Origin of the sequence: Anaerostipes hadrus ATCC 29173 = JCM 17467 (genome assembly GCF_030296915.1) — a bacterium.
Taxonomy (GTDB): domain Bacteria; phylum Bacillota; class Clostridia; order Lachnospirales; family Lachnospiraceae; genus Anaerostipes; species Anaerostipes hadrus.
In genome coordinates this window covers 2,025,583-2,112,500 of the sequence record NZ_AP028031.1, presented here as the reverse complement: position 1 = coordinate 2,112,500, position 86,918 = coordinate 2,025,583, and the positions used below count along the sequence as shown (strand labels likewise).

Below are 86,918 nucleotides of genomic sequence, written 5' to 3'. Positions count from 1 at the left end.
AAACATCTAAGTACCCGGAGGAAGAGAAAGAAAATTTATCGATTTCCAAAGTAGCGGCGAGCGAAATGGAAAGAGCCCAAACCGTGATGCGTGCATCGCGGGGTTCGGACTGCGTTGTGGCAGACGTAAGATAGGAGAACGGACTGGGAAGTCCGGCCGGAGAGAGTGAAAGCCTCGTATCCGAAATCCCAAGTCGCCTAGCAGGATCCAGAGTAGGACGAGACACGAGAAACCTTGTCTGAACGAGCGGGGACCACCCCGTAAGGCTAAATACTTCTTAGTGACCGATAGCGCATAGTACTGTGAAGGAAAGGTGAAAAGTACCCCGGGAGGGGAGTGAAAGAGAACCTGAAACCCTGTGTCTACAAGCTGTGGGACCTCTTTATATGAGGGACTGCGTACTTTTTGTAGAACGGTCCGGCGAGTTGTGCGTACTGGCGAGGTTAAGGACTTAAGGTCTGGAGCCGAAGTGAAAGCAAGCGTTAATAGCGCGTCAAGTCAGTGAGTGCAGACCCGAAACCGGGTGACCTATCCATGTCCAGGTTGAAGCTTCCGTAAGAGGAAGTGGAGGACCGAACCCACATCCGTTGAAAAGGGTGGGGATGAGGTGTGGATAGCGGAGAAATTCCAATCGAACCCGGAGATAGCTGGTTCTCCTCGAAATAGCTTTAGGGCTAGCCTCATGAGAGTCTTATGGAGGTAGAGCACTGAATTGCCTAGGGGGCGTCAAAGCTTACCAAAGCATATCAAACTCCGAATGCCATCAAGATGATTCATGGGAGTCAGACCATACGAGATAAGTTGGATGGTCAAAAGGGAAAGAGCCCAGACCTACAGCTAAGGTCCCAAAGTGCGTGTTAAGTGGAAAAGGATGTGGGGATTCTAAGACAACTAGGACGTTGGCTTAGAAGCAGCCATTCATTGAAAGAGTGCGTAATAGCTCACTAGTCGAGAGTCCCTGCGCCGAAAATGTCCGGGGCTGAAACACGACACCGAAGCTTAGGAATGTGTAAACATTGGTAGAGGAGCATTGCTGGCGGGATGAAGCCATACCGTAAGGAGTGGTGGACTGCTAGGAAGAGAGAATGCCGGAATGAGTAGCGAGATGAAGGTGAGAATCCTTCAGGCCGAATATCTAAGGTTTCCAGAGTAAAGCTGATCTGCTCTGGGTAAGTCGGGACCTAAGGCGAGGTCGAAAGACGTAGTCGATGGATAACAGGTTGAAATTCCTGTACCGCATATAAACAGAACTGTGGGGACACAGACAGGGAATGGAATCCGGGAATGGATATCCCGGTGCAAGCGAGGTAGGAGTGCTGTTGGCAAATCCGCAGCACGATCTGAAGACGTGACGCGTACCGAACATAAGTAGGGAAGTCCAGGCCCCTGGCTGTCAAGAAAAGCCGCTATCGTTTTATATGTGCCCGTACCGCAAACCGACACAGGTGGATGAGGAGAGAATCCTAAGGCCGACGGGAGAAGTATTGTTAAGGAACTCGGCAAAATGACTCCGTAACTTCGGGAGAAGGAGTGCCATGAGAGTGGCCGCAGAGAAATGGCCCAAGCAACTGTTTAGCAAAAACACAGGTCTATGCAAAACCGCAAGGTGAAGTATATGGGCTGACGCCTGCCCGGTGCTGGAAGGTTAAGGGGAGAGGTTAGCGCAAGCGAAGCTTTGAACTTAAGCCCCAGTAAACGGCGGCCGTAACTATAACGGTCCTAAGGTAGCGAAATTCCTTGTCGGGTAAGTTCCGACCCGCACGAAAGGCGTAATGATTTGGGCACTGTCTCAACGATACACCCGGTGAAATTGAAATACCAGTGAAGATGCTGGTTACCTGCGCCAGGACGGAAAGACCCCATGGAGCTTTACTCCAGTTTGATACTGGGATTCGGCATGGTATGTACAGGATAGGTGGGAGACTGAGAAGGTATGACGTCAGTTGTACCGGAGTCGCTGTTGGGATACCACCCTTACCATGTTGGATTTCTAACCTGTGGCCGTAAGCCGGTCAGGGGACAATGTCAGGCGGGGAGTTTGACTGGGGCGGTCGCCTCCGAAAGGGTATCGGAGGCGCTCAAAGGTTCCCTCAGAATGGTTGGAAACCATTCGAAGAGTGCAAAGGCAGAAGGGAGCTTGACTGTGACACCGACGGGTGGAGCAGGTACGAAAGTAGGACTTAGTGATCCGGTGGTATAAAGTGGGATTGCCATCGCTCAACGGATAAAAGCTACCCTGGGGATAACAGGCTTATCACTCCCAAGAGTTCACATCGACGGAGTGGTTTGGCACCTCGATGTCGGCTCATCGCATCCTGGAGCTGTAGCAGGTTCCAAGGGTTGGGCTGTTCGCCCATTAAAGCGGTACGCGAGCTGGGTTCAGAACGTCGTGAGACAGTTCGGTCCCTATCCGGCGCAGGCGGAGGAAATTTGATAGGAGCTGTCCTTAGTACGAGAGGACCGGGATGGACGGACCGCTGGTGTATCTGTTGTACTGCCAAGTGCATAGCAGAGTAGCCAAGTCTGGAAGGGATAAACGCTGAAGGCATCTAAGCGTGAAGCCCCCCTAAAGATAAGATTTCCCATACCAAAAGGTAGTAAGACCCCTTGAAGACGACGAGGTAGATAGGGCAGAGGTGGAAGTACGGTAACGTATGGAGCTGACTGTTACTAATCGGTCGAGGCTTTAACCAAAGAAGGCTGAAGTGTAAGAGATGTAGAAAGATTCTTGTATGTTGTTTTGAAGGTATATCCTTTATATATAGATTTAATATGAAGATTCAAGCATTCTTAGAGATAAGGATGTTTTTTTTATTGCATAGAAGATTTCGATGAAATCCCCTATGCAATAAAAAGCCCTCCGGCAGGATCACACTGTGGCGGCGGAAAAGATTGTTAAATCATAGTAAAATAGGTTGACGATATCAGAAAAATCTGATAATATAACTCAGAATGAAAACAAAGAATGTTGAGAGATATTAGTAAAGATGTGAAAGGAGGTGTATGTTCATGGATAGTTGCGATCGTATAGGACGAAGTTGTATGCGGGGTCAAAAAAGAAAATATAAGATGCGAATGCTGCTCTCTGTGAAGATACATGAATAGCAACATTTGTATTATGATATTCTTTTTGATACACCGCGAAACAGAAAGTTCTTTACATCACAACAGAGTATGTGATCTGCTTTAGGAATTTCAATCTGAAGCGGTGTATTTTTGTGCCTAAATATTGGTGTTTTGCAACCAGATTTAGGAAAAGAAGGAGGATATCATGAAAAATGCAAGAAATCAGCATAGAACAGATTATGCAAAAGAATTGGTCAAGATCGTACAGACAACGAAAGATAGAGAAGAATTAAAGAAAAAGATCGCAGCTTATCACGAAAGAGATATTGCAAATGCGATCGTAGAATCAGATAAAACAGTTAGAAAATGTATCTATGACATTTTAGACATTGCAGATATTGCAGAGATTTTTTCTTATATCGAAGAGGAACCAGGAAAATATCTGGAAGAAATGCCAATTGAACAGGCAGCGAAAGTTGTATCAAACATGGATTCAGATGATGCGATGGATCTGTTTGAAGAATTAAATGAAGAAGATAAATACAAATTATTAAAGAGACTGGATAAAGAAGCAAAAGAAGATGTTCAGAAACTGCTGTCTTACGAGGAAGATCAGATCGGTAGTTGTATGACGAATAATTATATCGTAGTAAGAAATGATGTAACGATTCGTGAGGCAATGAGTACACTTGTAAAGCAGGCAGGAGAACATGATAATATCCAGACACTTTATGTGATAGATGAGAATGGGATTTTTGCAGGAGCGATCGATCTGAAAGATTTGATCATCGCAAGAGAACATGATAATCTACAGGACATCATAAGCAGTTCTTATCCTTATGTATATGAACATGAAAAAATCAGTGAATGTATGGAAATCTTAACAGATTACGAAGAAGATTCCATCCCAGTACTGACACAAGATAAGAAAATCGCAGGAATCTTAACATCTTCCGATATTGTAGAATTGGTCGATGACGAGATGGGAGATGACTATGCAAAACTTGCTGGTTTAACAGAAGAGGAAGATTTAAATGAACCCACGATAGTTAGTATGAAGAAGAGACTTCCATGGTTGATCGCATTGTTATTCTTAGGAATGGCAGTATCCTCAGTTGTTGGAATGTTTGAATCTATTGTTGCGGTATTACCAATCGTTATCTGTTTCCAATCCCTGGTACTTGATATGGCGGGAAATGTTGGAACACAGTCTTTAGCTGTAACAATCCGCGTATTAATGGATGAAAATCTGTCAGGTAAGAAAAAGATTGCTTTGTTATTTAAAGAAATGAAGATCGGTTTCTTAAATGGAGCGAGCCTAGCGATCATGGCACTCGTATTTTTAGGGGTGTACATCCATTTATTTAAACATTATGCATGGATTTCTTCATTCCTGATTTCAGGGTGCGTAGGAATTTCACTGATCGTTGCGATGGTGATCTCAAGCCTTGTAGGAACGATCATTCCAATGTTCTTTCATAAGATCAACATTGACCCAGCAGTGGCTTCTGGTCCATTGATCACAACTATCAATGATTTAGTTGCAGTTATCACATATTATGGACTTTCTGGTCTTGTGTTGATTCAGTTATTTCATATATAAAGAAGAGAGTGGCAAAAGTAAATTCTTGCCACTCTCTTCTTTATATGTTTGGTGCTTTATTTTTCATGAAAGGAGAAGTCGCTTTTTCCATTTTGTTTTACGAAATATAGTGTTTTATCAGCTTTTGTATAACATTCGTCAAAAGAATCTCCAATATTGCACATATATAGTCCGGCAGAAATGGATGCAGCATGAAGCTCAGGATCTTGTTCCTTTCGAGTATTAAATTTCTTAAAAATAGCAGTTATAACTTCTGTAATACTATTTTGATCAGCATTTGGCATAAATAATAGGAATTCATCTCCGCCAAGACGACAGACAAGACATTCACTGGAATATTCTAATAATAGATTACCAAGAAGCTTCAATACACGGTCACCAGCTTTGTGGCCATAGATGTCATTGATGGTTTTTAAATTGTCCATATCCATAAAGACAAGACATCCGCTGTGGTGTTTCATCAACTGCGCAATGGCTTGCTCACCTTTATTTCTGGTTGGAAGCCCAGTTAAAAAGTCGAGATTTTCTTTGGCTTTTTGTGTACGGATCGTGCTCATGATGATTGCGTACAATTTCTTGTACGTGATCGATCAGAGAAATATTCTTTAAGATATTTGCACCAATGATCGTATGTTCCTTAATAATAGAAAATTCTTCCTCAGAAAGTTTGCTTGGTTTATTTAAAATGGTATCAGGAATAGCAATTTTGCCGATATCATGAAGATGAGCAGCATTTTTTAGATTACTAAGTTCTTTTTCATTCCATCCAAGTTCACGAGCGATCAAAACGGAATACTCTGCAACACGATGAGAATGTCCTTTCGTATATTCATCTTTTGCCTCGATCGTGGTGGATAACATCTGCATCAACTGCAGAGACATCTCTTCTATATTTTTTTTACGTTTATCGAGTTCTTCCTGCTGCTGACGTTTGATGATATCACGGATGATATGGATCGTATAGATCACATTTATAAACAGTAAGATCAAAATAGCGATACCGACAAATAAACCAGAAACAGATACTTTGTAATATACAGAAATTGCTTCAAAAATCACAGAAAGCATTGTAATAAGCAATCCAAAGAACAACAGGCAATCACTTCGACTCCGATGATTCCAATATCTGATCAGGAAAGTAAGAATGACAGCAAGGAAAGTAATAATAAGGATTGCGTGTGCTGCTGGCATTGTCTCAATATAATCTGCAACGCCTGTAAGATGCAGGATCGTACAGATGATAAAATTCAATAAAGCAATAAAACAAATCGATTGAAAGATCTTTTTATATTTACCTTTCTGAAGATTATTGACATATAAGGAAATCGGCAACGGACATAACATGAGCATAATAAAACATGAAGTTGCAAGTCCAGATGCATTTGGAACAAGGATCTGCCGCATTTTTGATTCTCCGATCATCCAGACAGAACCCATAAGCATACACCATCCAAGATATTCCATATTAAACTTGGTTTTGTAAACAATTCCAAGGGCGATACTGAATAAGATTGTGACAATCGATGCAAAAAAGATAAATAATCCGATCACGGTTCCAGAGAAGTTATGATTAAAAATATAACTCCAGATCTGCATTTGATCTCCACAGTAAATCGTATTGACAACACCAGAGTAGTTACTCGTATATGTTGTAAGTTCCAGACGAAGTTCCTTTCCGGCATCTGCAGACGAAGTATTGCAGAATATATAACGGCTGGCAGAGTTTTTGCCAAATCGGTGCAGACTTTTTGCATTGTACTCTTTTCGAAGTTTTCCATCAATGTAAAAACGTACATCTTGAAGGGAAGAACGGATCGCGATCACATTCTCGTTATAATCATCTGGAAGTGTAGTAGTAATGATCATCGTCTGTTTTGCTGGAACTTTATAACGTCCAGGAACAGAAATGTTTTGTTTTGTGCCATCGGATTTCTTCCATGTAAAAGTACCATTGTAGATGATGGAATGTCCAGATTGGTCAAAAAACTGTTCATCAGGTCCTAAAATCTGAATCCCAATGAACCAGACAAAGATGATCATCATCAAAATATAAAATAGTCTGGAAATATTTTTATTAGTTTTGTATGGTTTTCTGATCAAAAATAGTTTCCCCCCTCCATTTGTTGATCGCATTGTATATCAAAATAAACTATACTTGACAGATCAATATTTTTTTGTTAAAGTAATCAAACAATCAATATTCCATGAGGGAGTAGTTCGCGTCATACAAAGACGTGATTTGTCAACAGACTCGGTAATGACTCGCAGATATCAAGCAAGTCAGCCTGGCAAATATTAAAGAATGAGACTCATGTATGTTCTTATAGTACATCTGGAACATACATGAGTTTTTCTTATGTACAAATAAAAAGACAATTTTGAAAGGAGAAAAACAAATGGAGAAATTTATCAACCAATCCCCATTATTTTTAGTGATCATCTGTCTGATCATAGGATTTGCATTTTTAATGAAAGGAGCAGACTATTTTGTAGAAGGAAGTTCAAGTGTCGCCAAACGTTTAAAAGTTCCTTCTATTATCATTGGATTGACGATCGTAGCCATGGGAACATCACTTCCAGAAACTGCAGTCAGTGTAACAGCATCTATTGCCAATAATAATGCCCTGGCGATCAGTAATGTAGTTGGTTCTAATATCTTTAATATGATGTTTGTGATCGGAGTTTGTTCAATTTTAGCAACGATCGGTGTAAAAAGAGAAACAATTATAAGAGATATTCCATTATCTCTTGTATGTGCGACATTACTTCTCATATTTGGTTATCTTGCATTCGGAGATAGATCACATATGATCCTTGGACGTTTTGATGGAATCATTTTCCTTATTATATTTGCCGTATATGTTCTTATGATGGTTTTTCAGGCAATGCGTGCCAGAAATAATCAGGAAGTCGTACAACTTGAAACAATGGAAAATGAAGAATTGATGATCATGTCTTATCCAAAGAGTCTGTTATGTATCGTTGGAGGTGCAGCAGCCATTGCATTTGGTGGAGATCTTACAGTTGATGCCGCAAGCAGGATTGCCATAGATTTTGGAATGAGCCAGAATCTTGTAGGATTAACGATTGTTTCGATCGGAACGTCTCTTCCAGAATTGGTCACATCCATCGTAGCCGCAAGAAAAAATGAAGTTGATATGGCGGTCGGGAATGCGATCGGTTCCAATATCTTTAACATCCTTATGGTACTTGGAATCGCATCTGCGATCAGTCCATTACAGCTAATTGGTGAAAATGTGATCGACATCATAGTTTTAGTCGTATTTTCAGTTGTAGTATGGATCTTTGGAGCAACGAAAAAAAAGATTTCAAGAACCGAAGGAATTGCAATGATCTGCATGTATCTTTGCTATAGTGCGTACATTATTATGCGGTAGGCGTGATCATTGACATTACACCGTCACAACTATAAAATATAAGATATATGATGGAGGAGAATCAATGATCAGATTAGCAACGATAGGAACCAATTTTATTACAGACTGGCTGATGGAAGGAATTTTAGAATTAGATGAAATCCAATTAACAGCTGTATATTCAAGAAATTTAGAAAAAGGGAAGCAGTTTGCAGCAAAATATAATGTAGAAAAAGTATATGATAACTACGAAGAGATGGCAAAAGATCCAGAGATTGATGCGGTTTATGTAGCGAGTCCAACTTATATGCATTATGCACATTCGATCACAATGATCAATTACGGAAAGCATGTGCTTTGTGAGAAACCTGTTTGCTCCAACCGTGAGGAATTAGATATCCTGATCAAAGCAGCCAAAGAACAAGGAGTTGTATTTATGGAAGCCATGAAGAATGTACATTCTCCAGGATTCCATGCGATGATGGACAATCTTCATAAGATTGGAACAGTGAGAAGAGCAACGATTCAGTATTGTCAGTATTCTTCAAGATATGACAAATTTAAAAAAGGGATCATTGAAAACGCATTTAATCCCAAATTATCGAATGGAGCACTGATGGATATTGGATCTTACTGTATCCATTTCCTTGCAAGTTTATTTGGGAAACCAGAAAAGATTCTCGCAGACAGTTTGTTCCTTGAAAATGGAGTGGATGGTGCAGGAAGTGTGATCGCATCGTATGGTGATAAACAGGCAGAGATCATATATTCCAAGATTACAGATTCCAAACTGCCAACACAGATTCAGGGTGAAAATGGATGTATGATCATTGAACAATGTCCGATCATCAAGAAGATCACGATCTACTATAGAAATGGAGAAACAGAAGAATTACAATTTGACAAAAGAGATAATCCGATGATCTATGAAACAAAAGATTTTATCAGACTGATCAAAGAACATAAAGTGGATCATCAATTTTTAAGATCATCAGAGATTGAGATGGATATCACGGATGGAGTGCGAAGACAGACAGGAATCGTATTTCCGGCGGATAAGATCCGAGAACAGTGATCGCAAGTGAGCAATCTCTTAAAATAGAAAGGAAATCAAAAATGAGAAAGATCATAGCAGCAGCATGTCTGATGGCAGCCATGACACTTTGTGTTGGGTGTTCATCTGCAAAAGACGGCAGCAAAGATACAACAAAAGCAACAACAGAAACAAAGATGAAAGTGCAATCAAAATATAAAGTACCAAAGATCACAGCAGCAAAGAAAACAGACCAACTTGCGGATGCACAAAAGGGAGAAACGATCGTCACTATGAAAGTCAAAGGTTATGGAGAAATGCAGTTTAAGTTCTTCATGAAGAAAGCGCCTTTGGCTGTGAAGAATTTTGTAACTCTTGCATCGAATGGATACTTTGATGGACAGATCTTTCACAGAGTCATCAATGATTTTATGATCCAGAGTGGAGATCCAACAGGAACAGGAACAGGCGGAGAAAGTATTTGGGGAGAAGACTTTGATAATGAAGTATGTGAGGAACTTCTGCCTCTTCGCGGTTCTTTATGTATGGCAAATTCCGGAGCAGATACGAATGGAAGTCAGTTTTTTATCGTGCAGGCGAAAGCAGATACAGCGAAGAAAGGTCTGGAAGAAGGGAATGTAGAGCTCACAAAGAAACAACAAGCGTTATTCTTGAATCAGGGTGGATATCCATCCTTAACAGGAAGCTATACTGTGTTTGGACAAATGATCAATGGATATGATGTGTTAGATAAGATTTCAGGATGCAAGACACAAGATAATGGAAGTGGAGAAGTAAGCCAGCCAGTGAAGAAAGTTGTAATAGAAAAAATGACTGTTTCAAATGCAGAATAAATTAGAGGAAAACAGGTGGTTATATGCTGATCGTTGCACTTGATACTTCAAAAAAAGAGCCGTTATATGAGCAGATTTATAATTCTATCAAAGAAGAAATTATAACAGGAGTTTTGCCCTTTGGGGCCAGACTCCCTTCTGCAAGGAGACTTTCCAAACATTTAGATGTCAGCAGGAATACTGTGGACACTGCATATGCACAGCTTTGTGCAGAAGGATATATTGAATCAAAACCAAAACGTGGTTTCTTTGTCTGTCAGGTAGAAGAACTGGCAGAGCTTCACATTCCAGTTAAGATCGAAGAAGAGGAAGAAGAAATACGACCAGAGAAGATACCATACGACTTTTCATCAGCAGGAGTTGATATGGAACAGTTTCCTTATCATATCTGGAGAAAACTACTAAAAGAGATCATGATCAATGATAACAGTGAGTTATTTCAAAAGGGGAATTTTCAAGGAGATTTGGAATTGCGCAAAGCGATCATGTATTATCTGAGACAATCCAGAGGTGTTCATGTTCATGCCAGCCAGATCGTAGTGGCAGCAGGAATGGAGAATCTGCTATTTTTACTGCGTCAGATTTTAGGAGAAAAAGTTTCCATTGGAATTGAAAATCCAGTTTACAAAAATGCGTATGAAATCTTAAAGGAATTAGATTTTAAGATTCATCCGATCTCCATGGACGAAAGTGGAATGTGTGTAGAACAATTGCAGAAAACAGATGCGAACTTAGCATATGTAACCCCGGCACACCAATATCCCACAGGCGTGATCATGCCAATAGGGCGAAGAAGTCAATTATTAGGATGGGCTAAAAAAGATCCAGATCATTATATTATCGAAGATGATTATGACAGCGAGTTCAGATATCATGGAAAACCAATTCCAGCGATGCAGGGATTAGATGATGGAGAAAATGTGATCTACATGGGAACATTTTCAAAAGCGATCGCACCAGCGATCCGAGCAAGTTATATGGTGCTCCCAAAGAAACTTGCAAAGAGATATCAGCAGATTGGCCAGACATTTTCCTGTGCAGTATCAAGGATCGATCAGAAAGTTTTGACGCTGTTTCTGACAGAAGGGCATTTTGAACGACATTTAAACCGTATGAGGAATATTTATAAAGAGAAACATGATCTATTGATCAAAGAAATTAAGAAGTTAAACTCCGATATTCAAATATATGGTCATGGAGCAGGAGCACATATCATCGTAAGATTCCCTGTCAGTGATCAAAAAGAGTTTCAAAAAAAATTAAGACAAAAAGGCGTGATGATCTATCCGCTCTCATGGTATTATATAGAAGGAAAACCATTGAAAGAAGAATATATTTTGGGGTTTACGAGAATGAAAAAAGAAGATATGATAAGAGGGATTGAAATTATAGGAGAAGTACTCTATTCAAAATAAAAAGTGGGGGACAATCATATGTCAGAAGAGAAAAATCAAAATGAGATTGAGGAAGTAACAAATGAGGATGAACACAAAGATGTGGAACATTACTGCTATCTTTGCAGACGTCCGGAATCTGCAGCTGGTAAGATGTTAGAACTTCCGAATAATATTTTTATATGTACAGATTGTATGCAGAGGACATTAAATTCTATGGGCAATGGTCAGTTTGGATTTATTGACGCAAGAAATATGGATCTTGACAGCATGGATATCACAAAGATGATGAACGATATGCAGAGCATGCAGCCAAAAGCGGAAGTAAAGAAGAAAAAGAAAGACAAAAAAGAAGAGCCAGAGTTTACATTAAAAGATATTCCAGCACCACATCAGATCAAGGCAATGCTGGATGAATATGTTATTGGACAGGATTATGCGAAGAAAGTTATGTCTGTTGCTGTATACAATCATTATAAACGAGTGGTTACAAACACAATGGATGAGATTGAAATCGATAAATCGAATATGCTGATGATCGGGCCAACAGGAAGCGGTAAAACATATCTGGTCAAGACACTTGCAAGACTGTTAAAAGTACCACTAGCGATCACAGATGCTACATCCTTAACAGAAGCAGGATATATTGGTGATGACGTAGAAAGTGTTTTATCAAAGCTCTTACAGGCGGCAGATAACGATGTAGACCGTGCAGAACATGGAATCGTATTCATTGACGAGATTGATAAGATTGCCAAGAAACAAAATACAAACAGCAGAGATGTCAGTGGAGAATCCGTTCAGCAAGGATTGCTAAAACTCTTAGAAGGAGCAGAAGTCGAAGTGCCAGTCGGAGCTACAAGCAAGAATGCAATGGTACCACTCACAACGATCAATACAAGGAATATTCTTTTTATCTGTGGTGGAGCCTTCCCGAACTTAGAAGGAATCATCAAAAAACGTCTGATGAAGAAAACATCGATCGGATTTGGAGCAGATTTAAAAGACCGTTTTGATGAAGAAGAAAACATTATTGCTCAGGTTACGAATGAAGACTTGAGAGAATATGGATTCATTCCAGAATTCATCGGAAGACTTCCAATGATATTTACATTAGAAGGACTGACAAAAGAGATGTTAGTCAAGATTCTAAAGGAACCAAAGAATGCGATCTTAAAACAGTATCAGAAGTTATTAGAATTAGATGAAGTAAAATTAGAATTCGACGAAGGGGCTCTGGAGGCTATCGCAGAACAAGCTCTGAAAAAGAAAACAGGAGCCAGAGCATTACGTGCGATCATCGAGAAATTCATGCTCGACATTATGTACGAGATACCAAAAGACGACACGATCGGAAGCGTAACGATCACAAGAGATTATATTGAGAATCATGGAAATCCAGAGATTCATCTAAGAGATCAGTAAATAAGAATGATACGCCAATATGTATAAATGAAATGCAGCCAGAAAGTTAAATCAATAACTGTCTGGCTGCATTTTATGTTATTTAATATTCTATTAACGAAAGTCTTATTTAATAACCTTGATCCATCCTTCAGGGGCTTCAATATGACCCATCTGGATTCCTGTTAAAGTATCGTATAATTTCTGGATGACAGGTCCCATCTTTTCCATTCCGCTTGGGAAGCAGATTTCATTACCGTGATCATAAATCTTTCCTACTGGAGAGATAACTGCGGCTGTTCCACATAATCCACATTCAGCGAAATCTTTGACTTCATCAAATAATACTTCACGTTCTTCGACTTCAAGTCCAAGGTATTCTTTGGCTACATAAACTAAAGAACGACGAGTGATAGATGGAAGGATACTGTCAGATTTAGGTGTTACAACTTTACCATCTTTTGTAATAAAGATGAAGTTAGCTCCACCTGTTTCTTCTACTTTTGTTCTTGTTGCTGGGTCAAGATACATATTCTCATCAAATCCCTGACGATGAGCTTCCATGATTGGGTAAAGGCTCATAGCATAGTTTAATCCGGCTTTGATATTACCTGTTCCACGAGGAGCAGCACGATCATAATCACTGACACGGATAGTAATAGGTTTAGCTCCTTCTTTGAAGTATGGTCCTACTGGTGTAGTAAAGATACGGAACTGATATTCATTTGCTGGTTTTACACCGATCACAGGATCACTTCCGAACATATAAGGACGGATATATAATGTAGCACCAGAACCGAAAGGTGGTACGAATGCTTCATTCGCTGCAACGACTTTCTCAATCGCTTCTACAAATTTATCTTCAGGGAATACAGGCATCTCAAGTCTTCTGCATGAATCTGCCATACGGCTTGCATTTAAGTCAGGACGGAATACAACGATATGTCCATCTTCTGTTGTGTAAGCTTTCATTCCTTCAAAACATGTCTGAGCGTACTGTAATACACCGGCACATTCAGAGATTGTGATGTTGGCATCTGTTGTTAATTCACCTTCATCCCATGCTCCATCTTTGTAATTAGCTACAAAACGGTAATCTGTTGGCATATAACCGAAACCGATGTTAGCCCAGTCGATATTTTTCTTTTCCATAATATTAATGCACTTCCTTTTATTCGTATTGTAGAGTCGTTAGCCAGTCTATGGATGGTCGGCTAAAAATTCTTATTGCTAACAGTTTACACCTGAATATTTATAACGTCAAGAGATTTTATGCATCGTAACCATGAATGTTTTTCACCGATGGACCATATGTGAGTCCAACACCCTGAGAGCTGTTTGGCCCTTTTGGATATCCAATACCACTGTAATAAATATAATAAATTCCATTTTCCACAAAAAAGCTGCTACGGTAAATACCACGGTTGTCCCATGCTTTTTCCTTTTCAGATGGTTTTAAGATCGTAATACATTTCTTAAAATCATGCTCATTTTTGGATGAAGTATAATAAAGATTCATTTCCCGGTGCCTATGCCCTTTGTAGAAGGCAACGACGAGCATTTCATAGCCTTTCTCTGTATGAATGACATCCAGATGCCAGCTTCGAAGTCTGTCAGATGGATATTTTAACTGAATCGTGCTTGGAGTTGTCCAATGAAAACCATCTTTACTTTCACGGTATAAAACAGGGAATTTTCTTTTACAGTTGACAGTCCACATCTTATATCGTCCGTTTTCATAAATGATCGCCGGACTTAGAATACGATCAGTGCGTGCATCGGAAACCAATACATTCTGAGCTTTACTCCAGTGGATACCATCGGTTGTTGTACGTTTCATGATCTTATCGATCCTGGTACGATTATCGACTTGGCGCCAGTAACATTCTAAGGTGTCGATATCTTTTCTATATACAAGATGGGTGTCTGAATTATACTGTTTGTCAGGGTCTTCAAATGGGGTCAATGGATCAAGTGAAACAGCTTTTCCCTCTCCTTCAAATGGCTTCCAATGAATCCTGTCATTGGAGACACAGACGTGTGGATTTTCTTTTCGCTGATCTGCACCTGGATATGGAGTGTATGCCATCCAATAGCGATAGCCGTTCCATGGTTTTTCAAAGTTTAAGACTTTTGGGTGAAATGCCTGATCATCACCGTAAGAACTGATGATATCAAGTTTTGATCTGCAAAGTTTCCTCTCCCAAGAGGCACTTGTTTTGGCAGGTTTATCAATTTCTGCCTGTGTGTTTTTTGGTGCACAAGAAGATGTGATGATCAATAAAGCTAAGATCATCACCAGTGCAATGCTTTTGTTCTTTTTTAACATAATCTCCTCCTTATTGTAAGTAGCCTGTGAAGATCAAGGACAGTAAATATGGAAATTTACATAAATTTTACCTAGGCTGTTTACAGTATAACATAAGAAACAGCCTTGTTTTCATAAAAGTATAATAATTAAGGAAAATGAAAGAAAGTTATTGGGAAAGTATGAAAAATAATGCTATAATATTACAGAACAATCAAAAAAGCGTAAACGAAAGGGGAGCCTTCTCATGGACCAGATGAAGTATCTAAAGGAACTGGCAGTGCGTTATCCAAATGTCGCAGCTGCTTCAACAGAGATCATCAATCTTCAGGCAATCTTGCATCTTCCCAAAGGAACAGAGCATTATGTTTCTGATGTTCACGGCGAATATGAGAAATTCAGCCATATCATAAGGAATGGATCAGGAGCGATCCGAAGCAGGATTGAAGATGAATTTGGGAATACACTGACAACAAAGCAAAAGAAAAATCTGGCATCAGTTATTTATTATCCGGAGCAGAAGATGGATTTAATGGAGGAAGAATTACCAAAGAATTTCCTTCTTGAATGGCAGCATGATACGATGGTACGTCTGGTTCATGTTGCAAGATCAGTCGGGAATAAATATACAAGATCAAAAGTAAGGAAAGCAATGTCACCAGAATTTGCCTATGTGATGGAAGAATTGATGGTAGAACACCGGAGAGCTGATAAGAAACGCTATGTAGAGCAGATTCTTGAGACGATCATCACGACAGGAAGGGTCAGACAGTTTATTGCAGCGATGGCCCATCTGATCCAGGATCTGACGATCGATCATCTGCATGTGATCGGAGATATTTACGATAGAGGATCTGGTCCACACAGGATCATGGACTGCATCATGAAGACAGTGAATGTTGATATTCAGTGGGGAAATCACGATATTTTATGGATGGGAGCTGCATCTGGGCACCGCGCATGTATTTGTAATGTTGTAAGAATCTGTGCAAGATACAATAATCTGGATGTTTTGGAAAATGGTTATGGCATCAATCTGATCCCGCTGGCAAGATTTGCATTGGAGTGTTACAAAGATGATGAATGTGAATTATTCCATGCATCTGGAGAAGTGGATGAGAGTAATATCCGAGAAGAAGAATTGAATAAGAAGATGCACAAAGCCATTGCGATCATGCAGTTTAAAGTAGAAGGTCAATTGATCAAACGCCGTCCAGACTTTTTGATGGATCAAAGATTACTATTAGACAAGATCGACTATGAAAAAGGAACGATCACATTAGATGGAAAAGAATATGAATTAAAAGATAAGAATTTTCCAACGATCGATCCAAATGATCCATATAAATTGACCAAAGAAGAAGAATATGTGATGGAACATCTGGTAACTGTATTTAAATACTGTGCTTATCTTCAGGAACATATAAGATTCTTATTTGCAAAAGGACACTTATACAAGGTATTCAATGGAATGCTTCTATATCATGGCTGTGTACCGCTAAACGAAGATGGAACATTTCGTGAAGTAGAGATTGAAGGAAGAAAGTACGCAGGGAAAGAACTTTATGACGTCTTAGAACATCTGGCAAGACAGGGCTATTATGAGGAAAAAGACATGAAAGCCAGAAAATATGGACAAGACATCATGTGGTTCATCTGGTCAAATGAAAACTCACCAGTCTACGGAAAAGCAAAGATGGCAACGTTTGAGCGCTATTTCTTGGACGATGCAGATCTTAAGAAAGAAAAGAAAGACTATTACTATCAGTGGTATGAAAATGAAGCAGTGATCAACCAGATCTTAGAAGAATTCGGATTAGATACATCGACAGGCAAGATTGTAAACGGGCATATGCCAGTAGCAGTAAAGAAAGGCGAAAGCCCGATCAAATGTGGAGGAAAGCTATTTGTCATTGATGGTGGATTCTCGAAAGCATATCAGAAGACAACAGGGATCGCAGGTTATACCTTAGTGTCTAATTCTTACGGATTAAAACTCGTAGCACACGAACCATTTGTATCAAGAACTATAGCGATCAGAGAGGAAACAGATATCCATTCAGATACGATCGTTATTAATAAGGTAACGAAACGTAAATGTGTTATGGATACTGATAATGGCAAGGCACTACAGGAGAAAGTGGCAGATCTTGAACAGTTATTATGGGCTTATCAGAAGGGACTTATTACGGAGCGTATTTAAATTAATTTTCATAAATTGTATCATACACATAGATTAACAGATGGAAATTGGGTGCATAAACTATAAAAAACCTGAGGTATTCCTATGCTATGTGAAAATGCAGCCCAGAGTAATGATTATTTTGAATTTATCGGAGAATATAGTGGAGTTCTCGACTATGTAAAAGAAGAATTCAACACAGAATGTATTACAGTGATCGATCAGAGATTCGCGATCGCATATGTAAAAAAGAACGGACGGACATCCATATATGGACAAAATTATCCATATAATACGATTCCACGTTGTTTCGGTCTGATGGACACACAGATGTTAGAAGATGTCGGAGTAGCGCAAGTCAGAAGGAGTACCTTGGATCTTTATGGAAATGGTGTTTTAGTTGGAATGATCGATACAGGGATCGACTATGAACATCCAGCATTTCGCTATGAAGATGGCAGCAGTAAGATATATTCTCTCTGGGATCAGACAATAGAAGGTGACCCAGAAGATACATTTCTGGGATATGGGACAGAATATACAAAAGAACAAATAGAAGAGGCACTGAAAAGCGACGTGCCACAGCAGAAAGTACCATCGAAGGATGAATCCGGACATGGTACTTTTTTAGCAGGTTTAATTGCTGGAAATGAGGATAACGAAACAGGATTTTCAGGAATTGCTCCGAATGCAGGATTGATCGTAGTGAAATTAAGAAAAGCAAAAGACTATTTGAAAGAATATTACTGTATTGATCCAAAATACGAAGCATATGCAGAAACAGACATCATGCTGGCAGTTCACTATATCGATCATATTGCAGAACAGTTGCAAAGACCGATCGTCATATTCTTAGGCATTGGCACCAACCTGGCATCTCATCTTGGAACAGGACCATTAGACCAGTATCTGTCAGGCAGAGCGATGCTTCGGGGAGTCGCAGTTGTTACAAGCGCTGGAAATGAGGGGCAGGCAAGACATCATTACAGTGGTCAGGTTTCACAAAATGATGAAAAAGTAGAAGTCAAAGTTGGAGAATCAGAGTATGGATTTGCAATGGAACTATGGGGATTAGCTCCGAACCGCTATTATGTAGATATTGAGTCACCATCAGGACAGAAAACAGGTAGGATACAAGGTGGGTTAAGCGGGCAAAGATATGTAACATTTTTATTAGAAAAAACAAGGCTGATCGTAGAATACTTTACGGTAGATACATCTGCAGGAGCTCCAGTTATCGTTATGAGATTTCAAAATCCGGCACCAGGAATCTGGAACATCTACGTCAGTGACGATGGAGTAGGAAATCGTGAATTTGATCTGTGGCTTCCAATCACAAACTTTATCAGCGAAGATACATTTTTCTTGGAATCCACACCATATAATACACTGGTAGCACCATCAAATACAGGATTGCTGATATCTTGTGGAAGTTATAATTCCAACACAGGAAGCCTCGCGATCGACAGTAGCAGGGGATTTCCAAGAAATGCGGTTAAACCAGATTTTACAGCACCAGGAGTAGAAATTCTAGGACCATTACCAAGGAAACGCTATGGCAGAAAATCGGGAACGAGCGTTTCAGGAGCAATTACCGCGGGTATAGCAGCATTGATGTTAGAATGGGGGATCGTGCAGAAAAATGATATGCAGATCAATACGACAAGAATTAAAAATTATCTGATCCGGGGAGCAAGGAGAGATCCGGAAAGGATCTATCCAAACAGAGAATGGGGGTACGGTCAAGTGGATCTGTATGAGACATTTTTGGGAATTCGGTAACAGCTATTTTCCGACTCATACATGCAGCATTACTTTTCGATAATTAGCGAAGCATAGAAACAAACAGCTAAGAAACAGTCCCCACAAATACCCGTTCACTCCATACAAAGGAATCGCGAATAAAATAAAACAAATCTGGATCACAAGAGATACACTGTTATGGAGCAATGTATCTTTTGTTTTTCCAAGTCCATTTAATATGGTAGATAAGATGGAAGAACAATACAAAAACGGACATAAAAAAGACAATGATCTTAAATACTTTCCGCAAAGAGGATTATGAAAAAAGAAATTTCCAATCCAGGGTCCAAAAACAAAGAATCCGCCAAAAGCTCCAATTCCAAGAAATGTACAAAAGATAAGAGGTAAGATCGCACAACGTCGAAGATAAGAGGGATCGTTGTGAGTTTTGGCAGCAGAAATCTTAGGCAGAAGCATCAAAGATAATGCATTGGTGATCGTAGAAGGAAACATGATAAAAGGCAGTGCCATGCCGCTTAAGATGCCATAGATCTCGACGCTGCGGTAACGATTTCCATAAAAACGATATAACATCATTGGGATCATAATACTTTGCACACTCTGTAATAAGGTGACAGAAAAACTATTCAAAGTCAGTGGGATCCCAAGGGATAACAGTTCATGAAATACAGAAAGTTTTGATGCAGAAAGAGTAGACTTTGACAAGCTGTCAGCAGACTTTTTGTGTAAGAAATAGAAGATCAGAGTAAAGAAAAATGAAACAATTTCTCCAACAGCCATTCCACAGACAGCGAGAAAAGCAGGAACTGGCATTTTCTCTATCATGAATACAGAAAGTAAAAAGATAGAGGATACCCTTGAAATCTGTTCCAGACACAAAGAAAAAGCAGGAACACCCGAATTCTCAATTCCAAGGCAGTACCCATGAATACAGTTTTTGATCCCGACAAATGGAAGAACAAGAACAGCAAGTCTCAGGCATGGTACACAGCTTGGTTCATGAAGAAAAACTGAACAGATCAGTTCTGCATACCAAAATACAAAGAAGGAGAAAATGATACAAAGGCACAGTGTAAGAATGATCGTAATGCGAAGTACATAACGAGCAGCATTAATATTTCCCGTAGCTTTTTTCTCAGCAGTGATCTTAGAAAGTGCGATTTGAAATCCCTGAAAACAGACAGCAAACCCAAGGAGATAAACAGGAAAGATCAATTGATAAATTCCAATCTGATGTGCACCGATCACGCCTGCCAGAAATATTCTATTATAGAAGCCGATGAGTCTTGAAAAAAAATTAGAGAGTGTTAAGATCACAGTTCCGCAAATAAACGGGCTTGCCTTTTTCATAGGAAATACCAGCCATTTTTAATTATTGTATGAAATAAAAAAAAAAGATATGACAAATAATGTTGACATAAGATACATGCTTTGTTAAGATAACAAATGAAATCCGAGTTATATAGTCGGGATTGAGGTGAGAGAATGAAATTATCGACAAAAGGACGCTATGGATTAAGAGCGATGGTAGACATTGCGGTATACAGTCAGGACAGCCCGGTACCAATCAGTGCGATCGCAGAGAGACAGAATATTTCCGTCAGATACTTAGAGCAGTTATTACCTAAACTGAAGAAAGCAGGGATCATCAAAAGTATTCGTGGAGCACAGGGTGGATATATGTTAGATAAAGATCCAAAAGATATTTCGGCAGGAGATATCTTAAGGACTTTGGAAGGAGATTTAACACCGATCGACTGTGCAGCATTTACCGGAGATACATCGACTTGCAGCGGCACAAAATTCTGCGTGACCAAGACAGTTTGGAAACGAATCAATGACAGCGTTCAGCAGGCGGTTGATTCGATCACTTTACAAGAATTGATGGAAGAATCAATCGAAATACATACCAAATATGATCAAGAAGAAAGGTAGGAATCATAATCATGGAAAAGAAAATCATTTACTTAGATCATGCTGCTACTACAGCAACAAGACCGGAAGTTGTAGATGCAATGCTTCCTTATTTTACAGAAAACTTCTGGAATCCATCCAGTGTATATACACCAGCATTAAATAACCGTAAAGTTGTAGACGAATCAAGAGAAACGATCGCAAGATCACTTGGAACAACAGCAGAGAATATCTACTTCACAGCAGGTGGTTCTGAATCTGATAACTGGGCATTGAAATGTACAGCAGAAGCTTATGCAAACAAAGGAAAACATATCATCACAAGTAAGATCGAACATCATGCGATCCTTCATACATGTGAATATCTTGAGAAAAAAGGATTTGAGATCACATATATTGACGTTGATGAGAACGGAATCTTAAAATTAGATGACTTAAAAGCAGCGATCAGACCAGATACGATCTTAATCTCTGTGATGTTTGCAAACAACGAGATCGGAACGATCCAGCCAATTAAAGAAATCGGAGCTATCGCAAAAGAACATGGAATCTTATTCCATACAGATGCAGTTCAGGCATATGCTCAGATTCCGATCAATGTAGATGAATATAATATCGATATGTTAAGTGTCAGCGGACACAAATTCGGTGGACCAAAGGGAATCGGATTCTTATATATCAGAAAAGGATTAAAACTTCGTTCTTTCATTCATGGTGGAGCACAGGAAAGAAAAAGACGTGCCGGAACAGAGAACATCACAGGTATCGTAGGAATTGCAAAAGCAGTTGAGATCGCATTTGCAACAATGGATGAAAGAATCAAGCATGAGACAGAAGTCCGTGACTATGCGATCAAGAGAATCCTGGCAGAAGTTCCATACTGCCGTTTAAATGGAGATGCACAAAAGAGAGTACCAAACAACATCAATATCAGCTTCCAGTTTATCGAAGGAGAATCTTTACTGATCATGCTTGATATGGCAGGAATCTGTGCATCCAGTGGATCAGCATGTACATCAGGATCCTTAGATCCATCTCATGTACTGTTAGCTATTGGACTGCCTCATGAGATCGCTCATGGATCACTTCGTATGACGATCGGAGAAGAAACAACAAAAGAAGATATGGATTATGTTGTAGACAATATCAAAGAGATCGTGACAAAATTAAGAACAATGTCACCATTATATGAAGATTTTGTAAAGAAAAATAATTAAGAGGTTTTCCATAGAGGAAAATAATGAAAATAAAATTTCAGTAGAATTTATAGATAAGATCAGGAGGAATCATAATGTACAGTGAGAAAGTAATGGATCATTTTCAGCATCCAAGAAACGTAGGAGAAATTGAAAATGCCAGTGGTGTGGGAACAGTTGGTAACGCAAAATGTGGAGATATCATGAGAATCTATTTAGATATCGATGATAATGGAATCATCCAGGATGTTAAATTCAAGACATTTGGATGTGGAGCAGCCGTTGCAACAAGCAGTATGGCAACAGAGCTTGTCAAAGGAAAGAACATTCAGCAGGCATTAGAAGTAACAAATAAAGCGGTTATGGAAGCATTAGATGGACTTCCACCAGTGAAAGTTCACTGTTCTTTACTTGCAGAAGAAGCAATTCACGCAGCATTATGGGATTATGCTGAGAAAAATGGTATCAAGATCGAAGGATTAGAAAAACCTAAAACAGATATCAGTGAAGGTGAAGAAGAAGAGGAATACTAGGAGGCAGTTGTGAAAGAAAAAGTCGTGGTTGGAATGTCAGGAGGCGTTGATTCATCCGTTGCGGCATATCTCTTAAAGAAACAGGGATACGATGTGATCGGTGTGACAATGCAGATCTGGCAGGAAGAAGATGAGTTTGTTCAGGAAGAGAATGGAGGATGCTGTGGACTATCAGCTGTTGATGATGCAAGGCGTGTAGCACAGATGATCGGAATTCCTCATTATGTCATGAATTTTAGAAAAGACTTCAAAGATAAAGTCATTGACTATTTCTGTGAAGAATATTTAAATGCAAGAACTCCAAATCCATGTATCGCATGCAACCGTTATGTGAAATGGGAGTCCTTATTAAAGCGTTGCTTAGACATTGGAGCAGACTATATTGCAACCGGACATTATTCACAGATCACAAAGCTTGATAACGGACGTTATGCATTAAAATGTTCTAAGACACAGAAGAAAGATCAGACCTATGCATTATATAATCTGACTCAGAATCAGCTTTCTAAAACACTCATGCCGATCGGGGCATACACAAAAGATGAAGTCAGACAGATCGCAGAAGAGATCGGACTGTTAGTTGCCAACAAGCCTGACAGTCAGGATATCTGCTTTGTAGATGATAACTATGGCGAATTTATCGAAGAGACGACTGGAACAAAGATTCCAAAAGGGAAATTTGTAGATCCAGAAGGCAATGTCTTAGGAGAGCATAAAGGGATCATTTACTATACAGTAGGACAGAGAAGAGGTCTTGGATTATCCTTGAAGAAACCAGGATATGTCATCAAAGTAGACAAAGATACGAATGAAGTTGTAGTCGGAGACAAACAGGATCTGTTTGCCAATGTTTTATATGGAAATAAAGTAAACTGTATGTCTGTACCAGAGTTTGAAGATGGTATGAAACTGATGGCGAAGATTCGATATAATAGTCCGGAAGTCCCTTGCAGAGTCTATATGACAGGGGAAGATGAAGTAAGAGTTGTCTTTGATGAACCACAGAGAGCGATCACGCCAGGACAGGCAGTCGTATTCTATGATGGAGACATTGTTGCTGGAGGGGCTACGATCCTTCGTGCAGCAAATGAAAATATGTGAATTTTATTTCATACTTTCTTCTAAAAAAAAGTTATGTTACAATACAATGTGTTGTATATTAAACACATAACAGGAGAAAGAGGTAGTATGCTAAATTTTATCAGAGGATTTTGTATGGCATTAGCTGATAGTGTTCCGGGTGTATCTGGTGGAACGGTTGCGTTCTTACTTGGTTTTTATGACAAGTTTATCATGTCACTCGATTATTTGATGTCAGGAACAAAAGAAGAAAGAATTGAAGCAATTAAGTTTTTAATAAGGATTGGCATTGGATGGGTCGTTGGAATGGGAGCAGCAGTTTCTGTTCTGGCAAGTATTTTTGATGACAGGATTTATGAGATCAGTTCTTTATTCTTAGGACTTATCATTTTTGCAATTCCGATGATCTGCAAAGAAGAGAAAGATTCATTAAAAGGAAAATACCAGAATATCATCTGGGCAGTGATTGGAGTTGTACTTGTTGCAGCAATCACATACTTTAATCCAGTATCTGGAAAAGGAATCAGTGTTAGCGTGGAACATTTAAATATCGCATTGGTTGTTTATATCTTCGCAGTAGCGATGGTAGCAATCTCAGCAATGGTACTTCCAGGAATTTCAGGATCAACAATGCTTCTGATCTTTGGGTTATATGTTCCAGTGATCACAGCACTCAAAGAAGTGATGCATCTTCATTTGTCTTACTTCCCAGTCATAGTGATCTTTGGACTTGGAGTTTTGACAGGAATCGCACTCGTGATCAAACTGATCCGCCGTGCATTGGAGAACCATAGAAGTGCGATGATCTATTTTGTTATCGGAATGATGATCGGTTCTTTATATGCGATCGTTATGGGACCAACAACACTGGAGAATACAAAAGCAGCGATGACACTTCATACGTTCCATCCAGTATTCTTTATTATCGGTATTGTGATTGTCTTCGGTCTTGAGAAGATCAAAGCGATCGCAGAATAATACGAACAATTAAATGATACAAAAGTATCATGATCATAAAAGAAGTTTTGCAGGAATTTATCTGTGAGACTTCTTTTTTTGATATATTTTGTGAAGAGATGATGATCGTAAATTCATGATAAACATTCACAGTTTTGACATAATCCTATGATAGAATAAAGTCAACAAAATAAGAAGGATGTTTCTTTTTTATAGGAAAGAAATATAAATAAATGGTATGAGAAAATAAGATTAGGAGGAAGATACAAGGTGAATGAATTAAAGATATTAGTTGTGGATGATGAAAGCAGAATGCGAAAGCTAGTCAAAGACTTTCTGACAAGAGCCGGCTATCAGGTGTTAGAAGCACAGGATGGTGAAGAAGCGGTTGATACCTTTTATTCTACAAAGGGAATCAATCTGTTAGTATTAGATGTTATGATGCCGAAGATGGACGGATGGGAAGTTGTCAAAGAAATCCGTAAAGTATCTAAAGTTCCGATCATCATGCTGACGGCAAAAGATCAGGAACAAGATGAACTTCTTGGATTTGAACTTGGAGTGGATGAATATATTTCCAAACCATTCAGCCCAAAGATCTTGGTTGCCAGAGTGGAAGCCATTTTAAGAAGAACGGTTCAGACAGAAGGTGAACAGATAGAAGCTGGCGGAATTGTCATGGATGTTGGGGGACATCATGTCTCTATTGACGGAAAAAGCATCAATCTGAGTTACAAAGAATTTGAATTATTACAGTATTTTATGTCCAATCAAGGAAGAGCCCTTACAAGGGAAAGTATCTTAAATCAGGTATGGAACTATGATTACTTTGGAGATGCAAGAACGATCGACACCCACGTAAAGAAATTAAGAAATAAACTTGGTGAAAAAGGTTCTTATATTCATACGATCTGGGGAATGGGATACAAATTTGAGGTTGAAGAGAATTGAGAAAGAAATTATTAAAGAACCGTTCAGTCAGAGTCAAGATGACATTGATGCTGATCATTATCATGACGTCGGTGATCTTATTATCAGTACTGATCAATCTTACTATGTTGAAGACATATTATACTGTGAAGGAAAAGAAGACGATCAAAGAATCCTATTACCAGATACAGAAAGTTTTTCAAAAAGATACGGTACGGAAGAATGATGTGGATGAGATCGCGAAGACTTATAATTACAGGGTTTTGATCAGTGATGGATCAGGAACGATCGTTTATAGTTCTGAAGGAGAGAAGAGCTTGATGTATAAAAGCCTTTGGAACATTTTAAATGAAAATCTTGACAAGATCAGTAACCAGATCAAGAAGCAAGGTTATGCAGTTATGACCAATACCAATAAGAGTATGGGAACAAGCATCAATCTAATGGGCTATCTGGATGGCGATTATACAGTGATCATAAGTACACCGATGGAAAGTATCCAGACAAGTGCCAGATTATCCGGACAGTTTACGATGTATGTTGGACTGATCTTGATCATTTGCGGCGCAGTTGCGATGTATTTATACAGCCGCCAGTTTACAAGACCAATTGAAGATATGGCCAAGGCCGCGAATCAGATGTCACATTTAGATTTTGATGTGAAAGTGCCAACAGGATCTGATGATGAATTAGGACGACTTGGAGCCAGTATCAATGAGTTATCATCTAAATTGGAATTCACCATTTCAGAACTGAAAACAGCGAACAATGAACTGCAAAAAGATATCGAGCAGAAAGTTCAGATTGATGAGATGCGAAAGGAATTCTTATCCCATGTATCCCATGAATTAAAGACACCGATCGCACTGATCCAGGGATATTCGGAAGGATTGAAAGACAATATCTTAGATGATGAAGAAAGCAAAGAGTTCTATTGTGACGTTATTGCAGATGAAGCAAAGAAGATGAACCGTATGGTACAGAAACTTCTGACACTGAATCAGATTGAATTCGGAAATAATCAGGTCAATATGGAACGATTTGATATCACAGAAATGATCCGCAATATGGTAGAATCAAGCAAGATCCTTGTGGAAAAGCAAGAAGTCAAGATTATATTTGATGAGCCAGAGACTCATGTGTGGGCAGATGAATTTATGATCGAAGAAGTTGTGAACAACTATCTGAGCAATGCCAGAAATCACGTAACAGACGGTGGAATCATCAAAGTCAGCTATTGTCGTCATGGAAATGACGTAAGGATCAAAGTATTTAATACGGGAGACCATATTCCACAGGAAGATATTGATAAATTGTGGGTAAAATTCTATAAAGTCGATAAAGCAAGAACAAGAGAATACGGTGGAAGCGGAATCGGATTGTCTATCGTAGAAGCAACGATGAAAGCACATGGCAAAGATTATGGAGTTGCCAATGTAGAAGGTGGTGTAGAATTTTACTTTGATGTGGAATCTGCGGATTCTGAATCTGTACAATGTTAAAAAAGCATTTTCATTGTGTTGTGTATGGAAGTAAAAATGCTACAGACAAAGAAATGAGTTTTGTGGTATGATAGATAAATAGTGTAAGCAAAAAGAAATCAGTGTAAACTGGTTTCTTTTGGATAATAGGATAAAAAGGATGAAAAGAAATATGTTAAAAGATTACAAAGAACAGATTCAGGATGCAGACCTTGTATTAGTGGGGATCGGACGAGAATTGCGTGCAGACCGTGTGATCGATTTCAAGAAAGTGATCACAAATGAACATTACCAGAATCTCATCGATAAAGAAGATGAAGATTCCAAATGGATGAGAACTGTTTACGAGAGAGAGTATTTATTATCCATGAAAGAGACAGATCTGTTTAAAGAATTAGAAGAAGTTTTGGAAGGAAAAGAATATTTCGTAGTGACGAGTAACGATGATGGATTATTGTATCATACCCATTTAAAGAAAGATCACGTGACAGCACCATGTGGAAACGGAGATTTCTTCCAGTGCAGTGCACCATGTAATGAGCAGCTCTATCCTGCGAACTTAGGACTTAGAGATTTGATCGACTATTATGAAAAAACAGGAAAGATCGAACATCTGGAATGTCCAAAATGTGGAAAACAATTGATCTTTAATGTCCGCACAGAAGAGACAAAATCTATCTATATCGAAGGAGCTTACTTAAATTCATGGGCAAGTTACACAAAATGGTTGCAAAACACTTTAAATAAAAAGCTTTTTATATTAGAATTAGGAGAAGGTTTTGAAGTTCCAAGTTTGTTCCGCTGGCCTTTTGAGAAGATGGCATTCTACAATGAGAAAGCAACGTTCGTAAGAGTTCATCATTCACTATACCAGATCGGAAAAGAGATCAAAGAAAAAGGAATCGGGATCAAGATGGACAGCCGTGACTTTTTAAACATAGCACACGAATAGGAGGCACCTATGATAGCGATTATTGATTATGATGCAGGAAATATCAAAAGTGTTGAAAAATCACTCAATTATCTTGGAGAAGAAGCAATCATCACAAGAGATCACGATGAGATCGTAAACAGCGATAAAGTGATTCTTCCGGGAGTTGGAGCATTTGCAGATGCGATGGAGAAGATCCGTCATTATGGATTAGAAGAAACGATCCATGAAGTTGTAGAGAAGAATATTCCATTTTTAGGAATCTGTCTTGGGTTACAGCTGATGTTTGAATCCAGCGATGAAGGACCGGGAGTCAAAGGACTTGGATTATTACCTGGAAAGATCTTAAGAATTCCAAAGAGTGGAGATTTAAAGATTCCACATATGGGATGGAATAATATCAAAGTCAAAGAAGATTCAAGATTATTCAAAGGACTGCCAGAGAATCCTTATGTATATTTTGTACATTCTTACTATCTTCAGGCAGACGATGAAGATATTGTAGCAGCAACAACCGAATATGGTGTGGAGATTCACGCAGCAGTAGAGAAAGACAACATCTTTGCCTGCCAGTTCCATCCAGAAAAGAGCAGCACCGTAGGATTACAGATTTTAAAGAACTTCGTTTCACTATAGGAGGAATTGGCTATGCATACAAAGAGAATTATCCCATGCTTAGATGTGAAAGCAGGACGCGTCGTAAAAGGTGTCAATTTTGTCAATCTGATCGATGCCGGAGACCCGGTAGAGATCGCAGCAGCATATGACAAAGCAGGTGCAGATGAACTTGTATTCTTAGATATCACAGCATCATCCGATGCAAGAAATATCATGATCGATATGGTAAGAAAAGTCGCAGAAAAGGTATTTATCCCATTTACAGTCGGTGGAGGAATCCGTACCGTTGATGATTTTAAGGCAATCTTACGAGAAGGAGCAGATAAGATTTCCATTAACTCCTCAGCGATCAATACCCCAGATTTGATCAATGATGCTGCAGACAAATTCGGAAGCCAGTGCGTTGTTGTAGCGATTGATGCCAAACGCAGAGCCGATGGAAGCGGATGGAATGTATACAAGAACGGTGGAAGAATCGATGTAGGCTTAGATGCTGTAGAATGGGCCATGGAAGCAAACCGCCGCGGAGCAGGAGAGATCCTGTTAACAAGCATGGACTGTGACGGAACGAAAGCAGGATATGACAATGAACTGACAAGAATCATTGCAGAGAATGTTGATATTCCAGTGATCGCATCTGGTGGTGCGGGGAATAAAGAACATTTTTATGATACATTGACAGAAGGAAAAGCAGATGCAGCATTGGCGGCTTCACTGTTCCATTTTAATGAATTGAAGATATCTGATCTGAAGGAATATCTGGATCAGAGAGGGATCAGTGTCAGAAGATAGAATTACATCATTTGGTGATAAGGAAAGAAGACTCTTTTTTGTGAGGAGTCTTCTTTTTTAATACAATGTTATTGTAAAATATTGACAGGAATAAGCGAATGTGTTTTAATTACATAAAATGCAAATATTTACATAAATAAAATATTGACACCAAATACGACACCAAATATAATAAAAGAAAGGAAGATACAAATGTCAAAATGGGATAAACTAATCGCACGTATTTGCAATTTGTCGAAGGATCTTCGATTTACACAATTACAAAAGGTATTAGAAACTTATGGGTATAGGATGGATGCCCCAAGAAGTGGAAGTAGTCATTATACATTTAGAAAACAAGGGAAAAGTCCAATTACAATACCAAAGCATGAACCAATTAAAAAAGTATATGTAGAAATGGTAAGAAAGGTTGTAGAAAGCGAGGAAAGAGAAAATGAAAACGCTGAATGAGTATATGAGTATGTCATATAAGATGGAAATCATAGAAGATCAAGATGAAGGTGGGTTTGTAATATCTTATCCTGATTTACCAGGTTGTATTACATGTGGAGAAACAATAGAGAGTGCAATGCAGAATGCAAAAGATGCAAAAAGAGAGTGGATCAGAGCAGCATTGGAAGAGGGAATAGAAATTTATGAACCAGATAGCTTGGAAAATTATTCTGGACAATTCAAATTAAGAATACCACGAAGTCTACACAGATCATTAGCAGAACATTCACAGAGAGAAGGAATTAGTATGAATCAATACTGTGTTTATTTACTTTCGAAAAATGATGTGATGTATTCAAAATAGTATGAATGATTAAGGAAAGAAGTAGAATTATAGAAAACCAAGACAGCCAAAGGCAAAGCAAGAAAGCATCCTCTATACCGTTGGGCAAGACTGATCGCCGCAACGACATGGGAAGAGGTTGCGCAGGAATCAGCAGGTAATAGATATATGGAAAGGATACAAGAAGAAATGGTAAAGATGAGCCAGGACGAACGGGACAGATATCTATATTTGAGAGAAGCGATGGCAGCGAGTGACAGAGTGAGTCAGATGCAGAGTGCGGAAAACCGTGGAAGAAAAGAGGGAATTTATCAAGGAAAAATTTTAACTCAGATTTCGATGATTCAGAAGAAAGTGAAAAAAAATAAGAATCTTGAGCAGATAGTCGATGAATTAGAAGAACCAATGGAAGAAATAAAACCAATCTATGATCAAGTAAAACAACATCCAGACAAAACAGCAGAAGAAATTTACAATCTAATTAATAATGAATAAAAATCGGAGGACATTACAAATGAGTATCAAAACAGACAAAGCAGCACAAAACCACCAGAAAGGCTACAACTGTGCCCAGGCAGTTGCCTGTGCATTTGCTGAAGAAATGGGAATCGACGAATCCATCATTTTCAAGATGATGGAAGGTCACGGATTAGGAATGGGCTGCATGGAAGGAACATGTGGAGCGATCACAGGAGCCGTTGCAGTCATCGGTGCCATAAAAAGCTGTGGAGACATCGAGAAACCAGTTTCCAAGGCAGCAACCTATAAACTATCAGGAGAGCTTGTAAAACGCTTTCAGGAGAAGAATCAAGCAACAAAATGTAAGGACCTAAAAGGGATTGAAACAGGAAAAGTCTTAAGATCCTGTCCAGGCTGCATTGAAGATGCAACAGCCATTCTGGAAGAAATTTTAGCAGAATGATCTAACTGAAATAGAAAGAAACAAACAAGAAGCCATGTTACAAGCATAGACAAGATTTATCTATGCCGGAACATGGCTTCTTTTTATTAGCATTTGATTCTAAACAATAGAAAAATAACTATTTATTCATATTCTTCTCAGCCGCAGAAAGCATCAGCTTAATACGGTTGATCTGGTTAACCTCACTAGCTCCTGGATCATAGTCGATCGCCACGATGTTCGCATCAGGGAAGGCCTGACGGATTTCTTTGATAACACCCTTACCAACGACATGGTTCGGTAAGCATGCAAATGGCTGTGTACATACGATATTTGGAGCACCGCTGTGAATCAGTTCAACCATCTCACCTGTTAAGAACCAACCCTCACCAGTCTGGTTACCGATTGATACGAATGGTTTTGCATATTCTGCAAGGTCTTTGATATATGCAGGCGGCTCAAAACGGTTACTCTTGGCTAGCTCTTTGCGAAGAGTCTGACGATAACGCTCTACAACCCAGATTGCGGAGTTGCTGACGATCGCAGATTTCTTGGATTTACCAAGATAACGGTATTTGAAGTTACTGTTGTAGAAGCTGTACATGAAGAAGTCTAACAGATCAGGTACAACAGCTTCCGCACCTTCACGTTCCAGAAGTTCTACTAAGTGATTGTTTGCATCTGGAAGGAATTTTACAAGGATCTCTCCAACGATTCCGACACGAGGTTTCTTGATATCCTTTAATGGAATGCGGTCGAAGTCACGAATGATTCCACGGATATTCTTCTGGAATGTATAGAAGTTACCTTTGGCAATATCACGTTTACATTTAGCAGCCCATTGTCTGTGTAATTTGTTGACAGAACCAGGTTTTACTTCATAAGGACGTGTATGATAAACCGTTCTCATAAAGACATCACCATAAACGATCGCCTGAACTGCTTTGTTTAATAAACCAGGTGTAAAGCTAAATCCACTGTTTTTCTCGATTCCCTGGGCACTTAAACCAACAACAGGAACATAACCGTAACCAGCTTTTTCAAGTGCACGGCGGATAAAACTGATATAGTTTGTTGCACGGCATCCACCACCTGTCTGGGAGATGACAAGTGCGATCTTATGAGGATCATATTTACCAGAAAGCAATGCGTTCATTAACTGTCCGATAACGATCAGAGATGGATAGCAGGCATCATTATTTACATACTTAAGACCTGTGTTAACATCTTCCATACCACCCTGATTTAAAACTTCAACGTTATATCCACAAGACTGCAGAGCAGGCTCTAAGAATTCAAAATGGATCGGAGACATCTGAGGAACTAACAGTGTATAGTTCTTACGCATCTCTTTTGTAAATTCTACACGTTTGATCGCTGGAGATACAGGTTTTGGTTCGATCTTATGTTTTTTACGGACACGGACAGCACTGATCAGTGAGCGGATACGGATTCTTGCCGCTCCAAGGTTATTAACCTCATCAATCTTTAATACTGTGTAGATACGTCCGGATTTTGTTAAGATATCTTTCACTGTATCAGTTGTAACAGCATCCAGTCCGCAACCGAAAGAGTTTAACTGAATGACTTCTAACTGTTTATTTGCTTTTGCATAGTTTGCTGCAGCATAGAGTCTGGAATGATACATCCACTGATCCTGTACGTTTAATGGACGTTCAACCTTTGATAAATGAGAAATAGAATCCTCAGTTAAAACAGCAATTCCATAAGAGTTGATCAATTCTGGAATACCATGGTTGATCTCAGGATCGATATGATATGGACGACCACATAGAACGATACCAGTTCTTCCAGTTTCAGCAAGGTAAGCAAGGACTTCCTCACCCTTATTCTGGATATCTGTACGAACCTGTGAAAGTTCTGCATAAGCTTTATCAACAGCGTGATTTATTTCGTCAGCAGCCAAATGATACTGAGCTTCTAATTCCTCAAATAAACGGGATTTTAAAGCTTCTTCATTATCCAGTGCTAAGAATGGATTCATAAAGTTGATATGCTCTGTTGCAAGTTCTTCCATGTTATTTTTGATATTTTCTGCATAGGAAGTAACGATCGGGCAGTTATAATGGTTGTTTGTACCTTCCATCTCGTCACGTTCATAAGGAATACAAGGGTAGAAGATATCCTTGATTCCCTGTTTGATCAGCCACATCACATGACCATGGGCTAATTTTGCAGGGTAACATTCAGATTCACTTGGAATAGATTCGATACCTAACTCATAAATCTTACGAGAAGATTCAGGAGATACCACAACTTTAAATCCAAGATCCGTAAAGAATGTATACCAGAATGGATAGTTCTCATAAATATTTAAAACTCTAGGGATACCAATGACTCCACGAGTGGCTTTCTCATCAGATAAAGGTTCGTAGTCAAAGGTACGATGAAGTTTGTAATCGTAAAGGTTTGGAATATTTTCAGCATTCGGTTCTTTCCCAATACCACGTTCACAACGGTTACCAGTGATATAACGGCGTCCGTTAGAGAACTTATTGATCGTTAACAGGCAGTGATTTGTGCAGCCTTTGCATCGTGTCATGGAAGTATCAACACTCATCGCAAAGATTTCTTCTAATGGAAGCATAGAAGTTTCCATACCATCTTCGTAACGTTCTCTCGCAATCAGTGCGGAACCAAAGGCACCCATGATACCTGCGATATCAGGTCTTACAGCATGACATCCGGAGATACGTTCAAAGCTTCGAAGAACCGCATCATTATAAAATGTACCACCCTGTACAACGATATGTTTTCCAAGGTCAGATGGGTCTGTTAACTTAATAACTTTATATAAAGCATTCTTGATCACAGAATAAGCAAGACCAGCAGAGATATCTCCGACAGTTGCACCTTCCTTCTGTGCCTGTTTTACTTTAGAATTCATAAATACCGTACAACGTGAACCAAGATCGATCGGATTCTGTGCTGTTAAAGCAACTTTGGCAAATTCCTGTACAGAATGATTTAAGGATTTCGCGAAAGTTTCAATAAATGAACCGCATCCAGAAGAACATGCTTCGTTTAACTGTACATCATCAACAACTCCATTTTTGATACGGATACATTTCATATCCTGACCACCGATATCAAGGATACAGTCCACATCAGGATCAAAGAATGCAGCTGCATAGTAATGTGCGATCGTCTCAACTTCTCCAAAGTCAAGATTTAAGGCAGCTTTTACAAGATGTTCTCCGTATCCTGTGGAACAGGAAGATACGATATTAGCTGTCTTTGGCATCTGTGCGTCAATCTCATGAAGCGCTTCAACAACGGCGTGAAGAGGACTTCCGTTATTGTTATTGTAGTAGCTGTAAAGAAGTTCTCCATCCTCACCAGCTAAAGCAACTTTTGTTGTAGTGGAACCGGCATCGATCCCTAAGTAACAATTTCCTTTATATGTAGCAAGATCTCCACGTTTCACAACATGACGGTTATGATCTTTTACGAAATTTTTATATTCTTGTTCACTCTTAAATAAAGGCTCTAAACGGTCAACTTCCTGCTGAAGTTCAATCTTCTTCTCAAACTGTTTTAAAAGATGTTCAAAATCAGTTGTAACTTCCTCTTTAGCATTCAGAGCAGCACCGACAGCTGCAAATAAATGAGAGTGTGTAGGAGCGATGATCTCATCATCTTTTAGGTTTAATGTACGGATAAATGCTTCTTTTAATTCTGTAAGGAAATGAAGAGGTCCTCCGAGGAAAGCAACATTTCCACGGATCGGTTTACCACATGCAAGACCACTGATCGTCTGGTTTACGACTGCCTGGAAAATAGAGGCAGCAAGGTTTGGTTTTGTAGCACCTTCGTTGATCAGGGGCTGGATATCTGTTTTGGCGAATACACCGCAGCGGGCTGCGATCGGATAGATCGTATCATAATCTTTCGCATATTCATTTAATCCGCCAGCATCTGTTTGTAATAAAGAGGCCATCTGATCGATAAATGATCCGGTACCACCGGCACAGACACCATTCATACGTTGATCGATCCCATTTGTGAAATAAATGATCTTAGCATCTTCACCACCAAGCTCAATGGCAACATCTGTCTGAGGTGCATAATCCTGAAGTGCACTTGATACACAGACAACTTCCTGACAGAATGGAATATCTAAGTAAGAAGAAATGGAAAGTCCTCCGGAACCGGTAACGGTTGGAGCAAATGTCATTTCCCCAATCTGGTCTTTTGCCTTTTTTAATAAGGAAGATAAAGTTTCCTGAATCTTGGCAAAATGTCTCTGATAATCAGAGAAAAGTATATTATGTTGTTCGTCGATGACAGCGACCTTGACTGTCGTTGAGCCAATATCAATTCCTAATCGTTTCATCTTCTCGTATACCTGCTTTCTATAAAAGTACTATAATTTCAAGCGTTAAAATAATGTTAAAAAAACATATCTGTCCAATATACATGGACATTATATCTATTATAATCATTTTCAAAATAATTGCAAATAGGAATATTATCTAAAAAAATCGGAGAAAATAATGGAAACAAGGGAATGCTGCTGCATATTCTATAAAAAAAGCGAAGGAATGCCAAGAATGATGCAGACAAATTCGTGTAAAGGGACAGTGTATGTTGTAAAGGAAAAGGATAGTTTATATAAGATCGCGAAAGCACATGGTGTCAGGGTAAAAGATATCATGAGACAAAATCCTTTTGTAAATGTATATAATTTACAGATTGGAGATGAATTATGTGTGCCTGGATTTACGAACGTGATCGAAGGAGCTTTCATTCCATATGTTGTAAAAAAAGGAGAAACAATCCTTGATATAGCCAAGATGCACAAAACAACAGTGGAAAATTTAGCAAAAAGTAACAAAAAAATTAGGGAGTTAACACTTCCAGTTGGTACAGTACTGTTAATTGACAAAGCAAAATGAGTTATTTATAATGGAATAGGTAAAAGTTTGGAATTTTAGATATTTCAGATGATAAAACAGGATTCATAGAGTCCTGTTTGTGGGGAACTTATGGACAAGGTACTTCCATAGAAAGGAGCGGACAATGATCAAGTATTATCGCACGATGGATCACCAGATTCATGAAATCAGTGAACCTATGGAAGGAACCTGGATATCGTTAATTCATCCCACAGCTGCAGAACTTGCGAAGATCGCAACAGACTATAAGATTGATATAGATGACTTAAGAGCACCACTGGATGAAGAAGAACGTTCTCATATCGAAGTGGAAGAAGGTTATACTTTATTTATCGTAGACGTTCCGACAACAGAAGAGAGAAAGGAAAAAGAATACTTCCTGACGATTCCATGTGGTATCATCCTGACAGAGAAAGTGATCATTACGGTCTGTCTGGAAGATACAGCAGTGTTAGCAGACTTTAAGAATGGAAGGGTTCGAAATTTCTGGACATTTAAAAGGACAAGATTTATCTTGCAGATCCTTTATCGGAATGCATCCTTGTATCTGCAGTATCTGCGAATCATTGATAAGAAGAGTGATTCTGTTGAGAAGCAGCTTCATATTTCAACAAAGAACCAGGAACTGATCGAGCTTCTGGAATTAGAGAAGAGTTTGGTTTACTTCTCTACATCCCTGAGATCAAACGAACTGGTGCTTGAGAAGATGTTAAAGATTGATAAGATCAAACAGTATCCAGAAGATGAGGAATTACTGGACGATGTTATTATAGAGAATAAACAGGCGATTGAGATGGCAGACATCTACAGCAATATCTTAAGTGGTACGATGGATGCATACGCATCTGTTATCTCAAACAACCTGAATATTGTAATGAAGGTTCTTGCGATCATAACGATCGTTATGTCGATTCCGACGATGATCGCGAGTTTCTGGGGAATGAATGTTCCAGTACCACTGGCACATTCAGCACATGGATTTTTGATCCTTGTGATCGTATCCTTGATCCTTACGATCTTTGGAGGATATATCCTTGGAAAGAAAAATATGTTTTAATTTTTGATGATAAGAAAGGTTTTTTATGTGGCTTAATAAACTGGAAGAGAAGTTTGGCAGATATGCGATACCGAATCTCCCTAAGATCATTGTTTTATTGTATGCAGTCGGTTTTGTGATCGCCAATATATCACCACGATTATATAGTTTACTGGAATTGAATCCGTATCTGATCTTGCATGGACAAGTCTGGAGAATTGTGACATTCCTGTTGATCGGACCAGAGACGAATTTGATCTTTGTAATATTTGTATTGTTATTTTATTACTCGATCGGAAGCTCATTAGAGCAGGTATGGGGAACATTCCGATTCAATATGTATTATCTGATCGGAGTTTTAGGAACGATCGTTGGGGCATTTTTAACTTATGCGATTCTTACATTCGCATATGGAGAAGGCTATGGAGCGTTTGTTAACATGGATACTTTTTATCTAAACATGACGTTATTTTTAGCATATGCGTCTATGTTCCCAGAGATGGAAGTATATTTGTATATGATCCTTCCAATCAAGGTAAAATGGCTTGGATACTTAGATGGATTATATTTAATCTACATTTTTTTAAGTTCAGGCTTTACAGTTGCCGGAATTTCGGTTAAAGTATCTATAGTTGCAGCTTTGTTAAATTTTCTACTATTTTTCTTCTCTATGAAGAAGATTCGAAGAATGGGAGCAAACTTCAAGGCTAAAACAATACATAAGAAGAAGGCGAGAGCGTACAAAGCTAAGACGATCACGCCAAAGAAGAAGAATGGTGCGATGCACGAATGTGCAGTGTGCCACAGAACAGAACTTGACGATCCAGAATTGGAATTTCGTTATTGTTCAAAATGCGATGGGAATTATGAATATTGTCAAGATCATTTATTTACCCATAAGCATGTGAAAAGGTGAGTTGTTTATTATTTAAATATATTTTTGAAACCAAAGGAGAAAAATTATGCTAACCAAGAAGACAAAAATCATTTGTACAATGGGACCTGCAACAGACGACGATGAGGTATTAAAAGACCTGATGCGTTCAGGAATGGACATTGCCCGTTTAAACTTCTCTCATGGAGATCATGAAGAGCAGTTAGGACGTATCAAGAGAATTAAGAAGTTCAGAGAAGAACTGAATTTACCAATCGCTATTTTACTTGATACAAAAGGACCAGAGATCCGTACAGGATTATTAGAAACAGATGATGATGTTGAATTAGTAACAGGTCAGGAATATACACTGACAACAAGAGACATCAAAGGAAATAATGAAATTACCAGCATTACATATGCGGAACTTCCACAGGATGTAGAAGCTGGAAACACAATCCTGATCGATGACGGATTAATTGGGTTAAAAGTTAAAGAGATCAAAGATGGAACAGATATCGTATGTGACGTTATCAACGGAGGACTTTTAGGAAGCCGTAAGGGTGTTAACGTACCTAACGTAAGAGTTAACTTACCATCTATCACAGAAAAAGATAAAGCAGATATCGAATTCGGTCTTGAGAATGGAATCGACTTCATCGCAGCATCATTCATCCGTAATGCAGAAGCTGTAGAAGAGATCAAAGATATCATCGGTGCACATAACATGCATGTTGGTGTAATCTCTAAGATCGAGAACATGGAAGGTGTTGAAAACATTGATGCGATCATCGATGCATCTGCTGGTATCATGGTTGCTCGTGGTGACCTTGGTGTTGAAGTACCTGCTGAAGAAGTACCTTTCTTACAGAAAGAGATCATCAGAAAATGTAACGATGCATTCAAACCAGTTGTTACAGCTACACAGATGTTAGATTCTATGATTCGTAACCCACGTCCAACAAGAGCTGAGGCTACAGACGTGGCAAATGCGATCTATGATGGAACAGATGCGATCATGTTATCTGGAGAAACAGCAAAAGGTAAATATCCAGTAGAAGCTGTTAAGATGATGAATCAGATCGCAATCTCAACAGAAGTTCACTTAAGCACAAAGATCAAAGATTACAGATCTAAATATATCAATCGTGGAATTTCAGCAGCAGTTGCTTATTCTGCAGTACAGACAGCACACAATGTAAATGCAAAATGTATCTTAGCATCAAGTATGTCAGGATTCACAACAAGAATCGTATCTAAATTCAAACCAGATGCACAGATCATCGGTCTGTCACCAGATGATGCGATCGTACGTCAGATGCAGATCTATTGGGGAGTACGTCCTTTCAAATCTCACAAAGCTGAGACAACAAAAGATCTGTTAGATGAAGCAACAGATATCGTATTAGATGCAGGACTTGCTGAGAAAGATGATATCTTAGTCTTAACAGGTGGTGGACCAGCTAACCATCGTGGAAAAGGTGTTACAAACATGCTGAAAGTTGTAAAAATCGGCGAATTTGGCGAGTAATCGACAACAATATATGTTAAAATGGGGATGTAGTAATACATCCCTTTTTGTTTTATCAGGAATTTTATCAGGAATGAATGGGGAGAATTTTCAGGAGGAAAAATGAGTGAAAGTTTCAGAACGTGTATACATATCAGAGATATTAAAATTACAAAAGAAACGTCTATTTTGTAAAATACAAGAAAAGAAATCAATTTCAAGATTGTACTGTATTACACTGCCGCTCTGGAACAGTGCATTTCTGGAAATATATCCATATAATGAACTATTATCCGATATCCACGAAGGAAAAGATATCACGATCGTAGGAATGGCAGCAGGACGAGATGATGCAGTTGTTATGTTAAGACGCATGATCAATGATCTGTATCATAAAGGAGAACTTGAGGATGTAACAACATATTTTTGTGGGGAAGATAAATGAGTATACTATTTTTAATATTAAAGATCATAGGAATCCTGATCCTGATACCGATCGTGTTATTGTTGATCCTTTTGATCTTCCCGATCTGTTATCAGATCGAAGGAGATTTTGATGGGAAGAGTCCCAAAGCACAGGTAAAAGTATCATGGGCAGTTATATTTTTACGTGCAAAAGCATTCTATGAAGAAGAGCTGAATTTTGGAATCAGGATTTTTGGAATACCGATTTATGATTCAAGGAAAGAACACTGGTCTGTATTTGGAGAGCATAAAAAGAAAGATAAGAAAAAACATAAGAAAAGATCAGACTCTAAAAAGAAACAAAAAAATAAAAAAAACAATAAGAAACGAGTAGAAAAGAAAAAAAGTACATATCCTTCTGAAGATGAAGATGTATATAATCTCACATGGGATGAAAAAGAAGAAAGAACAAAGACATCAACAACAAGAAAAATGTACGAAAGATCAGAAGATAAGATATCAGAATCTAAGATAGACAAAACAACAGATAAAGAGAAAGAGTTTTTTGGCAAAAGAATCGTGAATTTTCTCAAAAAATGTTATAATAGATGCAAGAATTTCATAACAAAGATCCGTAAGATCACAAATAAGATGGAAATGATCGGAGATCTATTGGAAGATGAGGATATCATTGATGCAGTGAAGCGGATCAAGAGATATGGAGTGAATGGGGTAAAGCTGTTACTTCCACAGAAACTAAATGCAAAGATTATATTTGGATTCGAAGACCCATATTACACGGGAAAAGTCTTAGGCTGGACCGCTGCATTGATTCCAATCTACGGTGATCATATCAATATCACACCAGATTTTGAGAAGAGAATCTTGAAAGGAGAGCTAAAGATCAAAGGAAGGATCCGAAGATACAAGATCTTATATTTGTTATGGAAAGTATATAAAGATAAAGATGAATTGATCAAACAAAAAGACCGAGCAATAAGAATGATAGGAGGCAGTTAAAATGAGCAAAGAAAATTTAAAAGATACCATGGGTTCACTATTTGACGGTATGGAAGGATTCTTAACATCAAAAACGGTCGTAGGAGAACCAATCTACATCAAAGATACGATCATCTTACCATTAGTTGACGTCTCCTTCGGAATGGGAGCAGGAGCTTTCTCTGGTGATAAGAAGGACAAGAGCGGTGGTGGAATTGGAGGAAAGATGACTCCAAGTGCAGTTCTTGTCATTAAAGATGGACAGACAAAACTTGTGAATATTAAGAATCAGGAAACAATCGTGAAATTACTGGATATGGTACCAGATGTGATCGATAAGTTTACGGGGAAGAATGAGACATTAGAAGATATTGTGGATGATCTTGAAAAGTAAAATTTGATTGTCTAACAGAAATGTATTGAGTATTCATAAAAACATAAAGAAAGATAGAGCTACGAAAAACGAATTCTATGGAATTCTATCATTTCGTACCTCTATCTTTCTTTATGTTTTTATGAATACCTGAAGACATTCTTTTATAAAATTAAGAATTTTCAAACGGAAAGGTGTGTATGTTAAACATTATTAGTTTTCAATTTTTGTAGTGGTAGACAGATGTTTATAATATTCCACCATTAATTTCCGTCATTCAAACCAGAATTTTGGAATACATATGTACAAAAAGGATCTTCAAATATGAAACGAGTCTGGGCCATCGCTTTTTTCTTTTTCTCATTGGGCTTATTTACAGGATTCTGGATCACTCACGATCCGATGAAAATAGTTATCTGTATCGGATGTGATATCACAGCTTACTGTCTATTCTTTAAATAACGCTTGAAGAAAAAAAAAGAGTTGGAATAAATTCCAACTCTTAGTGGTTTCTTATATGATCAATCAAGACTAAGCACGTTCAACCTTACCAGATCTTAAGCAAGAAGTACAAACGTACATTTTCTTAGCTGCTCCGTTAACTTTAACTTTAACAGATTTGATGTTAGATTTCCACATTTTATTTGATCTTCTATGTGAATGGCTCACTGCGTTTCCAAAATGAGCACCTTTGCCACAAATAGCACATTTTGCCATGTTAGCACCTCCTTATTCCAATCTCTATTCCTGTTTCATTCCAGGCTCGACAACTATTTCATTCTAACAGATTGATTTATAAAAATCAAGAATAAATTTGCTTTTATTTTAAATCATTTTTTGAAACACTAGACTTAGGTGGTTTCATAATGTATAATCGAAATATATGAATTCTCGTTTGGAGGTATAATTTATGAAAGGACATGTGAATACAAAGAATGGAGAGATCTCCATTGAAAATCAGGTAATTGCGAAATATGCCGGAATCTGTGCTCTTGGATGTTTTGGTATCGTAGGGATGGCAATGGTGAATATGAAAGATGGGATCGCCAAGCTGTTAACAAGAGATAATATCAGAAAAGGTGTATTTGTTTCTGTAAAGAATAATAAGATCACGATAGACTTCCATATTATTGTATCTTATGGAGTTTCTATTTCTACAGTGGCAAGTAACCTTATGGAATCTGTAAAGTATCGTGTAGAAGAATTTACAAGCCTTGAAGTAGAACGGATCAATATTTACGTAGAGGGCGTAAAGGATATAGGATAATAGATAATGGAGGCAAAGATTAAGATGAAACAGATAGATGCAGCTTTGCTGCAGAAGATGTTGATTGGCGGAGCCAAGAGATTAGAGGCGAATAAAGAATATATTAATGAACTGAATGTATTCCCTGTGCCAGACGGTGATACAGGAACGAATATGACAATGACAGCTCTTGCAGCTGCTAAAGAAGTTGGGAACGCAGCAGAAGTGACAGTGAAAGAAGTAACAAGAGGATTATCAAGCGGTTCTTTAAGAGGAGCCAGAGGTAACTCAGGTGTTATTCTATCCCAGTTATTCAGGGGATTTTATAAAGGTGTCAAAGATCAGGACGTATTAACAACAGAAACTGTTGCAGTAGGATTTAAGAAGGCAGTAGAGACAGCTTATAAAGCAGTTATGAAACCAAAGGAAGGAACAATCCTTACGGTAGCGAAAGTAACAGCAGAGAAGGCAGTATATTGTGCAAGGAATACAGAAGATTTTGAAGAATTTGCTCAGGTAGTGATCAAGGAAGCGAACGAGATTCTTCAGAAGACACCAGAGATGTTACCAGTTCTGAAAGAAGCAGGAGTGGTTGATTCAGGTGGACAGGGACTTGTGGAATTCCTACAGGGTGCTGTTGATGCTTTAATGGGTAAAGAAGTTGATTTAAGCAGTGTTGAGAAGACAGCAGTTAAACCAGCAGCAACAGCAAGTGAAGCACCATTAGAAGAGAAAGATATCAAATTTGGTTATTGTACAGAATTTATCGTTATGACGAAAGAAGAGATTTCCATGGAAGAAGAACAGAAGTTTAAAGATTTCTTAATGGGAATCGGAGATTCTATCGTGGTTGTTGCAGATGAAGATATCATTAAAGTACATGTTCATACAAACCATCCTGGAAAAGCGATCGAGAAAGGTCTCACATATGGAGAACTTACGAATATGAAGATTGATAATATGAGAGAAGAACACAGAGAACGTTTAAATCTCACACAGGCAGAAGAAAGCAAACCAGAAGAACCTAGAAAAGACTTTGGATTTGTGGCAGTATCGATCGGCCAGGGAATGAATGATATTTTCCGTGAGTTAGGTGTAGATTACCTGATCGAAGGTGGGCAGACCATGAACCCTAGTACTGAAGATATGTTGAATGCGATCGAGCAGGTGAATGCAGAGACTGTATTTATTTTGCCAAATAACAAGAATATCATTCTTGCAGCGACACAGGCACAGTCTTTAGTGGAAGATAAGAATGTAGTGATCATTCCGACAACAACAGTTCCACAGGGAATCTCAGCGATCATTGGATTTGATCCAGAAGCAGATGCCGAAGAGAATGAAGACAACATGAAAGACATCATTGAATGCGTGAAGACTGGAGAAGTTACTTATGCAGTCAGAGATACATCCATCAATGGTATTACGATCAAGGTCGATGATATCATGGGAATCGATGATGATGGGATCAAGAAAGTCGGACAGGATGTCGAGAAAGTCACGTTAGAATTACTAGAAGAGATGGTAGATGAAGACAGCGAACTGATCAGTATTTACTATGGAGAAGACACAACCAAAGAACAGGCAGAAGCATTACTTGAGAAAGTAGAAGAAACATATGGTGACTGTGATGTACAGTTAGAATATGGCGGACAGCCAATTTATTATTTCTTATTATCAGTAGAATAAGAGAAGATGGGAAATCCCGCTTGATGGCGGGATTTCTTTGCTTTTCGTGAGAATATGATAAAGAATTTTGAAGGAGACAGAAGATGGATGGCACAACAAATATCATAGAATTAAAAGGAATTGGGGAAAAGAGTGCGACAGCTTTTGGACGACTTGGAATCCGTGATGTAGACAGTCTGATCACGATGTATCCAAAGTATTATCTTACCTATGAAGATCCCAAAGATGTCAATGAGATCGAGATTGGCCAGAGAGTATCTATTTTCGTTCGTATCAATTCGGAAGTTCATATTCAGTATGCAAAAAGAATGAAGATTGTTACATGCACAGCGAAAGATCATACAGGAACGATCATGCTTGTCTGGTACAATATGCCATATTTAAAGAAACAATTACATCAGGGAAGAGATTATATATTTACGGGAACTCCGATCTATAAAAATGGACGGATCACGATGGAACATCCAGAGATCTTTACACAGGAAGATTATGAAGCTAAACAGGAGACATTGCAGCCAGTATATCCATTAACAAGTGGACTTACCAATAAACTTGTTTCTAAGGCTGTGGCACAGACAAAAGACTATATCTTTCATATTCCAGAATATCTTCCGCAAAATATTTTAGATCAATATCAGCCAATGGAATATCATCAGGCAATCTGGAATATTCATTTTCCGGAATCAAAAGAGCAGTTGATCAAAGCAAAGAAAAGGTTGATCTTTGATGAATTTTTTATTTTTATCGCAGCGATGCATATGATCACATCAGGAGAAGATCTCAAGGAAGAAGGATACAAGATCGGGGTCTGCAAGGAAGCGAAAGAACTGGTAAAGAATCTTCCATATGAATTGACTACAGCGCAGAAAAGAGCGTTAAATGAGATGGCAAAAGACATGGCGTCTGGTAAGGTTATGAATCGTCTGGTACAGGGTGATGTAGGATCTGGAAAGACGATCCTTGCGGTTATTTTATTATTAATGTGTGCCAAAGCAGGATACCAAGGGGTTTTGATGGCGCCAACGGAAGTGCTTGCAGCTCAGCATTATGAATCATTTACAGAACTTTTAGAATCTTATGATATAAAGATCGCATTGCTGACAGGTTCCACAAAGGCAAAAGAAAAAAGAGAAACCTATCAAAAGATCAAAGATGGAGAAGTAGATATTGTGATCGGAACTCATGCGGTCATTCAGGATAAGGTGGAATATAACAAGTTAGCATTAGTTATCACGGATGAACAACATCGATTTGGAGTAAGACAAAGAGAAAGTTTATCGCTAAAAGGTGAGAAACCACATGTACTTGTTATGAGTGCGACACCAATTCCAAGAACATTGGCGATCATTTTATATGGTGATCTTGATGTATCGATCATCGATGAACTGCCGGCAGAGCGGTTGCCGATCAAAAACTGCGTAGTCAACACAAGTTACCGCCCGACGGCATATCGTTTCATTGAGAAACAGGTCAGTCAGGGAAGACAGGTATATATTATCTGTCCGATGGTCGAAGAAAGAGAGACGATGGAAGGAGAAAATGTCATTCAGTATGCGCAGATGTTAAGAAGCCAATTTGCACCATCGGTAAGGATCAGTTACCTTCATGGAAAGATGAAGGCAGCGGACAAGCAGAAAGTCATGGATGATTTTTCAGAAGGCAAGATTGATGTTTTAGTATCAACAACGGTTGTTGAAGTCGGGGTGAATGTGCCAAATGCAACGGTTATGATGGTGGAGAATGCAGAACGTTTTGGACTTGCACAGCTTCATCAGTTAAGAGGACGTGTCGGACGTGGCGGCTATCAGTCCTATTGCATTTTTATGACGAGTTCCAAGAAGAAAGAAACGATGCAGCGTCTTGAAGTGTTGAATAAATCAAATGATGGATTTTATATAGCAAATGAAGACTTAAAACTTCGAGGACCGGGTGATTTCTTCGGAGTCAGACAAAGCGGGATGATGGATTTTGTTCTGGCAGATATCTATACCAATGCAGATATTATGAAACAGGCAGCTGATGCGGTAAAACAACTGGAGGAAAGCGGATTTGATTTTTCGAATTTGAAGAACAGCAGATTAGAAAAACAGATCGGGCTTGCAAGGAATATATAATAGGAGGTATATCGTATGGTACGTTTTTATTTAAGATTTACAGGAAGAGTCCAAGGAGTAGGATTTCGTTTTTTTGTAGCGATGAATGCAGAAAGATGTCATTTGACAGGATGGGTGAAAAATATGTCTGATGGATCAGTGACAGCAGAAGTTCAGGGAACCAGAGTTGAAATTGAGAAATTTTTAAATTTGATCCAGACAGGAAATCGTTTCATTCGAGTGGATGAAATCGAGAAAGAAGAACGTCCATATGAAGAAAATGAGAAAAGATTTCATGTTCGTTATTAAAATGATGTAAGTGTCAAAAAATAACAATCCATAAAATGCAACATCATGTAAAAACTCCCAGTGTATCTTTTGTACGCTTGCATATACTATGAGCGTAACAGATAACAAAACAAAAGAAATGGAGGACTTTCAACATGGAAGAACGAACTTCAGCAAGAAGCAAAGGAACAAACAGAGTCGAGGTACCAGAAGCGAGAGGAGCCTTAGACAGATTTAAGTTCGAAGTTGCAAATGAGATCGGTGTGGATTTAAAAGAAGGATATAACGGACACTTAACAACTGCTCAGGCAGGATCTGTCGGAGGAGAGATGGTTCGTAAAATGATCCGCAGACAGGAAGAAGAAATGTCTCGCTAATTAGATAAGATGATGTATCCGGATTGCGAAATTGCGTAGCAATGAAGCAATCCTCAAACATCATAAGATTTCAGAAAGAGGCAGTGAAAGTATAAACTTTGACTGTCTCTTTCTGAAATATTGGTTTGTCGGTTGACAAAATCTGTAGATATAATAAAATAAAAGAAATAGTGAGCAAAAGTGGAATAACTTTGCAAAGCAAATAAAAGACAAGGAATATACATAGATATGAGAGTCGTAGCAGGAAGTGCGAAGAGTTTAAAATTAAAGACGATCGAAGGAATGGAGACAAGACCAACCCAGGATCGCATCAAAGAGACGTTATTTAATATGATTCAGTATGATATCCCGGGAAGTACATTTCTGGATCTTTTCTCTGGAAGTGGAGGAATCGGGATCGAGGCATTGAGCAGAGGAGCAAAGGAAGCTTATTTTGTTGAGAAAGCAAAACCTGCATTGAGATGCATTCGAGAGAATTTAAGATATACAAAGCTTGATAAGAAAGCACAGGTTCTGGCAACAGATGTGAATTCAGCGATCAGGCAGTTAGAGACGAAGAATGTAACATTTGATCATATTTTTATGGATCCTCCATATAAGAAAGGATTTGAAGAAGAAGTATTATCAATCATAGATCGATCCTCTATCTGTACAGAAGATACGGTAGTTATCGTGGAATCGTCTCTTGACACAGAGATACCAGATTTTGAGAAATTAAAGGTTATAAGAGTAAAAGAATACAAGACAAATAAACATACATTTTTGATGAAAATAGTGGAGGATTAGAAGATGAGTATTGCAGTTTATCCGGGAAGTTTTGACCCGGTGACTTATGGACATATTGATATTATAGAGCGTTCAGCCAAGGTTTTTGACAAGCTGATCATCGCAGTATTGGTAAACAGTGCAAAGAAACCAATGTTTACAACACAAGAGAAGGTTGATATGATACGAAAAGTGACAAGTCATCTTGATAATGTAGAGGTTATGTCATTTTCTGGATTGTTGGTAGACTTTGCAAAACAACAGGGAGCCAGTGTATCAGTCCGAGGACTACGCGCAGTAACTGATTTTGAGTATGAGATTCAAATTGCACAGACAAATGCGAGATTGGATAAAGACTTAGATACCATGTTTTTTACAACCAGCATTGAGTATTCTTATGTAAGTTCCACGATCGTAAAGGAAATTGCATCTTATCATGGAGATGTTTCTGAGATGGTACCGCCTTACGTACAAGAATGTCTTGAGAAGAAATTTAAATCATAGGAGGCGAATGAATATGAGTGAGAAGTATTTACATGAGATGATTGATGATATTGAAGTACTGATCGACGAAGCAAAACCAGCAAGATTTAGTCCAGGTAAGATTATGATCGAGAAAGATGTATTGATGACAGTGATCGAGGAATTAAGGAAGCAGATTCCAGGTGAGATTGAACGAAGCCATAAGATCATTCTGAACAAAGATGCGATCTTGGAAGATGCCAGAGTGAAGTCACAGCAGATGATCGATCAGGCAGCAAGAGATGCAGGAGAATTGATCGATCAGAATGAGGTCGTTGAGATGGCAAAGATGAGAGCGAATGAGATTGAAACTCACGCCAAAGATACAGCAAGAAGTGTTGTACATAATGCGAATGAAGAAGCAGATCAGATCCGTGCAGGTGCATTGCGCTATGTCAATGAGATCATGGAAGATGTACAAGGTTATGTGGCAAGTGTCAAAGAAGCACAGGAGAGTGTGTTTAACCAGTTGTTATCCGCATTAGATTCAGATCTTGCATCGATTAAAACGAATGCGAAAGAGATAGAAGAACAGCTTTCCGGAGTCAGTATTCCACAGGCAAGAACAAGAACGGTAGAAGATTTCATTTCAGATGAAGACTAGATAAGCAAGTAGTCCGCTTGAAACACTAAAAAGAGATCTTATGAGCAGATATTTCCAGAGGGAGAGTCTGCTCTTTTTGTATACACTTAAAGTCTGCACGGCAGCAGACAACCCGCCAAAAGAAGTGATCATACACAATAATATGACTTTGCGGCTGATAGACATATGGGAAGAACCAAAATAGGAGATGGCATTTGTGATTTCAAGAACAGCGGTCAATCCTCTTTTTAAATAGAAAGGAAGTGGAAGAATTTCTAAAATAGAAACGGCAATTGAAAAGATCATAATACAGATTCCGATCATGAAAATGGAATGAAGACTATCAAAGATTACCTGATCTGCTGATTTTTTGTGTGCAATGGTGGGAGAAGAGTGGTGTGTATGTAGAAAATCGCTTGTAAAAAATAAAAAGACCAGATAGATCAGATAACACATGACAGGAAAATACAGGCAAAAGAAAAAGCGCAGAGCAGAAATTTTGCCATGAAGGATCAATGTAAGAGTATATCCAGCAGAGAACATGGGACTGATCTGATTGCAGGTATATAATAGCTTTTCTCCTTCAGATTTCGTAAAAGATCCACAAGAAATAAAATCATCAATGATCTTCGCACCGAGGGGACATCCACAAAAAAAACCTAGAATACAGGTGTAAAAAAAGTCCTCATTGATACCAGGAAAAAGTTTTTTGAGGGGGTAAAAGAGCCGGGAGATCAGATGGAACGTTTGGTAATATTGCATAAAACCAGTGAGCAGTAAAAAAGGTAAAAGAGTCGGTGTGATCGTTGCAGACCATAAAATCAGCCCATTTTTTGCGCCTTGGACCGATGTTTGTGGAAAAAATAACAAGGAAAGAACACTAAAAATAAGTAAAAACTGGATAAAACTGGTTTTCATGAAAAATCTCCCGCTTTCTTTTTATAGTGTATGAAGCGGGAGGTGAAACTAGAAGATGATCTGCTCATCTTTTATGATCGTATGAAATTTCTGTCCGATCACGGTACGATATAACTGGTTGGCACGTTGTTCTGTAGATAATAATTCTTCTTGATCTTTGGATAAAGGATCATTCATAACACGCAGATGGCGGACCATAGGGATGGAAGATTTTCTTTTGATATTCCCAATCAGGAAGGAAGCAGAACGTTTGAAACCTAGAATCTGAAAATAAGGAGACATATCGTAAGTTCGTACTTTTTCAACCTTTTCTTTTGTTATATCAAGCATGATATGCAAAAGATTTCTGCTTATTTTACTCCAGGTGAGATTTTTGGTCTTACAGGCACTGATCAGTTCTTCAAAAGAAAGATCAGATTTTAACATCTTAAAAATACGGTCCTTAAAATCGCTTGAAATACCGCTGATCTGTGTAAGATCTTCGCAAGAATAAATAGCTGCATGTAAAAGCAGAGAAAAATCATCCAGGCAGACAGGAAAATCTTTTTGATAATGCATCTGATAGATATCATGCAAAGCTTCAGGGACTCTTGAGAATAAAGGGCTTATCTGGTTTTGTTCTAAGATTTCACGGATGGATGTTGCAGAAGAAATCGAAGGTGTCAACTCCTTGCTGTGATGATCGTTTGAAACACGGGTAACACAGACGGGAATGATAGGGCTGTCTAACTGTAGCAAAGCTTTTAAATATTCAATCCCAAGAATATTATTCGGCTGTTTTAATACTTCAATCAAAGAAGTATCATCAAGATGCTCTCTAAGATAAAGTTCTTTTGCTTTCGGATAAGAATGTCCGAGACTCATAAGCTCTTTTGTACCACGCTCGATTTCTTCTTCATATTGGATAAGAAAGGATGCAATCTGCTTAAGTTTGTTAATATCTTGACACTCACTTCCAAAAGAAAGGTAGTCGATCACCCCTAGTTTGTGAAGCAGACTGACAGCTCCAATTGCAAAATCAGGGGCAGATGAACATGCTGCAAATAAGGGGAGTTCGATCACGAGATCGGCACCTCCAAGAAGGGCAGACTTGGTACGTATTTTTTTGTCCATAACCGCCGGAGTTCCGCGCTGTACATAGTTTCCACTCATGATGGCAATGACGCAGTCTGCACCCGTGATATTCCTTGTCTGCATGATGTGGTATTTATGACCATTGTGAAATGGATTGTATTCGCAAATGATAGCTGCTGTTTTCATAAAATATCCTTTCGAGATTCCTTATTTGAATCGTTTATTTTGTAAATGTATTATAAATCACAAATGAATAAAAGTAAAATTGCACAAAAAATGAAAAATGAGCAACAAGTATCTTGTCAGAGAAAACAAAAAAATGTAGAATAGAATATAGATTTTTCTGGAAATGTACAACGAAAAATACAAATACTATTATTGTATACAAAGAAATGATGTTGTATAATTTAACAAGATTAAATTCATCTTTTTGGAAAGTTGAAAGGAGCAACGCGAAAAATGAGTGTTATTGATGAGATTAAAAACAAGGCAAAAGCAAATAAGAAAACTGTTGTACTGCCTGAAACTACAGACATGAGAACATTAACAGCAGCAGCAGAGGTTATCAGTGAAGGGATCGCTGATATTATTTTAGTTGGAAAAGAAGACGAGATTAAGGCAAAAGCAGAAGCAGAAGGATTAGATTTAGCCAAAGCTTCTTTTGTTGATCCAGAGAACTGTGATCATTTAAATACATATATCGAATCTTTATGTGAAGCAAGAAAGAGCAAAGGACTGCTTCCAGAAGATGCAAAAGAGATCCTGTTATCCAACCCACTGTTCTTCGGAGCAACAATGGTAAGAGTTGGAGATGCAGACGGAATGGTAGCAGGAGCGATCAACTCTTCTGCAAACGTACTTCGTGCAGCACTTCAGGTTGTTAAGACTGCACCTGGTACAGAAATCGTATCAGCCTTCATGTTAATGGATACACAGGCTAAAGATATGGGTGAAAACGGATGTTTCGTATTCGCTGACTGTGGACTGAACCAGAATCCAAATCCAGAACAGTTAGCAGCAATCGCTTCAAGCTCAGCTAAGACATTTGAGCAGTTGATCGGAGCAACACCTAGAGTTGCAATGTTATCCCATTCTACATGTGGAAGTGCAAAACATGACGATGTAACAAAAGTTGTAGAAGCAACAAACATCGCTAAAGAAAAATACCCTCAGTACCTGATCTGTGGAGAATTACAGCTTGACGCAGCGATCGTACCAGAAGTTGCAGCAAGTAAGGCTCCAAGAAGTGAAGTTGCTGGTAAAGCGAACGTATTAGTATTCCCAGACTTAGATGCTGGTAACATTGGATATAAATTAGTACAGAGATTAGGTGGAGCACAGGCATTCGGACCTATCACACAGGGAATCGCAAAACCGGTCAATGACTTATCACGTGGATGTGTAGCATCAGATATCGTTGGTGCAGTAGCGATCACATGTGTACAGGCAGCAGCACTGGAAGCAGATAAATAAGAAAAATATAAGGAGAATCATAGTTCATGAAAGTTTTAGTTATCAACTGCGGAAGCTCATCATTAAAATATCAGTTAATCGATTCAGAGACAGAAAGTGTTTTAGCAAAAGGATTATGTGAAAGAATCGGAATTGATGGAGCATTAACACATCAGCCAGCGGGAAAAGACAAGATCAAATCTACACCAGCTATGCCAGATCATAAGACAGCGATCGGAATCGTTATCGACCAGCTGACAGATAAAGAAAACGGAGTTGTAGAAAGTCTTGATGAGATCGGAGCTGTAGGACATCGTATTGTTCACGGTGGAGAGAAATTCACAAAATCATGCCTGATCACAGATGAAGTTATCAAAGAAGTTGAAGAATGCAGCGTATTCGCACCACTTCATAACCCAGCGGGACTGATCGGAGTTCGTGCATGTCAGGAATTAATGCCAGGACTTCCAATGGTAGCAGTATTTGATACAGCATTCCATCAGACAATGCCAGAGAAAGCATTCTTATATGGTATTCCTAGAAAATACTACGATGAAGATGGTATCCGCCGTTATGGATTCCACGGAACATCTCATCAGTTCGTATCTTTAGAGACAGCAAAAGTCTTAGGAAAAGATATCAAAGACTTAAAGATCATCGTATGCCATTTAGGAAACGGTGCAAGTGTTACAGCAGTCAAAGGTGGAGAATCAGTAGATACATCTATGGGATTAACACCACTTGAAGGACTGATCATGGGAACACGTTCTGGAGATCTTGATCCAGCAATCATCGAATTTATTGCGAATAAAGAAAACAAAACAGCATCTGAAGTATTAAATATCTTAAACAAAGAATCAGGAGTTTACGGGTTATCAGGAGTATCTTCTGACTTTAGAGATGTAAAAGCAGCAAGAGCTGAAGGTAACAAAGTTGCAGCTGCAGCATTAGATGCATATGCATACCGTGTAGCAAAATACATTGGAGCTTACACAGCAGCTATGAATGGTGTTGATGCGATCGCATTTACAGCAGGACTTGGTGAGAATGATGATATCACACGTAAAGCAATCTGTGAATATCTTGGATATTTAGGAACAGAACTTGACGAAGTGAAGAACGATGTTCACGGAGAAACAGCGATCATCTCTACAGATGATTCTAAAGTTACACTGCTTTGTGTACCAACAAATGAAGAATTAATGATCGCAAGAGACACAGTAGCCCTTGTCAAATAATCATTTCATAAAAAATAAAGCTTGTTAAAATGTGCTTCTGGATTGTTTTTTTAAAAGTAAGGAAAATTACTTGACAAACCAGAAGCACATTCGTATAATAGTACAGTATGAAAATTTAGGAGATCGTATGAAGATTCAATTATCAAAAATTATTTCAGTACCTAAATATGAAGAAACCGTCGAAGCGTCAATCGATCTGAATGAGATTAAGCTTAAAGGTGTGTCTTATCCTATTCGAGAGAAGAATGATTTTTCGATTGTTTTTAGAAATATTGGAAAGGATAAGATATCATTTGCATTTGAGACAGAAGTCACGCTTGGAATTCCATGTAGCCGATGTCTTGAAGAAGTGAGTTATCCGGTTTCCGTGCAGGTGACGAAAGAATTAGATTTTTCGGATCTTGATGAAGAAGATTCTTCATATATCGAGGACAAGTATCTTGATCTTGATATACTGATCTTCGATGAAGTTGTTCCAAAACTTCCGTCCAGAGTGTTATGCAAAGAAGACTGCAAAGGACTTTGTCCGGTGTGCGGAACGAATCTGAATGAAAAAGAGTGTGGCTGCGATCGTACGGTGGCAGACCCTCGTATGGCAGCGATTCAGGATATTTTTAAGAATTTTAAGGAGGTGTAAAACCAATGTCAATTTGTCCAAAGAATAAATCATCCAAAGGAAGAAGAAACAGACGTAGAGCAAACTGGAAGATGACTGCTCCAACACTTGTAAAATGCAGCAAATGTGGTGCTCTTATGATGCCTCACAGAGTATGTAAAGCCTGCGGATCTTACAATAAAAAGGAAATTGTTTCAGCACACGCTGAATAATGGTAAATGAAGAGAAATGCCATACGTTTAGGCTTTTTAAGAAGGTTTAGGCGTGTGGCATTTCCTATTTTTAAGAAAAGGAGTAACAGGTCATATGGAGAAATTAGTGAAAGTGGCAGTTGATGCCATGGGTGGAGATCATGCACCAGGAGAAGTTGTAAAAGGTGCCGTTGATGCTGTGAATGAAAAAAACAATCTGAAAGTATTTCTTGTAGGAAAAGCACCAAGGATTCATGAAGAATTAAGCAAATATCAGTATAAAAATGAACAAATTGAAGTTGTGAATGCAGAAGAAGAAATTTCTTGTGACGAATCACCAGTAGAAGCGATTCGTAAGAAGAAAGATTCTTCCATGGTGGTCGCCCTGAAAATGGTAAAGGATAAGACTGCAGATGCATTTGTATCAGCTGGAAGTTCAGGAGCGATCCTTGTTGGAGGACAGTTTGTTGTTGGAAGGATCAAAGGGATCAAGAGAGCACCACTGGGAGCAGTGATGCCAACAGCCAAAGGTCCGATGTTATTAGTCGATGCTGGAGCGAATATGGATGCGAAAGCGGAATATCTGCTTCAGTTTGCACAGATGGGATCTATCTATATGGAAGATGTTCTTGGAATCAAAAACCCAAGAGTTGGACTTGTCAATGTCGGTGTGGAAGAAGCCAAAGGAAATCAGCTGGTAAAAGAAACAGGTCCATTATTAAAGGAATGTGAAAATATCAATTATATCGGAAGTATCGAAGCAAGAGAAATCCCATACGGTGCAGCGGATGTTGTTGTATGTGATGCATTTGCAGGAAATATCGTTCTGAAACTGGAAGAAGGATTAGCAGCAGTGTTAGTCAGTCAGATCAAAGAAGGAATGATGTCAACATTAAAGAGTAAGATCGGTGCACTATTAGCAAAACCAGCATTAAAGAAGACGTTAAAGAAATTTGATGCTTCTGAATATGGTGGAGCGCCATTACTTGGATTAAATGGATTGGTTGTAAAAGCACATGGATCTTCAAGTGCAAAAGAAATGAAAAATGCGATCATTCAGTGTATCGCATTTGCCGAAGAAGATATTACGCAGAAGATCAAAGACCAGATTGTGAAAGGATAAGAAGAAAATGGATGCAAAAAGTGTGGAAGAATTTCAAGAGCAGATAGGAATTAAATTTCATGAGCCATCCCGACTTTGGAATGCCTTCATTCATAGTTCCTATGCAAATGAACGAAGAATGAGCAAAGATAAGAATAATGAACGTCTCGAATTTTTGGGAGATGCAGTTCTTGAGCTGGTAACAAGTAATTATCTGTATCGCACATACCAGAAAGAATCAGAGGGAAAGTTAAGCAAGATCAGGGCGAGTCTTGTATGTGAGCCGACACTTGCAGGATGTGCAAGGGATATCAACCTTGGGAAATATGTTCTCTTAAGCAAAGGAGAAGATATGACAGGTGGAAGATCAAGAGATTCCATTCTTTCTGATGCATTTGAAGCTGTGATCGGTGCGATTTATTTAGATCAGGGAATCGAAACAGCAACAAAATTCATTGAGACATATTTATTTAAAGATGTAGAAAATAAAGTTCTGTTTTTCGATGCAAAGACGAATCTTCAGGAGATTGTTCAGGGAGAAGGAAAAGGACGATTAAAATATGTGCTTGTTGGAGAAGAAGGTCCAGATCACGCCAAAATCTTTACGGTAGAAGCACGTCTTGGAGAGAATGTGATCGGAACAGGATCAGGACATAGTAAAAAGTCAGCAGAACAGCATGCTGCATTTGAGGCGATCAAACGCCACAAAAAATAACACGAAACAGAGGTGGACATGTATTTAAAAAGTATTGAGGTCAATGGCTTTAAATCTTTTGCCCATAAAATGATCTTTAAATTTGAACATGGGATCACAGGAATCGTAGGTCCAAATGGAAGTGGAAAGAGTAACGTTGCAGATGCTGTTCGATGGGTGCTTGGAGAACAAAGAGCAAAACAGCTTCGTGGTTCTAGAATGGAAGATGTTATTTTTTCGGGGACAGAGCTTCGAAAGCCGATGGGATCTGCTTATGTTGCGATCACATTAGATAACAGTGACCATAGTCTGCCAATCCAGTTTGAAGAAGTAACAGTTGCCAGAAGAGTCTATCGTTCTGGGGAAAGTGAATATTTGATCAACGGAAGTGCCTGCCGAAGAAAGGATATTGTAGAACTTTTTTTTGATACAGGAATCGGAAAAGAGGGATATTCGATCATCGGACAGGGACAGATCGAACAGATCTTAAGTGGAAAACCGGAAGAGAGAAGAGAATTATTTGATGAAGCAGCAGGAATTGTTAAATACAAGAAAAACAAGCTGGAAACACAAAAATCTTTGGAAATCGAACGTGAGAATCTGGTACGAGTTACAGATATCTTAACGGAATTGGAACGTCAGGTTGGACCGCTTAAGAAACAGTCAGAACGTGCGAGAGAATATCTGTTGTTAAGAGATCAGTTGAAAGATGAAGATGTGAAGTTGTTCCTGCTTGAGAATCAGAATCTTGAGAAGGAATTAAAAGAGCTGGATGAAAAGATAGAAATCGCTCAGCGGGAGATCAATGAGGCAAATCAGACACTTGCCAAAGCAAAAGAGAAATACGGAAAACAAGAAGAGTTTTTGGATCATTTAAAACAGGAAATCGAAACGATCACTGCTCATATTTCTGAAATGAAGCTTACAAAGCAGAAAAAAGAAGGAAAGATTCAGGTTTTAAATGAACAGATCAATACAGAACATATGCGTGAGAGTATGTATCTGGAGTCTAAGGATAAGCTGTATAAAGATCTGAATGAAAAGAAAGCACAGTTAAAGAGATTTGAGGCAGAGACAGAAGAAATTCGTAAGGAATATGAATCTGTCATGGAACAAAAGATACAAAAAGAAAGCGAAGTTGCATTGTATCAGAAGCAGATTCAGGATCTGGAGAGAGAACAAGAAGAGATTGAAATCCGAGTGAATGCTGTCAGAGAAGGCCGTATGCGGGTGGCTGGAGCGATTGAGCGTTCCCAGACTGTGAAAGAACAGCTAAATGTCCGGATCATAGGACTGGATCATCAGATAGAAGAAATAAAACGGCAGATCAATGATCAGGAAAAAGAAAAAGATTCTTCTAGTCAGAAGATCGAAGAGATCAATGAGAAGAAAAAACGATCTGAGATCGAATGTCATAATGCCAAGAGAATCGAAGAAACATTGATAGCGGAACGCCGTCAGATTCAGGAACAGATGGATCAGAAAAGAGAGAAATATCATAGAGTGCGTTCCAACTATGAAACAATGCGGAATATGGCAGAACGTTATGATGGATATGGATTCGGGATCAAGAAAGTGATGGAACAACAGGCCGTGACATCTGGGATCATTGGAGCTGTTGCGGATATCATTAAAGTGGAAGAAAAATACGAAACAGCGATCGAGACAGCTCTGGGTGGAAGTATTCAGAACATTGTAACGGATACGCAGAAAACAGCGAAGAAGATGATCGAATATCTGAAGAAGAATCGTTATGGAAGAGTTACGTTTTTGCCGCTGGATGCAGTGAAGGGAAAAGAATTTGCAAGGAAAGAAATTCTTTTAGAACCAGGGGTGATCGGGGCAGCCAATCAACTTGTGATCTATGATGAAGTATATAAGGATTTATTTGCATCACTGCTTGGACAGATTCTTGTTGTAAAAGATATGGATGCAGGAATTAAAATTGCAAATAAATATCATCACAGTGTAAGGATCGTAACGCTTGATGGGGATTCTTTAAACCGAGGCGGTGCAATGTCTGGAGGTGCTTTTAAGAATAAGAGCAATCTGCTTGGAAGATCCAGAGAAGTTGAAGAATTAAAGAAGAAGCTGGATCGATGGACGAAAGCAATCACAGAAGATGAAGAAAAATATCATGAAAATGAAAAAAAACTCAAAGAATATCAGCAAAATATGATAGACTTAGAGAAAGAGATGCAAGAAATCTCTTTGGAATTAAATACACAGCAGATGTCACAATCTGCGATCAAGCGAAGAAAAGAAGAGCTTGATAATAGGCACGAACAGTTAAGTATACAGAGACAACAACTGGAAGAAGAATTAAGGAATGCGGAAGATGATGCTGACAGACTGCAAGATGAACAGGTAGATCTTGAAAGTGCAAATGAGCAGGATGAAGAAAGGATCAAGGAGATCAGTGAGATTCTTGAACATCTTAGAAAACATGCCGAACAGCATGCAATGGAAGTTTCCAAGGTTCATATGCAGTTAAGCAAAGAATCACAGAAGTTAGAATTTCAGGAGAATAATCAGGAGCGAGTAAGATCTGAGATCGAACATCTATCAGAAGAGGTTCAAGAAAATCAGAAAGATACTGGAAGTATCAATGAGAATGTAAAAGCATTAAAACAGCAGATTGGACATTTAAAAGAATCATGCGAAGCAATGGAACGAAAGATCATAGAAGATCAGAACAGGCATCAGAAGATGCAGGAAGAAGTGAAGGAGAAAGAAGTCCTTTATAAGGATATCCTTAAAGAACGCGAAGAGATGCTTGAACGTATCAGTGGATATGACAAAGAAATGTATCGTCTGGAGAGTCAGAGAGAGAATCGCAAAGGAAAGAAAAAAGAGCTTTTGGATTATATGTGGGAGAATTACGAGATCACATATCATCAGGCAAAACAGAGGATCGATCTGGATGAGACGCAGAGCCTTACAAAAGTTAAGGAAACGATCTCTGAGTTAAAAAATAAGATCAAGAACCTTGGACCAGTTAATATCAATGCAGTCGAAGATTATAAAGAAGTTTCCGAACGTTACGAATTTATGCAGAAACAGCATGAAGATATCGTGACAGCAGAAGCACATCTGACAGGTTTGATGGAAGAACTGGAAGATGCGATGCGCCGTCAGTTTAATGCAAAGTTTAAAGACATCAAACGAGTATTTCAGGAAGTATTCGTGGAATTATTTGGTGGTGGAGAAGCAAGATTGGAACTTACAGATGATGATGTATTAGAATCTGGAATCAGGATCATTGCACAGCCTCCAGGAAAGAAACTTCAGAATATGATGCAGTTATCAGGTGGAGAGAAAGCTTTAACAGCGATTTCATTATTATTTGCGATCCAGAATTTAAAACCATCTCCGTTTTGTCTCCTGGATGAGATTGAAGCGGCATTGGATGATTCAAATGTCACAAGATTTGCAAAGTATCTGCATAAACTTACAAAGGATACACAGTTTATCGTGATCACACATCGAAGAGGAACGATGATGGCAGCAGATGTTTTATATGGGATCACGATGCAGGAAAAAGGTATTTCAACTCAGGTTTCTGTAAATTTGATCGAGAATGATTTAGATGAATAAAAGGAGAATGGCTATGTCAGAGAAAAAAGGATTTTTTAAAAGACTTGCACAGGGATTAAGTAAAACAAGAGATAATATTGCCTCAAGTTTTGACTCTATTTTCAGCGGATTTTCTGGAATAGATGAGGATTTTTATGAAGAGCTGGAAGAGATTTTGATCATGAGTGATATGGGAATTGATACAACAATGAATATCATTGAAGATCTGAAGAAAAAAGTAAAAGAAAATAAGATCAAAGAGCCGGAAGAATGCCGACAGCTTTTGATTGATTCTATTAAGGATCAGATGAGACTGGAAGATAGTGCTTATGATTTTATTGATAAAAAGAGTGTCGTTCTTGTCATTGGAGTAAATGGTGTAGGAAAAACAACATCTGTTGGAAAACTTGCAGCATCATTAAAAGGACAAGGAAAAAAAGTATTACTGGCAGCTGCGGATACATTCCGTGCTGGAGCGATCGAACAGCTCAAAGAATGGTCAAATCGTGCTGGGGTTGATATCATCAGTCAAGCAGAGGGTGCAGATCCTGCGGCTGTTGTATATGATGCGGTAGCAGCAGCAAAAGCAAGAGATGTCGATGTGTTGTTATGTGATACAGCAGGACGACTTCATAATAAGAAGAATCTGATGAATGAGTTAAGCAAGATCAATCGTATCATCCAAAAAGAATACAGTGAAGCTTATTTAGAGACACTGATCGTCTTAGATGGAACAACTGGACAAAATGCCATGGCACAGGCAAAACAGTTTAAAGAAGCAACAGACATTTCAGGAATTATTTTGACGAAATTAGATGGAACAGCAAAAGGCGGAATCGCGATCGCAATCCAGTCAGAACTTGGAATTCCAGTAAAATACATTGGTATTGGGGAACAGGTTGATGATCTTCAGAGATTTGATCCAGATATGTTTGTCAATGCATTATTCGAAAAAGGAGAAGAAAATTAAAATGTTAGAACTAAAAGATTTTGAAGCTGCATATAATAAAGTGCAGGAGGTTGTCCTTCCTACCAAGCTGATCAAAAGTGATTATTTTTCAGATCAGACAGGAAACGATGTTTATCTAAAACCTGAGAACATGCAGTTGACTGGAGCTTACAAGATCCGTGGTGCATATTACAAGATCAGTACATTATCTGAAGAAGAAAAAGCAAAAGGATTGATCACAGCATCTGCTGGAAACCATGCACAGGGTGTTGCATTGGCAGCAGCAAGACAGGGAGTCAAAGCAACGATCGTTATGCCAACAACCACTCCACTGTTAAAGGTTAACAGAACAAAAGATCTTGGAGCAGAAGTGATCCTTCATGGAGATGTTTATGATGAAGCATGTGCACACGCATTAGACCTTGCAGCAGAACATGGATATACATTTGTTCATCCATTTGATGACCCAACGGTTGCAACAGGGCAGGGAACGATCGCAATGGATATCTTTAAAGAACTTCCAACCGTAGATTACATCCTTGTACCAATCGGTGGAGGCGGACTTGCAACAGGTGTTTCAACACTTGCCAAACTGTTAAATCCAAAGATTAAAGTGATCGGTGTAGAACCAGCAGGAGCAGCATGTATGAAAGCTTCATTAGAAGCAGGAAAAGTAGTGTCATGTGATCATGTCAGCACGATCGCAGATGGTACAGCAGTACAGACACCAGGAAAGATCATTTTTCCATATATTCAGGAAAACCTTGATGATATCATCACAGTAGAAGATGAAGAACTGATCCCATGTTTCTTAGACTTGTTAGAAAATCACAAGATGTTAGCAGAAAACTCTGGATTACTAACAATTGCAGCATTAAAACATCTGGATGTTAAGAATAAGAAAGTAGTTTCTATCATCAGTGGTGGAAATATGGATGTCATTACGATCGCATCTTTAGTACAGCATGGATTGATCATGAGAGATCGAATCTTTACGGTATCTGTATTCCTTCCAGACAAACCAGGAGAGTTAAATAAAGTTTCTGATGTGATCGCAGATGCACAGGGAAATATTATCAAACTAGAGCATAACCAGTTCGTAAGTATCAACAGAAATAGTGCGGTAGAACTTACGATCACAATGGAAGCATTCGGTACAGAACATAAAAATAAGATCATTAAATCCTTGAAAAAAGCAGGATATGATCCTAAAATGAGAAATTCTACATCTGTATATTAAATTGCTTGGATGAATTTCACAATATGGATATAAATAGTGCATTAAATGTTGTACAATTTGTTGAAATATATGAAAAGATTTGGTATAATAAAGTTAGTGAAACAAACACTTTTTGAACAGCAGATAAACAACCAGAAAGTGGACTAGAAACGAAAGATATTTACAGTACATTGTTCTTTGAATATGAAAATATCTTGTAAGATGACAACGTGTCACATTTTTATTATACCTATAGAAATTAAAGATATGACTATAAAAGCGTAAATAAGCCATTTGCAAGAAGATTGTTCGTGGTTGTTTACGCTTTTTTATTTTATTAGACTTTTTAGTTTCACAAAGAAGTCTTATAAGATAAGATTTTCTGTAAGTGTGGGATTCAATCACAAGAATTCTTTGTTTTGAAGTTTTAAGGAGGAGTTATACTATGAATGAAACTATCAATCGTGAGGATTTGTATTTGTTTCAGACGGGAAAGGCAAGGCAGGCATACCTGACATTTGGATGCCATTATCAGAAGAAGACAAAGACTCACAGATTTACTGTTTGGGCTCCAAATGCAAAGTCAGTCAGTGTCGTAGGTGATTTCAATTTCTGGAATCCTCTTGCGCATCCGATGAAAGGTGACAAAGACGGGATCTATACGATCGAGATTGAAGGACTGAAGAAAGGTGATCTGTATAAATATCATGTAGAAGGCTATGATGGAATCTGCAGATATAAGAGTGATCCTTTTGCATTTTATGCAGAATGCAGACCAGATACAGCTTCGAAAGTCTGGGATTTCGATGATTTTAAATGGTCTGATAAACGTTTTATCAATCAGAGGAAGAAACGCCAGGCATTAGATCAGCCAATGTCTATCTATGAGCTGCATCTTGGAACATGGAGAATGCCGCAGGAAGAAGAGAGAGAATTTTATAATTATCGTGAGATTGCGGACATGCTGATTCCTTATCTTGGAGAGATGGGATATACACATGTTGAACTGATGCCGATCACAGAATATCCATATGATCTTTCTTGGGGATATCAGGTAACAGGATATTACGGTGTAACATCAAGATATGGAACACCAGAAGATTTCAATTATATGATCAATGAGTTACATAAAGCAGGGATCAGTGTCATCCTTGACTGGGTCCCAGCACATTTTCCAAGAGATGAACATGGACTGGCAATGTTTGATGGAACGCATATTTATGATCATGAGGATCCAAGGAAGGGAAGCCAGCCTGACTGGGGAACTTTATTATTTAACTATGGGAAACCAGAAGTACAGAGCTTCTTGATCTCAAGTGCGATGTTCTTTGCAGATATTTATCATATCGATGGAATTCGTATTGATGCTGTATCTGCAATGCTATATCTTGACTTTGGGAAACAGGAAGGAGAATATGTGCCGAATGAAGATGGAACCAATATCAACTATGAAGCAGTTGATTTCCTTCGCAATCTAAACGAAGCACTTCGTACAACACATGAGGGATTCTTGACGATCGCAGAAGAATCAACAGCATATCCAAAGGTAACAAGTGATGTTGATGATCCGGAAGGACTAGGATTTGTTTACAAGTGGAATATGGGATATATGCATGATACTCTTTACTATATGGAACTTGATCCATTGTATCGTAAGGATAATCATGGAGCGATCATTTTCTCTATGGATTATGCTTACAGTGAGAATTACATTCTTCCATATTCACATGATGAGGTTGTTCATGGCAAAGGTTCTATGATCAATAAGATGTATGGTGCATATGATGAGAAGTTTGCTTCACTGCGAACATTATATGGATTTACCATGGCACATCCAGGAAAGAAATTATTATTTATGGGTGGAGAATTCGCCCAATTTGTAGAATGGAGAGACAAAGAACAGCTTGACTGGTTCTTGATCGATCAGTATGAGATGCATGATTCTTTCCACAAATATGTAGCTAAACTAAATGAGATTTACAAATCTGAACCGGCATTATATGAATTAGATCAGGATCCAGCAGGATTTGAATGGTGCTTGCAACGTGATGCAGACCACAGTGTTGTAGCATTTATACGAAAGAATAAGAAGGGCAGAGGAAGAAAACAACAACAGATTCTTTGTGTCTGCAATTTTACACCGATGGAATGGGATAAATACAAGGTTCCATTACCAAAGAAATCAAAACTTACGAAGATCTTAGACAGCAGTGAGCTTGATTTTGGTGGAGATGGAGATGTTTCCGAATCTAAAGTTTCAACGAAGAAGGTGAAAGTACCATCTGAAGGAAAGAAAGCTGTTTACCAACAGGCAGCAGAAATTTCCTTAAAACCACTAAGTGTTGTTTACTATAAGATCGAGGAAGTGGAGACAAAACCACGAAAGAGTGCAGCAAAGAAGGCAGAGCCGGCAAAGAAAGCCACTGCAAAGAAAGCAGAGCCAGCAAAGAAGGCAGCACAGGAGAAGAAAACAGAAGCTGTGAAGAAAACAGTAGAGAAAAAGCTGGAAGTTACAAAGAAAGTAACAAAAGAAGAGGCGCCGGAGACTAAGAAAGACACTCCAAAAAAAGAAGATATAAAGGTAACAAAGCAAACAACAGAGAAAGAAGAGGAACAGCCAAAAAAAAGAACAAGCAAGACAAGAAGAACAAAAAAGAATAATGATCAAGGTGTAAAATAAAGGAGGACAAAGAGCTATGATTAACAAAAAAGAAATCGTTGCGATGCTGCTTGCAGGGGGACAAGGAAGCAGATTGTTCGCATTAACTCAGAAGAAAGCAAAACCAGCCGTATCCTATGGTGGAAAATATAAGATCATTGACTTCCCACTGTCAAACTGTACAAACTCAGGAATTGACACAGTCGGAGTTTTAACACAGTATGAACCACTGGAGTTAAATGCATATATTGGTACTGGAGGATTCTGGGATCTTGACAGCTTAAACGGAGGTGCTTATGTTTTACCTCCATATATGAAGGGAGAAACAGGTAACTGGTACCGTGGAACGGCAGATGCGATTTATCAGAACATCAATTTCATTGATAATTTTGATCCAGATCATATCATTGTATTATCTGGTGACCAGATCTGTACCATGGATTATGACAAGATGCTTCAGTATCATAAAGAGAAAGGTGCAGATTGTACGATCTCAGTTCTGAATGTAACTTATGAAGAAGCAAAACGTTTTGGAATCATGAATACAGATGAAGATGAACGTATTTATGAATTCGAAGAAAAACCAGCAGAACCAAAGAGTACAAAAGCTTCTATGGGTATCTATATCTTTAAATGGAAACTGATCCGTCAGTATCTGATCGATGATGGAAATGATCCAGAGTCAGAACACGATTTTGGTAAGAACATTATTCCAAGAATGTTAGAAGATGGAAGAAAGATGTATGCTTACTCATTTGATGGATACTGGAGAGATGTAGGAACGATCGACAGTTTATGGGAAGCTAATATGGAACTTCTGGATGAAAATCCTCAGATTGACTTAAATGATGATAAGATGAGAATCTACACAAGAAACTTCTCATTACCTCCTCATTATATAGCACCAGGTGCATCTGTTAAGAATTCTATTCTTGCCGATGGATGTGTTATTGAAGGTGAAGTAGAGAACTGTGTCATCCATTCTGGTGTTAAGATCGGAAAAGGCAGTGTAGTTAAGAACAGTGTGATCATGAAAGATACTGTTGTAAGAACAGACTGTCAGATCGACAAAGCACTGATCGATGAAGAAGTAGTCATCGAGCAGGGATGCAAGGTTGGAGAAGGAAATAATGTAACTGTAATCGGATATCATTGTGTTGCATTAGAGAATGCGACTGTTGAAGACGGAGCAATGATCTACCCAGATACCATCTTACACTAGGAGGATTGAAGATATGGATAAACAGATGTTAGGTATTATCAATGCAGGAGAAGAAAATAGAAAATTAAAAGACCTTGTACGCTCCAGAAGTTTATCAGCACTTCCGGTTGGTGGACGTTATCGTACAGTTGACTTTATGTTAAGTAACATGGTAAATGCAGGGATTAAGAATGTAGGATTATTAACAAGAAGAAATTACGATTCACTGTTGAGCCATGTGAATTCAGGAAAAGACTGGGGATTAAACAAAAAACGTGGAGGATTATATATCTTCCCACCATATATTAATGATGCATCTCCATCCGGAGAATACGCAAGTGTTATGGATGGACTTCGTGGAACACTTGGATTTTTAAAGAAAGCAAAAGAAAAATATGTATTATTAGGACGTTCTTATGTGATCTGTAATGCAGATTTTCAGGATATGTTAGATAAACATATCAAATCAGGAGCAGATATCACACTGATGTATTTTGATAACAGTGATGATTCAACAAACTGCGATTATGATGGTGTTTATTTAAAAACAGATGAAGACGATAAAGTTCTTGATATGTGCTATTCTGAAGGAAAACATCGTTCAAATAAGAAGAGCATGGATGCTTATATCATGAAGACAACATTATTGATCGATTTTATTGAGACAGCGATCGCACATAATAAGAAACACTTTTTCTTTGATGTTATCGTTCCAAACTTCGATCGTCTTGTAATTCAGGGATATGAATATAAAGGATATGTAGGATGTATTACATCTTTAGAAGCATATTACAATGTAAATATGGATATGTTAAAACCAGATGTTTACAAAGAATTATTCTTGGGTAATAGAAGAATTTACACAAAATCTGCCGATGGAGCACCAGCAAAATACGGACCAAATGCGAAAGTCAGCAACAGCCTGATCAGTAGTGGATGTGAGATTGATGGTGAAGTTGAAAACTCTGTCATCTTCCGTGGATCACAGATTGCAGAGGGAGCTGTGATCAAGAATTCTGTTGTTATGGCAGAAGGATTTATCGCACCACAGGCAGAGATCAACCATACAATTTTAGACCGACACGTAAAAGTTTATTCAAATGCACACTTATCAGGATCATCAAACCATCCAGTATTTATTCCGAAAGGAGCAAGTGTTAATGAGTAATAACAATTCACTGAAAGTGCTGCTTGCAGGGGCAGAGTGTGCACCATTTGTGAAGCTTGGAGGGCTAGCGGATGTTATGGGAACCCTTCCAAAGGAATTGAATCAGATCGGTGCGGATGCCCGTGTGATCATGCCGTTTCATAGTCAGATGAAAGGGAAATATGGCGCACAGACAAGACATCTGGCAGATTTCAACATCAATTTTAGTGGTGGGGAAACATATGTAGGTGTAGAAGAACTGGTTTATAATGAAGTTACATATTATCTGATCGATAATGAAGGATTTTTTGGTGATGCGGTATATCGTGGTGGACTTGCAGAAGGAGAGCAGTATGCGTTCTTCTGCCGTGCAGTGATCGAAGCAGCAAGCCGTATTGGATTTATTCCAGACGTCATCCATTGCAATGACTGGCAGACAGGTCTGATCCCTATCTTACTCCGCACACAGTACGGACATTGGGATATTGGACATGCAAAGACGATCTTTACGATCCATAATATGATGTATCAAGGAGAATTTGGTTTCGATCAGTTTGAACATTGGTTAGGAATCGATCCAAAGTATGACACACCAGAATTTATGCATAACTATGAATGTGCAAGTTTCATGAAAGCAGCACTTGTGTTTGCAGATCGTTTAAGCACAGTAAGTCCAACTTATGCACAGGAGATTCGTGATCCAGCATTTGCATACCGTCAGGAAGGTATCTTAAATGCGAGAGCAGGAGATACATGGGGAATCTTAAATGGAATGAATCAGGAAGAATTTAATCCAGAGACAGATCCATTGATTCCATATCATTTTAACAAAGATGATCTTTCTGGAAAGAAGAAAGATAAACAGGAACTGATCAAGGCTCTTGGATTATCGATCACACCAGGAGTTCCGATCATCGGTATGGTTACAAGATTAACAGAGCAGAAAGGTCTGGATCTTGTGAAATACATGTTGGATGAGATCATGTGTACAGAGAATGTCGCATTTGTCATTCTCGGAACGGGTGATTATGAATATGAGGAATTTTTCCGTTACATGGAAGAAAAATACAAAGGAAGAGTATGCTCATATATCGCATATGATAATGCAGTTGCACACCAGATTTATGCAGGAAGTGATCTCTTCTTAATGCCATCCAAATTTGAACCATGTGGAATCTCTCAGATGATCGCACTTCGTTATGGAACACTTCCAATCGTACGTGAGACAGGTGGACTTCGTGATACAGTACAAAGTTACAATGAATACGAGGACACAGGAAATGGATTCTCATTTGCAAACTACAATGCACATGAGATGCTGGGAGCAATCCGTTATGCATTACAGACATTGCAGAGTCCAAAGAGAAAACATGGATTGATCCAAAGAGCGATGGAATCCGATAACAGTTTTGCAAAATCTGCAAAGATTTATCTTGATATGTATAATAGTGTATTATAAATTCAAAAGAAGAATGGGCATCTTATTTTAAGATGCCCATTCTTCATAAAGACAAAAAATGAGATAAATTTACAGGTCAAAGATAAAGACTAGAAAGGAGGCTTAGATCACAATGGACTATATGGACAGCAATAAGATCGGACAACGGATTGAGAATAAATTAATTCATGCACTTGGAAGAACGATCAGTGAGGCAACAAATGATGAGATCTATAAGGCAGCAGCGGAGTGTATCAGGGATGATATCATGATATCCTGGGCAGACAGCAGAAAAAGGATACAAGAGCAAGGAGTTAAGAAACTTTACTATATGTCAGCCGAATTTTTGATGGGAAGGGCATTTTCTAATAATCTGATCAATCAAGGATTATATGAGGCATATCGGGAAGCATTCTGGGAGATGGGACTTGATTTTGATAAGATCACGGATGAAGAAAATGATGCAGGACTTGGAAATGGAGGACTAGGACGACTGGCAGCATGTTTTTTGGATTCACTTTCTACGATGGAACTTCCAGTACTCGGATGCGGGATCCGATATGAATATGGAATGTTTCGTCAGAAAATTGTAGATGGAACGCAGATTGAGATGGAAGATGACTGGTTAAGAGATGGAAATGTTTGGGAGATCGAGCGCCCGGAATTAAGTGTGGAAGTACATTTTAATGGAACGATTCAAGAAAACTGGACAGAGAATGGATTAAAGATTGAACATAAAGATTATAATACCGTCATTGCAGTCCCATATGATGTACCGATCATTGGATACAAGACTAAGACGCCAGCAACTCTTCGTCTGTGGAGTGCCAGAAGCAAGCGGCGGTTCGATTTTCATTCGTTTAATGAAGGAATCTATGATAAAGCGATGGCAGACCAGACATTTGCAGAAGCAATCTCGAAAGTCTTATATCCGTCAGATGATCATATGCAGGGTAAAATGCTGCGTTTAAAACAGTTTTATTTTCTGGCATCTGCAACGATGCAGTCGATGATCAAGAGACATAAAGCAGTATTTGATGATCTGAACTCCTTGCCAGAACATGTTGTCATTCAGATCAATGAGACACATCCGGCATTGGCGATGCCAGAACTTATGAGGATCTTGATGGATGAAGAAGATTTTGGATGGGATGAGGCATATGGTATGGTCAAGAAGATATTTCATTATACGAATCATACGATCATGACAGAAGCAATGGAATGTTGGGATGAGAATATGTTTCGTTTACTGCTTCCAAGAATCTATCAGATCATTTGCGCGATCAATGAGAAATACTGTCAGAAACTTTCCGTATATTACAGCAAGGAAGAAGAAAAGATCGCACAGATGGCAGTGATCGGAAACAATGAGATCCGCATGGCAAACCTATGCGTAGCTCTTTGCCGCAGGATCAATGGTGTTTCAAATCTTCACGCTGATATTTTAAAAACGAGGATTTTTAAAGGATCTTATCAGATCTTTCCACAAAAATATCTTGCGATCACAAATGGGATCACACACAGACGCTGGTTAGCACTGGCCAATCAGGGGCTATATCATCTGGTAAGAGAGTATGTGAAAGGGGATATTTTAAAGGATTACCGTCTGTTTGAACAGATCCTTCCATATAAAGATGACAAAGAATTTTGTAAAAAATATGAGAAGGTCAAACGAAATAATAAGATCCGTTTTGCAAAGTATATCAAAGAAAAGCAAGGGATCGAAGTGAACCCAGAATCTATTTTTGATGTTCATTGCAAACGTTTGCATGAGTATAAACGACAGCTGTTAAAATGTCTGCATATCATTTATATATATCAGAAGATCAAAAAAGATCCAGTATGTATTACAACACCGATCACATTTATTTTTGCGGCGAAAGCAGCACCGGGATATGCTAGGGCAAAAGAGATCATAAGGCTGATCCATTCCATTCAGGAAATGGTGAATAAAGATCCAGATATGGACGGAAAGATTCAGGTGGTTTTCGTAGAAAATTATTGTGTATCGGTTGCGGAGATGCTGATTCCGGCAGCAGATATCAGTGAGCAGATTTCTACCGCAGGAATGGAAGCATCTGGAACAGGAAATATGAAATTTATGATGAATGGTGCATTGACGATCGGCACTATGGATGGAGCCAATATAGAGATCGCAGAGCGTGTAGGTCAGGAGAATATCTTTATTTTCGGAGACAGCGCTGAGGGTAATTACAATAAAAAAATGTACCATACATACAATCCAGGGATTATTTTCGAGAATCATCCAGGAATCCGTGATGTATGTAATTGTCTGATCGAAGGAAATCTGTTACGATACGGAAACAGAAAATATTCAGAGATTTACCAGAATCTTTTATTTGGGGAATATGGAGAGGCAGATCCATATTACATACTTGCAGATTTTCCGTCTTATATCGAAACATATGAAAAAGTATATCGTTTGTATGTCGATCATAAGGATGAATGGATCAAAAAAGTAGTTGTTAATACAGCAAAATCCGGATATTTTTCATCAGACCGAACGATTGAACAATATAATGAAAAAATCTGGAATCTGAAACCAGTAAAATAAGAGTTACAAAAAAGATGAGATTAAATTATGATTCATAACGCGTCAGTAGAAAAATACAGAACTCCCGTAGGTGCAGTCACATGTGGAAGCGAGATGATGATCCGCCTGTATGATGTAGGGCAGGAAGTCAATAAGGCAGAGATCATCATGTATTCTGAAAGTTTTCACCGGGAGTATGAGATGAAACGAAAAAAAGACTGCATGGAAGAACACATAAAGATGACCAGTGAAGCAGGTGTTGTCTGGTATTATTTCAGAATCTGGGAACATGGGAAATGTTATTTTTATGGAGCCAGACATGGGAAGACACAAGGAGAAGGAATGATCGTTGATGACAACCCGGATAGTTTTCAGATTACCGTATATGAAGGAGATTTCGATACCCCAAGGTGGATGTCAAAAGGAATCATGTATCAGATTTTCCCAGATCGTTTCTGTCAGGGAAACAAAGAAAATATGAAACGTGGGAAAGCATATCATGAAAGTATGGGAAGAACGGTCTATCTGCATGATGACTGGGAAGAACAGCCAGTATTTGGACCACTTCCAGGAAAAGAATTTTATGATCCATGTGATTATTTTGGTGGAGATATTGAGGGAATCATATCCAAACTTGATGATCTGAAACGATTGGGGATCAGTTGTATTTATCTGAATCCGATTGGAGAAGCAGCATCAAACCACCGCTATAATACATCAGATTATAAGAAAGTCGATCCATTCCTTGGAAATAACGAAGATTTTAAGCGGCTATGCCAGCTTGCAAAAGAACGCAGGATTCATGTGATCTTGGATGGGGTATATTCCCACACTGGGGATGATAGTGTCTATTTTAACAAAAAGGGAAATTACGAAGAACCAGGGGCATATCAAGGGGAAGAGTCAAAGTACTATGATTGGTATGACTTTAACGAAGATGGAACTTATAAGAGCTGGTGGGGGTTTGAAACACTGCCGGAAGTCAATGAATTAAATGAAAAGTTTGTTGATTACATTATCACAGGAGAAGATTCGGTGATCAAACATTGGTTAAAACTTGGAGCATCAGGATTCCGTCTGGATGTTGCAGACGAACTTCCAGATGAATTTATCTTTAAATTGCGAAGTGAATTAAAGAAGAAATTCAAGAATTATACACTGATCGGTGAGGTATGGGAAGATGTCACAACCAAAGAAAGTTACGGAACGAAACGTAAATATGCTTTGGGTAAAGGCTTAGACAGCGCAATGAACTATCCGCTGAAAGTCAACGTTACAGATTATTTACTCGGTAATCAAAGTGCCAAAGATATGAAGACATTCTTGATATCCCAGCAGTGTAATTATCCAAAACCATTGTATTATGCACTGATGAACCTGTTATCTTCTCATGATATTCCAAGAATTCGGACAACACTTGCAACTGGAATGAATGAGAATCTGCCATCGAGAGAGCAGCAGGCAGAATATGTTATAACATCAAAGATGGATCAGAAAGGAAAAGCACTCACAAGACTTGCAATGGCAGTTCAGTTCTTTGTCCCAGGAATGCCATGCATTTATTATGGAGACGAATATGGAATGCATGGACTGATGGACCCATTTAACCGAGGAGCATTTTTTGAAAATGACAAAGAAACCTATCAGGAAGTTTTGAGACTGACTAGCCTTAGAAACCGTGAAAAAGTCTTACAGACAGGATATGCATTATATATGGCACCGACTGAAAATGTCCTTGCGATCTTAAGATTTATCAGCGAGAAAAAAGATGTCTTTGGAGAAGCAAGTGAGAACAAAGCAATATTACTTCTCGTCAATCCGACGATGAAAAAAGAAGAGATCAATCTAGATCTCAACAAGGTCAAAGAAGGGGTCAATGAGAATGCATTACAGGCGCTGTTAAAGAACTTGAGCAACGCTGTGATCAAGACAAATGTAGCACCTATAGATTATAAAGTGATAGAGTTATAAAAGAAAAAAAGAAAAAGGATCTGCAGATCAAAGATACATAAAGTATCAAAAGGGTTTGCAGATCCTTTTCTTATATTCTAGGTTCAACTCAAATTTAATTTTTAGCAGTGAGGGCTTCATTCTCAGCAGCAAGTATTTCATCTTCATCTTCATCACTCATGGAATAAGCAATATTCACACTATGATCAGCAATACGCTCTAATTCAGAAAGCATATCGGAGAACAATAAACCAGCTCTTGGCTCACATTCGCCTTTGGCAAGACGTTTGATATGGTGTTTTTGATATCTGCGTTCCATTTTGTCAATCGAAGCTTCCAGAATTGCAATCTCAGCAAGCTTTTCTTCAGGTTTGTTGACACCATCTTGTTCCATGAAACACTCCAGGGAAAGTTTTAACAGTTTGGAAACAGCAGTGTACATCTTTTTGATTTCTTCTTTTGCATCTCCAGTAAGTCCAGTGTTATGTTTGATCTCTGTTTTTGTAAAATCAGCAAAATTTTCTGCGTGATCACCGATACGTTCGATATCATTAACAACATAAAACATGGAACCCAAGATCTTCTGATCGGCTAAAGGCAGTGATAGCTGGTTGGACTTTACCAGATAATCAGTGATCGCATGACTGACATTATTGATATCTTCCTCGCGATGATAGATTTTATCAACAAATTCATCGGATTGATTTAGAAATCCGTGGATGGCATGGTCTAAATTCTCCTGTGCCATATTAGCCATACGTCTTAACTCATTCTTCGCCTGAGGGATCATTGTTGCAGGAGATTTTAAGGAAATCTCTGTAATATACTGCAGTTCATTATGGTGAACTTTTTCATCTTTTCCACGGATGATCTTCTCTGTTAATGCAACAACTAAAGGTGTACATGGGAACATAAATAATACTTCAATGATCTTAAATGTTGTATGAGCATTTGCAACACTTCGTCCAAGATTTCCACCGGAAATACTTAAGAAAAAGTTTGTGATAGGAGTAAGTGCAAAGCTAAGTCCTGTAAAGATGATGATACTTCCAAATACATTAAATAAGAAATGGATCATCGCAGCACGTTTTGCACCTTTGTTACCACTTAAGCTGGCAAGCAATGCGGACACACAAGATCCCATATTACATCCAAGAATAATAAAGAAGCAGATTGGAAGATGTAATAATCCCTGAGATGCCATCAAAAGAACGATACTTACAGTAACAGAAGAACTCTGTAAGATCGCAGTCATGATAAATCCAAATAAAACACCAAGGAAATGGTTATCCAGCGTCTGAAGGTAAGATGTGATCAAAGGTGAATCCCTTAACACAGACATAGCACTTGACATGGAAGTTAATCCCATAAATAAAACACCAAATCCAAGAATAACTTCTCCCACTTTCTGAACGGTAGGATTATTTATAAATAATACCATAATAACACCCGCCATTAAAAAGACAGGGGCAATCTCAGAAAGGTTAAAAGAAACAAGCTGGGAAGTAACAGTAGTACCAATGTTAGCACCAAGGATAACTCCAGCAGCCTGAGACAGGTTCATAAGCCCTGCATTTACAAAGCTGACTACCATAACAGTAGCAGCACTAGAGGACTGAATAACAGCGGTAAAAAAGATTCCGACTAACATACCCGTTAAACGGTTTGTAGTAAATATTTCAAGAATCCGGCGAAGCTTCGCACCGGCAGCTTTCTCAAGTCCATCGCTCATCAGTTTCATCCCATAAAGAAAGAGGCCAAGGCCTCCCATCAGAGCAAGTATGATAGTATAGTTCATACGATAGTTCTCCTTCTTAACAATAACTTAACATAAACATTACTTATATTTTACTTTAAACGAAGCAATGTGACAAGAAAAATTTTAGTTTGATAGTGTAAATTATTGGTGGATTTTTATTAAAGATTTAAACAAACGATAGATTTTAAAAGGTCTAAACAATCTGGTCTGGCTCCCTTATTCTGTTGTTTCGTTTTTCTCATATACATTGCATGACTCATTCAAATTTGTTATAATTAACGATACTGTAAAAATAGAGATGAATTATAAAAGTAGGAGAAATAATAGAATGGAACAGTTAAAGAACGAGTCGTCAAGACAGTATGAATATATGGAAGAAATGAAAAAATGGGTTCAGAAAAGGTCTGAAGAATTAGGAAGAAAGCTCACATGCCATGTAACCACATTTGGCTGCCAGATGAATGAAAAAGACTCTGAAAAGTTATTAGGAATCTTAGAAACGATCGGATATGAAGAAGTTGAAACAGAAGAAGCAGACTTCCTGATCTTTAATACATGTACAGTTCGTGAGAATGCCAATACAAAATTATATGGACATTTGGGGCAGGTTAAGAAGATGAAAGAGAGAAATCCACAGATGATGATCGGGTTATGTGGATGTATGATGCAGGAAGAGCATGTGATTGAGAAGATTCGTTCAAGCTATAAATTTGTAGATATCATCTTTGGAACGCACAATATCTTTAAATTAGCAGAATTATTAAAAGCAAGAGTAGACTCCAAGGGAATGATCGTTGATATCTGGAAAGATACAGACCAGATCGTGGAAGATCTTCCAAGTGACCGTAAATTCTCATTCAAATGTGGAGTTAATATTATGTATGGATGCAATAACTTCTGCAGTTACTGTATCGTGCCATATGTAAGAGGAAGAGAAAGAAGCCGTAAGCCGGAAGATATCATCAAAGAAGTAAAGCAGGTCGTATCAGAAGGTGTCAAAGAAGTGATGCTTCTTGGACAGAATGTAAATTCTTATGGAAAGACATTAGAAGAACCAATGTCATTTGCTGAATTATTAAGAGAAGTAGAGAAAGTCGAAGGACTAGAAAGAATCCGTTTTATGACACCACATCCAAAGGATTTATCGGATGATCTGATCGAAGTGATGGCAACAAGCAAGAAAGTATGTAAACATATGCATCTTCCAATGCAGTCAGGAAGCAGCCGCCTGTTAAAATTGATGAATCGTCATTATACAAAAGAACAGTATGTGGCACTTGCTAAGAAGATTCAGGAGAGAATCCCTGGAGTGTCTTTTACAACAGATATTATCGTAGGATTCCCTGGAGAAACAGAAGAAGATTTCAAGGAGACATTAGATGTTGTAAGAGAAGTTGGATTTGACAGTGCATACACATATGTATATTCGAAACGTTCCGGAACACCAGCAGCGAGCATGGAAGATCAGGTGGACAAAGATGTGATCAAAGATCGTTTTGACAGACTTCTTGCCTTATTAAAAGAGACATCTGCAAAGAATTGCAAGAAGAAAGTCGGAGATATCGAGAGAGTTCTGATCGAAGAAGAGAATACGCACGAAGAAGGAATGTTAACAGGAAGATTGGAAAATAACCTGTTAGTTCATTTTAAAGGATGTAAAGAACAGATTGGTACAATGGCAGATGTTAAATTAGTTGAGGAAAAAGGTTTCTATTATATGGGAGAGCAGATCCATGGCTAAAAAAGGAAAACTGACACCAATGATGCAACAGTATATGCAGATCAAAGAAGAGAATAAAGATTGTATCTTATTTTATCGTCTCGGAGATTTCTATGAGATGTTCTTTGATGATGCACTGACAGCATCCAAAGAATTAGAGATCACATTAACAGGGAAGAACTGTGGACTTGAGGAGCGCGCACCAATGTGTGGCGTTCCTTATCATGCTGTGGATTCCTATTTAAATAAATTAGTAGAAAAGGGATATAAAGTCGGGATCTGTGAGCAGGTTGAAGATCCAAGCCAGGCAAAGGGAATCGTAAAACGAGAGATCGTGCGTATTGTAACGCCAGGAACGAATATTTCCCAGCAGAGTCTTGATGATGAGAAAAATAACTATCTGATGTGTATTTTTGCAAATGATGGAAGTTACGGAATTTCATTTGTTGATGTTACAACGGGGGATTTTAGAACAACATCAATGGATAGTTTAGCGAAAGTCAGAGATGAGATCTTCAAGTTCGAGCCGGCAGAGATCGTTTGTAATGATGCATTTTTGATCAGTGGCATGGATTTTGATTACTTAAAAGACAAGATGTCGATCGTGATCTCAAGCATTGAGCCATACCATTTTGATGAAGAACAGGCAGAGGAAAGGATCAAGCGTCAGTTCAAAGTAGGAAATTTAGAAGGTCTTGGACTTGTGGATCATCCAATGGGAGTGATCGCAACGGGTGCATTGCTTGGATATCTTCATGAGACACAGAAGAGTTCTCTGGATCATCTGATGCATATTGAAGCTTATGAGACAAGTGAATTTATGATCATCGACAGCTCCAGCCGTAGAAATTTGGAACTTTGTGAGACATTACGTGATAAACAAAAAAAAGGTTCACTCTTATGGGTATTAGATAAGACAAAAACAGCTATGGGTGCCAGAATGCTAAGAAACATGGTAGAGCAGCCATTGGTGGATAAGAAAAAGATCGAAGAGAGATATGATGCGATCACAACACTTACGGATCAGACGATCGTAAGAGAAGAATTAAGAGAATACTTAAATCCGATCTATGATCTGGAACGTTTAATGACAAAAGTAAGTTATAAGACAGCGAATCCAAGAGATATGATCGCATTTAAAACATCGTTGGAATTGCTGCCTGCGATCAAAACAGTTCTTGAAGAATGCAAAGATCCATTATTGTCTGGATTAAGAGAAGATTTAGATCCATTGGAAGATATCCACAATCTTTTGGAAGATTCCATCATTGAAGAACCACCGCTTGCGATCAAAGAAGGTGGGATCATCAAGGAAGGATTCAAGGAAGATATAGACAAATTAAAACGTGCTAAAACAGAAGGAAAGCAATGGTTGATGGAACTTGAGGAACGGGAACGTGAAAAAACAGGGATCAAGAACTTAAAGATCAAGTTCAATAAAGTATTTGGGTACTATTTAGATGTGACAAATTCCTACAAAGATCTTGTACCTGATTATTATATCCGTAAGCAGACACTGGCCAATTCCGAGCGTTACACAACCGAAGAATTAAACCAGCTGGCAGATACGATCCTAGGTTCCGAAGACCGTCTGTATGCGTTAGAATATGAAACTTATGTTATGATCCGTGAAACATTAGCAGGAGAGATGGAACGAATCTCAAGAACAGCGAATGTGATCGCACAGATCGATGCACTTGCCTCCCTTGCATATGTCGCAGAACGCAATCATTTTGTACGTCCGAAGTTAAATGTCAGAGGGACGATTGATATCAAGGATGGAAGACATCCGGTTGTGGAGCAGGTGATCCCAAATGATATGTTTATTTCTAATGATACATATCTTGATAACAAGAAGAATCGTGTAGCGATCATCACGGGACCAAACATGGCAGGTAAATCAACTTATATGAGGCAGGTTGCCCTGATCGTATTAATGGCACAGATTGGTTCCTTTGTACCAGCGGCGAAAGCAAATATCGGTATCGTAGATCGCATCTTTACAAGGGTTGGAGCATCAGATGATCTTGCTTCTGGACAGAGTACATTTATGGTTGAGATGAGTGAAGTTGCCAATATTTTAAGAAATGCAACGAAAAACAGTTTGTTGATCTTAGACGAGATCGGACGTGGAACGAGTACATTTGATGGGTTGTCCATTGCATGGGCAGTTGTGGAATATATCAGCAATTCCAAGCTCCTCGGTGCAAAAACTCTGTTTGCGACACATTATCATGAACTGACAGAGTTAGAAGGTAAGATCGACAGTGTACATAACTACTGCATTGCTGTCAAAGAACAGGGAGATGACATCGTGTTCCTGCGTAAGATCGTAAAAGGTGGTGCAGATAAGAGTTATGGAGTGCAGGTTGCAAAACTTGCCGGAGTCCCAGATGCCGTGATCAATCGAGCAAAAGAGATCGCAAGAGAATTAGAAGAACATGATCTGACGTCAGGAGCGAAGGATATCATGCCATATGGAGAGGCACAACAGTTAAGTTTCTTCAGAGAAAGCGATGAACCAACGATGGAACATCCATTTATGGCAGAACTAAGAGAAAAAGACCTTTCTGACATGACACCGCTGGAAGCATTGAATTATTTATATGTGTTACAGGAGAAGTTAAAGAACGAGGAGTAATTTTATGGCGAAGATACAATTACTAGATCAAAAGACGATCGATAATATTGCAGCAGGAGAAGTTATTGAACGGCCAGCTTCTGTTGTCAAAGAGCTTGTGGAAAATGCAGTGGATGCAAAAGCAAATGCAGTGACTGTGGAGATCAAAGACGGCGGAATGACATTGATCAGGGTAACTGACAATGGGATCGGAATTCCAAAAGATCAGGTAAAGACTGCATTTTTACGTCATGCGACAAGCAAGATCCGTTCGGTTGAAGATCTGTTAAGTGTATCTTCCCTTGGATTTCGAGGAGAGGCATTATCAAGTATCAGCGCAGTTGCACAGGTTGAGCTGGTAACGAAGACTGCAGAAAGTTTCAGCGGAGTATCCTATAAGATCTATGGAGGCGAGGAAGAAGCTTTTGACGATATCGGAGCACCCGATGGAACAACATTTCTGGTAAAGAATCTGTTTTATAATACGCCAGCAAGAAGAAAATTCTTAAAGAGTGCGACAACCGAAGCAGGGTATGTAGAACAGATGATGGTACACATTGCCCTAAGTCATCCGGAAATTTCATTTAAATTTATCCATAACAATAAAAATAAGATTTATACTTCTGGAAATGGTAAGGTAAAGGACATCATCTATCATATTTATGGGCGAGATGTGGCAGGAGCATTGATCCCGCTAGAAGCACAAAATGAAGATGTGAAAGTCACAGGATTTGTCGCAAAACCGTATGTTTCCAGAGGAAACAGAAACTATGAGAGTTACTTTATTAATGGAAGATATATCAAAAGCTCGATCATTTACAAGGCAATCGAAGAAGGATACCGCACCTTTACGATGAAACACAGATATCCATTTGTGTGCCTTGATTTCAAGATCGATCAGGAACTGCTGGATGTGAATGTTCATCCGACAAAGATGGAGATCCGTTTCCGAAATGGAAGAGAAATCTACGAGCTTGTAGTAGATGCAGTCAGAGCGGCATTACTTCAGAAAGATCTGGTGCAGGATGTATTAAGAGAGACACCGAAGAAGAAAGAATTGCCGAAGACAAAAGAAGTGAAAAAGCCTGAGCCATTTGAGGTGAACCGAAGGAAAGAAGAGGTTCAGAAGGTAGATCAGCAAGGGCAAGGTGTACAACAGCAGGTTGAAAAGCAAAGGCAAGCTGTACAACAACAGATTGAAAAGCCGTCACATCCTGTAAAGAAAACACTAACAGCCAGCGAATCATCAAAAAATACAAAGAAACCGACTTATGCAGGCTTAAACTACAATACCCAGAAAAAAGAATTTCCACAATACAAGACCGATGAATTAAGCAGCAATCAGATGACACTAAGAGAAGATCCAGTATTTTCAGTTCAGGCAAGACCTGACCGCAAGATCTTAGGTCAGCTCTTTAAGACATATTGGCTTATTGAGTACGAAGACCAGTTATTTATCATGGACCAGCATGCAGCACATGAAAAAGTCAATTATGAGAGGCTGATGAAGAATTTCAAAGAAAAAGAAATATACAGCCAGAGATTAGAACCGCCAATGGTTGTGACGGTTTCTATGACGGAAGCAGAAGCGTTAACAAGATACAAAGATGCATTCGCAGGTTTAGGATTTACGATCGAATCTTTTGGAGGGAATGAATATTGTATCCGGGAAGTTCCAGCCAATCTCTATGGAATCGGGGAAAGAGACTTATTTATGGAACTTTTAGATGCGGTAAGTCAAGAAAATGGTACCTTGGATACAGAAGTGATCGCATCAAAGATTGCGACAATGGCATGTAAGATGTCGATCAAGGGAAATCAGAGAGTATCGTTAATGGAAGTAGAACATCTTTTAGATGAACTGATGAAGCTGGAAAATCCATACCAGTGTCCACATGGAAGACCAACGATCATCAAGATGAGTAAGTATGAGATAGACAAGAAGTTTAAGAGAATCGTATAGTGAAACCAGACAAGGAGGGAAGACTATGACAGATCAGGAATTATTAGATTTTGCAGATAAAGCAAAAGAGAAAGCATACGCACCTTATTCCAGATTTCAAGTAGGAGCAGCAATTCTTACCAAAGAAGGAAAAGTATTCACCGGGTGTAATGTGGAGAATTCTTCTTATGGAGCAGCCATTTGTGCAGAGAGAACAGCGGCAGTCAAAGCTGTCAGTGAAGGATATCATGACTTTGAAATGATCGCGATCGCATCCAATGGCAGTGACAAAGAAACGGTTTATCCATGTGGAATCTGCCGCCAGTTTCTACATGAATTCAATCCAGATCTGAAAGTGATCTGTCAAAGCCCAGATGGATTTGAAACATATCGATTATCAGAACTTATGCCGAAAGGATTTTAAATAGATGAAACCAATGGTAATTTTAACAGGACCGACAGCAGTTGGAAAAACAGAACTGTCGATCCGATTAGCAAAGATCTTAGATGCAGAGATCATTTCCGCAGATTCTATGCAGGTTTATAAGAAGATGGATATCGGAACTGCCAAGATCATGCCGGAAGAGATGGAAGGGATCAAGCATTATCTGGTGGATGAACTTGATCCTAAAGAAGAATTTCATGTAGCGAGATTTCAGCAGATGGCAAAAGATGCCCTAAAGGAAATCTATGCAAAAGGCAAGATTCCACTGATCGTTGGTGGAACAGGATTCTATATCCAAAGTCTTTTATATGATATTGATTTCACAAAAGAAGATGGAGACCAGGAATACAGAAAACAACTGGAAGAAAAAGCTAAAAGAGAAGGAAACGACAGTTTATACGAGATGTTAAAACAAGTCGATCCAAAATCTACAGAAAAGATTCATAAAAATAATGTAAAGCGGGTGATCCGTGCATTAGAATTTTATAAATTAAATGGATATCCGATCTCAGAGCATAATGAGAAGGAAGCAGCAAAGACCTCACCATATAATTTTGCTTATTTTGTATTAAACCACAAAAGAGATATCTTATACGACAGGATCAATCGCCGCGTTGATATTATGGCGGAACAAGGATTGATCGATGAAGTAAAACGATTAAAAGAAGAAGGATATGAAAAAACAATGGTTTCCATGCAGGGAATCGGGTATCGTCAGGTGTTTGAGTATTTAGAAGGAAATCTTTCTTTGGAGGATACGATCGAACAGATCAAGAAAGACACCAGACATTTTGCAAAGCGTCAGCTGACCTGGTTTGGAAGAGAAAAGGAAGTCTGTATGGTAGATAAATCACAATTTGGGTCAGAAGATGAGATTTTAACATATATGCTTACAATATTAAAAGAAAAGGGGATCTATGATGGATCAGTTAAAGAACTATTATAAAGAAATGGGCGTCGATGAGAAAGTCTTCGACTATGCACAGGAAGTAGAAAAGGGATTAAAAGATCGTTTTGAAACGTTAGATGCGATCGCACAGTTAAACCAGATCAAGGTATTAAATGCGATGCAGAAACATCAGATCGCGGAAATGCATCTGGGTGGCACAACAGGATATGGATACAATGATTCTGGAAGAGAAGCTGTGGAAGCATTGTATGCGGATGTTTTTGGAACAGAAGATGCACTTGTAAGACCGCAGATCACATGTGGAACACATGCATTAGGACTTGCATTATCTGCAAACTTACGTCCGGGAGATGAGATTCTTGCAATTTCAGGAAAACCATATGATACCTTAGAAGAAGTCATTGGAATCCGTGAATCCAAAGGGTCCCTGAAAGAATACGGGATCACATATGCACAGGTTGATCTGTTAGAAGATGGAAGCTTTGACTTAGAGGGGATCAAAAATGCGATCAATGATAAAACAAAACTGATCCATATCCAGAGATCAAAAGGCTATGCGACAAGACCAACCTTATCTGTTGATGTGATCGGGGAAGCGATCGCATTTGTAAAAGAGATCAATAAAGACCTGATAGTAATGGTTGATAATTGTTATGGTGAATTTGTCGAAGAAAAAGAACCATCGGAAGTTGGAGCTGATATGATCGTAGGTTCCCTGATCAAGAATCCGGGTGGAGGACTTGCACCAATCGGGGGATACATCTGTGGAAGAAGCGATCTGATCGAGCAGTGTGCATACAGACTTACAACACCAGGGCTTGGAAAAGAAGTAGGAGCCAGTCTTGGAGTTAATCGTCAGTTTATCCAGGGATTCTTTATGGCACCAACGGTTGTCAATGCAGCAGTCAAAGGAGCGATCTTTGCAGCCAATTTATATGAAAAATTAGGATTTAAAGTGATTCCAGATGGAAAAGAAGACCGACATGATATTATTCAGGCAGTGGAATTCCATGATCCTGAAAAATTGATCGCATTTTGCGAGGGAATTCAAAAAGCATCACCGATCGACAGTCATGTAACACCAATCCCATGGGATATGCCAGGATATGATAGCCAGGTGATCATGGCAGCAGGAACATTTGTATCGGGCGCATCCATTGAATTAAGTGCTGATGGACCAATGAAAGAGCCTTATGCAGTATATTTCCAGGGAGGTCTTACATATCCACATGCCAAATATGGAATCATCATGTCCCTGCAGCGAATGGCAGAAAAAGGTTTGGTAGAAATTCCAGAGATTTCATAAAATAAAATAAGAAAAATTTAAGGAAAACAACGGTTTGATTTCTATACATCAGTGAAAAGTTATGGTAAGATTTAATGTGAGAAATGTTTTGACCATGGAGATTTTTCGACAGAAAGGATCAGATATGGAAGAAAAACATCAGACATTAAAGGAATTACCAGTGTCAGAAAGACCTTATGAAAAGTGTGAAAAGAATGGAACAGCAATGCTGTCAGATGCAGAACTTCTGGCAGTGATCTTAAGAAGTGGGACAAAGGATCAGACGGCGATCGATCTTGCAACGAAAGTGTTGTCGATCGATCCGTTTTATGAGGGAATACTGGGAATTTGCCACACTTCAAGAGAAGAATTACAAAAGATTCCCGGGATTGGGAAAGTAAAGGCGATGCAGATCTTGTGTATTGCAGAATTGTCTAAACGATTAGCAAGTGCGAAAGTCGAAGATAAGATAAGCTTTCATTCACCAGCATCCATTGCAGATTATTATATGGAACGGATGCGGCATTTAAGCCGGGAAGAGATGATTTTAATTTTTTTTAATGGAAAGAATAAAGTTATAAAGGAACTTACGGTTTCTGTTGGTACAGTGAATCAGACAGTGGCATCACCAAGAGAATTATTTCTGGAAGCACTTCGATGCGAAGCGGTTTCCGTACTTATGATTCATAATCATCCATCTGGAGATCCAACGCCAAGCCGTCAGGATATTCTGACGACCAAGCGGATGAAAGAAGCAGGAGAATTTCTTGGGATTCCGCTATGTGATCACATTATCATCGGAGACCAGACATATTTAAGTTTTCGAGAAGAACACATGATGTAAGGAGCAGAACATGAAAACGGCACAACTAGGAATTGAACTTGGAACCAGACATTTAAGAATCTGTACAAGAGATAAAGAAGAATTTTTAAAGATAAAGAACATGATCGCATTTGATGAAGATGCAAAACTAAAAGCATTCGGCAACGAAGCATTTGCGATGTATGAGAAACAGCCATACAGTATTCATGTAGTGAAACCAATGGAACACGGCGTGATCTCAGATTATACGAATATGAGATATCTGTTAGGAACGGTATTGGACCATTATTTCAAACGGATCAGGAAAACCGGTCTTATGATCGCAGTTCCAGTGGATATTACGAATGTTGAGAAACGAGCATTTGAAGATCTTGCATGGGAATCAGCTTCAAGGGTTAAGGATGTAACTTTAGTTCCCAAGCCAATCCTTGCGGCAATTGGAAGCGGAATTGATGTCAATGCGCCATGTGGAAATATGATCATTGATATAGGAGCTTCAACAACAGAGATTTCTGTGATATCTTTAGGTGGGATCGTAACAAGCAGACTTCTTCCATATGGAGGAGACCAGATCGATGAGTGGATCAGAGATTATGTAAAGAAGAATTATAAATTAGCGATCGGAACACGAAGTGCAAGACACTTAAAACTTGCATATGCGAAGATAGAAGATAAAGAAGCAGCTATGATCAAGGGAAGAGATCTTGTGAGTGGACTTCCAAAACAAGAGAAGATACCAATTCAGATCGTTGAAGAAAAGGCCCACAGTCAGGTCAGAGACATTTGTGTGCAGGTAAAAGCAGTGTTAGAAAGCATTACGCCAGAACTTGCATCAGATATTATGAATCAGGGAATCTATGTATCTGGAGGCGGGGCAGCATTTCCAAAGACGGCAGAGTGGATCAAAGAAGAATTTAAGATACCGGTTCATATTGCTGACCGGCCAGAAGATCATGTGATCTTAGGAATGCAGTCATATTTAAAACGATAGATGATGAAAGAGGATAGACGTATGAAATTGCAAAAGAAAAAATTTAATTCAAACCACCTGTTAGCGATTTTTATCGTGGTGTGTGGGTTACTGGCGGGAATCAGTGTTTTTGCCGGAGGAGTCTTAACTCCAGTCAAGAATATCTTTTTCACTGTTTTATCTCCGATGCAGGAAGGCATTAATTCGGTAGGAAATGCCGTGTTTTCATGGAATGAGAATGCGAAAAGCAAGAAGACACTGAGAGCAGAGAATGAGCGTCTACAGGAGAAGATCGATGTTCTGAAGATGCAGAATCGTGTGCTACAGCAGAATCAGGTAGAATTAGAACGTCTGCAGGATCTTTTGAAATTAAAACAAAAATATAAAAAATATCATACAGTTGGAGCCAGAGTCATCAGTAAAGGATCAGGAAACTGGTTTGACATCTTTCTGATCAATAGAGGAAGCAAAGACGGCATTAAGAAAGACATGAATGTCATTGCAGGGAATGGTCTCGTAGGAATTGTCTATGATGTATCATCACATACAGCCAAAGTACGAACGATCATTAATGATACAAGTATGGTCAGTGCTATGTTCCTAAAGACAAATGATGCGTGTATCGTAAATGGAAGTCTGGATACGATGGAAGATGGATATCTGGAAGTTGTATATATCAGCAAAGATGCAAAAGTCAAGAATGGAGATGAGCTTGTAACATCTTATGTAAGTTCCAAATTTAATGAAGGGATCACGATCGGGAAAGTATCTGATCTGAAACTTGATTCTACAAAGCTTACCAAGACAGCGAAAGTGACACCAGTCGTTGATTTCAAGCATTTAAAAGAAGTTTTGGTTATCACAGATCTTAAGAAAACAAAGAATCTTGATGAAGAAACAAAGGAATAGCAGGTGAGGATATGAAGATCAAACGAATTTTATTTTATGTGATATCGGTACTAGTCTGTTTCCTTTTACAGACATCCGTCTTTAATTTTTTGAAACTTGCAGGGGTTATGCCGAATATTCTGCTGATCTTAACGGTTACGATCGCATTTATTCGAGGCAGGAAAGCGGGGATCGTGATCGGATTTGTCTGTGGACTGCTGATTGATATATTCTCAGGGAATGTTTTAGGTCAGAACGCATTTGTGTATTTAATGTTTGGATATGTCAACGGATGGTTCCATACATATTTTTATGAGGATGATATCTTGCTGCCGATCGGACTTCTAACAGCGAATTCCCTTGCGTATAGTTTTGTGATCTTCTTTTTCTTCTTTGCAATGAGAGGAAGATTGCAGTTTTTTTCTTATCTGTTTAAAGTTATGATTCCGGAAGCAGTATATACGGGAATCGTAGCATTGCTTATATATAAGATATTGTTAGAGGTTGATATCAGGATCAGAGATGGTGAAAAAAGGAGTATGTTCTAGTGTTACGAAAAATTTACGAGAAAGCAGAAAAATTACTGGCAAACAGACTGCTTGCCTTGATCATACTGATCGTTGTGCTTTATTGTGTGTTGATCGGGCGTGTGTTTGTCCTTCAGATCGTAGAAGGTCAGTCACATAAAAATGATTTTACATATAAAGTACAAAAGACAGTCAAGACATCTGGTACCAGAGGGAATATTTATGATGTGAATGGAAAACTGCTTGCATACAACAAACTTGTATATACAGTGAACTTCC

The 86,918-nt window shown here is 38.7% G+C and carries 73 protein-coding genes and 1 rRNA gene (2 of these 74 only partly in view); 64 read left to right on the top strand and 10 right to left on the bottom strand.

Features of this window, described 5'->3' with window-relative positions; all coding sequences use genetic code 11:
* Together QUE18_RS10135 and mgtE are read left to right on the top strand one after the other, a co-directional pair.
* Positions 1 to 2,694 (top strand): 23S ribosomal RNA (locus QUE18_RS10135) (it extends 194 nt beyond the left edge of the window).
* A gap of 577 nt (positions 2,695 to 3,271) precedes the next feature.
* The gene (gene mgtE, locus QUE18_RS10130) at positions 3,272 to 4,669 is read left to right on the top strand and encodes a magnesium transporter (RefSeq protein ID WP_009203047.1); all 1,398 of its coding nucleotides are present in this window, start codon (positions 3,272 to 3,274) and stop codon (positions 4,667 to 4,669) included.
* A gap of 56 nt (positions 4,670 to 4,725) precedes the next feature.
* On the opposite strand, the gene QUE18_RS10125 is transcribed toward mgtE, so the two are convergent.
* Positions 4,726 to 5,226 carry a GGDEF domain-containing protein gene (locus QUE18_RS10125; RefSeq protein ID WP_081018794.1) on the bottom strand — a complete coding sequence of 167 codons (501 nt, stop codon included), beginning with the start codon at positions 5,224 to 5,226 and terminating at the stop codon, positions 4,726 to 4,728.
* Positions 5,156 to 6,769 carry an HD-GYP domain-containing protein gene (locus tag QUE18_RS10120; protein ID WP_154662999.1) on the bottom strand — a complete coding sequence of 538 codons (1,614 nt, stop codon included), beginning with the start codon at positions 6,767 to 6,769 and terminating at the stop codon, positions 5,156 to 5,158. Before QUE18_RS10120 ends, QUE18_RS10125 begins: the two co-directional genes overlap by 71 nt.
* A gap of 296 nt (positions 6,770 to 7,065) precedes the next feature.
* Here QUE18_RS10120 and QUE18_RS10115 point away from each other — a divergent pair, with 296 nt between their 5' ends.
* From QUE18_RS10115 to clpX, 5 genes are all read left to right on the top strand, one after another.
* The gene (locus QUE18_RS10115; RefSeq protein WP_040343933.1) at positions 7,066 to 8,067 is read left to right on the top strand and encodes a calcium/sodium antiporter; all 1,002 of its coding nucleotides are present in this window, start codon (positions 7,066 to 7,068) and stop codon (positions 8,065 to 8,067) included.
* A gap of 64 nt (positions 8,068 to 8,131) precedes the next feature.
* Positions 8,132 to 9,121 carry a Gfo/Idh/MocA family protein gene (locus QUE18_RS10110; RefSeq protein WP_009203043.1) on the top strand — a complete coding sequence of 330 codons (990 nt, stop codon included), beginning with the start codon at positions 8,132 to 8,134 and terminating at the stop codon, positions 9,119 to 9,121.
* A gap of 41 nt (positions 9,122 to 9,162) precedes the next feature.
* Positions 9,163 to 9,933 (top strand): peptidylprolyl isomerase, encoded by a 771-nt coding sequence (locus tag QUE18_RS10105; RefSeq protein ID WP_242852695.1) that lies wholly within the window; start codon positions 9,163 to 9,165, stop codon positions 9,931 to 9,933.
* A gap of 23 nt (positions 9,934 to 9,956) precedes the next feature.
* Entirely contained in the window at positions 9,957 to 11,348 is a 1,392-nt protein-coding gene (gene pdxR / locus QUE18_RS10100; protein ID WP_009203041.1) for a MocR-like pyridoxine biosynthesis transcription factor PdxR, read from the top strand.
* A gap of 18 nt (positions 11,349 to 11,366) precedes the next feature.
* Entirely contained in the window at positions 11,367 to 12,752 is a 1,386-nt protein-coding gene (gene clpX, locus QUE18_RS10095; protein ID WP_009203040.1) for an ATP-dependent Clp protease ATP-binding subunit ClpX, read from the top strand.
* 105 nt (positions 12,753 to 12,857) lie between these two features.
* Here clpX and QUE18_RS10090 read toward each other — a convergent pair whose 3' ends face one another.
* Together QUE18_RS10090 and QUE18_RS10085 are read right to left on the bottom strand one after the other, a co-directional pair.
* Entirely contained in the window at positions 12,858 to 13,883 is a 1,026-nt protein-coding gene (locus tag QUE18_RS10090) for a branched-chain amino acid aminotransferase (RefSeq protein ID WP_008391685.1), read from the bottom strand.
* 118 nt (positions 13,884 to 14,001) lie between these two features.
* The gene (locus QUE18_RS10085; protein WP_009203039.1) at positions 14,002 to 15,060 is read right to left on the bottom strand and encodes a glycoside hydrolase family protein; all 1,059 of its coding nucleotides are present in this window, start codon (positions 15,058 to 15,060) and stop codon (positions 14,002 to 14,004) included.
* A gap of 226 nt (positions 15,061 to 15,286) precedes the next feature.
* On the opposite strand from QUE18_RS10085, the gene QUE18_RS10080 reads away from it, so the two are divergent.
* Together QUE18_RS10080 and QUE18_RS10075 are read left to right on the top strand one after the other, a co-directional pair.
* Positions 15,287 to 17,242: a fructose-bisphosphatase class III gene (locus tag QUE18_RS10080; RefSeq protein WP_009203038.1), complete on the top strand. Its 1,956-nt coding sequence runs from the start codon at positions 15,287 to 15,289 to the stop codon at positions 17,240 to 17,242.
* A gap of 84 nt (positions 17,243 to 17,326) precedes the next feature.
* Complete coding sequence (locus QUE18_RS10075; RefSeq protein ID WP_009203037.1) at positions 17,327 to 19,003, top strand: S8 family peptidase; 1,677 nt, start codon at positions 17,327 to 17,329, stop codon at positions 19,001 to 19,003.
* Between the two features lie 15 nt (positions 19,004 to 19,018).
* On the opposite strand, the gene QUE18_RS10070 is transcribed toward QUE18_RS10075, so the two are convergent.
* Positions 19,019 to 20,335: an oligosaccharide flippase family protein gene (locus QUE18_RS10070; RefSeq protein WP_009203036.1), complete on the bottom strand. Its 1,317-nt coding sequence runs from the start codon at positions 20,333 to 20,335 to the stop codon at positions 19,019 to 19,021.
* 135 nt (positions 20,336 to 20,470) lie between these two features.
* On the opposite strand from QUE18_RS10070, the gene QUE18_RS10065 reads away from it, so the two are divergent.
* The 14 genes from QUE18_RS10065 (at position 20,471) to QUE18_RS10000 (ending at position 31,114) form a co-directional block, all read left to right on the top strand.
* A complete protein-coding gene (locus QUE18_RS10065) occupies positions 20,471 to 20,920 on the top strand; it encodes an RrF2 family transcriptional regulator (protein ID WP_008391664.1) in 450 nt (149 codons plus the stop codon).
* A gap of 11 nt (positions 20,921 to 20,931) precedes the next feature.
* A complete protein-coding gene (nifS, locus tag QUE18_RS10060) occupies positions 20,932 to 22,116 on the top strand; it encodes a cysteine desulfurase NifS (RefSeq protein WP_009203035.1) in 1,185 nt (394 codons plus the stop codon).
* A 74-nt stretch (positions 22,117 to 22,190) separates the two neighbouring features.
* Positions 22,191 to 22,628, top strand: a complete 438-nt coding sequence (gene nifU, locus QUE18_RS10055) for a Fe-S cluster assembly scaffold protein NifU (protein WP_008391662.1) — start codon at positions 22,191 to 22,193, stop codon at positions 22,626 to 22,628.
* Positions 22,629 to 22,637: 9 nt separating this feature from the next.
* Complete coding sequence (gene mnmA / locus QUE18_RS10050; RefSeq protein ID WP_009203034.1) at positions 22,638 to 23,729, top strand: tRNA 2-thiouridine(34) synthase MnmA; 1,092 nt, start codon at positions 22,638 to 22,640, stop codon at positions 23,727 to 23,729.
* 87 nt (positions 23,730 to 23,816) lie between these two features.
* Positions 23,817 to 24,686, top strand: a complete 870-nt coding sequence (locus tag QUE18_RS10045) for a DUF368 domain-containing protein (protein ID WP_039862537.1) — start codon at positions 23,817 to 23,819, stop codon at positions 24,684 to 24,686.
* Positions 24,687 to 24,935: 249 nt separating this feature from the next.
* Positions 24,936 to 25,616: a response regulator transcription factor gene (locus QUE18_RS10040; protein WP_009203032.1), complete on the top strand. Its 681-nt coding sequence runs from the start codon at positions 24,936 to 24,938 to the stop codon at positions 25,614 to 25,616.
* Positions 25,613 to 27,097 (top strand): sensor histidine kinase, encoded by a 1,485-nt coding sequence (locus QUE18_RS10035; RefSeq protein ID WP_040343928.1) that lies wholly within the window; start codon positions 25,613 to 25,615, stop codon positions 27,095 to 27,097. The genes QUE18_RS10040 and QUE18_RS10035 overlap by 4 nt, the downstream gene beginning before the upstream one ends.
* A 139-nt stretch (positions 27,098 to 27,236) precedes the next feature.
* The gene (locus QUE18_RS10030) at positions 27,237 to 28,028 is read left to right on the top strand and encodes an SIR2 family NAD-dependent protein deacylase (protein ID WP_009203029.1); all 792 of its coding nucleotides are present in this window, start codon (positions 27,237 to 27,239) and stop codon (positions 28,026 to 28,028) included.
* Positions 28,029 to 28,037: 9 nt separating this feature from the next.
* Positions 28,038 to 28,643: an imidazole glycerol phosphate synthase subunit HisH gene (gene hisH, locus QUE18_RS10025; protein ID WP_009203028.1), complete on the top strand. Its 606-nt coding sequence runs from the start codon at positions 28,038 to 28,040 to the stop codon at positions 28,641 to 28,643.
* Positions 28,644 to 28,655: 12 nt separating this feature from the next.
* The gene (hisF, locus tag QUE18_RS10020) at positions 28,656 to 29,417 is read left to right on the top strand and encodes an imidazole glycerol phosphate synthase subunit HisF (protein ID WP_009203027.1); all 762 of its coding nucleotides are present in this window, start codon (positions 28,656 to 28,658) and stop codon (positions 29,415 to 29,417) included.
* Positions 29,418 to 29,609: 192 nt separating this feature from the next.
* Positions 29,610 to 29,867, top strand: coding sequence for a type II toxin-antitoxin system HicA family toxin (locus QUE18_RS10015; RefSeq protein ID WP_009203026.1), 258 nt, complete (start codon positions 29,610 to 29,612; stop codon positions 29,865 to 29,867).
* Complete coding sequence (locus QUE18_RS10010) at positions 29,851 to 30,213, top strand: type II toxin-antitoxin system HicB family antitoxin (RefSeq protein ID WP_008391651.1); 363 nt, start codon at positions 29,851 to 29,853, stop codon at positions 30,211 to 30,213. The genes QUE18_RS10015 and QUE18_RS10010 overlap by 17 nt, the downstream gene beginning before the upstream one ends.
* Positions 30,214 to 30,360: 147 nt before the next feature.
* Positions 30,361 to 30,687: a hypothetical protein gene (locus QUE18_RS10005; RefSeq protein ID WP_009203025.1), complete on the top strand. Its 327-nt coding sequence runs from the start codon at positions 30,361 to 30,363 to the stop codon at positions 30,685 to 30,687.
* A 19-nt stretch (positions 30,688 to 30,706) separates the two neighbouring features.
* The gene (locus tag QUE18_RS10000; RefSeq protein WP_009265149.1) at positions 30,707 to 31,114 is read left to right on the top strand and encodes a C-GCAxxG-C-C family protein; all 408 of its coding nucleotides are present in this window, start codon (positions 30,707 to 30,709) and stop codon (positions 31,112 to 31,114) included.
* Between the two features lie 118 nt (positions 31,115 to 31,232).
* Here the strand turns inward: QUE18_RS10000 and QUE18_RS09995 are convergent, their stop codons facing one another.
* Positions 31,233 to 35,450, bottom strand: coding sequence for a 2-hydroxyacyl-CoA dehydratase (locus QUE18_RS09995; RefSeq protein WP_009203023.1), 4,218 nt, complete (start codon positions 35,448 to 35,450; stop codon positions 31,233 to 31,235).
* A gap of 160 nt (positions 35,451 to 35,610) precedes the next feature.
* On the opposite strand from QUE18_RS09995, the gene QUE18_RS09990 reads away from it, so the two are divergent.
* The 7 genes from QUE18_RS09990 to QUE18_RS09960 all read left to right on the top strand — a co-directional run bounded on the left by QUE18_RS09990 (position 35,611) and on the right by QUE18_RS09960 (position 41,230).
* The gene (locus tag QUE18_RS09990; protein WP_015530337.1) at positions 35,611 to 36,012 is read left to right on the top strand and encodes a LysM peptidoglycan-binding domain-containing protein; all 402 of its coding nucleotides are present in this window, start codon (positions 35,611 to 35,613) and stop codon (positions 36,010 to 36,012) included.
* Between the two features lie 124 nt (positions 36,013 to 36,136).
* A complete protein-coding gene (locus QUE18_RS09985) occupies positions 36,137 to 37,069 on the top strand; it encodes a magnesium transporter CorA family protein (RefSeq protein ID WP_009265146.1) in 933 nt (310 codons plus the stop codon).
* A 25-nt stretch (positions 37,070 to 37,094) separates the two neighbouring features.
* Complete coding sequence (locus QUE18_RS09980) at positions 37,095 to 37,964, top strand: rhomboid family intramembrane serine protease (RefSeq protein WP_009203022.1); 870 nt, start codon at positions 37,095 to 37,097, stop codon at positions 37,962 to 37,964.
* 46 nt (positions 37,965 to 38,010) lie between these two features.
* On the top strand, positions 38,011 to 39,453 hold the full coding sequence (gene pyk, locus QUE18_RS09975) for a pyruvate kinase (RefSeq protein WP_009203021.1): 1,443 nt from the start codon (positions 38,011 to 38,013) through the stop codon (positions 39,451 to 39,453).
* A 106-nt stretch (positions 39,454 to 39,559) separates the two neighbouring features.
* Positions 39,560 to 39,877, top strand: coding sequence for a hypothetical protein (locus QUE18_RS09970; RefSeq protein ID WP_008391638.1), 318 nt, complete (start codon positions 39,560 to 39,562; stop codon positions 39,875 to 39,877).
* Positions 39,874 to 40,857 carry a DUF2953 domain-containing protein gene (locus QUE18_RS09965; protein WP_009203020.1) on the top strand — a complete coding sequence of 328 codons (984 nt, stop codon included), beginning with the start codon at positions 39,874 to 39,876 and terminating at the stop codon, positions 40,855 to 40,857. Before QUE18_RS09970 ends, QUE18_RS09965 begins: the two co-directional genes overlap by 4 nt.
* Position 40,858: 1 nt before the next feature.
* On the top strand, positions 40,859 to 41,230 hold the full coding sequence (locus tag QUE18_RS09960) for a GerW family sporulation protein (protein WP_008391634.1): 372 nt from the start codon (positions 40,859 to 40,861) through the stop codon (positions 41,228 to 41,230).
* Between the two features lie 510 nt (positions 41,231 to 41,740).
* Here QUE18_RS09960 and rpmB read toward each other — a convergent pair.
* Positions 41,741 to 41,926, bottom strand: coding sequence for a 50S ribosomal protein L28 (rpmB, locus tag QUE18_RS09955; RefSeq protein WP_008391631.1), 186 nt, complete (start codon positions 41,924 to 41,926; stop codon positions 41,741 to 41,743).
* Positions 41,927 to 42,119: 193 nt separating this feature from the next.
* Between rpmB and QUE18_RS09950 the strand changes: the two genes are divergently transcribed.
* The 8 genes from QUE18_RS09950 (at position 42,120) to QUE18_RS09915 (ending at position 48,793) form a co-directional block, all read left to right on the top strand.
* The gene (locus tag QUE18_RS09950) at positions 42,120 to 42,476 is read left to right on the top strand and encodes an Asp23/Gls24 family envelope stress response protein (protein ID WP_008391628.1); all 357 of its coding nucleotides are present in this window, start codon (positions 42,120 to 42,122) and stop codon (positions 42,474 to 42,476) included.
* Between the two features lie 6 nt (positions 42,477 to 42,482).
* Positions 42,483 to 44,144, top strand: a complete 1,662-nt coding sequence (locus tag QUE18_RS09945) for a DAK2 domain-containing protein (RefSeq protein ID WP_009203019.1) — start codon at positions 42,483 to 42,485, stop codon at positions 44,142 to 44,144.
* A gap of 83 nt (positions 44,145 to 44,227) precedes the next feature.
* A complete protein-coding gene (gene recG / locus QUE18_RS09940; protein WP_009203018.1) occupies positions 44,228 to 46,258 on the top strand; it encodes an ATP-dependent DNA helicase RecG in 2,031 nt (676 codons plus the stop codon).
* 15 nt (positions 46,259 to 46,273) lie between these two features.
* Positions 46,274 to 46,546, top strand: coding sequence for an acylphosphatase (locus QUE18_RS09935; RefSeq protein WP_008391623.1), 273 nt, complete (start codon positions 46,274 to 46,276; stop codon positions 46,544 to 46,546).
* 134 nt (positions 46,547 to 46,680) lie between these two features.
* Positions 46,681 to 46,902 carry an alpha/beta-type small acid-soluble spore protein gene (locus tag QUE18_RS09930; RefSeq protein WP_008391621.1) on the top strand — a complete coding sequence of 74 codons (222 nt, stop codon included), beginning with the start codon at positions 46,681 to 46,683 and terminating at the stop codon, positions 46,900 to 46,902.
* 228 nt (positions 46,903 to 47,130) lie between these two features.
* Entirely contained in the window at positions 47,131 to 47,688 is a 558-nt protein-coding gene (gene rsmD / locus QUE18_RS09925) for a 16S rRNA (guanine(966)-N(2))-methyltransferase RsmD (RefSeq protein ID WP_009203017.1), read from the top strand.
* A gap of 3 nt (positions 47,689 to 47,691) precedes the next feature.
* The gene (coaD, locus tag QUE18_RS09920) at positions 47,692 to 48,171 is read left to right on the top strand and encodes a pantetheine-phosphate adenylyltransferase (protein WP_008391617.1); all 480 of its coding nucleotides are present in this window, start codon (positions 47,692 to 47,694) and stop codon (positions 48,169 to 48,171) included.
* A gap of 13 nt (positions 48,172 to 48,184) precedes the next feature.
* Positions 48,185 to 48,793, top strand: coding sequence for a hypothetical protein (locus QUE18_RS09915; protein WP_009265138.1), 609 nt, complete (start codon positions 48,185 to 48,187; stop codon positions 48,791 to 48,793).
* Here the strand turns inward: QUE18_RS09915 and QUE18_RS09910 are convergent.
* On the bottom strand, positions 48,779 to 49,690 hold the full coding sequence (locus tag QUE18_RS09910; protein WP_009203016.1) for a hypothetical protein: 912 nt from the start codon (positions 49,688 to 49,690) through the stop codon (positions 48,779 to 48,781). The genes QUE18_RS09915 and QUE18_RS09910 overlap by 15 nt on opposite strands.
* Before the next feature lie 48 nt (positions 49,691 to 49,738).
* Positions 49,739 to 50,950, bottom strand: a complete 1,212-nt coding sequence (locus QUE18_RS09905) for a tRNA(Met) cytidine acetate ligase (protein WP_009203015.1) — start codon at positions 50,948 to 50,950, stop codon at positions 49,739 to 49,741.
* A 273-nt stretch (positions 50,951 to 51,223) separates the two neighbouring features.
* Here QUE18_RS09905 and pta point away from each other — a divergent pair, with 273 nt between their 5' ends.
* The 15 genes from pta to QUE18_RS09830 all read left to right on the top strand — a co-directional run bounded on the left by pta (position 51,224) and on the right by QUE18_RS09830 (position 72,771).
* Positions 51,224 to 52,237 (top strand): phosphate acetyltransferase, encoded by a 1,014-nt coding sequence (pta, locus tag QUE18_RS09900; protein ID WP_008391609.1) that lies wholly within the window; start codon positions 51,224 to 51,226, stop codon positions 52,235 to 52,237.
* Positions 52,238 to 52,263: 26 nt separating this feature from the next.
* Positions 52,264 to 53,454, top strand: a complete 1,191-nt coding sequence (locus QUE18_RS09895; RefSeq protein WP_009203014.1) for an acetate/propionate family kinase — start codon at positions 52,264 to 52,266, stop codon at positions 53,452 to 53,454.
* 127 nt (positions 53,455 to 53,581) lie between these two features.
* Positions 53,582 to 54,091 (top strand): YceD family protein, encoded by a 510-nt coding sequence (locus tag QUE18_RS09890; protein WP_015530336.1) that lies wholly within the window; start codon positions 53,582 to 53,584, stop codon positions 54,089 to 54,091.
* Positions 54,092 to 54,096: 5 nt separating this feature from the next.
* Complete coding sequence (rpmF, locus tag QUE18_RS09885; RefSeq protein ID WP_008391606.1) at positions 54,097 to 54,282, top strand: 50S ribosomal protein L32; 186 nt, start codon at positions 54,097 to 54,099, stop codon at positions 54,280 to 54,282.
* 94 nt (positions 54,283 to 54,376) lie between these two features.
* Positions 54,377 to 55,384 (top strand): phosphate acyltransferase PlsX, encoded by a 1,008-nt coding sequence (gene plsX, locus QUE18_RS09880; RefSeq protein ID WP_008391605.1) that lies wholly within the window; start codon positions 54,377 to 54,379, stop codon positions 55,382 to 55,384.
* A gap of 7 nt (positions 55,385 to 55,391) precedes the next feature.
* Entirely contained in the window at positions 55,392 to 56,078 is a 687-nt protein-coding gene (gene rnc, locus QUE18_RS09875; protein ID WP_008391604.1) for a ribonuclease III, read from the top strand.
* An 18-nt stretch (positions 56,079 to 56,096) separates the two neighbouring features.
* On the top strand, positions 56,097 to 59,654 hold the full coding sequence (gene smc / locus QUE18_RS09870; protein WP_009203011.1) for a chromosome segregation protein SMC: 3,558 nt from the start codon (positions 56,097 to 56,099) through the stop codon (positions 59,652 to 59,654).
* Positions 59,655 to 59,667: 13 nt separating this feature from the next.
* Entirely contained in the window at positions 59,668 to 60,603 is a 936-nt protein-coding gene (ftsY, locus tag QUE18_RS09865; RefSeq protein WP_015530334.1) for a signal recognition particle-docking protein FtsY, read from the top strand.
* 1 nt (position 60,604) lies between these two features.
* Complete coding sequence (ilvA, locus tag QUE18_RS09860; protein WP_009265131.1) at positions 60,605 to 61,822, top strand: threonine ammonia-lyase; 1,218 nt, start codon at positions 60,605 to 60,607, stop codon at positions 61,820 to 61,822.
* 424 nt (positions 61,823 to 62,246) lie between these two features.
* Positions 62,247 to 64,481 (top strand): 1,4-alpha-glucan branching protein GlgB, encoded by a 2,235-nt coding sequence (glgB, locus tag QUE18_RS09855; RefSeq protein ID WP_009203010.1) that lies wholly within the window; start codon positions 62,247 to 62,249, stop codon positions 64,479 to 64,481.
* 16 nt (positions 64,482 to 64,497) lie between these two features.
* A complete protein-coding gene (locus QUE18_RS09850) occupies positions 64,498 to 65,682 on the top strand; it encodes a glucose-1-phosphate adenylyltransferase (RefSeq protein WP_008391584.1) in 1,185 nt (394 codons plus the stop codon).
* Positions 65,683 to 65,695: 13 nt separating this feature from the next.
* Entirely contained in the window at positions 65,696 to 66,829 is a 1,134-nt protein-coding gene (gene glgD, locus QUE18_RS09845) for a glucose-1-phosphate adenylyltransferase subunit GlgD (protein WP_008391576.1), read from the top strand.
* Positions 66,822 to 68,267 carry a glycogen synthase gene (locus QUE18_RS09840; RefSeq protein ID WP_008391575.1) on the top strand — a complete coding sequence of 482 codons (1,446 nt, stop codon included), beginning with the start codon at positions 66,822 to 66,824 and terminating at the stop codon, positions 68,265 to 68,267. Before glgD ends, QUE18_RS09840 begins: the two co-directional genes overlap by 8 nt.
* Positions 68,268 to 68,379: 112 nt before the next feature.
* Positions 68,380 to 70,821 carry a glycogen/starch/alpha-glucan phosphorylase gene (locus tag QUE18_RS09835; protein ID WP_009203009.1) on the top strand — a complete coding sequence of 814 codons (2,442 nt, stop codon included), beginning with the start codon at positions 68,380 to 68,382 and terminating at the stop codon, positions 70,819 to 70,821.
* A gap of 27 nt (positions 70,822 to 70,848) precedes the next feature.
* Entirely contained in the window at positions 70,849 to 72,771 is a 1,923-nt protein-coding gene (locus QUE18_RS09830; RefSeq protein WP_009203008.1) for a glycoside hydrolase family 13 protein, read from the top strand.
* Between the two features lie 94 nt (positions 72,772 to 72,865).
* On the opposite strand, the gene QUE18_RS09825 is transcribed toward QUE18_RS09830, so the two are convergent.
* Positions 72,866 to 74,548, bottom strand: coding sequence for a Na/Pi cotransporter family protein (locus QUE18_RS09825; protein WP_009203007.1), 1,683 nt, complete (start codon positions 74,546 to 74,548; stop codon positions 72,866 to 72,868).
* Between the two features lie 289 nt (positions 74,549 to 74,837).
* Between QUE18_RS09825 and miaB the strand changes: the two genes are divergently transcribed.
* The 11 genes from miaB to QUE18_RS09770 form a co-directional block, all read left to right on the top strand.
* Positions 74,838 to 76,250, top strand: a complete 1,413-nt coding sequence (gene miaB, locus QUE18_RS09820; RefSeq protein WP_040343922.1) for a tRNA (N6-isopentenyl adenosine(37)-C2)-methylthiotransferase MiaB — start codon at positions 74,838 to 74,840, stop codon at positions 76,248 to 76,250.
* Entirely contained in the window at positions 76,243 to 78,870 is a 2,628-nt protein-coding gene (mutS, locus tag QUE18_RS09815; protein ID WP_009203005.1) for a DNA mismatch repair protein MutS, read from the top strand. Before miaB ends, mutS begins: the two co-directional genes overlap by 8 nt.
* A 4-nt stretch (positions 78,871 to 78,874) precedes the next feature.
* Positions 78,875 to 80,812 (top strand): DNA mismatch repair endonuclease MutL, encoded by a 1,938-nt coding sequence (mutL, locus tag QUE18_RS09810; RefSeq protein WP_009203004.1) that lies wholly within the window; start codon positions 78,875 to 78,877, stop codon positions 80,810 to 80,812.
* Positions 80,813 to 80,837: 25 nt separating this feature from the next.
* Positions 80,838 to 81,215 (top strand): cytidine deaminase, encoded by a 378-nt coding sequence (gene cdd, locus QUE18_RS09805; RefSeq protein ID WP_009203003.1) that lies wholly within the window; start codon positions 80,838 to 80,840, stop codon positions 81,213 to 81,215.
* Positions 81,216 to 81,219: 4 nt separating this feature from the next.
* Positions 81,220 to 82,182 (top strand): tRNA (adenosine(37)-N6)-dimethylallyltransferase MiaA, encoded by a 963-nt coding sequence (miaA, locus tag QUE18_RS09800; protein ID WP_009203002.1) that lies wholly within the window; start codon positions 81,220 to 81,222, stop codon positions 82,180 to 82,182.
* Positions 82,154 to 83,452 carry a methionine gamma-lyase family protein gene (locus QUE18_RS09795; RefSeq protein ID WP_008391564.1) on the top strand — a complete coding sequence of 433 codons (1,299 nt, stop codon included), beginning with the start codon at positions 82,154 to 82,156 and terminating at the stop codon, positions 83,450 to 83,452. Before miaA ends, QUE18_RS09795 begins: the two co-directional genes overlap by 29 nt.
* A 124-nt stretch (positions 83,453 to 83,576) precedes the next feature.
* Positions 83,577 to 84,275, top strand: a complete 699-nt coding sequence (gene radC, locus QUE18_RS09790; protein ID WP_040343936.1) for a RadC family protein — start codon at positions 83,577 to 83,579, stop codon at positions 84,273 to 84,275.
* A gap of 10 nt (positions 84,276 to 84,285) precedes the next feature.
* Complete coding sequence (gene mreB / locus QUE18_RS09785) at positions 84,286 to 85,245, top strand: rod shape-determining protein (RefSeq protein ID WP_008391561.1); 960 nt, start codon at positions 84,286 to 84,288, stop codon at positions 85,243 to 85,245.
* A 21-nt stretch (positions 85,246 to 85,266) separates the two neighbouring features.
* Entirely contained in the window at positions 85,267 to 86,133 is an 867-nt protein-coding gene (gene mreC, locus QUE18_RS09780) for a rod shape-determining protein MreC (protein ID WP_009265116.1), read from the top strand.
* Positions 86,134 to 86,144: 11 nt separating this feature from the next.
* Entirely contained in the window at positions 86,145 to 86,660 is a 516-nt protein-coding gene (gene mreD / locus QUE18_RS09775; RefSeq protein WP_008391559.1) for a rod shape-determining protein MreD, read from the top strand.
* Positions 86,660 to 86,918, top strand: the start of a protein-coding gene (locus QUE18_RS09770; protein ID WP_009203000.1) for a penicillin-binding transpeptidase domain-containing protein. Its footprint extends 2,654 nt past the window's final position; the window shows 259 of its 2,913 coding nt (coding positions 1–259); its start codon is at positions 86,660 to 86,662; its stop codon lies beyond the right edge, outside the window. The genes mreD and QUE18_RS09770 overlap by 1 nt, the downstream gene beginning before the upstream one ends.

Coding starts and splice junctions, on each gene's coding strand:
- mgtE (WP_009203047.1), top strand. CDS start 3,272: ATGAAAAATGCAAGAAATCAGCATAGAACAGATTATGCAAAAGAATTG.
- QUE18_RS10125 (WP_081018794.1), bottom strand. CDS start 5,226: ATGAGCACGATCCGTACACAAAAAGCCAAAGAAAATCTCGACTTTTTA.
- QUE18_RS10115 (WP_040343933.1), top strand. CDS start 7,066: ATGGAGAAATTTATCAACCAATCCCCATTATTTTTAGTGATCATCTGT.
- QUE18_RS10110 (WP_009203043.1), top strand. CDS start 8,132: ATGATCAGATTAGCAACGATAGGAACCAATTTTATTACAGACTGGCTG.
- QUE18_RS10105 (WP_242852695.1), top strand. CDS start 9,163: ATGAGAAAGATCATAGCAGCAGCATGTCTGATGGCAGCCATGACACTT.
- pdxR (WP_009203041.1), top strand. CDS start 9,957: ATGCTGATCGTTGCACTTGATACTTCAAAAAAAGAGCCGTTATATGAG.
- clpX (WP_009203040.1), top strand. CDS start 11,367: ATGTCAGAAGAGAAAAATCAAAATGAGATTGAGGAAGTAACAAATGAG.
- QUE18_RS10090 (WP_008391685.1), bottom strand. CDS start 13,883: ATGGAAAAGAAAAATATCGACTGGGCTAACATCGGTTTCGGTTATATG.
- QUE18_RS10085 (WP_009203039.1), bottom strand. CDS start 15,060: ATGTTAAAAAAGAACAAAAGCATTGCACTGGTGATGATCTTAGCTTTA.
- QUE18_RS10080 (WP_009203038.1), top strand. CDS start 15,287: ATGGACCAGATGAAGTATCTAAAGGAACTGGCAGTGCGTTATCCAAAT.
- QUE18_RS10075 (WP_009203037.1), top strand. CDS start 17,327: ATGCTATGTGAAAATGCAGCCCAGAGTAATGATTATTTTGAATTTATC.
- QUE18_RS10070 (WP_009203036.1), bottom strand. CDS start 20,335: ATGAAAAAGGCAAGCCCGTTTATTTGCGGAACTGTGATCTTAACACTC.
- QUE18_RS10065 (WP_008391664.1), top strand. CDS start 20,471: ATGAAATTATCGACAAAAGGACGCTATGGATTAAGAGCGATGGTAGAC.
- nifS (WP_009203035.1), top strand. CDS start 20,932: ATGGAAAAGAAAATCATTTACTTAGATCATGCTGCTACTACAGCAACA.
- nifU (WP_008391662.1), top strand. CDS start 22,191: ATGTACAGTGAGAAAGTAATGGATCATTTTCAGCATCCAAGAAACGTA.
- QUE18_RS10045 (WP_039862537.1), top strand. CDS start 23,817: ATGCTAAATTTTATCAGAGGATTTTGTATGGCATTAGCTGATAGTGTT.
- QUE18_RS10030 (WP_009203029.1), top strand. CDS start 27,237: ATGAAAAGAAATATGTTAAAAGATTACAAAGAACAGATTCAGGATGCA.
- hisH (WP_009203028.1), top strand. CDS start 28,038: ATGATAGCGATTATTGATTATGATGCAGGAAATATCAAAAGTGTTGAA.
- hisF (WP_009203027.1), top strand. CDS start 28,656: ATGCATACAAAGAGAATTATCCCATGCTTAGATGTGAAAGCAGGACGC.
- QUE18_RS10015 (WP_009203026.1), top strand. CDS start 29,610: ATGTCAAAATGGGATAAACTAATCGCACGTATTTGCAATTTGTCGAAG.
- QUE18_RS10010 (WP_008391651.1), top strand. CDS start 29,851: ATGAAAACGCTGAATGAGTATATGAGTATGTCATATAAGATGGAAATC.
- QUE18_RS10005 (WP_009203025.1), top strand. CDS start 30,361: ATGGAAAGGATACAAGAAGAAATGGTAAAGATGAGCCAGGACGAACGG.
- QUE18_RS10000 (WP_009265149.1), top strand. CDS start 30,707: ATGAGTATCAAAACAGACAAAGCAGCACAAAACCACCAGAAAGGCTAC.
- QUE18_RS09995 (WP_009203023.1), bottom strand. CDS start 35,450: ATGAAACGATTAGGAATTGATATTGGCTCAACGACAGTCAAGGTCGCT.
- QUE18_RS09990 (WP_015530337.1), top strand. CDS start 35,611: ATGGAAACAAGGGAATGCTGCTGCATATTCTATAAAAAAAGCGAAGGA.
- QUE18_RS09985 (WP_009265146.1), top strand. CDS start 36,137: ATGATCAAGTATTATCGCACGATGGATCACCAGATTCATGAAATCAGT.
- QUE18_RS09980 (WP_009203022.1), top strand. CDS start 37,095: ATGTGGCTTAATAAACTGGAAGAGAAGTTTGGCAGATATGCGATACCG.
- pyk (WP_009203021.1), top strand. CDS start 38,011: ATGCTAACCAAGAAGACAAAAATCATTTGTACAATGGGACCTGCAACA.
- QUE18_RS09965 (WP_009203020.1), top strand. CDS start 39,874: ATGAGTATACTATTTTTAATATTAAAGATCATAGGAATCCTGATCCTG.
- QUE18_RS09960 (WP_008391634.1), top strand. CDS start 40,859: ATGAGCAAAGAAAATTTAAAAGATACCATGGGTTCACTATTTGACGGT.
- rpmB (WP_008391631.1), bottom strand. CDS start 41,926: ATGGCAAAATGTGCTATTTGTGGCAAAGGTGCTCATTTTGGAAACGCA.
- QUE18_RS09950 (WP_008391628.1), top strand. CDS start 42,120: ATGAAAGGACATGTGAATACAAAGAATGGAGAGATCTCCATTGAAAAT.
- QUE18_RS09945 (WP_009203019.1), top strand. CDS start 42,483: ATGGAGGCAAAGATTAAGATGAAACAGATAGATGCAGCTTTGCTGCAG.
- recG (WP_009203018.1), top strand. CDS start 44,228: ATGGATGGCACAACAAATATCATAGAATTAAAAGGAATTGGGGAAAAG.
- QUE18_RS09935 (WP_008391623.1), top strand. CDS start 46,274: ATGGTACGTTTTTATTTAAGATTTACAGGAAGAGTCCAAGGAGTAGGA.
- QUE18_RS09930 (WP_008391621.1), top strand. CDS start 46,681: ATGGAAGAACGAACTTCAGCAAGAAGCAAAGGAACAAACAGAGTCGAG.
- rsmD (WP_009203017.1), top strand. CDS start 47,131: ATGAGAGTCGTAGCAGGAAGTGCGAAGAGTTTAAAATTAAAGACGATC.
- coaD (WP_008391617.1), top strand. CDS start 47,692: ATGAGTATTGCAGTTTATCCGGGAAGTTTTGACCCGGTGACTTATGGA.
- QUE18_RS09915 (WP_009265138.1), top strand. CDS start 48,185: ATGAGTGAGAAGTATTTACATGAGATGATTGATGATATTGAAGTACTG.
- QUE18_RS09910 (WP_009203016.1), bottom strand. CDS start 49,690: ATGAAAACCAGTTTTATCCAGTTTTTACTTATTTTTAGTGTTCTTTCC.
- QUE18_RS09905 (WP_009203015.1), bottom strand. CDS start 50,950: ATGAAAACAGCAGCTATCATTTGCGAATACAATCCATTTCACAATGGT.
- pta (WP_008391609.1), top strand. CDS start 51,224: ATGAGTGTTATTGATGAGATTAAAAACAAGGCAAAAGCAAATAAGAAA.
- QUE18_RS09895 (WP_009203014.1), top strand. CDS start 52,264: ATGAAAGTTTTAGTTATCAACTGCGGAAGCTCATCATTAAAATATCAG.
- QUE18_RS09890 (WP_015530336.1), top strand. CDS start 53,582: ATGAAGATTCAATTATCAAAAATTATTTCAGTACCTAAATATGAAGAA.
- rpmF (WP_008391606.1), top strand. CDS start 54,097: ATGTCAATTTGTCCAAAGAATAAATCATCCAAAGGAAGAAGAAACAGA.
- plsX (WP_008391605.1), top strand. CDS start 54,377: ATGGAGAAATTAGTGAAAGTGGCAGTTGATGCCATGGGTGGAGATCAT.
- rnc (WP_008391604.1), top strand. CDS start 55,392: ATGGATGCAAAAAGTGTGGAAGAATTTCAAGAGCAGATAGGAATTAAA.
- smc (WP_009203011.1), top strand. CDS start 56,097: ATGTATTTAAAAAGTATTGAGGTCAATGGCTTTAAATCTTTTGCCCAT.
- ftsY (WP_015530334.1), top strand. CDS start 59,668: ATGTCAGAGAAAAAAGGATTTTTTAAAAGACTTGCACAGGGATTAAGT.
- ilvA (WP_009265131.1), top strand. CDS start 60,605: ATGTTAGAACTAAAAGATTTTGAAGCTGCATATAATAAAGTGCAGGAG.
- glgB (WP_009203010.1), top strand. CDS start 62,247: ATGAATGAAACTATCAATCGTGAGGATTTGTATTTGTTTCAGACGGGA.
- QUE18_RS09850 (WP_008391584.1), top strand. CDS start 64,498: ATGATTAACAAAAAAGAAATCGTTGCGATGCTGCTTGCAGGGGGACAA.
- glgD (WP_008391576.1), top strand. CDS start 65,696: ATGGATAAACAGATGTTAGGTATTATCAATGCAGGAGAAGAAAATAGA.
- QUE18_RS09840 (WP_008391575.1), top strand. CDS start 66,822: ATGAGTAATAACAATTCACTGAAAGTGCTGCTTGCAGGGGCAGAGTGT.
- QUE18_RS09835 (WP_009203009.1), top strand. CDS start 68,380: ATGGACTATATGGACAGCAATAAGATCGGACAACGGATTGAGAATAAA.
- QUE18_RS09830 (WP_009203008.1), top strand. CDS start 70,849: ATGATTCATAACGCGTCAGTAGAAAAATACAGAACTCCCGTAGGTGCA.
- QUE18_RS09825 (WP_009203007.1), bottom strand. CDS start 74,548: ATGAACTATACTATCATACTTGCTCTGATGGGAGGCCTTGGCCTCTTT.
- miaB (WP_040343922.1), top strand. CDS start 74,838: ATGGAACAGTTAAAGAACGAGTCGTCAAGACAGTATGAATATATGGAA.
- mutS (WP_009203005.1), top strand. CDS start 76,243: ATGGCTAAAAAAGGAAAACTGACACCAATGATGCAACAGTATATGCAG.
- mutL (WP_009203004.1), top strand. CDS start 78,875: ATGGCGAAGATACAATTACTAGATCAAAAGACGATCGATAATATTGCA.
- cdd (WP_009203003.1), top strand. CDS start 80,838: ATGACAGATCAGGAATTATTAGATTTTGCAGATAAAGCAAAAGAGAAA.
- miaA (WP_009203002.1), top strand. CDS start 81,220: ATGAAACCAATGGTAATTTTAACAGGACCGACAGCAGTTGGAAAAACA.
- QUE18_RS09795 (WP_008391564.1), top strand. CDS start 82,154: ATGATGGATCAGTTAAAGAACTATTATAAAGAAATGGGCGTCGATGAG.
- radC (WP_040343936.1), top strand. CDS start 83,577: ATGGAAGAAAAACATCAGACATTAAAGGAATTACCAGTGTCAGAAAGA.
- mreB (WP_008391561.1), top strand. CDS start 84,286: ATGAAAACGGCACAACTAGGAATTGAACTTGGAACCAGACATTTAAGA.
- mreC (WP_009265116.1), top strand. CDS start 85,267: ATGAAATTGCAAAAGAAAAAATTTAATTCAAACCACCTGTTAGCGATT.
- mreD (WP_008391559.1), top strand. CDS start 86,145: ATGAAGATCAAACGAATTTTATTTTATGTGATATCGGTACTAGTCTGT.